Source organism: Streptomyces sp. MMG1533 (assembly GCF_001279775.1).
GTDB lineage: Bacteria > Actinomycetota > Actinomycetes > Streptomycetales > Streptomycetaceae > Streptomyces.
Genome location: NZ_LGDG01000213.1, coordinates 168626 through 282472, shown reverse-complemented (window position 1 = coordinate 282472; position 113847 = coordinate 168626). Strand labels below are relative to the sequence as shown.

Genomic DNA, 113847 nt, shown 5'->3' with positions numbered 1-113847 from the left:
GCCCCCGTCATCTGCTGCACGGCCGAGGTGCTCGCCTCGATCGCCCTGCGCGACGGCAAGCACGCGGACGTCGGCCAGGTCGTCATGGACGAGTTCCACTTCTACGCGGAGGCGGACCGCGGCTGGGCCTGGCAGATCCCGATCCTGGAGCTGCCGCAGGCGCAGTTCATCCTGATGTCGGCCACCCTCGGCGACGTCTCGATGTTCGAGAAGGACCTCACCCGTCGCACCGGCAAGCCGACATCGGTGGTCCGCTCGGCCACCCGCCCGGTGCCGCTCTCCTACGACTACCGGCTCACCCCGCTCACGGAGACGCTGACGGAGCTGCTGGAGACCAGGCAGGCGCCGGTCTACATCGTGCACTTCACCCAGGCGCAGGCCGTGGAGCGGGCTCAGGCGCTGATGAGCATCAACATGTGCACGCGGGAGGAGAAGGACCGGATCGCCGAGCTGATCGGCAACTTCCGCTTCACGACCAAGTTCGGCCGCAACCTCTCGCGTTACGTGCGCCACGGCATCGGCGTCCACCACGCCGGCATGCTGCCCAAGTACCGCCGTCTGGTGGAGAAGCTCGCGCAGGCCGGTCTGCTGAAGGTCATCTGTGGCACGGACACGCTGGGTGTGGGCGTCAACGTCCCCATCCGCACGGTGCTGTTCACGGCGCTGGCCAAGTACGACGGTACTCGCGTGCGCACGCTGCGCGCCCGTGAGTTCCACCAGATCGCGGGTCGCGCCGGGCGGGCGGGCTTCGACACGGCGGGCTACGTCGTCGCGCAGGCTCCCGAGCACGTGGTGGAGAACGAGAAGGCGCTCGCCAAGGCGGGTGACGACCCGAAGAAGCGCCGGAAGGTCGTCCGCAAGAAGGCGCCCGAGGGGTTCGTCGGGTGGACGGACAGCACCTTCGAGAAGCTGATCGCCTCCGACCCGGAGCCGCTGACATCCCGTTTCCGGGTGACGCACACCATGCTCCTGTCGGTGATCGCCCGGCCCGGCAACGCCTTCGAGGCGATGCGGCACCTCCTGGAGGACAACCACGAGCCGCGCAAGCAGCAGCTCAGGCACATCCGCCGCGCCATCGCCATCTACCGCTCGCTCCTGGACGGCGGCATCGTCGAGAAGCTCGACGAGCCGGACGCCGAAGGCCGCATCGTCCGCCTCACCGTGGACCTGCAGCAGGACTTCGCGCTCAACCAGCCGCTGTCCACCTTCGCGCTCGCCGCGTTCGAGCTCCTCGACCCCGAGTCGCCGTCCTACGCCCTGGACATGGTCTCCGTCGTCGAGTCCACGCTCGACGACCCGCGGCAGATCCTCGCCGCCCAGCAGAACAAGGCTCGCGGCGAGGCCGTGGCCGCGATGAAGGCGGACGGCGTCGAGTACGAGGATCGTATGGAGCGCCTCCAGGACGTCACGTACCCGAAGCCCCTGGAGGAGTTGCTCTTCCACGCGTACGACACGTACCGCAAGAGCCATCCCTGGGTGGGCGACCATCCGCTGTCCCCGAAGTCCGTCATCCGTGACATGTACGAACGGGCGATGTCCTTCACGGAGTTGGTGTCCCACTACGAGCTGGCCCGCACCGAGGGCATCGTGCTGCGCTACCTGGCGAGCGCCTACAAGGCCCTGGACCACACAGTCCCGGACGACCTCAAGTCCGAGGACCTTCAGGACCTGATCGAGTGGCTCGGCGAGATGGTGCGCCAGGTGGACTCCAGCCTGCTGGACGAGTGGGAGCAGCTCGCCAACCCGGAGGAGATGACCGCCGAGGAGGCCCAGGAGAAGGCCGACCAGGTCAAGCCGGTCACCGCCAACGCCCGCGCCTTCCGTGTCCTCGTCCGCAACGCCATGTTCCGCCGCGTCGAGCTGGCCGCCCTCGACCACGTGGCGGAGCTGGGCGAGATGGACGCCGAGGCCGGCTGGGACGCCGACGCCTGGGGCGAGGCCATGGACAAGTACTGGGACGAGTACGACGACCTCGGCACCGGCCCCGACGCCCGCGGCCCCAAACTGCTGGTGATCGAGGAGGAGCCGAAGAACGGCCTGTGGCGCGTCCGTCAGATCTTCGACGATCCGAACGACGATCATGACTGGGGCATCAGCGCGGAGATCGACCTCGCGGCCTCCGACGCGGAGGGCCGTGCGATCGTCCGCGTCACCGACGTCGGCCAGCTGTGAGTACAGGAGAATCCCACCCATGACGAACCCGGCCGAGAAGCTCGTCGACCTGCTCGACCTGGAGCAGATCGAGGTCAACATCTTCCGCGGGCTCAGCCCGAACGAATCCCTGCAACGGGTCTTCGGCGGGCAGGTGGCCGGCCAGGCGCTGGTCGCCGCCGGCCGCACCACCGAGGGCGACCGCCCGGTGCACTCGCTGCACGCGTACTTCCTGCGTCCCGGCCGGCCGGGTGTGCCGATCGTGTACCAGGTGGAACGGGTGCGGGACGGGCGGTCGTTCACGACCCGCCGGGTCACCGCCGTGCAGCAGGGCCGCACGATCTTCAATCTCACCGCCTCCTTTCACAAGCCTGAGCAAGGGAGTTTCGAGCACCAGCTGCCGCCGGCCCGCAAGGTCCCGGACCCGGAGTCCCTGCCGACGGTGACGGACGAGGTCCGGGAACATCTGGGCGCGCTGCCCGAGCAGTTGGAGCGCATGGCCCGCCGTCAGCCCTTCGACATCCGTTACGTGGACCGGCTGCGCTGGGCCACTGAGGAGGTCAAGGACGCCGAGCCGCGCAGCGCGGTGTGGATGCGCGCCGTCGGGCCGCTCGGCGACGATCCGCTCGTGCATACCTGCGCACTGACCTACGCCAGCGACATGACTCTCCTCGACGCCGTCCGCATCCCGGTCGAACCCCTGTGGGGCCCGCGGGGGTTCGACATGGCGTCGCTGGACCACGCCATGTGGTTCCACCGGCCGTTCCGGGCGGACGAGTGGTTCCTGTACGACCAGGAATCACCGATCGCAACGGGCGGACGCGGTCTGGCCCGCGGCCGGATCTACGACGTGGAGGGGCAGCTGCTCGTATCGGTCGTCCAGGAGGGCTTGTTCAGAGCCTTGTAGTCCGTTCAGAGCCTCGCAGGCCGGGGTGCGCCGCGGCGCAGCCAGCCCAGGAGCTTTCGGGGCGGCTGCGGCTCCTCGGGCACAGGTGAGTCGTGGTGCGCCGCCCGATGGGCCGGGGTCGTCGCGGGGGTCGGTTTTGTCGCGGGACGCGGCGCGGGCCGATGCTGTCGCGCCTCCTCCAGGCATCGGACCAGGTCCGCCCTCAGCCAGCCGATCTCGTCCGGGTCGTCCGCCGTCATGATCCTCTCGGCGAGGTGCGCGGCGGGCGAGCCCGGCGCGCCATGGGCGGGTGGCCCCGGCCTGAAGCGGTTCAGATGGGAGCGTTCGTAGGGGTCGGGGATGATTTCCGCGATCTGGACGGGGTCGAGGAAGGCGGCCACGGCCCCGGCCTGCTCCCACGGGTCACCGGCCGGCCGGAGCAGGAATCCCAGGTGGCGCCCGCGCCAGTTGCGAGCGCGCAGATCCAGGCCGGCGTCCAGCTGGTCGCGCAGTCCCTCGGGCATACGCGCCTTCAGCAGCCGGGTGTTCTTCTCGTCGGCCGCGAACTGCCGTAGCTCCTCGGCCAGATACTGCCAGACCACGGCTCGGTAGCGGTTCAGATAGAAAGTGACCGGGACCACCAGCCCCAGACGTGCCAGGCGCGTGAACCTGCCAGGCGGCACCTCCATGACGGCCGCGCCGGCCGTGGTGCCCACCGCCTTCACCCGCGCCCGCAGGGACTCCGGGAAGCCTTCGTGCGCGCACAGCCGGTCGATCTCGGAGCGGGGGACGCGACGGCCCCCGACCCCTTCGTCGGGCACGGTCTGGATGTGCCCGAGGTGGACGGCGAGATCGAACTCGCCTCGCTTGAGCCCCAGTTCCCGTGCGGCGCGGCTCGGCGCGCAGGAAAGGCGGTGCGGTGTGACGACGGTGTGGACGGACACGATCGATCTCCCCCGTGGAGTCGGTTGCTCACGCTGTGTGCGTTCGCCGTGACAAAAACCGTAGCCGGTCCGGCCGACATCGCGGCGAGCCTGTGGATAACCCCACGGGGAATAGTGAATATGCAGGTCAGAGGTCTGCTGCCGGGCTCCGCTCGGGCTCTCGGACGTCCACACCGAGGTGCTCGCCGACACGGTTGACGAGCAGTGTCATCTCGTAGGCGATCTGGCCGATGTCGGCCTCCGCACCGCTGAGCACGCACAGGCAGCTGCCGGTGCCCGCCGCGGTGACGAACAGCACGGCGTCGTCGAACTCGACCATCGTCTGGCGCACCCGGCCCGCGCCGAAGTGCCGTCCCGAGCCCTTGGCCAGGCTGTGCAGTCCGGACGAGACGGCAGCCAGGTGCTCCGCGTCCTCACGACGAAGTCCGGTACTCGCCCCGGTCACCAGCCCGTCGTTGGACAGGACCAAGGCGTGCCGCACGTGTTCGACGCGCTGGGTCAAGTCGTCCAGTAGCCAGCCAAGTCCCTGGTTCTGCGCCATGTTTCCCGTCTCCCCGTGTGACGTCTCCTCCTCGCTGGAGGATCCCTCTGCCACCCTTCCCCACCACTGTCCTCCGGGCAAGGAGGATAGGGACATGGCACAGAAGATGACCGAAGCGGAATGGCGGGAGTTCGTCTCGTACGGCACCCGCACCGGAAAGCTGTCGACCGTGCGGGCCGACGGGAGCCCGCACCTGACGCCGATCTGGTTCCTGCTCGACGGGGACGAGCTCGTGTTCAACACCGGCAAGGCCAGCGTGAAGGGCCGCAACCTGGCACGGGACGGCCGGGTCGCCCTGTGCGTGGACGACGACCGGCCACCCTTCGACTTCGTGGTGATCCAGGGTCACGCCCGGCTCTCGGAGGACCTCGACCAGGTCCGCCACTGGGCCGGCCGCATCGGGGCACGGTACATGGGCGAGGAGCGGGCGGAGGAGTTCGGCGCCCGCAACGGCGTCCCGGGCGAACTTCTCGTCCGTGTCTCGATCGACAAAGTCCTGGCGCAGAAGGCCGTCGCCCACTGAGAACGGCTGCCGGCGCCGACCGCCGGGGTCAACTCACCGAGTCGAGCAGCCGGGCGGTGTGCATCCGCCCGGCGTACTCGACCAGCCGGATCAGCACCTCCTTTCCCGAGTCGCGGTCTCGGGCGTCGCAGAGCACCACGGGTGTGCCCTGGTCGAGATCGAGAGCGCGCGAGACATCCTGGGCACCGTAGGTCCGGGCGCCCGAGAAGCAGTTGACGGCCACCACGAACGGGATGTGCCGGTGCTCGAAGTAGTCCACCGCGGGGAAGCAGTCCTCCAGTCGGCGGGTGTCGGCGAGGACCACGGCGCCTAGGGCGCCCTGCGACAACTCGTCCCACAGGAACCAGAAGCGGTCCTGGCCCGGCGTACCGAAGAGGTAGAGGGACAGACCGGAGCGAATGGTGATGCGGCCGAAGTCCATGGCGACCGTCGTGGTGACCTTCTGGTCCACGCCGTCGGTGTCGTCCACCAACTGACCGGCCTCACTGAGCAGTTCCTCGGTACGCAGCGGCCGGATCTCACTGACCGCGCCCACCAGGGTGGTCTTGCCCACGCCGAATCCGCCGGCGACCAGTATCTTCAACGCCAGCGCGGTCGTCTCGCCGCCCTGGACGTCGGAGTCATCGGAGACCATCGATCACTTCTCTCGGGAGGGCCGGCAAACGGTCGACGTCGATAGGTGTGTGCATGGTGACAACCGCGGTTTCTTTCCGAGGGCTCGGACCGCTGTTCGTCCTATGTGACCGACTCGCGCTCCTTCGTTGCCCGAAAGGCTGCACAAGTCGGCGCGGTACGAGTCCGGATGGTTCTCGACTTTCATCTACAGCGCTCGCAGTCCCTCGATCACCTCGCGCAGAATCCGTTCGTCGGGCAGCTGCGCGGGCGGCACCGGACGGCTGACGGTGACGCAGCCGAGTTCGAGCAGGTCGCCCAGGAGCACCCTGACCACGCCCACGGGCAGGTCGGCGCCCGCGGCGAGTTCCGCGACCGACTGTGTCTCCGGACGGCACAGGTCGATCAGGGCACGGTGCTCCGGTCCGAGCGAGGTGTCGTCGTCGATGCCGGGCCCGCCCGCGTCCAGCGTGACGAGGGCGATCAGGTCGAATCGCACCCCGGTGGGACCGGGTTTGGTACGCCCGCCCGTCATGGCGTACGGCCGGACGAGCGGCCCCGCCTCTCCGTCGTACCACTGGCTGCCCTGCTCCCGTGGAGCGCCCGTCATGTCCTCGGTCATGTGCCTGGATCGCCTTCTCGCCTCATCCGGCGGCGGGGGGCCGCGCGCCGACGCGTGTGGGCGTGTACAGGTGCTCGCCGACGCGCTTGACCAGTCGCGCCATCTCGTAGGCGACGAGTCCTATGTCGGCGGTCACGGAGGTGAGGACGGCGAGACAGGAGCCGTCGCCCGCGGCGGCCACGAACAGGAAGCCGTCGTCCATCTCCACCATGGTCTGGCGCACGCCTCCGGCACCGAAATGCCGGCCCGCGCCCTTGGCAAGGCTGTGGAAGCCGGAGGCCACGGCGGCGAGGTGTTCTGCGTCCTCACGGCGGAGGTCGGTCGAGGCGCCCACGGCGAGGCCGTCGTTGGACAGCACCACGGCGTGCCGGACCGCGCTCACGCGCACCACCAAGTCGTCCAACAGCCAGTCGAGTTCGCCGGACCGCTGGGCGGCTCTCATGCTCGGGTCCTGGATCATTGTGGGTCTCCTTCGCTGCTGTTGCGGCCCGCCGGGGAATCCGGGGCGGCACCGCGGCCGGGCTGCCTGCCGCCGCCGCGGGCCCAGCCGTCGCGGTACGCCGCCATGCGGTCCCGTACGAGTTCGGGGGTGCGTTGGTCGTCGCTCGGGGCGGCGGAGGCCTGTGCCGGTTCCTCGGAGCGCCGCTCTCGCAGTTGGGGGGCGAGATTCGCCTGCCGTACCCGGCGTGGGAGATCGTCCGAGTCCTCGGCGGCGTCGTCCGGGGGACGGTGCAGACGCAAGGTGGTGACTCCGGGGGGTGGGGTGTCGGTCGTGGCCCGTGCCGCGGCCGGTGCCGGTGCCGGTGCCACCAGCGCGGGGCGGTCGGCAGGTGCCGGGACGGATTCCTGGTGCTCTGCGGCGGCGGCCACGCGCGCGTACTCGTGTTCCGCCGGCCGCTCCGCGTCCTCCGTCCGACGGGGGGAACGTTCCGCCGCACCGGCGTGAAGCAGGGCCGTGGGCAGCAGGACGACCGCGGTGGTGCCGCCGTAGGGCGAGGTACGCAGATGCACCTTGATGCCGTGGCGCGCGGCGAGCCTGCTGACCACGAAGAGGCCGAGCCGGTCGCTGTCGAACAGGTCGAGTGTCTCGGACTGCTCGATGCGTCGATTGGCCTCGGCGAGGGTCTCCTTGCCCATGCCCAGGCCTCGGTCCTCGACCTCGACGGCATAGCCGTTGCCGACGGGCTCGCCGGTGATGCGCACGCGCGTGTGGGGCGGCGAGAACTGGGCGGCGTTCTCGATGACCTCGGCCAGCAGGTGGGTGAGGTCGGCGACGGCCGCGCCGACGACGGACGCGTCGGGGAGTTGTCGTACCTCCACGCGTGCGTAGTCCTCGACTTCGGAGACTGCCGCGCGGACCACGTTCGTCAGGGAGACCGGCATGCGCCAGGCGCGGCCGGGGGCGGCGCCGGAGAGGATAATCAGGCTCTCGGCGTGGCGCCGCATGCGGGTGGTGAGGTGGTCGAGCCGGAAGAGGTCGCTGAGCTCGTTCGGGTCGTCGGATCGGCGTTCCATGCTGTCGAGGAGGCTCAGCTGCCGGTGGACGAGGACCTGGCTGCGGCGGGCGAGGTTGACGAAGACGCCGGAGATGCCGCTGGCCAGCTCGGCGCGCTCCACTGCGGCCCGCAGCGCGGCGCGGTGCACGGTTCCCAGGGCCTCGGCGACCTGGCCGGTCTCGTCCTCCGCGGGCGGTCCGGGCGGGGCCTCGGCCTGGACGTCGATCTCCTCGCCGGCGCGCAGTTTCCGCATGGCTTCGGGGAGCTTGCGACGGGCGATCTCCAGGGCGCCGTTGCGCAGGCTCACCAGTTCGACGACGAGGCCGCGCCCGATGCGTACGGAGATGACGAGCGAGGCGGCGACGGCGAAGAGGCCGAGGAGCACCGCGGCACCTGCGGGGGTGAGCAGACCGCGGGTGAACGGGTCGGCCCGGTCGGCGACGCCGCGTCCCGCGTCCTCCTCGATCGTCCGCATGCCGTCCTGCACGCGCGCGTAGGCACCGGTCCATCTGGCTTCCGGTGCCGCCTCGATCGCACGGGCGCCTGCCCCGACGGCGAGGATCTTGTCCTCGGTGGCGCCCACTGCGGCATAGGCGCTGCCGTCGGCGAGGTTGTGCCAGGCGGCACGTTCGGAGCCGCGCAGGTCGGCGACCGCGGACTCGGTGAGGGCGCGGCGGGTGTCGACGGCGCCGGTGAACAGCCGCAGTCGTTCGCCCGAGAGGCCGCCGACGAGGCGCGCGCCGGCGAGGACGACGTCCTCCTGGGCCAGCGCCTCGCCCGCGCGGGAGAACTCGAGCAGCACACGCGCGTCGGAGCCGAGTTCGGCGTCCTGGATGCCGGTGAGGGCGCCGCCCACCGCGAAGGCACTCCCGATGGTCTTCGTGTACCGGCCGTAGGTCTCGTCCCAGCCCGCGCGGCGGTCGAGTACGGCTGTGCGCAGTGAACGCAGTTGTTCGGCGCTGGTGACGAACGCTTCGAGCCGCTGGGCCACTCCGGCCGGCAACTCCTCGCTGTCGGCGTTGGTGTTGGCGTCCCCGAGCCGCAGTTCGGCCACGGCCCGGTCCGTGCGCTGCGCGAGCTTCTTGAGATCGTCGCTCTGCCCGGCCGACGGGTCGGTCGCATGGCGGACGGCGGCCGCCCGCTCGGTCTGGAGCGCGGCCACGGCCGCGGCGACGGGGGTCCGGATCCCGGAGTCCACCCGCTGCAACTGCCGCAGCCGGGCGACGTCCTGGGCGGTGGTGACGGTGGCGTACGCCCACAGGGCGAGCAGGGAGACGACCGGCACCATGAGCAGGCAGACGATCTTGGCGCGGACCGTCCGCGGGCGCATCGCCCAGCGTCCCGCGCGCGCGGGTGCGTCGTCCGGTATCGCGCCCACGGGATCGTCAGGTCCTTCGTCGGCCGGCGGTCCGGCGTGCGCGCGGCGACCGCGCACGGTGGGCTGGGGCGGCGTCTCGGCGCCGGCTGTGGGGGTCCTACGCGGTGTACGCATGGCCTCCTCGCTCAGGAATGGTTCGGGGCGTGCCGTGGGCGGTGCGGGCTCCGGGGCACCGCTAGTGGGCCGCGCTCTCGATCGGCCGCTGGGCCGAGGCTGATGCCTGGCGCTCCCCCGTCGTCGGCGACAGCGCGACGAAGGCCGAGGTCAGGAAGAGATAGGACCCGAGGCCGACGGCGAGGGGAAAGATGAACTGCATCGCCGTGGCCCCGGGCAGGGCCGCCCCGGAGGGCGCGACGCTCACACCCACCGCGAACATCCCGGTGTAGTGCATGCTGCTCACGGCCGCCCCCATGATCAGGGAGGCGATGGTGACGGCGACGGGTGACTTGATGTTGAGGGCGGCCCACAGGGCCGCTGTCGCCGCGACGACGGCGATCAGGACGGAGAGTGCGACGAGCACCGGGTCGTAGGTGACGTCGCCGTGGAGCCGTACCGCCGCCATGCCCAGATAGTGCATGCTCGCGACACCGAGCCCGGTGGTGAGTCCGCCGAGGAAGAGCGCGCGGGTGCGGTCACGGCTGTAGCCGACGGCGAAGACGCCGGCACAGACGACGATCATGGCGACCAGGAGGCTCGCGATCGTGAGCGGCACGTCGTAGCGGATGTCGGTGCCGCTGACGCTGAAGCCGAGCATGGCCACGAAGTGCATGGTCCAGATGCCGGTGCCGATCGCCGAGGCCGCGGTGAGGAGCCAGTTACGGCGGGAGCGTCCGGTGGCGCCGAGCGCGCGGACGGTGCAGCGCAGCCCAAGTGCGGCGCCTATACAGGCCATCACGTACGACAGCGCGGGGGTCAGCCACCCCAAGGCGGCGTGGTCCAGGTGTCCCATGGCTCCGGGACGCTAGTCCGGGCAGGGGCATACAAAGAGGGCGCATTTCGAAAAGTGTCGGAATATGACACAGAGATGCACCTGAGCGATCGCAGCACGCTCGAAACGTGTGCACCCGAGCATCACCCCTGCCGGTGAGGGATCATGCGGAACATGAGCGACGACCACACACACGTCCAGGAGTTCTTCGCCGCCCGCGCCGCCGACTGGGACAGCCGGTTCCCCGACGACGGCCCCGCGTATGCCGCCGCGGTCGCGGACCTCGCACTGCGCGAGGGCGATCGTGTGCTGGACGCGGGTTGCGGCACGGGGCGAGCCCTGACGCCGCTGCGTGCGGCCGTGGGGCCCGCCGGGGTGGTCATCGGCGCCGATCTGACCCCGGACATGCTGCAGGCCGCCGTACGGGCCGGACGGGACCGGGACGGGCGGTTGCTGCTCACCGACGTGACCGCGCTGCCGCTGCGTTCGCAGTCGTTGGACGCGGTGTTCGGGGCGGGCCTCATCTCCCACCTGCCCCATCCGGCCGAGAACCTGCGGGAGTTGGCGCGCGTGGTGCGCCCCGGCGGCACGCTGGCCCTGTTCCACCCGATCGGCAGGGCTGCGCTCGCGGCACGCCAGGGCCGGCAGATCACCCCGGACGATCTGCGCGCGGAGCCCAACCTCCGTCCGCTGCTGGCCGGTTCCGGGTGGCGCATGACGTCGTACGTCGACCAGGACGACCGGTTCCTGGCACTGGCCGTCCGCGAGGGCTGACGCCCGTCAGCCCTGGCCGGCGACCGCCGCCACGAACACCTCGGGGTTGTCGAACATCACGTTGTGACCGGCGCCCGGCACGGTCACCACGCGCACGCCCGCGGCCTCGAGACCTCTCCTCCCGTCGAGCTCACCGCTGAGCTCGCCCTGCAGGTACACACGGTCGACGGCAAGCCCTTCGAGGATGGTGCGCATGACCGGGTCCGATCCGCGCCTCAGCCCGACGGCACTGCGGTGCAGGGCGCGCGGGTCCGTCAGTCGCATGGTCGCCGCCCACAGAGGGCCGACCTTCTCCAGCACGCGCGCGTACCCGCCGTCGACGAACGCGTCCTCCTCGTAGAAGGCGATGCCACTGCTTCCGGCCGCGGGCGGCGGAAAGGCGTCGAGGTTGGCCTCTGTGAGGACCAGCCGGGACACGAGGTCGGGCCGCCGACGGGCGAGCACGAGAGCGACCGCGCCGCCCATGCTGTGCGCGACGAGTTCGGCGCCCGCCACGTCAGCCGCGTCCAGTGCCGCCGCGAGGGCGTCGGCGTGGTCCTCCAGGGTGTATCCGAAGTCGTCGGGACGGTCACTGATGCCGTGCCCGGGCAGGTCCACGAACAGGCTGCGCCGTCCCGCGAGTTCGGGCCGGGCCGCGATGTGCGAGTGGTACACGGCCGAGACCGACCCCAGCCCGTGCACGTAGACGCGCGCGGGCCCCTCCCCCGGGCTCTCCGTCCACCGGACGCAGCTTCCCTTGCCGTCGAACTCGGCCTGCTTCATGGCCCCTCCTTCTCATGACACCCACAGGAGAATACCTCGATACCGATGTATAGCGAAGAGGGGGTACAGCGCATTGGATGTACCACTCAAGTGCGGAAGAATGAGCGCATGCTGGAGCTCGCCATCCTCGGATTTCTCTACGCCGCCCCACTGCACGGCTACGAACTGCGCAAACGCATCACCGCGCTGACGGGGCACGTACGCCCCGTCGCCGAGAGCACGCTGTATCCCGCGATCAAGCGGCTGGAGAAGGCGGGCCTACTGGTCCGCGCCACGGAACCCGGCTCCGTGGCCGCCCCGCGCCACGTGCTGACGCTCACCGACGAGGGCAGGCGGGAACTGCGTCGTCGGCTCGCCGAGCCCGTCCAGCGGGACATCACCGACGAGAACCGCTGGTTCACGGTGCTCGCCTTCCTCCGGCACCTGGACGACGCCGGCGCACAGGCAGCCGTACTGCGACGCAGGCTCGCCTTTCTGGAGGAACCCGCGAGCTTCTTCTACGAGGGCGACCGCCCGCTGCGCGCCGAGGAGTTGGACGATCCCTTCCGGCGTGGCCTGCTGACCATCGCCCGTGCCACGTCCCGCGCCGAACTCACCTGGCTGCGCGACACGCTCGGCTCACTCGCCGGGGGCGACCGCTGACGGGCCGGTGTGCCGTACCGGGCAGCCCCGCACTCCAGGGACCGGACGGGTGCCCAGGTCCTCCAGCCGGTAGCCGTTCGGGTAGCCCTTGATCTCCCAGTTCTGGCGCGCGTAGTGCGGTGCACGCCGGGGCGGCAGCAGCCGGACGGCTTGTCCGCGCAACCGGACCGCGCGCCGGACGACCGCGCGGGTGGCGGCGCTGGGGGGCGAGTAGCGGAAGGCGCTCAGGAGCGGGTCGTCGAGCAGGGCGAGCGTCGTGGTGCGCAGGAGGGGCGCCAGGGGGCGCGGGTACCAGGAGGCCATCAGGCCGAGTGTGGCGTCCGAGACCTGCCGCGCCTGCGCGTCCCAGGCGAAATGGGCCTCTTCATAGGCGTCCAGGCACGCCTCGAACTCCTCGTAGGTCTCGGGCACGTCCTTGATGCCCATGTGCTGCCCCAGGGTGCGGTGGTGGACGGTGGAGGCGACTGTCTCGTGACGCGACAGCCGGCGCCATCCATAGGCGTCGATCCAGCGCTTGGGCATCACGACGAACGTGCAGAGCACGTACCGCATCTCGTCGTTGCCGATGTCGTAGCTGCGGTGCATCTGGTTGATGCGGCGGATCGCCGTACGGCCCTCCTCACTGGCGAAACCGTGCTCGACGACCGCGTCAAGGAGCAGCGAGGTGTCGTCGTACCGCTTCTGCGTCCGGTCCGTGAGCTCCGCCGTCTCCGCGAGCAGTCGCCCAATGCTCGGCACGGCGTACGTGCGGTACAGGGCCAGCTCCAGAGCGCGGGTGAAGTCCCAGGGGAACTCGTACGCCGCGGTGAGCCGGTAGATCTCCGTGGCGTCCTGCTCCGGGTCCATCGTCCGGATCTGTGCGAGCCGCTCGAAGCGCTTCACCCCGCCGTCCCCCTTCTGCCGCCGAAGCTCCAACTCTACGTTGAGTAGCGGAAGATGAACGATCAGCCATGGCAACCACACAGGGGGAAGGTGGTCAACATGTTGGGCAGGGTCCGCAAGTCCTGTGCCGGAATCGTCAATGCGTTGCGCTCCGAGACGGAGACCCATCGGGATTCACGCTCGCACAACCTGTTCGAGGCCGCCGCCGCATACGTGTCGGCCTGCGCGGAGGACGACCAGGAGGGCATCGACGAGGCCGCCGGCTGGGTGTCGCCGGAGGCACTGTCCTTCGGGGTGAACGAGCTGGCCTGCCGGGCAGTCATCGCGCTCGCCCGGGAGCGCGACGAGTCTCCGGGGACGGTGGCTAGGGCACTTCTGGGGCTTCCGGCGGCCTGACGCAGGGCGCCGGGCGGTCGATTCGCCCCATCCGGTCGGAAAACTGCAGCTCCGGTGCGCCGGGGAGTCGTGACAAGCGCCTTCCGGGCGCACTAGGGTGCGCGCCGTTGGACGAACCGATGGGGAGGCTGGGATGGCCGGGACGGACGAAGGCGCCGTCGCCGCCGAGGACGACGCGCTCTATGTGCTGACGGCGGTGCTGCTGACGCCGGCGCAGTTCCCGAGCGTGCTGGGCGACGACTATCCGGAGGCCTGCGCGGCACTCGGTCTCGCGCCGCTGGCCGACGGATACGGCCTGGTGCTCGGCCAGGACGGCGAGGGTGCCCGGTGGACGGTCGTCATCGACGACGTGTCGCTGGTCGCCGTCGCCATCGCGTCCTGGGACTGCGGCATGGAGTACGATCTGTCACCCGACGAACGCACGGTCGTGGCCGGCCTTCCCGGCTGGCCTCTCGCGGTCGCGGTCGCGGCTCCCGGCGTGCCCGCGCCGCACGATCCCGACCCCGAGGTCGCGGACCGTCCCCCGCTGGCACCGCCGGACACCACCGTCTGGGGGCCGGCCCAGCGGCGCCTGGGCGCCGACGAGATCGCGCTCCAGTGGGCGACCTGGCGCGACCAGATCGACGACGCGGACTTCCCGAGCCCGAACGGCGGGCCTTCCGGGACTCCGGCGGACGACGCTTCGTCCGAAGCCACCGGCGGCGCGGAGGACACCGAGAAGAACGGACGCAAAGGACACGGCGGCATCCGGCGCGTCCTCGCGGAGGCCCGCGCGTACGTGGACGCACCTCCGCCCCTCGGCCGCGTCCGGTCGTCCTTCGCTCCCGGGGACGCGCGGACCCTGCGCGCCGACGGTCCAGGCTGGTCGCTCGTGGCAAGGACCGACGACATCGCGTTCGTACTGCTCGACGACGAGCCCGGCGAGGTCCTGCCGGTGGGCCGGGGACCGGAGCTGCCGGGCCTCCTGGAGGCACTCGACAAGATGGCCGTACGCCCCATCTGAGCCCGGCCGGGCGGCGACGCGTCGGCGCCGGCCTCCTGGGCGACAGGGGACGTCCGTCCGTCCGCTCGCGGACCATGCCGTCGGCAGGCCCGCGAGCGGCTCCACGGTGGACTCCTGTGCACCGGCCGGCCCGACGCGGCGATGCGTCAGCGGCCGAGCTCCTTTCGCGTGGCACGGCGCAGCCTGCGCCGCTGTGAGGGGTCCAGCGTGAGATACGCGGCCGCAGGGACTCCCAGGACGATCAGGAGCGCGGCCCACCAGGGCAGCCAGATCAACAGGATGAGCCCGACCGCCACCCCTCCTGCGGCGATCTTCGCGTTCTTCGACATGTGCGTCGCCTCCTCCGCGGCCAGTGCCGCTCTCTGTCCAGGAAAACGGGTCCGCGCCTCCCACGGTTCCGAACCGCGACCCTGAGACGCCCCTGAGACATCCCCGACGCCCGCCCCTACTCCGTCCTCAGGGACTCTCCCACCTCATGCATGTGGCGTAGGGCCTGTCGGTAGGAGTCGACGAGCCCGGTCTCCGTGTAAGGGATACCCAATTCTCGACAGTGGGCGCGCACCAGGGGCCGGACGAGCCTCAGATGAGGGCGGGGCGCGCTGGGGAACAAGTGGTGCTCGATCTGGTAATTGAGACCGCCGAGGAACCAGTCCGTCAGCGCGCCGCCCCGGACGTTGCGTGAGGTGAGCACCTGTCGGCGCAGGTGGCCCCACGGTTCGCCGCTCGGGTCCGGCATCTCCATGCCCTTGTGGTTGGGCGCGAAGGACAACCCCAGGTGCAGGCCGAAGAGGGCCTGGTGGAGGGCGGCGAACGCGAGTGCCTTGCCGGGGGACATGGCGGTGAGGAGCAGCGTCGCGTAGCCCACGACATGGCTCACCAGCAGCACGCCCTCCACGGACCGCTCCCCGGCCGCCTGCCGGCGCAGGTCCCGGAAGCCCTGAACCTTGAGGGCTACGCCTTCGAGGAGGGTGAGCGGGAAGAACAGCCATGCCTGGTTGCGGGTGAGCCGGCGCATGAAGCCTGTCCGGCCCGCCGCCTGCTCGCCGGTGAAGACGAGGACGTCTGCGGCGACGTCGGGATCCTTGTCGATGTGGTTGGGGTTGGCGTGGTGGCGGTTGTGTTTGTGATTCCACCAGGAGTAGCTCATCCCGAGCAGCAGGTTGCCGTGGACGAGGCCGATGAGCCGGGCGACGGTCTTGTTGCCGGTGATCTGTGCGTGACCGGCGTCGTGGCCTATGAAGGCCGTACGCGCCGAGAACACGGCGAGGAGCGGCGCGAGGAGCAGCGCCCACCAGGAGTCACCGGTCAGGACGACACCTGTGAGTACGGAGGCGAGGGCGAGCAGGTTGACGGCGATGCTCCGGACGTACCAGCCGTAGCGGCGTTCCAGGAGGTCCTGGCTCCTGACAGTGCGCAGGAGGGGCGTGAACTCGCTTCCGCCCGAGGTGGAGCCGGACGTCTCCCGAGGGTTGGCTTCGATGGCGGCAGCTTGGGGCATGGCTGGACTCCGGTTCTCTCAGGAACGGGCTGACCTGAGCAAACGTACGGATTCGTGACCTGCTGCGACCATGAGGCAACCCCCCGTGTACGGCCTGGGGTCAGCACCGCACGGGCAGGGGGGTTGGTGACACCCCTGCCGAGAAGTGACCCGTGCCACTTTCCTGACGCGCCGGGTGAGCCCCGGCGTGCTGTACCCTCGGCGATCCGACCCAGTAGTCAAATTTGAGGAATACGCATCTCTGTGCAGAGGATTTCCGCGACACCATCGTCAGAGATCTCCGAACTGGCCGACTGTTGCGCCGTGTTCGTGCCCGGCGACCCGGCACGCACCGGCAGCGTCGCCTTCTGGCGGCCCGACGGCGATGTCCTGCCTGGCGTCGAGGCGGCGGCCGTCGAGGACCTGGCCGTCGTCCTGCCCGGTGACGACGGTGTCGAGCGGGTGACCGTTCCTGCCGTCCGGCTGCCGGTGCGCGTCGCGCTGCCGGTGCTCACACGCGCGCGTGTCTCCGAACACGCACACCGCGCGCCCGCGTTCTGGGGTGCGGCAGCCGTGCTGGCGCTTCACCTCGCGGCTCGCGGCCTGCTGCTGCCCGGCCTCTCTCCGCTCGACCACGACGCCTGGCGCACGGGTCCCCTGGGGGCGGCGGACCTGGAGCGCATCCGTCGGCTCGCCGTGGCGATGCCACCCGAGGCGCATGCGGTGCCCTTGGACGGCGCCGGGCCCCTGCGCCTGCCCGACCCGGAGCGGCTGCTGCGCGCCTTCCTGGACGCGGTCGCCGACACGCTGCCCCGCTCCCCCGCCGCACCGCTGGTGACCGGCGGACCCGCTTATGCGGCGCAGGAACCGCAGCACCTGCCGGAGCAGCGCGAGTGGGCCGCCGACGTCGCCGCGGGCCACGACGCGGGCGTGCGGCTCTCGCTGCGGATCGAGGTACCCGGGCTGACCGAGGCGAAGGACGACACGGTGTTGCCGTTCCGGGCCGTGTTGCAGGTGCACAGCGTGAGCGATCCGACGCTCGTCGCGGACGCCGTCGAGGTGTGGACGGGGACCGGAACGGCGGGCGGCGCGTTCGGCCCGCGCGCGCGGATGGACGCCCTGCTCGCACTCCGCCGCGCTGCCAGGGCGTGGCAGCCGCTCGCGCCACTGCTCTCGGCATCCGTGCCGGACGCCGTCGAACTCGCCGACGAGGAGGTCACCGAGCTCCTCCGAGAGGGCGCCCGCAGCCTCCTGGGCGCCGGAGTCGAGGTGCACTGGCCGAAGGAACTGGCCCGCAAGTTGACCGCCCGCGCCGTGGTCGGTCCGCCGGACGAGGCGACGGAGCCCGTCAAGATCTCCGCGGACACACCGTCGTTCCTGTCCGCCGACGCGCTGCTCGCCTTCAACTGGCGGTTCGCGCTCGGCGACCAGCAGCTCACGGGCGATGAACTGCACCGGCTCGCCGAGGCCAACCGCCCCGTCGTGCGGCTGCGCGACCAGTGGGTCCTGGTCGACCCCGAGGAGGTGCGCCGCGCCCGCACCCAGCAGGACCGCAAGGTGACACCCGTCGACGCGCTGAGTGCCGCTCTGACGGGCTCCACGGAGGTCGACGGCCGCCGGGTCGACGTCCATCCCACTGGCTGGCTGGGGACGCTGCGGGACCGCCTCGCGGACCCCGAGGCGCAGGAGCCGGTCGCACAGCCCGCGGCTCTCACCGCCACACTGCGGGACTATCAGCGGCGGGGCCTGACCTGGCTGGCCCGGACGACCTCCTTGGGCCTGGGCTGCTGTCTGGCCGACGACATGGGGCTCGGCAAGACCATCACCCTGATCGCGTTGCATCTGCACCGGCAGACCGACGCCGACTCCGCCGGCCCCACGCTCGTGGTGTGCCCGACGTCCCTGATGGGCAACTGGCAGCGCGAGATCGAGAAGTTCGCGCCCGGCACCCCCGTACGCCGCTTCCACGGCTCGCGCCGCAGCCTGGACGACCTGGCCGACGGGGAGTTCGTCCTCACGACGTACGGCACGATGCGTCTGGACGCGCGCCGACTGGGCCAGGTGCCCTGGGGCATGGTCGTGGCGGACGAGGCCCAGCATGTGAAGAACCCGTACTCCGCGACCGCCCGGGAGCTGCGTTCGATCGGCGCACGCGCACGCGTGGCGCTCACCGGCACACCGGTGGAGAACAACCTGTCGGAGCTGTGGGCGATCCTCGACTGGACGACCCCGGGCCTGCTGGGTCGGCTCGGCACCTTCCGCACGCGGTACGCCCAGCCCGTCGAGGGCCGTCAGGACCCGGCCGCCGCGGACCGGCTCGCCCGGCTCGTACGCCCGTTCCTGCTGCGTCGCCGCAAGTCGGATCCGGGGATCGCCCCGGAACTGCCGCCGAAGACCGAGACCGACCGTGCAGTGTCCCTCACCCAGGAACAGGCGGGCCTGTACGAGGCAGTGGTGCGCGAGACCCTCGCGGAGATCTCCCGCGCCGACGACATGGCGCGGCGCGGGCTCATCGTGAAACTGCTGACGGGCCTGAAGCAGATCTGCAACCACCCGGCGCAGTTCCTCAAGGAGGAGCGACCGACGATCGTCGGTCGCTCCGGGAAGCTGGAGCTGCTGGACGAACTCCTCGACACCATCCTCTCCGAAGAGGCGAGTGTCCTCGTCTTCACGCAGTACGTGCAGATGGGCCGGATCGTCGAGCAGCACCTGGCGGCCCGGGGCACACCCTGCCAGTTCCTGCACGGTGGGACGCCCGTCCATGAACGGGAGGCCATGGTGCGGCGCTTCCAGGAGGGTGAAGTCCCTGTCTTCCTGCTGTCCTTGAAGGCTGCGGGCACAGGGCTGAATCTCACCAGGGCCGAGCATGTCGTGCACTACGACCGCTGGTGGAACCCGGCGGTCGAGGCACAGGCCACCGACCGCGCCTACCGCATCGGTCAGACCCGGCCGGTGCAGGTGCACCGGCTGATCACCGAGGGAACCATCGAGGACCGCATCGCCGACATGCTCACCCGCAAGAAGGAGTTGGCCGACGCGGTGCTCGGCACGGGCGAGGCTGCGCTCACCGAGCTGACGGATGCGGAGCTGGCCGACCTGGTCGAACTGCGAGGGGGCACGCGATGAAGGAGTACGACGGTGACACGGAGCGCACGTTCGCCGCGCTGCCTCCCGCGCGCGGGAGGGGCTTCGCGCAGACGTGGTGGGGCCGGGCCTGGCTGAAGGCCCTGGAGGACACGGCACTGGACTCGGCGCAGGTGAAAACGGGGCGCAGTCTCGCACGCGCGGGTGCCGTGGGCGCGGTGTCGGTGCGCCCGGGACGCATCACCGCGGTCGTCCAGGACCGCGACCGCACCGCCCACCGCGCGGACGTACTGCTGGCAGAGCTGACCGGCGAGCAGTGGGACCGCTTCCTCGACATGGCCGTCGAGCGTGCCGGGCATGTGGCGGCGCTGCTGGACCGCGACATGCCGCCGCACCTGGTCGAGGACGCGGCAGCGGCCGGCATCGAACTGCTGCCCGGCATGGGCGAGCTGGAGCCGGAGTGCGACTGTGACGCCTGGGACCACTGCGGACACACCGCGGCCCTGTGTCACCAGGTGGCGCGGCTGCTGGACCAGGACCCCTTCGTGCTGCTGCTGATGCGGGGACGGGCCGAACACGCCCTGTTGGGTGCCCTCCAGGAGCGCAGCGCCGCGCCCGCCGCGGAGGGGTCCCAACCGCTGGGCGTGGATCCCGCGGAAGCGTTCGCGGCCGGAGACGTCCTGCCGCCGCTGCCCGCTCTGCCCGAGCTCCCCGAGGAGCCCGGCATGCCGCCGGCCCTGGACACCGAGGCCCCGCCCGCGCCCGGCATCGAGCCGGCGGCCCTGGAGTTCCTGGCCGCCCGGACGGCTGTGGAGTCCCAGCGCCTGCTCGCCGAGGCTCTTCGCGCCGGTCCGGAACCGCACATGGCCGAAGCGGAGTTGACGGTGGCTCAGGATGCCGTCCGCCTGGCCGCAGGCGGTCCCGCGAGGGCCGTGATGGACCGGCTCGCCGAGGGATCCGGGCGCGGCAGGGAGCAGCTGGCCCTGGCCGTCCGTGCCTGGCGGCATGGGGGCGCCGCCGCGCTGTCGGTGTGCGAGGAGGAGTGGACCGTGGAGGGCGAAACGCTGGCACGCGCGCGTGGCGCCCTGGACTCGGCCTGGGAGGAGGACGAACGGCCGGTGTTGCGGGCGGCGGCGAACCGGTGGACGGTCGTCGGCTCGGCCGCCCAGGTGCGTCTGGGCCGGGACGGCCGTTGGTGGCCGTATCGGAAGGAGGGCGGTCGCTGGGTGGCCGCCGGCGGAGCGGCCCAGGATCCCGCGACCGCGCTGGCTTCGGCGGAGGCTGCCCACGAGGAGGAGCCCTCCTGAAGAGGCCCCCGAGGAGTCCGGGGCGAGTCGCCCAGGGCTCCTCGGGGCGCGGCGTCGGCCCGACGAGCGGCCGACGTCCCGCGTTTACCTGGCGGTGGCACAGCGTTGCGCGTGGGGCCCAAATCTGGCCGCTGTCAGTGAACTTGCCCCTCAGGAGGCCCGATGTCCCCGCACGCCACCGGCCGGCGCCGCGTCCACCGTTCCGTCGCAGCGGGCGTGCCCCTCGCCGTGCTGGCCGCTCTCGCGGTGGCCTCCCCGGCAGCGGGTGCCCCGCCCGGGGAGGCACGGGTCGTGCGTACGGCGACGCTCGGTGACATCCCGCTCGGCGCGTTCAGCAACGCACTGCTGCCCGGGTCGGTGGGCGACGACCGGGGCGTGGACCTCGGCGGCATCGGCAGCGACATCTACCCGGCGGGCCGCAGGGGCGAGTTCTGGACGGTCACCGACCGGGGTCCCAACGGGCAGATCAAGGTCGAGGGCGCCAAGCGCCGCACCTTCCCGGTGCCGGGCTTCAATCCGGCGATCGTGAAGATCCGCGTGTCCGGCGACTCCGTGAAGGTGCTGGACGCGATCCCGATCACCACTTCCTCCGGCAAGCCGGTCACGGGCCTGTCCAACCGGGAGGGGCGCGACGAGGCGCCGTACTCCTATGACGCACAGACGCGCCTGCCGTACAACCCGAACGGACTGGACACCGAGGGCATCGTGCGGGCCGGGGACGGAGGTTTCTGGCTCGTGGACGAGTACGGGCCGTCCCTCGTCCATGTCTCCGCGCGCGGGAGGGTACTTACCCGGTACGTGCCCAAGGGGCTGAACCTCGCGGGGACGGACTACCCGGTGGTGGAGGCGCTTCCGTCCGTACTGCTGCACCGCAAGATCAACCGTGGTTTCGAAGGGCTCGCCCAACTGCCCGGTGGTGACCTGGTGCTGGCCGTGCAGAGCCCGCTGTCCCTGCCGGACACGGAATCCGGAGAGGCTTCCCGCACCACCCGCCTGTTGCGTTTCTCGCCGAAGAAGGAGGCGGTCACCGCCGAATACGCGTACCGCTTCGACCCCGTGGACGTGGTGGATCCGAGCGAGGACGACACCTCCGAGCTCAAGATTTCCTCGGTGGTGGCCGTGGGCGGGGACCGGCTGCTGGTCGAGGAGCGCACCGACAAGGCAGCACGGCTCCAGCTCGTGCGCCTGGGCCGCGACGCGAACATCCTGGGCGACGGCTGGGACGACGACACGACGTCCCCGTCGCTGGAGCAGCTCGACGACCCGGCGGCGTCGGGGGTTCCGGTACTCACCAAGCGACTGGTCGTCGACCTGGGAACGGTCGCCGGGGTACCCGGGAAGATCGAGGGCGTCGCGCGCGTGGACCACGACACGCTCGCTCTCGTCAACGACAACGACTTCGGGATGACGGACGGCGCGGGCGCGTTCGACGCGCAGGGGCGGCTGGTCGACAGCGGGGTGGAGACGACGGTGACGTACGTGCGGCTGCCGCACCGCATCTGACGTCGGACGAGGTGAGTTGCGGCCGCCGCACAACGGCTACGGAAGTACGTCGCCGAGTGAGGGGATCAGCGATTCGAGGTCGCTCGGGAAGTCGCTCGGCAACTCGGTGGGGAACTGCGACGGCAACTCGGTGGGCAGAGTGCTGGGCAGCTCGGTCGGGAGGCTGAAGGACGGCGAGGGAGAACGGCTCGTGCTCGCGCTGCTCCCGGAGGGCGACTTCTCGTCCGGTGAGTCGTCGTTCCCCGACGCCATGAGGACGACCGCGGCGACGGCCACGGCCGCCAGCACGAGCACGGCCAGCAGGACGAACAGCGGATTCCTGCGCCTTCCGGGGCCACCGGACGGCCCGCCCGGTTCTCCGGTCGGGGGCATCGGCTGAGTCGACGAGAACCCGGGTGACGAGTCGCCGTACGACGACGAACCACCGTACGAAGTAGCCCCATTGTGGCCGAAGCCCTCGGGAGGCGGTCCGAAACCGTCGCCCGGAGGCGGCGTGTCACCCGGCGGCCCGGGCGGCTGAGGCGGTACGGGCGGCATGGCCATACCCTCCAGAGTCGCCTCGAAGAGGTCATGGCGCGACCCCCGCACGGAAGTTGATACGGCCTCATGCCTTGGACCGCATGATTCCGGAACATTCCGCGCGGGGGTCGCTCAGGAACTGAGGTCGCTCGAAGGCCGAGGTCGCTCAGCGGCCGAAGGCACGCGCGCGTGCGTTCAGCCGCGTGCGCCCAGCAGGTGGTCCATCGCCAGCTGGTCGAGCCGCTCGAAGCCCATACCGCGCGCGGCGGCCGACTCCACGTCGAACTCCTCGAAGGCGGCGCGGTCGGCGAGGAGGGACTTCAGGCCGTCGGCCGCGGTGGGCTGTGCCAGCTCGTCCAGACGCGAGGCGCGCAGGGCCTCCTGGACCTCCGGGTCGGCGCGGAAGGCGGCCGCCCGCTCCTTGAGGATGAGGTAGTTGCGCATGCAGCCCGCGGCCGACGCCCACACGCCGTCGAGGTCCTCGGTCCGCGGCGGCTTGAAGTCGAAGTGCAGGGGGCCGTCGTAACCGGCGCTCTCCAGGAGGTCGACCAGCCAGAAGGCGGCGCGCAGGTCGCCGCCGCCGAAGCGCAGGTCCTGGTCGTACTTGATGCCGGACTGGCCGTTGAGGTCGATGTGGTAGAGCTTGCCCGCCCACAGGGCCTGCGCGATGCCGTGCGGGAAGTTCAGGCCGGCCATCTGCTCGTGGCCCACCTCCGGGTTGACGCCGTACAGCTCGGGACGCTCCAGGCGCTCGATGAACGCCAGCGCGTGGCCGACCGTCGGCAGCAGGATGTCGCCGCGCGGCTCGTTCGGCTTGGGCTCGATGGCGAAGCGCAGGTCGTAACCCTGGTCGGTCACGTACTCGCCGAGGAGGTCGAAGGCCTCCTTCATGCGGTCCAGAGCGACTCGTACGTCCTTGGCCGCGCCGGACTCGGCACCCTCGCGTCCGCCCCAGGCGACGTAGGTCTTCGCGCCGAGTTCGGCCGCGAGGTCGATGTTGCGGATCGTCTTGCGCAGGGCGTACCGGCGCACGTCGCGGTCGTTGGCGGTGAACGCGCCGTCCTTGAAGACGGGGTGCGTGAAGAGGTTGGTGGTGGCCATCGGCACCTTCATGCCGGTCGCGTCGAGGGCCTCCCGGAAGCGCTTGATGTGCGCCTCCCGCTCGGTGTCCGAGGACCCGAAGGGGATCAGGTCGTCGTCGTGGAAGGTCACGCCGTGGGCGCCGAGCTCGGCCAGGCGCTGCACCGTCTCGACCGGGTCGAGGGCACGCCGCGTGGCGTCGCCGAACGGGTCCCTTCCCTGCCAGCCGACGGTCCACAGGCCGAAGGTGAACCTGTCCTCGGGGGTGGGCTGGTAGTTCATGCCGCGGCTCCTTGCGTGCTGAGACTATTTCGTCATGGCCGTTTACAAATTAGTATGCCAACGCATCTCTGGGAAGACAGACCCCGAAGAGCCGCGGAAAAATCTAGGGAGAGCCCGATGTCAGCAGCCGAGGGTCCGCTCGTCGTCGGCGTGGACACGTCCACGCAGTCCACGAAGGCGCTGGTCGTCGACGCGGCGACCGGGCAGGTCGTCGCGAGCGGCCAGGCCCCGCACACGGTGACCTCCGGGGCCGGGCGGGAGAGCGACCCGCGTCAGTGGTGGGACGCGCTGTGCGAGGCGCTGCGCCAGTGCGGGGACGCGGCACGCGAGGCCGCCGCGGTGTCGATCGGCGGGCAGCAGCACGGGCTCGTCACGCTGGACGCGCAGGGCGAACCCGTACGCCCTGCCCTGCTGTGGAACGACGTGCGCTCGGCGCCGCAGGCCCGGCGGCTGACCGAGGAGCTGGGCGGCGCGAAGTTCTGGGCCGAACGCACCGGCTCCGTACCCGCAGCCTCCTTCACCGTCACGAAATGGGCGTGGCTGGCCGAGCACGAGCCGGAGGCGGTCCGGGCGACCAAGGCCGTACGCCTCCCCCACGACTACCTCACCGAACGACTCACGGGGCAGGGCACGACCGACCGCGGCGACGCCTCCGGGACCGGCTGGTGGGCCTCGGGGACGGAGACCTACGACCCGGAGATCCTCGCCCACGTGGGGCTCGACCCGGCCCTGCTGCCCCGGGTGGTGCGGCCCGGGGAGGTGGCCGGCACCGTGCGCGACGGCCACGGCCTGCCGTTCTCCAAGGGCACTCTGGTCGCCCCCGGCACCGGCGACAACGCGGCCGCCGCACTGGGCCTGGGTCTGCGCCCCGGCACGCCGGTGATGAGCCTCGGCACCTCGGGCACGGTCTACGCAGTGTCGCAGCGCCGCCCCGCGGACCCGACCGGCACCGTGGCGGGCTTCGCCGACGCCCACGGCGACTGGCTGCCGCTGGCCTGCACCCTGAACTGCACGCTCGCCGTGGACCGTGTCGCGACCCTGCTGGGACTGGACCGCGAGGCCGTCGAACCCACCACCGGCGTCACCCTCCTCCCCTACCTGGACGGCGAGCGCACCCCCGCGCTGCCGAACGCCTCGGGCCTACTGCACGGGCTGCGCCACGACACGACCGGCGGCCAGCTCCTGCAGGCCGCGTACGACGGCGCCGTGCACTCGTTGCTCGGCGCGCTCGACCTGGTCCTCGACGAGGACGCGGACCGCTCGACCCCGCTGCTGCTGATCGGCGGCGGCGCCCGGGGCAGGGCCTGGCAGGAGACCGTACGACGGCTGTCGGGGCGCCCCGTCCAGGTGCCCGAGGCCAGGGAACTGGTCGCGCTCGGCGCCGCGGCTCAGGCCGCCGGCCTGCTGACCGGCGAGGACCCGGCCGCGGTCGCCCGGCGCTGGAACACCGCCGCCGGTCCGGTTCTCGACGCCGTGGAACGGGACGAGGCGGCGCTGGCCAGGATCGCCGGGGTACTCTCCGACGCGGCGCCGCTGCTGGAGCGGGGGACGGGAGACCGCTGACGGCGCCTTCGTGACCGGCGGGCGCCCTTCTCATGGCAGCTCGGCAGCCCGACCGGCGAGTGACCGTCGCCCGACACCGACGAAGGACGGACGGAGGCATGACCGCACCGCTGCACGAGGCGCACCCTGCCGGTCCCGGCCGTGCCCTGCCCGACACCCAACAGGGCATGCGCCGCCGCAACCTCGCCCGGGTGATGCACACCGTCAGCGCCGAGGGGCCGCTCTCCCGTGCCGCCGTCGCCTCACGCATCGGTCTGACCCGTGCCGCGGTGTCGACCCTCGTCGACGAGCTCATACGTTCGGCACTGCTGGAGGAGCTGGGTCCCGAGCGGCCCGGCAGGGTGGGCCGGCCCGGATCGGCGCTCGCCGTCAGCGGGCACGGTCCCGCCGGGATCGGCGCCGAGATAGGCGTCGATCACCTCGCGGTCTGCGCGGTCGACCTGCGCGGGGAGGTGCGGTCCAGGGCCGTACGGTACGGCGCGAACCGCGGTCGCGCCCCCGGACCCGTGATCGAGGAGCTGGTCGGGCTGGTGCGTCGGGTGGTCGGCGAGGCGGAGAGTGAGGGCCTGTGGCCCGCCGGACTCGCCGTGGCCGTGCCCGGGCTGGTGGCGCGCGACGCCCGTACCGTCGTACGCGCCCCGAACCTCGACTGGCACGACACGGACCTCGGCGCCCTTCTGCCGTCCGGCATCCCGCCGGTCGTGGGCAACGAGGCCAACTTCGGCGCGCTGGCCGAGCTCTGGCTCGGCGACGGCACCCCCCGCGACTTTCTGCACGTGTCGGCGGAGATCGGCATCGGCGCGGCGGTCGTGGTGGACGGGCGGCTGCTGCACGGAACGCGTGGTTTCGCGGGCGAGCTCGGGCATGTGCCGGTTCGGCCGGACGGGCCGGACTGTGCGTGCGGCGGACGCGGGTGTCTGGAGCAGTACGCCGGCGAGGAGGCGGTGCTGCGGGCGGCGGGTCTGGAGCCGGGTGAGGATCGCGTCGGTCTGCTCGCGGGACGTGCCGCGGACGGCGACGAGGACGTACGGCGTGCGCTGCGCGAGGCGGGAGAGGCGCTCGGCATCGCACTGACCGGGGCGGTCAACCTGCTGGACCCGGAGGCGGTCGTGCTCGGCGGTGCGCTGGCCGGGCTCGCGCCGTGGCTGCTGCCGTCCCTGCGGGAGGAGCTGGCCCGGCGCACGGCTGGACCGGCGTGTCCGGTGTCCGTGTCCCGGCTGGGTTCCGAGGGGCCGTTGCTGGGCGCCGCGCACTCGGTGGTGCGGGCGGTCCTCGACGACCCGGCATCGGTGGCCGAACGGGCCTGATTCCGGGCCGACTTCACTGACGCCCGGTACGAGCAGTCGGCGCGCCTCACGGCGGCGGTCTGCACGAAGTACGACATCCCGAAGGACCGCGCGCGCATCATCGGGGACTGCGAGGTGCCGGGTACCGACCACACCGGTCCGGGTCCGAACTGGGACTGGACGCGCTGTACAAGGCTGGTCAACTTCGCCTGATCAAAACGGTGAGAACCGCACCGTCCGAGTGAGCGCGGTCGAAACGGTTGTCCGGGCGCGCAGTCGGAGTGACCATGTCCCCCAAGCACATCACCTTTCGGGGAGGCCGAATTGACCGATCCGTGGGTCGCCCTCGAGCCGGGGGCCGACCCCGCCGAGCACATGCGGATGGTGCGGCGCGCGCACGAGACGTTCACCGAGGTGGGCACGGTGCCGAGGCCGGTCCGATCGGTGGTGGCCGACTCGTGGCGGCGTTCCGTGCGGGCCGGTGTCGGACCCGACGGCACCGCGCGCGTGGAACTCATGGACGGAGACCTCGGTGCCTACCGTGCCGAGCATCCGCTGGCGCGGGTGATGCCGTTGTTCCGTGAGTTGCTCGGCACGTTCGCCTCCGACGGCGAGCACCTGCTCGCGGTGTGCGACGCACACGGCAGGCTGCTGTGGGTGGAGGGCCATCCGGCCACCCGCGCACAGGCGGGGCGGATGAACTTCGTGCCGGGTGCGCGGTGGGCGGAGACGGCGGTCGGGACGAACGCGCCGGGTACGGCGGTCGCCCTCGACCGGCCGGTGCAGGTGTTCGCGGCCGAGCACTTCATCCGTCGGGTGCAGCCCTGGACGTGCGCGGCGGCGCCGGTGCACGATCCGCGCTCCGGGCGGGTGCTCGGTGCCGTGGACATCACGGGCGGGGACGGGCTCGCGCATCCGCACAGCCTGGGGTTCGTGCAGGCCGTGGCGCGGGCCGCCGAATCCCACCTGGCGCTGCTCGCACCCGATCAGCCCGCCACCGACACGGCCGAGCTGACCGCGCTGGGCCGCGACGAGGCGCAGTTCCGAACCGGTGGTCGCAGGATCAGGCTCAGCCGTCGGCACAGCGAGATCATGGTGCTGCTGGCCCGCCATCCGGAGGGGCTGACCGGCGACGAGCTGCTGTGCGCGCTGTACGAGGACGAGTCGGTGCCGCCGGTGACGCTGCGCGCCGAACTGGCCCGGCTGCGCCGGCTGCTGGGCCCGAGCCTGCTCGCATCGCGTCCGTACCGGCTCACCGTCCCGGTCGAGTCCGATGTCGCCGTGGTGGAGCGACGGTTGGAAAACGGTGCGATCACGGGGGCCGTGACGGCATACACCGGTCCGCTGCTGCCCGGCTCCCAGGCCCCGTCGGTGGTCCGGCTCAGGCGCCGGCTCGCCGACGGACTGCGTACGGCACTGATCGCCCGCCGCGATCCCGACCTGCTGGCGGACTGGGCGCACACGCCCTGGGGCGAGGACGACATCGCCGTATGGCGGGCGCTCTCCGCGGTACGGCCGACGGCGGCGATCCGGGCCCGGATCGCCGCGCTGGAGTCGGAGCTGGCGGCGCCTACGGCGTGGTCGCGTCCGTCGGGGCGTTGACCGAGGGTCCTTCGGCCGCCGGTGCCACGGCCGGGCGTTCCCCACGTACCCGATCCCGGGTTCACGCAACGTACCTGCAACCTCCCGCTCCCTAGCCTCGCGCCGAGAGCTGCCCAACGGCGGGCAGCGCTTCTGAAGGAGGCCGACCAGCATGACCCGTTACGCGGCGCCCGGGACCGAGGGCGCGATCGTCTCCTACCAGGCGCGCTACGACCACTTCATCGGGGGCGAGTACGTGCCGCCGGCCCGCGGACAGTACTTCGAGAACGCGTCGCCGGTGAACGGGCAGCCGTTCACGGAGGTCGCACGCGGCACGGCGGAGGACGTGGAGCGCGCCCTGGACGCGGCACACGCAGCGGCGCCCGCGTGGGGTCGCACGTCGGTGACCGAGCGTTCCGCCATCCTGCTGAAGATCGCCGACCGCATGGAGGCCCACCTCGAGCCGCTGGCGGTTGCGGAGAGCTGGGAGAACGGCAAGCCGGTGCGCGAGACGCTGGCGGCCGACATCCCCCTCGCCATCGACCACTTCCGCTACTTCGCGGGTGTGATCCGATCCCAGGAGGGCTCGCTGGGCGAGCTCGACGACGACACCGTGGCGTACCACTTCCACGAGCCGCTCGGTGTCGTCGCGCAGATCATCCCGTGGAACTTCCCCATCCTGATGGCGACTTGGAAGCTCGCTCCCGCCCTCGCCGCGGGCAATGCGGTCGTCATCAAACCCGCCGAGCAGACCCCGGTCTCCATCCACTACTGGATGAGTCTGATCGCCGACCTGCTTCCGCCCGGCGTGGTGAACATCGTCAACGGCTTCGGCGCGGAGGCAGGCAAGCCGCTCGCGTCCAGCGCGCGGGTGGCGAAGGTGGCGTTCACGGGCGAGACCACGACCGGGCGGCTGATCATGCAGTACGCCTCGGAGAACATCAAGCCCGTCACCCTGGAGCTCGGCGGCAAGTCGCCCAACATCTTCTTCGACGACGTATCGGCGAAGAACGACGACTTCCTCGACAAGGCGCTCGAAGGCTTCACGATGTTCGCCCTCAACCAGGGCGAGGTGTGCACCTGCCCGTCGAGGGCCCTCGTCCAGCGCGGCCACTACGCCGAGTTCCTGGAGGCGGCCGTCGCCCGCACCGAGCTGATCAGGCCCGGCCACCCACTCGACACGGACACGATGATCGGTGCGCAGGCGTCCAACGACCAGCTGGAGAAGATCCTCTCCTATCTGGACATCGGCCGGCAGGAGGGCGCGAGGGTTCTCACAGGCGGGGAACGCGTCGATTACGACGGCGAGTTGAAGGGCGGCTACTACGTCCAGCCGACGATCTTCGAGGGTGACAACCGCATGCGGATCTTCCAGGAGGAGATCTTCGGCCCGGTGGTCTCGGTGACGTCCTTCGACGACTTCGACGACGCGGTGAAAATGGCCAACGACACGCTGTACGGCCTCGGCGCGGGCGTATGGACACGCGACATCAACACGGCGTACCGCGCCGGCCGCGCAATCCAGGCGGGCCGTGTCTGGACGAACTGCTACCACGCGTACCCGGCTCATGCCGCCTTCGGCGGCTACAAGCAGTCCGGGATCGGCCGCGAGAACCACAAGATGATGCTGGAGCACTACCAGCAGACCAAGAACGTTCTTGTTTCATACAGTCCGAAGAAACTTGGGTTCTTCTAGAGCTACGAGTCGGTTGTCTGGGGGGAGTTTTCCCTCCGGACAACCCAGATCCTCAGCCACTGTCCGCAGACACTCCGCGCCGGGCATGCTCAGCCCGGTGGAGTACGAACTCCGCAGTCCACCGATCCCGGAGCGCTTCACCCTGACGGCACGGCGCACAGACGCGCGGAACGGCGGGACGGATGCGGTCAGAAGCGACCCTTGACCGATGAGTAGAGGATTTCCACGCTGCGCCGGGTGCCGTCACTCCCTCCGATGAAGTTCGTGCGGGGGGGGCAGACGAAACCTGCTGCCGTCCGCGCGACGTATCCGAATGTACATATTCCCGGTGTAGGCGCCGCTCATATAGAGCTCCGTGGCGTCGCCGCCCAGCGCCACCTCGTCGAGCGGATCCGCCCACGGGAGCCCTCTGGTGCGGACCGACCAGTAGGCGCTCTTGACCAGGAGCACTCAGCGGTCGGTTCGGACTCGTTCACGACGACCCTCCGTCGACCGGTGCGTGCATGCCTGACACAGTGCCGCGACCGGGTGCGCACACCCTCGCCGGTGTCCGCACTACCGGTGCACACACTGAATAGTGCACGCCACCCTGGCCGCGTGTAACGCTCAGCGCCTACCCGGATCGCACCCCCAGGCGAGGGCGGGATCCGGTAGGACGCTGGGGGTGACGTGTAGCCAACTCATCGACGAGCAGAGGAAGTTCACCGAGAGCTGCCTGTCGATCGGCCGCTTCGTCCCGTGCCCCGAGCGGCTGCGGGAGCAGTCTGCGGGGGGATCTGGCGGTTCCGGTCCGGTGCCCAGGGGCGGGAGCTGCCCGCCGAGTTCGGTTCCTGGCCGACGGTCCACGGCCGCTTCCGGGGCTGGCGGGATGCCGGTTCTTCGCCGTGTCGCTGAAAAGCCTGATCGCCGAGGCCACCCACCAGGGGAAGACGGACTTGTGCCTGGACTCCACGATCACCCGCGCCCACCACGCCGCCGCCGGGATGCACATCGGCAACGAGGCCATGGACGCCTTGGAAGAAGACGCGCGGCGTCGATCACAAAGTTCATCGAGAGCGACTGGGGGCACCGGCCGTTCGACTTCCGGCACCCGACAGCGAGCAGGTGCTGCTGAACACGGACGGCTCGGTCAAGTCCGTGAAGCCGATCCCGCACCACTACGCCCGGACGGCGTCGTCCGGCTCCACGCACACCCCGTACCCGGCGTACGTGCAGGACCTCAACGCGCAGAACATCATCGACAGCAGCTCCACCATTTTGGCCCTGCCGATCGCCGTCGGCGCAGGCCTGCTGACATCCGGCACGATGACCACCGTCGAACCCGACGGTCCCGTCCAGGTACAGGCCGGGACCGTCTCCCTTTGCTCGTTCTACTCGTCGGCGATCCAGTGCTCGAATGCCGTCAGGTGCATTTCGGAGGCGGCGAGCAGGTTGGTGTACACCTGGCGCGTGTCCGGGGCGGTGAGTCCGGACAGCGCCTTGGTCAGTGCGGCGATGTCGTCGGTCTCGACCGTACGGCCCGTCTTCAGGGCTCCGGACAGGCTGTCCTCACCCTGCTTCAGGAGCCGGTCGTAGGTGGCCTGCACGGCCGGGTCGGAGAACTCACCGGCCGGCTTGCCGGCGGTCGGGTCGGTGACGTCGTAGCGGTCCAGCAGGGTGCGCACGGCGGTCAGGTGCTGGGTCTCGGCCGCCGAGATCCGCTCGAAGACGCGCACGTCGTGCCGGTCCGCGAACGCCGTGTAGAGGTCGTGCGCGAGCTTCTCCTCCTCGGCCATGCTCGCCAGCGTGGCCTTCTGAGCGACCGTCAGGGTGCCCTGCTCGGCCAGGGCGGCTCCGTCGCAGGTTCCGTCATGCTGCCGGATGCCGTCCGTGGGGCCCCCGTGGTGGCGCGCCTGGTGCTGAGCGTCCGTCAACATGTTCTGGGACGTGGTCTGCGCGGCCACCGGCCCGCCGCTACCGGGGTCCGCGATCACCGGGCCCACTGCCAGCACGCCGCCGATGGCGAGAGCACCCGCGGTGACCGCCGTCGCGATCTTGATGTTGCGCTTCATGGCGAACCTCCTCGGTTCCGTGGGGGCGTCTTCCGTTCCCACACCGTCACCGTCGCGCCGGGCCCTGCAGTCGCCGTGCGGTGCGTGTGGAGACGGGATGGAGACGGTCGACGGGCGGGTTGGGGCTGTTCGGCCCCTCCCGGGGGCGTGCGCGTGGCGCGTAGGTGTGGGACATGGCCGCCACCGTGCTCGTCGTCGAGGACGAGAGGGAGATCCGCGAGTTGCTGCGCCGCTACCTGGAGCGCGCCGGATACGGCGTGCTGACGACCGGCTCAGGCGCCGAGGCCGTACGGCTGCTCGGCGAGCGTGGGATCAACCTGACGCTGCTGGATCTCGGGCTGCCGGACGTGGACGGTGACGAGGTGCTGCGCGAGGCCCGTGAGCGCGGGCGGGTGCCGGTGGTGGTGCTGACCGCGCGCAGCACCATCGAGGACCGCATCCACGGGCTGCGGCTGGGCGCCGACGACTACGTGACCAAGCCGTTCAGTCCCACTGAGGTGGTGCTGCGGGTGGGTGCGGTGCTGCAGCGGGTTGGGGGTACGGCGACGGGGGCGGCGCCCATCGCGTCGTACGGCGAAGGACGGCTGCGGATCGACGAGGCGCGGCACGAGGCGGTGCTGGACGGCTGTTCCCTGGAGTTGACGCCCACCGAGTGGGGTCTGCTGACCACGCTGGCGTCGGTGCCGGGGCGGGTGTACTCGCGCTATGAGCTGGTCAACCGGGTGCGAGGCTACGAGTTCGCCGGGTACGAGCGGACGATCGACTCGCATGTGAAGAACCTGCGGCACAAGCTCGGGAGCGCCGGCCCCGAGCTCGTGGAGACGGTGCTGGGCGTGGGCTACCGGCTGGGGTGGGCCCATGACGCGTGAGCCACGTTCGCCGCGCTCCGGCGTTCGGCCGTCCGGTGGGCTCGGCCCGCTTGGCCGACGGCTGTTCGCCGCGTTCGCCGTGGTGGCACTGGCGTCCGTGGCCCTGCTGACGGTCGCTGCGCTCGTCGGAACCGACCGCGGGCTCAGCAGTGCCCACCAGGCCGACCGGCAGAGGGCCGCCGACCAGGTGGCCGCAGCCGCCGCCGACGCCTACCGGGCTGCGGGCGGCTGGTCGACAGCCGACCTGTCGGCGGCGCGCTCCATCGCAACCGGCGCCGGCGCGGTGCTCACGGTGCGCAACGCGGACGACGAGATGATCTCCGGCGGCTCCGGCGCCGGGTGGGAGGACGAGCCCGGCATGTCCGGCTCGGGACCCGGGCATCACGGGCAGGGGGCCGGCGCGAGCGCGCCCGTGGTGGTCGACGGCAGCACCGTCGGCTCCGTGCGCCTCGCCTTCTCGGCCGGCTCCGGGTCGGCGGGCCGGTCCGTCGCCTGGGGCTGGGTGGCCGCGGCCGCCGTCGGAGCCGTGGCCTTGGCGCTGGCCGTGAGCTGGTTCGTCACCCGGCGCCTGACCGCTCCGGTGGTCCGGGTCGCCTCCACCGCCCGCGCGCTGGCCGCAGGGGACCGCACCGCGCGAACCCGGATCGACGCACCCGGCGAACTCGGCGACCTCGCCCGCGCCTTCGACGCCATGGCCGACGACGTCGGCCACGCCGAGCAGGCCCGCCACCGGCTCGCCGCGGACGTCGCCCACGAACTGCGTACGCCGCTGGCCTCGTTGCAGGCGGGGCTCGAGGAACTGCGCGACGGCTACGCCGACCCGTCGGCCGCGCGCCTGGCTTCCCTGCACGACCAGGCGCTGCGGCTGGGCCGCATCGTCGGTGACCTCGGGGAACTGGCGGAGGCCGAGTCGGCCCGGCTGTCCCTGCACCTGGCCGAGGTGGATCTGACCGCCCTGGCCGTCGCCGCCGTGGCCGAGCGCGAGGCCGAGCTGCGCACCGCGGGGCTGACCGTACGCACCGCCCCCGGCCCCGTCGCCCTGCTGGTCCGCGCGGACGCCGACCGGCTGCACCAGGCCCTCGGCAACCTGCTGAGCAACGCCGCCCGCCACTGCCGTCCCGGCGACGCCGTCACGGTCACCACCTCCGCCACGCCCTTCGAGGCGCTCGTGGAGGTGGAGGACACCGGTCCGGGCATCCCCACCGAAGAGCTGCCGCACGTCTTCGACCGTCTGTGGCGTGGGGCCCGCGCTCGTTCCGCGGGCGGCAGCGGCATCGGCCTCGCCGTGGTCAAGGAGCTGGTCACCGCCCACGGCGGCACGGTCACCGCGGCCTCCGGACCGGGCGGCGGAACACGGATGACGCTCCGGCTGCCCAGGGCCGCGCCCCACGGGTCATGGCTCGTTCCCGGCCCCGGCGTCGAGCCGCGACTTGCCTCCCAGGCAAATACCCCTAGGGGTATTTGACGCTCCACTCCGAGCCGCCGTACTCTCGCCGGAGAGATACCCCCGGGGGTAATTGAGGAGGCAACGAAGTGGCTCGTGAAGTGACACAGGAAGCGTTCGCGGCGGCCTGGGCCGACGGCGCGCTCGTCGTCGACGTCCGGGAAGCGGACGAGTACGCGGCCGGGCACGTCCCGGGCGCGCGGCTGATGCCGCTGCGGACCGTGCCCGTCCGGTGCGGTGAACTGCCCGCCGACCGGCCGGTGTTCGTGATCTGCGCCAGCGGCAACCGCAGCAGGACCGCGGCCGACTGGATGAACTCCCGCGGCATCGACGCCTACTCCGTGGCCGGCGGCACCTCCGCCTGGGCCCGTGCCGGACGTCCGGTCGCGGCCGGTTCGCACGAGCACGCCGCCTGACCCCCGTCCGGCACCCGCACAACGGCCAGCTGGAAAGGAGCACCGCCTTGGCCGCCACACCCTCCCCCACCGACGCCCCGATCTCCGGCCGACACCGCGTCGCCGTCATCGGCGGCGGCAGCGCCGGCATCAGCGTCGCCGCCCGCCTGCGCCGCGCCGGCATCAGCGACATCACCCTGATCGAACCGTCCGACACCCACTGGTACCAACCGCTGTGGACCCTGGTCGGCGGCGGCCAGGCACCCCTGAGCGCCACCCATCGTCCCGAAGGCTCCGTGATACCCGACGGCGTGCGCTGGATCCGCCGGCGCGCACTGGCCGTCGACCCCGACGCCCGCTCGGTGACCCTGTCCGGCGGCGACGCGCTCACCTACGAACACCTGGTGCTGGCGCCCGGCCTGCAACTCGACTGGGACGGGGTACCGGGCCTGGCCGAGGCCGTCGGCCACGACCGGGTGAGCAGCAACTACGCACCCGAATACGCCCCGCGCACCTGGGAGCTGATCAAAAACATGCGCTCGGGCACGGCCGTGTTCACCCACCCGGCAACCCCGCTGAAGTGCGGCGGTGCCCCGCAGAAGATCGCCTACCTGGCCGCCGACCACTGGCGCAGAAAGAAGGTCCTGGACGACATCCGCATCATGCTCGTCATCCCGGACCCGGCGATGTCCTGGAGAAGGTGGCCGCCCGGTACGGCATCGAGGTGCGGCTGCGCTCCGAGATGACCGCCGTCGACGGCGACGCCCGCGAGATCACCGTCACCGACCATGCGAACGGCACCAAGGAGACCATCCGCTACGACCTCCTGCACGCTGTGCCACCGCAGAGCGCACCCGACTGGGTCAAAGCGAGCCCGCTCGCCGACCCCGCGAGCCCGCAGGGCTTCGTCGCCGCGGACAAGCACACGCTCCAACACCCGTCCTACGACAATGTCTTCGCGCTCGGCGACGTGGCGAACCTGCCTACGTCCAAGACCGGTGCCGCGGTGCGCAAGCAGGCCCCTGTCGTGGCCGGCAATCTGCTCGACGCCATGAACGGCCGGGCTCCGTCGCACCGGTACGACGGCTACACGTCCTGCCCGCTGGTGACCGCCCGGGACCGGATGCTGCTCGCCGAGTTCGACTACGACCTCAACCCCACACCCTCGTTCCCGCTGCTCCACCCCTTCAAGGAGCGGCGCACGATGTGGGTGTTCAAGCGGTACGGCCTGCCGCCGGTGTACTGGCACGGCATGCTCACCGGCCGCCTCTGACCGGTCGGCCCGGGCATCCCCCGACCCGGGCCGGCCACCGTCCCCGCCCTCCGGCAAAGGCGGACCAGACCCTTCTATATACCCCCAGGGGTAATCAAATCCTTCTGACACGGAGGTCACCCGACCATGTTCTTCGCCCAGTACTACCTCGACTGCCTCTCCCAGGCGTCGTACATGATCGCCGACGAGACCACGGGCAGGGCCGTCGTCGTCGACCCGCGCCGCGACGTCTCCGAGTACCTCACGGACGCCGCCGAGCACGGCTTCACCATCGAGGCCGTCGTCAACACCCACTTCCACGCCGACTTCCTCGCCGGCCACCTGGAGCTGGCCGACCGCACCGGCGCGTGGATCGGCTACGGACAGCGCGCCGAGGCCGAGTACCCCATCCACAAGCTGACCGACGGTGAACGCATCACCCTCGGCGACGTCACACTCCAGATCCTCGAAACCCCCGGCCACACACCGGAGTCGATCAGCGTCCTGGTCTACGAACACGCCACCGACGCCGTCCCCTACGGCGTCCTCACCGGCGACGCGCTGTTCATCGGCGACGTGGGCCGGCCCGACCTGCTCGCCTCGATCGGCGTGACCGCCGACGAACTCGGCACGATGCTCTACGACACCATCCAGTACAAACTGATGGCCCTCCCGGATGCCGTACGGGTCTTCCCCGCGCACGGCGCCGGCTCCGCCTGCGGCAAGAACCTCTCCACCCAGCGTCAGTCCACCATCGGCGAGCAGCGCGCCACCAACTACGCCTGCCGGCCCATGAGTGAGGAGAAGTTCGTCGCGCTGGTCACCGAGGGCCAGCCGTCCGCGCCCGCCTACTTCGTCTACGACGCCATCCTCAACCGCAAGGAGCACGGCCTGTTCGACGCGGCCGCCGCGCCCCGGCCGCTGTCGGTCGAGGAGTTCATGCAGCGGCGCGCGGCGGGGGCGGTCGTCCTCGACGCCCGCTCGCCGCAGGACTTCGCGCCCGGATATCTGCACGGCTCGGTCAACGTGCCCGCGGACGGCCGCTTCGCCGAGCAGGCCGGCATGGTCGTCGCCCCCGAGCAGGACGTCGTCGTCATCGCGCCGCAGGACCGGGAGGAGGAGGTCGTCACCCGGCTCGCCCGGATCGGCTTCGACAGGGTCGGCGGCTATCTGCGCGAGCCCGAGGGCGCCTTCCCGGCACTGGCCGACGAGATGGAGCAGGCGAGCCGCCTGACGGCGAACGAACTGCGCCGCCTGCTCGAAGGTGAGGAGCCGCCGCTGGTCCTCGACGTGCGCAACACCGCCGAACGCGAAGAGGGCTTCATCGAGGGCTCCCTGCACATCCCGCTGGCCGAACTCGCCCGCCGCATCGACGAGATCCCGGCCGACCGACCCCTGGTCGCCCACTGCGCGGGCGGCCACCGCTCCTCCATCGCCGCCAGCCTGCTGCGCCACCAGGGCCGCACCGACGTCTCCGACCTGCTCGGCGGCTACGGCGCCTGGCTCGCCCTGCCCGCATCTGCCGACGTCTGATCCACCGCACACCGGGCGGCGGCCGAAACCGTCGGCCGCCGCCCGGTCCCCCCTCACAAGAAGAACGCTTCACGGACAGCAAGGACCCCCGATGACCACCAGTGCCGACAAACCCCGACTCGATCCCGCGACCCTGCGCGACCTGACGCAGGACGGCGAAGGCCCGCGCCTGCTGGACGTGCGCACGCCCGGCGAGTTCCGCACCGCCCACATCCCCGGCTCCTACAACGTCCCCCTCGACACCCTGCGCGAGCACCGCGCCGAACTGCGCCACCACCTCGACGAGGACGTCATCCTCATCTGCCGCTCAGGCGCCCGCGCCGCCCAGGCCGAACAGGCCCTCGCCGAAGCCGGACTGCCCAACCTGCGCGTCCTCGACGGCGGCGTCACGGCGTGGGAGACCGCCTCAGGCCCGCTCACCCGCGGCCCCGAACGCTGGGATCTGGAACGCCAGGTGCGCCTCATCGCCGGAACCCTCGTCCTGGTCACCGGCGTCGCGGGCCTGTTCCTGCCCGGGCTGCACCTCATCGGCACCGCCGTCGGCGCCGGACTGACCGTCGCCGCACTCACCAACACCTGCGCGATGGGCATGCTGCTGTCGAAGCTGCCCTACAACCGTGGTCCGCGCACCGACCTCGACACGGTCGTCGCCGCCCTGCGAGGCTCGTCGTGATCGCCGTGATCATCGCCGCGTCGCTGCTCATCGGGGTCAGCCTCGGCGTCCTGGGCGGCGGCGGGTCCATCCTGACCGTCTCCATCCTGGTCTACCTGGCCGGGATGGAGACCAAGGAGGCCATCGCCACCTCCCTGTTCGTCGTCGGCGTCACCAGCGCAGCCGGCGTCGTCTCGCACGCGCGTGCCGGACGCGTGCGGTGGCGTACGGGGCTGCTGTTCGGGCTCGCCGGCATGACCGGCGCCTACGCGGGCGGACGGCTCGCCGAGTTCATCCCCGGCACCGTCCTGCTGCTCGCCTTCGCCCTCATGATGATCGCCACCGCCGTCGCCATGATCCGCGGCCGCAGGCAGCAGCCGAAGAAGGTCCACCACGAACTCCCGGTCGTTCACGTCCTGTTGGAGGGCATCGTCGTCGGCCTGGTCACCGGACTGGTCGGCGCGGGCGGCGGCTTCCTGGTCGTGCCCGCCCTGGCCCTGCTGGGCGGGCTGCCGATGACCGTGGCCGTCGGCACCTCGCTGCTGGTCATCTCCATGAAGTCCTTCGCCGGGCTGGCCGGTTACCTCGCCAGCGTGCACATCGACTGGGGGTTCGCCGCCCTCGTGACGGCAACCGCCGTCGTCGGCAGCGTGATCGGCGGCCGTCTCGCCGGGCGCATCCCACAGGACGCGCTGCGCAAGTCCTTCGGCTGGTTCGTAGCCGTCATGGGCGTCTTCGTCCTGAGCCAGCAGACCGGCTCCGATCTGCGCCACACGCTGCTGACCAGTCCGTGGACCTGGGCCTCCGTGGCCGCGGCGGCGGGGGTCGTGTTCAGCTGGTACACGCTGCGCGACACCGAGCGAACACGGAGCCTGACCGACGACGTATCTGCGCCGTCCACCGAGGAAGACGCACCGACGGTCCCCCGCTCCACAGGTGAGCGCACCGCCCACAGCAGCGGCACCGCGCCATCGCCGCACGACACATAGCGGCGCCTCCCGAACCTCCGACGAACCCGACCCCTGGAGGTGTCCGGTGACGGACGAGACAGAAGCCGTGAGAGAGGTCGTGAACCTCGTGACCGAGGAAACGGACTCGTGGGCCGAGGTGCTCAACCGGCTGCGGCGGGCCAAGGGGCAACTGGCCGCGGTCATCACCATGATCGAGGCGGAGCGGGACCGCAGGGACGTCGTCACCCAGCTGGCCGCGGCCTCCCACGCCCTGGACCGGGCCGGCTTCAAGATAGTGGCGGGCGGCATTCACCAGTGCCTCACCGAGGGGCAACAGGGACACAACCCTGCGCTGAGCGAGGCCGAACTGGAGAAGCTGCTCCTGACCCTCGCCTGACCACCGGGACCCCATACCTCAGGGGGTATGAAGGTGACCTCTCTCCCCGTCCTCACCGACCGGGCCGTCCCGCCGGGCAGTCACTGCCCCGACACCCCGACCGGCCGGCCCACCGACACCAGCGGAAGAGCAACGCGCCCGCCAGGACGTCCAGGCGCGGCTCGAACGCCGATTCCCGGATGTCCCGGCCGAGACGCTGGCGACCACGGCGGCAGAGTCGATCGCGTACTTCGCCGACGCGCGCGTGCGCCACTACGTTCCCGTTCTGGCCTTCAAACGCGCCTCGCGGCAACTGTCCGGCCGCTTCGACACCCGGGACGACGCAGGCGGTGCGGCATGAGACCGACGCCGAAGTGCGTCATCGACCGGTCCCGCCCCTGCAACGCCTGCATCGCCCCGGACCCCAGCAGCTGCCCCTACCCGTATCTGCTCGCCGGAGACGATGCGGAGGACCCGGACAGCGGCATCGGTACGGACGAGGATTCCACTGACCCGGAGGAACGACCGGAGGAATGAGGTGCACACGATGGACGCAGCAGGCTGGGACGAGCGGTATCGGGGCAGCGAGCTGGTGTGGAAGGCGGAGCCCAACCGGTTCGTCGAGGAGGAGTTGGCCGGTCTGGAGCCGTCCGGGCGGGCGGTGGACCTCGCCGCCGGCGAGGGGCGCAACGCGGTCTGGCTCGCGGAACGGGGCTGGGAGGTGGACGCCGTCGACTTCTCCGCCGTAGCACTGGAGAAGGCCGAGCGGCTGGCCGCCGACCGCGGCGTGCGGCTGCACACCGTCCGCACCGATCTCACGGCCTGGGCGCCTCCGGAAGCAACGTACGACCTGGTGCTGATCGCCTATCTGCACCTGCCGTGGCCGGAGATGTCCCAGGTGCTGCCGCGGGCCGCCACTGCTGTACGCGAGGGCGGAACCCTGCTGCTCGTCGGCCACGACGCGGCCAATCCCGAGCACGGCCACGGCGGCCCGCAGGATCCGCGCGTGCTGTACACCGCCGGGCAGGTCGCCGATCTGTGGCGGCCGTACGCCGACATCCTGCGGGCCGAGACGGTCACCCGGCCGGTGACCGACGCCGAGGGCGGAACCCGTACGGCCCTCGACGCACTCGTCCACGCCGTGCGGCGATGAGACCGTCCGGCGAGGCCCATGCCGGGTCAGGATGGTGTGCCGGGCTTCGTCGCCAGGTACCAGTCCGTGAGCTTGACGCTGTCGTCGGCCAGCCTGGCCTCCAGTTCAGCCTCGGTGCGCGGGGCGCCCAGGACGACGTCCTCGCCGGGATGCCAGTTGGCGGGGCAGGAGACGCCGTCGCGGTCGGAGGTCTGCAGGGCGTCGACGAGCCGCAGGATCTCAGGAATCATGCGTCCGGCGTTCATCGGGTATTACAGCACCGCCCGTATGGTCTGCTCCGGGTCGATGACGAAGACGGCGCGTACGGCGGCGGTGCCGGACGTGTTCGGGTGGAGCATGCCGTAGGCGTGCGCGACGCGCATGTCCAGGTCGGCGATGATCGGGAACGGGATCCGCACGCCCAGCTTCTCCCCGATCGAGCGGGTCCAGGCGACGTGGCTGTGGACGGAGTCCACGGAGTTGCCGAGCAGGGCGGTGTCGCGGGCGGCGAACTCGTCGGCGAGTTCGGTGAAGGCGACGAACTCGGTGGTGCACACCGGGGTGAAGTCGGCCGGGTGGCTGAAGAGCACCAACCAGTGCCCGGCGTAGTCGGTCAGGCTGACCGGGCCGTGTGTGGACTCGGCCTCGAAGCCCGGCGCCCTGTCGCCGATGAGAGGCAGACGGGTGTACTCGGTGGGCTCGGCCAGTTGGTCAGAGACGGTCATCGGAGGATCCCTCCCGGACGATCACGGTTCGGATACTCCCCAGGGTATTTTCACGACCCTCGTCGATGGAGGACCACACGGCCTGACATCCACCCCCATCGGCACTTGCGCATGTTGTCCGACGAGACTTGCCCCGCATCGCACGGAACACCCAGGCGCGGGCGGGGCGGGGGCGGAACAATTCGGCCTCGCACCGCGCTGTTCCCTATACCCCTCCGGGTATACAAGTCGTAGTCGGCGCCCGGGGACCGACCGGACCTGGCGAAGGAGCGTGAGGCCGATGACGACAGCAGGACACGACGGACCTGCCAGGACAACCGAGGACACATGTCTTGTGACGACCTGCGGGCGCAGGATCGCGGTGCGGTGTCTGCGGCTCGCTCCCGCACACCAGCCCATCACCCGGATCACCCTGGACGTGGGCCAGGACCAGGGCGGCGAGCCTGGAGCGTGGGCGGCCCTCACCGCCGACGAGGCCCGCGACCTGGCTCGCCTGCTCCTCCTGCACGCCGGCCTGGCCGAGCGCGGCACCGATACCCTCGGGCCGCCACCGAAGAGCGGCCCTTCCTTCTGACTTCGGCGACGGGCACGTCACTCCAGGATGCGCAGGTATTCGCGGTCGCCGAGGAGTTCCAGACGGCGCCAGAGCACCGGATTGTCCGACGACTGGCTGGCGGTGGGGGCACCACCCGGTCGAGCGAAGCCGAGACTGGGGGAAGGCGATGGCGCGGCGCTGTCGCTGCCGTGGCACCGGTTCGACGACTCGGCACTCGGCCGGGTCACGGCCGGTGAAGGACGTGCCGAACTCGGCATTCAGCCGGTCCGCCACCTCCTGGGCAGGGTCCAGTTCAGGACGGCGGCACCGGCCCGGCGGGCAGACAGCAGCGCGGCCTCGGTGGCTCGTTGGTGGTCCCGGTGTCCGGTGACGCCTCCCGTGTCGAACACGAGCAGGTGGCTGGGGCGCTCCTCGCCGATGAGGCGAGTGACTTGCGCGGTGAGCCGGTACGACGGGATGTCGCCCAGGCCGCCGTCCGGATGTCCGGCCAGTTCCACGCGCTGGACGCCCAGCTCCCGTGCGGCGCAGGCGAGTTCGCCCTCGCGGACGGTGTGCAGGTCGCCGGGGCTGCCGTGCAGGGTGGACGCCTCACCGTGGGTGAAGCAGAGGACCGTCGTGGGCACGCCGCCGTCGGACAGCAGGCCCAGCAGGCCGCCCAGCCCGAACGACTCGTCGTCGGGATGGGCGACCACCGCCGGCACGCGCCGCACTCCGTCCGACAGACCGTGCCCTGAGCCGGTACCGGTCATCTCAGGTGTAGATGATCTGGCCGCCAGCCGCGTGCTCGTAGAACTCGCCGACCGTGATGACGTCCTGGACCTGCTCGACGAGGTCGTCCTTGTCGAGTTCGAAGAGATCGACCGACGCCTTGCAGGCGTACAGGCCCGCGCCGGTGTCGGCGATCATCTCGATGAACTCGGGGATCGGCGGGATGTCGAGCTTGTCCATCTTGCGTTCCATGTAGCGGGGGACCAGGTCGGGGACGCCCGGCATGCCGCCCAGCAGGGTGGGCAGGTGCAGGCCCGGGTTGCCGACAGTGGCCAGCTTGATGTGCTCCCAGCGCTTCTTCGTGATGGCGTCGAGTCCGAAGAAGGTGAAGAACAGGTCGGCCTCGATGCCCTCGGCGCGGGCGCCGTTGGCCATGATCAGGGCCGGATAGATCCCTTCCAGGGACCCCTTGGAGACGATGATCGAGACCTTCTCGATCGTCGCCCGGGTGGTGGCGGTGTCGGCCATGACGGCACGCTCCTATATGACAGAGACGATGGCGGGGGCGATGACCGGGAGGTCAGATGCAGCCGCGCGGCTTGGGAATTCCGGCGATCTTCGCCGCGGTCTTGGCCGGGCCCTTGGGGAAGAGCTGGTACAGCTCCTTGACGCTCACGCCGGACGTCTTGCCCAGGACGCGCACGGTGGGGCCGGTGCCCTTGGCGGCGTATTCGGCACGCATGAAGTGGATGACCGTCCAGTGCCGGTCGGTCAGTTCCTCGATGCCCGCCTCGTGGGCGATCTGCTCGCCCATGGGCTCGGTCCAGCGGTCGGGATCGGTGAAGAAGCCCTCGTCGTCGACGGGGACGGCGGTGTCGCCGTAGGTGGCGGTGGGCATGACGGTGATCTCCTTCGTTCAGAGACGTTCAGAGATGTTCAGGCGTGGACGTGGTGTTTGCCGTGCTCGGGCATCGCCGAGTCGATGCCGGGCAGTTCCCGGCCGGGCAGGAGGCTGTGCCAGTACAGCCATTCGAAAGCCAGCTTGCCGAGGTGGTTGGCGTGCGACTCCTTCAGCAGCGGCAGGCCCACCGCAGCCGGGAAGTGGCCTGGCAGCGGCTCGGTCTCGTAGTTGAAGTCGATGAGCAGCGCCTTGTGGAAGCCCGTCTCGACGAAGCAGTTGGTGTGCCCGTCGAAGGTCGCGTCCAGTGGTTGTCCCGCCAGGAAGCGGCCGATGTTGTGCGTGAGCGTCTCCCCCGCGAAGTGCGCCACCGAGCCCGCCTTGGACGCCGGCAGCCCGGCCGCGTCGCCGATGGCGAACACCTCGGGATACTGGGGGTGTTGGAGGGTGCGCTGGTCGACGGGGATGAAGCCCAGCTCGTCGCCGAGGTCCGCGGAGCGGCCGACGTACTCGGCGCCGCCGTGCAGTGGCACGACCACCGCCAGGTCGAAGGGCACCTCGCGTTCGTCGTACGACACCAGCCGGCCGCCTTCGCCGTCGACCTCGCCGAGCGTGAACTCGGTGACCAGCTCGATGCCCTTGTCCGCCAGCAGCCCGCCGAGCGCCTTGGCGGCGACGGGCTTGGTGAAGGCGGCGTCCAGCGGGGTGGCGTACGTCAGTCGGACCTTGTCGCGGATGCCGCGCCGCTGGAAGTACCAGTCAGCGAGGAAAGCGAACTCCAGTGGCGCGACAGGGCACTTGACCGGCAGATCGGCCACGTTCACCACGACGCGCCCGCCCTCGAAGCGCTCAAGGGCGTGGTGCAGACCGACAGCGCCGGGAAGGTCGTAGAAAGTGAAGACCTTCTCTCCCCAGCCTGGACCGGTCAGCCCCTCGGTCTCCTCCGGCAGCAGCGTGGCCCCGGTGGCGACCACGAGGACGTCGTAGGGCAGCCGGATGCCGCCACTGAGGTGCACCGTCCGTGCGCCCAGGTCCACCCGCTCGATCCTCGCCATCTTGTAGTCGATGGCGGCGTTCAGTTGCCGCGGACGTGACCGGACGAGGTGGCGCGGCTGGGCCGCGCCGAAGGGGACGAACAGCAGGCCGGGCTGGTAGACGTGGTCGTCGTCCTGGTCGACCACGGTAATCCGGCATTCGTCCTCGTCGTACATGCGGCGCAGCCTGTTCGCCGTCAGCGTGCCGGCGGTGCCGCCTCCGAGTATCACGATGTGTTGGCCCATGTCCCCACTGTCGTGCGGAAGATGGGGGCGAGGCATGGGCCGTTGGTCCCCACCAAGGTACCCACCCGGGTATGCCTTCGACCCGCCCCGCAGACCCCGTGCGCTGCCCGCCCGCCGCGAACCCCCTGAAAAAATACCTACCAGGGTATGCGACGACGGCTGCCGGTGCGAGGGCCGAACCGCCCCTGGCACACCCCGTCGGCCTCTCGATCAGTAGCGCGGTTCGCGGTCGACTGGAACCAACAGCAGCCGACGCCGAAGAGAAGGGGCCCGGCCATGACCGGCACCGCACCGCAGACCCTCCCCACGAACCAGCCGCAGGACGCGGACGTGCACCGCCTCGAGGTGACCCACGCCGACCGCGACATCTACACCGTGGACATCCGCGGCCACCACATCCACGTCGACCAGCCCGTCGAGGCGGGCGGCACGGACATCGCCCCCACTCCCACCGAACTGTTCGCCGCCTCGCTGGCCACCTGTGTCGCCTTCTACGCGGGTCGTTTCCTGCACCGCCACGGCCTGGACCAGGCTGGACTGCGTGTCCGTACGGAATTCACCATGGCCACCGACCGGCCCGCCCGCGTGGCCTCCGTGCACGTCACGATCGTCCCACCGCCCGGACTGCCCGAGCAGCGCCGCACGGCCCTGCTCGCCGTCGCCTCACGCTGCACGGTCCACAACACACTGCAGCAGCCACCCGAGATCGGCATCGGACTGGCACCATGAGCACGCACCTGGCGCCGCCCGCCTCCCCCCTTCTGGACCGCATCCGTCGCGGCCTGATCGGCGACGACGAGGTGCTGGAGGGCCCTTACGGCCCCCGGCGCCTCGTCTACGCCGACTACACCGCCTCCGGCCGCTCCCTGGACTTCGCCGAGGACTTCGTGCGCGAGCAGGTGCTGCCCCTTTACGGCAACACCCACACGGAGAGCTCCAGCACCGGGCTGCAGACGACCCGGCTGCGCGAGGACGCCCGGCGGATCATCCGCGACGCGGTCGGCGGCACCGAGGACGCCCTCGTCGTCTTCTGCGGCTCGGGAGCGACCGCAGCGGTCAACAAACTGGTGGGCATCCTGGAGCTGCGCCGGCCTGACCCGCTGCCGCGGGCCGTACGCCCGGTCGTATTCGTCGGCCCGTACGAGCACCACTCGAACGAACTGCCCTGGCGGGAGTCGGTCGCCGACGTCGTGGTCATCGACGAGGACGCGGACGGTCACATCGATCTCGGTGAACTGAAGGCGCAGTTGGTCCGGTACGCCGACCGGCCGCTGCGCATCGGCAGCTTCTCGGCCGCCTCCAACGTCACCGGCATCCTCACCGACACCGACCGCATCGCCCGGCTGCTGCACGCGCACGGCGCGCTGTCCTTCTGGGACTACGCGGCGGCCGCCCCGTACGTTCCGATCCGGGTCGCGGAGAGCGAGCCCGGCGCGCGCGACCACAAGGACGCGGTCTTCCTGTCACCGCACAAGTTCGCCAGCGGCCCGCAGACCCCGGGCGTGCTCGTCGTACGCCGTGAACTCGTGCGCAACCGGGTGCCCACCGCGCCCGGCGGCGGCACCGTCGCCTTCGTCGACCCGCTCGGCCACCGTTACCTCGACGACCCCGTCGCCCGCGAGGAGGGCGGCACCCCGGCCATCGTCGAGTCCATCCGCGCCGGTCTGGTCTTCACCCTCAAACAAGCCGTCGGCACCGACACCATCCAGGCCGCCGAGCAGCGCCACTGGCGCCGGCCCTCTCGGACTGGGACCGCAACCCCGGCATCGAGATCCTCGGCAACCACCACGCCCGCCGCCTGTCCATCGTCTCCTTCCGCATCCGCCACGGCGACCACGCCCACCTGCACCACAACTACGTCGTCGCCCTGCTCAACGACCTGTTCGGCATCCAGGCCCGCGGCGGCTGCTCGTGCGCCGGACCGTACGGCCACCGCCTGCTCGCCATAGACCCGGCCACCTCCCACGCCCTGCTCGACGAGGTCGTCCACGGCTGCGACGGCATCAAACCCGGCTGGATCCGCGTCAACTTCAACTACTTCATCAGCGACACCGTCCGCGACTACCTCATCGACGCCGTCGAGCTGATCGCCGCGTACGGCCACCGGCTCCTCCCCGACTACCGCTTCGACCCGCACACCGGGCAGTGGCGCCATCGCACCGGCCCGGCCGCTCCTCCGCTGCGGCTGACCGACGTACGCTTCGCCGCCGACGGACGAATCACCGCGTCGGCGGTCCGCCATCACCGGCTGGGCGAGGAAGCACTGTCGGGCCAGCTCAACCGTGCACGCGAGGTGCTGACCTGCCGTGCGGATTCTCTCGACGACGGCCCCACCGGGCTGCCGGCCGACTTCGAGCGGATGCGCTGGTTCCCGCTGCCGCCCGTCTGCCTGGAACAAACCCGGACCGGCACCGGTTGAACCGAAGGGACCCAGATACCCCACCGGGTATATGAGAGGAGACCGGAAGCCATGCCCACCATGGAACTGACCAAGGACAACTTCGAGGAGACCGTCACCGGTTCGGAGATCGTACTGATCGACTTCTGGGCGGCCTGGTGCGGACCGTGCCGGACGTTCGGCCCTGTCTACGAGAAGGCGGCCGTCCGCCACCCGGACATCGTCTTCGGCAAGGTCGACACCGAAGCACAACCCGAACTCGCCGGCACCTTCCAGATCTCATCCATCCCCACCCTGATGGCCGTCCGCGACCGGACCGTCCTGTACTCGCAGCCGGGCGCTTTGCCGCCGCAGGCCCTGGAGGAGCTCATCGGAAAGATCAGGGCCGTCGACATGGACGCCGTGCACCGGAAGGCCGCTGCGGGCCCGACGAAAGCGAACTGACATCCAGGGCGCCCATGGAGTCTCCACGGGCGCCCTGGAACGCGGGTTCAGCGGCTGCGCAGAGCGGCCAACGCGACGTCGAGATCGGCCGCGCGCGGGCGGTTGTGCGGCAGTTTGCCGAGCACGGCCGCCATACCGCAGGTGTTCGTGAGGGCGGAGAAGACCAGGCCGCCCGCGATACCGGCCGAGATCAGCAGGAGGGCCGGGTGCACGAGCAGGCCGAGGAGGAGGCCCAGGAGCACCACCGTGCCGGCGGTGAAGCGCACTTGGCGCTCCATGCTCCAGCCGGCGCGCGTGTCGCAGGCGGCCGGGGTGTGCAGGTCGTGCCCCTCGGCGGCCCAGGCGCCTGTGCCACCGGAGAGGGTGGCGGTCGGTATGCCCTGCTCGGCCAGCAGCTTGCATGCGTTCTCCGAGCGGGCACCGGAGGCGCAGACGACGAGGACGTCACCCTGCTCGGCGGCGTGGCGTATCTCCGGCAGGGCGCGGCGGACGTGGTCCAGGGGGATGTTCAGGGCGCCGGGCAGATGGCCGGAGGCGTACTCGGCGGGCGTCCGCACGTCGATGACGGTGAGCTCGTGCAGCCGGGTGCGGGCCTGCTCGGCGGCGAGGGCGACGGGGGTGGGAGAGCTGGTCATGGCAGGTGTGATCCTTATTGGTCGACGCCGTCCCGTATCGGGACGTACAGTACCCCTAGGGGTATTTTCTTCGAGGAGTGGTCGTGGAACTGGAGCTTGAGGGTGCGGACCTGAAGTCCGTGCTGAACCGGCTGCGCCGGGCGCAGGGCCAGATCTCCGGTGTGATCCGGATGATCGAGGAGGGACGGGACTGCGAGGAGGTCGTCACGCAGCTCGCCGCGGCCTCCCGCGCGCTGGACCGGGCCGGCTTCGCGATCATCGCGACCGGCATGCAGCAGTGCATGACCGACATCGAGTCCGGCCGCAAGAACGGCGAGGACGCCCAGCAGATGCGCTCGCGCCTGGAGAAGCTGTTCCTGTCCCTGGCGTGAGGGCTCTCACCTCGGCGGCCGTCACAGCGCCGCGTCGATCAACATGAAGGCCGCCACCGCCAGCAGCACCACCGCGAAGATCCGCTGAAGCATGTGTCCTGAGATCTTCGCGGCCAGCCGCTTGCCGTCCCAGGCGCCTAGGATCGCGGCCCCGACGAACGGCCCGACGACCGCCCAGTCCAGCCCCTCGACCGTGCCTGCGCGCATCGCCAGCGCGGCCAGTGAGTTGACGGTGATGACCAGGAGGCTGGTACCCACCGCGTTCCGCATCCGCAGGCCCAGCACGCCCACCAGCGCCGGTACGGCGAGGAAGCCACCGCCGACACCGAGGACACCGGTGACCGCGCCGAGCCCGCCGCCCGCGGCCGCGGCCCGGCCCGGCCGTACCGGCACGATGGCGTCCGCGGCCGGACCGGACCGCAGCATACGCAGGGCGGCCACTCCCGCGACCACGGCGAAGGCCGCCGTCAGTACGGCCGCCGGGATACGGGCGGCGAGCGCGCCGCCCAGCATCGCCGGGCCGATCCCGGCCGCCGAGAACAGCACCCCCGTACGCCAGCGCACGTTCCCGTCGCGGGCGTGCGCGGACATCGCGGTGGCCGAGGTGACGGCGACGATGACCAGGCTCGCGGTCGTCGCCCCGACCGGGGTGAAGTCGAGGAGGTAGATCAGGGCGGGGACGGCCAGCACGCTGCCGCCGCCCCCGAGCGCGCCGAGCGCCAGGCCGATGACCGCCCCGGCGGCCAGGGCGAGTATGAGCGCGCTCACGCGACGGTGCCGTTCCCACCGCGTGCGTCCACCACCGGCAGACCCGCCTCCGCCCAGTCCCCCATTCCCCCGATCACGTCCACGGCCTGCGCACCCCAGGCGACCAGCAGTTCCGCGGCCCGCCGGGACCGGTTGCCGGAGCGGCAGATCACGACCAGGGGCCGCGCCTGCGCCTCGGCGGGCAGCCCCGCCTCCGCGGCCAGCGTGGACAGCGGCAGATGCACGGCGCGCGGCGCATGCCCCGCCTGCCACTCGTGCAGCTCGCGCACATCCAGCAGCACGGCGTCACCGCCGCTGTCGCCGGCGTTGCCGTGGCCGGTGCGCGCGGCCGCCTCCTGCACGGTCACGCGCCCCGGACCGCCCCGGCCTCGTCGGAAGATGCTCATTGCGGTTTCTCGCTCCTGTTTCCTGGTCGGTACGGAAGATCGGTGGGACATCTGTGGCATCCGACGCCGTCAGGGAATCCGGACGGCGACTCCCGCCTTCTCGACCGCGTCGAAGGAGTCGTCCACGGCGACGACGTCCCGGCCCGCGGCATCCAGCAGCGAGGCGGCGATGGCGGCCCGCATGCCGCCCGCACAGTGCACCCACACCTCACCGTCAGGAACCTCGCCGAGGCGGCGGTGCAGGCCGTGGACCGGGATGTGGACCGAGCCCTCGACATATCCCGCCGCCCGCTCCGAGCCGCGCCGGACGTCGAGGACGACGACTCCCTCCGCCGGGTGCCGGCCGGCGAGATCGGCGAACGTGGCGCGCGGGAAGGAGGCCTGGGCCTCCCCCTCCCGGACCCAGTCACCGGGTTCGCCGGTGGCCGCGGCAGCGGGGCGGTCGATGCCCACGCGGACCAGCTCGCGCTGGGCGGTGGCGAGCTGCTCGGGTGACTCGGCGAGCAGCGTGACCGGCTTGCCCCACGGGATCAGCCAGGCGAGGTAGGCGGCGAGCTGTCCTTCGGCCTCGAAGTTGAACGAGCCGGACACATGCCCGGCGGCGAACGCGACGCGGTTGCGCAGGTCGACCACCCACTCCCCCGCGGCCAGCCGGGCGGCGATCTCCTCGGCGTCGGCGACGGCGGGCTGGGTCAGGTCGACGGGTGCGGGTCCGGCCGCGTTGGCGGGGCCCATGTGTGTGTAGTAGGCGGGGATGTCGTCGAGGCCGGCCAGCAGGTCGGCGACGAAGGTGTCGACGTCCCGGGTGAGGGCTTCGTTGGACGCCTTCTCCTTGCCGATGGTCGTGTCGCCGCCCTCGGCCTGGGAGGAGGAGCAGAAGCTGCCGAATCCGTGCGTGGGCAGCACGGCCGTGTCGTCGGGCAGCTCGGCGGCCAGGCGGTGTGCGGAGGCGTGCTGTGCGCGGGCGAGCCGCTCGGTCAGCCGCGGCTCCACGAGATCGGGACGGCCCACCGTGCCGATCAGCAGCGAGCCGCCGGTGAACACCGCGGCCGCCGTGCCGTTCTCCTCCAGCGCATAGGAGGTGTGGTGCGGGGTGTGGCCGGGCGTCGTGAGCGCGCGCAGGGCCAGTCCGGCCTCGGTGTCGATCTCCGTGCGGTCGCCGTCGCGCACCGGCACGCGTTCGAATGAGACGTGGGCCCCGGCGGGAACGAGGTAGGCGGCGCCAGTGAGCCGGGCGAGCTCCAGGCCGCCGGTGACGTAGTCGTTGTGGACGTGCGTCTCGACGACGTGCGAGATCCGCACCCCTCGCCGGGCCGCCGCCGCGATCATCTGGTCCACGTCACGGGGCGGGTCGACCGCCACCGCCGTCCGCTCGCCGCCCGCCAGGTAACTGCGGTTGCCGAGCCCGGCCACCTCGATCGTCTCGACGAAGAACACGAGGTACTCCCTTCCAATGAAGAATTACCCCAGGGGGTATGCTTACGACCGTAACACGAGTACCCCGGGGGGTATTTCCAGGGACAGGGAAAGCCCCGGGAAACGCTTCACGAGTACCTCGCACACGGCCGGACACCCGGTCCACGCCGTGCGAGCCGACAGACAGGAAGACCGCCATGCGCTACGACCGCACCGTGCGACTCGACACCGACTTCGCCACCACGGTCGGCCGCGTCCGCGAGGCCCTCGCCGGGCAGGGCTTCGGCATTCTGACCGAGATCGACGTCACCGCCACCCTCAAGGCGAAGCTCGACCACGACATGGAGGACTACGTGATCCTCGGCGCCTGCAACCCGCCCCTGGCCCACCGCGCCCTGGAGACCGACCGCTCCATCGGCCTGCTGCTGCCCTGCAACGTCGTCGTCCGCCGCGACGGCGACCGCACCGCCGTACAGGCCCTCGACCCGAACACGATGGTCGCCCTCACCGAACTCGACGCCCTGCGCCCGGTCGCCGAAGAGGCCACCCGCCGCCTCGACGCCGCGCTCGCCTCCCTCACCGCAGCCGACGCGGACAGCTGACGGAACGCCGAGCGCGCGCATGTATCCGCTCCCGACCGCGTGCCGACTCGGGGCGCACAGACGGCCGAGCCGTCCTCGCCCGGATGACCCGCGAGCTGTTGGGCGAACGGCCGGAGACGCGCCCCTGCGCGGTGCCGTGGATCTTGTGGACACATGCGGCACGACCGCTCACCGGGCGAGCGTGCGGGCGGGTTCCGGTCCGGACAGTCCTGAGACGTCGGCGACGAGGTCGACCGAGCGGGGCGTCGCCCGGCGATCGTGAGTTCGTCGGGGAAGGTGTCGTCGGGCGGGAAGATCGGCCCGTTCATCGTCCACGGCGTCACCAGCACGAGCATGGGGGTGCCGACGGCGAGTCGGGCGCCGAGCACCTCGACCGCCAGCCGCGAATCGGCCGCGGGGTCGCCGATGGAGACGCTTCGGTACATCTCCGTGAATGCGGTGAGGGTGTCCTTCGCCGGCCGGTCCAGGTCAGGCCTGGTTCGACGGTGCCCGGCGGCGCACGGCCGCGACAGGGGCCGACCGGCCCCCGCATCGAGAACTTCGCCTCTGCACCCGCGGTCCCGGCGGCCCGAGCGTTCCCTTACGGCCTGCCCGTGTCGTCCGGAAACGGCACGTGTACGAGGGAGGGACACAGGTCACCCGCCAGAACCACCGATACCGAACCCGCCGCTGACGGACCTCACGGCCAAGGCCCGCACTGGCCGACCAGACTTCAGGCGGCCTGAATCGAGCGCCGGGCCTTCCTGAAGTACTGCACGGTCCTGACCGGCCTCCTCGCCCTGCCGCCCGCGTTCGCGCCCAGGGTCGCCGAGGCCCTGACCGCGGACGACCGGCCGACTCTGGGGTGGCCGGCGTTCCTGGACTGCGCCGGGGACACCGAGTCCTTCCTCCGCTCCAGGGATCCGTCGGTCGCCGAGATCATCTTCGACGCCCTGTCGGTCGACTGCCACGACAGGCTCATTGCCGCAGCCGGCAGCCAGGCCGAGGAGGCCCGGGAGGCCGCCGTCGAACAGGGCGTTCACATCCTGGTCGTCGAGGGGTCGGTACCGCTCGGCGCAGGCGGCGACCACCGCCCCACGGGCGGACGACCGAGCGGATCCTCAACACGTCGCCACAGAACGCCGCGGCCATCATCAACCTGGGCGAATGCTCGGCCTACAGGGGCTTGCCCGCACACGTCGTGCACTTCTACCACCTGCACGCCCTGGACTGGGCGGACGTCCTATCGGCCCTCGATGCCGACCCGGCCGAGGCCGCGCGGATCACACGGTCGCTCTCCGACCGCCCCCGCTCCTCAAAAGCGGTGTTCACCGAAGTACGCGACCGACTCACGGCGCTCGTCGCGAGCGGACGCCTCGCCCCCCTTCGCGGGGGGCTACTGGAGTCACCCCGCCTACCGACTCACCCTCGAGGTCAACCTGCTCGCGGTCAACCACTGCCTCGACGCCCTCGACTTCCAGCGCGACTACGTCCGCGTCCGCGCTCTGCCGGGCGGCAAGAACCCGCGCCCACAGACCTGTCCGGATGGCGGCATGGCCGTGCCCATCGACCTGGGCAGCGAGACCGCGATCAAGGACGCCACCCTCCAGGAACTGCGCCAACTGCTGCTCAAGGGCCGCGACTTCGTCCGCCAGGCATATCTCCCCGGCCTGATGGCCATCACCGCCGCCTACCTTGAGTGGCTCCAGACCGGCCGGGGCCTCGGCAACTGAGCTGCACTTTGTTTCGTGGAGCCCCACGGACTGTCCCGAGTTGAGTGGAGTCGAGTTGCTTGGTTTCAGGCTACTGGTGGTGGGGTGCGGAGTTCATACTCCACCGGGCTGAGCAGACCCTCACTCAACTCTCAACGCCCCCTCACTCCACCCTGACCACGGTCGGCTCCCGACCAAGATCCGGACCGTACGCGGGCCAGAGTCCGACCACACACCCGCAATCCAGCGATTGCGCAGGCCGCGGGCTCTTGTGGCCTGTACCACCAGCAGACCAAGAACCTGCTGGTGTCGTACTCGCCGAAGAAGCTGGGCTTCTTCTAGACACAGAAAAAGGGCGTCTGACCAGGGCAGATGCCCGTCAGACGCCCTTCACGGCACATGGCTGAGCGGCGAGCCGAAACGCCCCTCAGCGCGCCGGGGTTGGCGAGGGCCTGCTCGAAGGCGTCGCGGCCTTGCACGATCAGCCGGCCGCGAAGGAGTCGAAGCCGTCGTCGGAGTATCCGCCGTTGATCATGTATGGGGTTGCCCAGAGCCGGTTCTGGCAGGAATCGGCCAGGAGACGTGACAGGGCTGGGTGTGGTGGTCCCCTCCCATCGGCGGGGACCACCGCACCCTGCCCATCCTCGCCGGCCGTGGTTCACCCCGCGCCGACGGGAAGCACCACGCGCTGGTTCGGCTCAGCGGGTCGCCTGGGCGGCGTCCGCGTGGGCGGTGCGCAGGGCGGTGCGGAAGGTGTCGGCCGGCTGGGCACCTGAGAGACCGTAGGCGCGGTTGAGGACGAAGAACGGCACGCCCGTCGCGCCGTATCCTCGCGCCTCGCGGAAGTCGGCCTGTACGGCGTCCGCATACTCGTCACCGTCAAGCATCCGCCGGGCCTCGTCCTCGGGGACACCGACTTCGGCGCCGAGCCGTACCAGCGTGTCGGGGTCGTCGACGGTCTCGCCCTCGCACAGGTGGGCGCGTAGCAACCGCTCGTGCATCCGGTCGCCCAGTCCGTGTGCCGCGGCCAGGTGGCTCAGGCGGTGGGCGTCGATCGTGTTGACCGACACGGCCCGCTCCAGGTCGTACGTCAGCCCTTCGGCGGCGGCGAGTTCGGTGACCTGCCGGGTCATCGACCACTCACGGGTGACGCCTCGTCACGCCGGCGCCGTCGGCGCGCTCGGGATTGCCGACGCGTCTTGGCAGGCGTCCTCGGTCATGCCGTACTTGGTCGGCGACCAAGTACGGCAGGGCGGCTCGCGAGCACTGCTTGGCCGCTGACGGCTTCACCGAAGTGGCCCGACCGGTGGGATGCGCGCATACGTCAGGGATGGACACGGTCCACATCGCGCACGGCGCCCTTGTCGGCGGACTGGGCGAAAGCCGCGTAGGCGCGCAGCGCGGCCGAGACGGTGCGGTCGCGGTGACGCGGCAGGTAGCCGGTGGCCTGATCCAGGTCGGCGCGACGGGCGGCGAGCTCCGGCTCGGGGACCTCCAGGTGGAGGGTGCGGGCGGGAATGTCGATGGTGATGGTGTCGCCGTCCTCGACGAGGGCGAGGGGACCTCCGGCCGCCGCTTCCGGCGAGACGTGCCCGACCGACAGACCCGAACTTCCGCCGGAGAAGCTCCTCCATCAAGTACGACCCGTTGGAGACGCAGACCAGGGCGTCCGCGCAGTGCGCGGTCACCATGTACTCGATGGAGTCGGCGATCAGATCCCTCGACGGCAGCGAATACAGCATTCCCGCGTGCCCCATGGCGATGCCGTCGTCGATGGCTATGGATGGAGGGCAGCCGGGCGGTCATGGTCGACGGCACCGTCCGCACCGGCCTGGACCTGATCACCGCCATGTCCGAGGCCGTCAACCTGATCGGGTCGGTACGGCCTTGCACACTCTCCGGTTCCGTCGCCCCGCTGCGGTCGATGTGGCTGCGCCGCGAGGCGTGTTGTGCCAGGGTGACAGCAACAAGCGTTCAACCGGGGGATCACGATGGACGTTTCGATCACCACGTCCTCAACGGACGCCGAAAGCGAGCTGCGTTCACTGTTTCTGTGGCTGCGTGAGGACTCCTATCTCCGCCGCAACGCGCGGGTCGACATGGGTGCGGTGAATCCCGCCGAGGGGCGGATGGGTGCCCTCTTCGACTCCGTCGAGCTCGCGCTCAACGGCGGTTTCCAGTTCGCGAACCTCGCCCTGGCGTGGGCCTCGTGGCGGGCCACGCGGCCGAGGCCGCCGGAGCTGACCTTCGAGCGGGACGGCGTTAAGGTCACTCTGTCGGGACAGGACGCCGAGACCGCCGCACGCCTGCTCGCCGTACTCGATCGGCCCTAGTCCATGCTCGGTCCGGCTTCGCCCGAGAGGTCCGTCGCCGTGCTCATCGGCGTGAGCCGGTACGAGCACCTGGAGGATCTCCCCGGGGTCAGGGGAAACGTCCGGGATCTCGCCGCGCAGCTGCGGGACCCCGCCGTATGGGGACTGCCCGAAGATCGCTGTCACGAGGTCCTGGACCCGGCCAACTCCTCGGACGCTCTGGGACCGCTGCGAGCCACCACGGACACCGACATCGACACCCTCGTGGTGTATTACTCCGGTCACGGACTGATCGACCCGCGAAGAGGTGACCTCTGGCTCGGGTTGCCGGGCTCCATCATCGGCAAGCCCGACACCTCGCTGCTGTACGAGTGGCTGCGCCAGGAGCTGCTGGACAGCCCGGTGGAGCGCACGATCGTGATCCTCGACTGCTGCTACAGCGGCCGCGCCCTGGGCTTCATGGGCAACGCCCAGACGGCGGTGGCCAACGGCGCCATGGTGGAAGGCACTTACCTCATCGCGTCCGCCGCCGAGTCGGTTCAGGCCCTGGCGCCGCCGGGTGCGAGGCACACGGCCTTCACCGGCGAACTGGTCAAACTCCTCGCACATGGGGTGCCCGACGGCCCCGAACTCCTGCGCCTCGACGCCGTCTTCGACCACCTGTCCACGGCGCTGCGCGCACAGTCCTGGCCGGAGCCGCAGCGCCGCGAGCGCAACACGGCGGGCCAGTTGCCCATCTTCCGCAACCGCGCCTACGCCCCGATCGGCACCGGCCGCCGACTGGCGGACAGGTACGTCCTCGGTCCGCCCTTGCGCGGCGACGCCCTGACCCAGACCTACCGAGCCCATGACACAGAGCTCGACAGACCCGTGATCATCAAGCTGATGCATCCCTCGGCGGCCGCGGACACCGAGGTGGCGGGCGGCTTTCGCCGGCGTGCGCGGGCCCGTGCGCTGCTCAGACATCCACTGGTGGCCGTCCTGCTGGACATCGGAAGCTTGCCGCAGAACGGCATCTCGTGCCCCTACCTGGTCACCGAGGACGTCACGGCGTCTTCCCTGGGCACGCTCATGCGTCGGGAACTGCCGCACCCGGAGTGGGCGGTCCACGCGATCTCCGAACTCCTGGGGATGCTGGACAGCGCCCATGCCCTCGGCGTCTTCGGATGGCACCTGGACCCGGAGAGCGTGGTGCTCACCCCGGACCACCACGTCAAGGTCATCGACCTCGACGACGCACCCGACGGCCGGAGCGACCTGTACGAGGCGGGCGGCCTGCTGTACGGACTGCTCACGGGTGTGTCTCCCGCGCCGGAGGCCACCACTTGGAAGGTCGCCCCGCCCTCCGCACATCAGCCTGCCGTGTCCGAGGAGGTGGACGCCGTGGTGCTCAAGGCACTGGCGGCCGACCCCGCGGAGCGCTACGACAGCGCCGGTGCGATGCGGCAGGCCGTGGAGGGACTACGGGGGCGGACCGTACGGGGCGTCCCGACGCCGGTGAGCCCCTCGCAGCCTGCTCCCGCAAGTCCTCCGCAACCGGCTCTCGCCATGCGGTACGCGATCGGGTCGCACAAGGGGATGCTCCTTCAGACCAACGAGGACTCCGCCTATGCCGGTCCCCGCCTGCTGGCCCTCGCCGACGGGGGGAAGGACCGGCCGGCGGGCGATGTCGCTTCCGCCGAGGTCATCTCGGCCATCGTCTCGCTGGACGACGACGAGCCCCGCCCCGACCTCCTCACCGCGCTCGCCGACGCCGTGCTGAGCGCCGACGACCAGTTGCGCGCCCTCGTCGGGGAGGACCCGCGGCTGGAGGGCATGAGTTCGGCCCTCACCGCCGTGCTGTGGACCGGTGACCGACTCGGTCTCGCGCACATCGGCAACACGCGCGCCTATCTCCTGCGCGACGGCGTCCTCGCCCAGATCACCCACGACCACACCTGGGTGCAGCGCCTGGCGGACGATGGCCGCATCACCGACGAGGAAGCCCGCAACCACCCCCGTCGCCTCGTACTGACGCGTGCACTCGGCCAAGGCGAACGCATCCGGCCGAATCTGTCCCTCCACGAGGTCCGGGCCGGCGACCGCTACCTCATCTGTTCCGACGGCCTCTCCGGCGTCGTCAGCCACCAGACACTCGAAGAGACCCTCGCCGCCTACCAGAGCCCCGAAGCCACCGTCCGGGAACTGATCCAACTCGCCCTTCGCGGCGGCGGCCCCGACAACATCACCGCCATCGTCGCCGACCTGCTCGCGCTCGACAGCCTCGTCGAGCCCGCCTCCGAAGTACCCCTTGTCGTCGGTGCCGTGGCCGAGCGACAGCTCGGCCCGTCCGACGTCCCTGTGCCCCAGGCTCCCCACCAGGACGACGTCGTCCTGTCTCTCAGATTTGCGGCCGGTTCCCACAAGGGCATGGTCCGGGAGATCAACGAGGACTCCGGATACGCCGGCCCCCGTCTGCTCGCCCTCGCCGACGGCCTCGGCGGAGCCCAGGCGGGCGAGGTCGCCTCCGCCGAGGCGATCTCCGCTCTCGTCGCCCTCGACGACGACGTGCCCCGCCCGGACATCCTCACCGCACTCCAAGCGGCCGTACAGCGCGCCAATGAGCAACTGCGGGCCACGGTCGAGGAAGACCCTCGGCTGGAAGGCATGGGGTCCACACTGACCGCCATGCTGTGGACGGGCAAGCGCCTCGGTCTGGTGCACATCGGCGACTCCCGCGCCTATCTCCTGCGCGACGGCGTCCTCACCCGGATCACCCAGGACCACACCTGGGTGCAGCGCCTGGTGGAGGAGGGTCGCATCACCGAGGAGGAGTCACACACCCACCCCCAACGGTCCCTTCTGATGAAGGCGTTGACCGGAGGCCCGGATGTCGAACCCGACCTGTCCATCCGCGAGGCCCGCCCCGGTGACCGCTACCTGATCTGCTCCGACGGCCTCTCCGGCGTCGTCAGCCACCAGACACTCGAAGAGACCCTCGCCGTCTACCAGAGCCCCGAAGCCACCGTCCAGGAACTGATCCAACTCGCCCTGCGCGGCGGCGGCCCCGACAACATCACGGCCATCGTCGCCGACCTCCTGAACATCGATGGCGCGGACACCCTCGCCAGACGGCTCTCCGACACTCCGGTCGTGGTCGGCGCGATCGCCGAACAGCACCGCCAACCGCACGCCAACACCCCGGCAGAGCCCCCCTCCAGCCGCGCCGCGAAGGGATTCTGGTCCCGGAGGTCAGCCCGAGGCTGACTCCGCCTCCCCCTCGGCACAGCACCCCGGAGCCTCGCCCACGGCGGCAGAAGCCTCGCTCCCACGGCAGAAGCAAGACGCCTGGCGGCTCAACGGCCGCCGCCCCACGTACGACACGGTCTCAGCAGGACTCCGTCAGGTCCGTCTCGGACTCGGAAACCCGCTGGGTAGGGGCCTGTCGGCAGGTGGTGCAGATGCCTGTCCCAGCACCTCAGGGTGTTCTGGAGGGTGTCGAGGTGGATGACTTCGGCTGGACGCGCCTCCACGCTCAACCCGGCGCCCAGCCTCCGCATGCTCAGCGCCGATGGGCCTCCTGGTCCACCAGCTCGAGGGCGCCGGCCAGTACGCGTTTCCGGCGCTGAGCCGTCCGCAACATACGCCGCCGTGCCGGGCACCAACGCGTCGACTTCCTGCGAAGCGTCGTTCGAGCAGTGCGTCCGATCCGGCCGCATTGGCCCGACGCCGGCCCCCGGTTGAGGACCGCTACGGGGATTCGGAAAACGCGGCCCGGTTCTTGCCTGCGGTTTTGGCTCGGTACAGGGCGATGTCAGCGTCCCGCAGCGCTTCTGCCGGCGTGGTCGGCCTGGTGACGCTCCGTGCTCCGATGCTTGTTGTCACGTGGACCGAATGGCCCTGGGCGAGGATGAAGGAGTCTTTGAAGGCGCCGAGGATCCGCATGGTGTAGTCGTACAGTGCGCTCTCGTCCACGCCTTCCACCAGGAGTGCGAATTCGTCCCCGCCGAGCCTGGCCACGATGTCCTGCTCGCGGACCCTGCCCGTCAGCCGCCGTGCGACGTCGACGAGCAGTTCGTCGCCGGACGGGTGCCCCAGCGTGTCGTTGACCTCCTTGAAGCCGTCGAGATCGAGCATCAGCAGTCCGGCGGGAAAAGCGGCGGAACACCGGCCGAGAACGGACTCCAGGCGCTTGTCCAGCAGCGCTCGATTGGCCAGACCCGTCAACGGGTCGTGGGTCGCCTGATGGCTCAGCTGCTTTTGGAGCTCTTCCTGCTCCCGCAGTGATGCCGCCAGGTAGTGGGCCTGCGTCCGCGCTTCGGTGGCCCTGCTCTGGGCGTACTGAGCCAGGAACGCTATGCGCAGCACCAGCAGCAGAGAAAGGGTCGCCAGCATGCCGACGATCACCGTGACGTTCACGGGCTGGTCACGGATACCCCCGACATTGGCCAGCATGATCAACGGACCCACCAGGATGAGCGCGATCAGGATCGACAGTCGCTTCCGGGGCATCCTCTCCTTGGCGTCCGACAGTTGTGCCGGACGGCCGACGGACGGGTGCAGCGCCGCAGCCCCCAGCAGGAGGGACGAGACCATCCACCCCACTTCGGACACGTCCTCCGCCATCGCGGTCCCGGTCGTCGCCATCGTTCCGTAGTAGAGGCCGTCGGCGGCGAGGAGGACCAGCAGCCATCCGATGCACAGCAGAAAGGACGGTGTGCGTTTGCCGGTGGCGAGCATCAGCCGCGCGGCCACGGACAACAGCACCAGGTCGGCGACGGGGTAGGCGATGGACACCGCGAGCGGCCACGCGGACAGCTCGCTGCGTAGGTAGGGGGCGATTATGAACGCCCACGACAGGATGCCGAACCCGAGCGTGACGATTCCCGCGTCCAGCAGGCCCGCCCAGTGCAGGCGGCCTGACTGCTGCCGGGCCAACGTCACCAGGCCCGCGGCGAACAGCAGGTAGCTGCCCAGGTAGAGCATGTCGGCCACACCCGGGAACGGAACTTCTGCGTCGCGGACCTGGTACAGGCCCCAGATCGCGTCCGCCACCGCGTACGGTGCCATTGCCGCCGCGAAGAGGTACCACGGAAGGAACGAGGGCGGCCTGTTCCTGGTGACTCCCCATGCGATCGCGAAGACGACCGAGGCCGCCACCAGCACGGGCAGCATGTAACGCGCTGCGGAGGAGGTGACCAGATAGATGACGGTCACCGCGGTCCCTGCTGCCACATATGCCCAGGTCGTCGCATCACGGCGGGTGGGCGACAGGACTTGAACCTTGCCCACAGGTTCTCCTTTTCTCCTCCGGCCCGTACGCGCCCGGGCGGCGGTATGCGGGCGGCTCCTCAGCCAGGTTCAAGGTTCGTGGCCGGGAGGGTGGGAGCGGAGCGTCTCGAGGGCGCGACAGGTGCGGTCGAGTTCGACCTGGAGGCGGGGCGCGGTCTCGGCCAGTGAGGCCGGATCTCCGGCCCGCGCGTGGTCCTCCAGCTCCTGGCAACGGGCGGCGAGGCTCTCGCCGCCCATGTTGCCGGCAGCGCCTCTGAGGCTGTGTGCCTGCTCTGCGATCTCCTGCGTGTCGTGGCGGTCGAGCGCGTGGAAGAGTGCGCTGGTCATCTCGGGGGCCCGGACGAGGAAGTGGTCCACCAGCCTGTCCACGAGTTCGTGCTCGGCCGGAGTGCCTGCGCCGCGTAGTTCGTTCAGCCGCTGCTCGATGGAGGCGCGCAGGTCCTCGTCGTCCGACTGTGGGTCGGTGGGTTGGACCCACCGCGCGAGGGCTTGTTCCAGCTCGTCGGCGCTGACGGGTTTGGAGACGTAGTCGTCCATGCCCGCGGCCAGGCACCGTTCCCGGTCCTCGGCGAGGGCACCGGCGGTCATGGCGATCACCGGCAGGTGACGGCCGTCGTCCCGTTCCCGGCGGCGCAGTTCCCGGGTGGCGCTGTAGCCGTCCATCCTGGGCATCTGGCAGTCCATGAGCACGGCCTGATAACTGTGTTCCTCGGTCATGTGCAGGGCTTGGACGCCGTCGGCGGCGGTGTCCAAGCTGTAGCCGAGCCGGGTGAGCATGCCCTGGGCGACCATCTGGTTGATCTCGTTGTCCTCGACCAGCAGGAGATGGCCCCGGTGGGCGGTCCTGGGCGCGGTGGGGGCCTGCGCTGCCGGAGCCGCCGTGGCCACCGGCGTTGTCCGGATGGCGAGTTCGACCAGGGCGTCCAGGAGCTGGGACTGGTGGACGGGCTTGGACAGGCTGTGGGCGATCCCGGCCGCCTGCAGCTCGACGGCGGGCGGCGGGGGGCCGGAGGTGAGCAGCAGCAGCTGTACGCGGGCGAAGTTCTGGTCGGTGGTGATCCGGCGGGCGAGTTCCAGGCCGTCCATGTCAGGCATGTACATGTCGACAAGGGCGAGGGAGATGGGACGGCCCGCGGCCTCTGCCTCGTGCAGGGCCACCAGGGCCTGGGGGCCGCCGGCGACCATGGTGGGCCGGATGTGCCATCTGCGCAGCTGTGTGTCGAGGATCAGCCGGTTGGTGTCGTTGTCGTCGACGACCAGGACCCGCAGCCCGCGGAGGATGTCGGGGTGCGGAGGGGCCGGGGGCTGTTCGGGGGTGTCGGGTGTGCGAACCGGTACGGAGAAGGAGAAGGTGCTGCCCTGGCCGATCCGGCTGGTGACGCCGATGGAGCCTCCCATGGCCTCGGTGAGCCTGCGGCAGATGGCCAGGCCCAGACCGGTGCCTCCGTAGCGGCGGGTGGTGGAGGCATCTGCCTGGGAGAAGGCGTCGAACATCCGCCCCTGATCGGCCGCGGCGATGCCGATGCCGGTGTCGGCCACCTCGAACTGCAGCCACGGCGCCTGCTCTGCGGGGGGCCGGGACGGGGCCGGGCGGGCACGGAGCAGCACCTCGCCGGATTTGGTGAACTTCACCGCGTTGGACGCCAGATTGAGCAGGATCTGCCGCAATCGACCGGAGTCCCCGAGCACCATCGCGGGCAGGTCGGGGTGACAGTCGCTGAGCAGTTCCAGGCCCTCCGCCTGCGCGGTCTGCGCCACCAGCGAGACGACCTCCTCCACCAGCACCTGCGGGCTGAAGGCGACCTCGTCCAGTTCGAGCTTGCCCGCCTCCAGCTTGGAGAAGTCCAGGATGTCGTTGATCAGCGACAGCAGTGCCGTGCCGGCGGCCTGAATGCCCTCGGTGTAACGTCGCTGCTCGGCATCCAGTTCGGTGCCCAGCAGCAGGTCGCTCAGCCCGATGACGCCGTTCATGGGAGTGCGGATCTCGTGGCTCATGGAGGCGACGAACTGCGACTTCGCCTGAGACGCGGCGATCGCCTGGTCGCGGGCCTCCGCCAGAGCGGCTTCGGCCTGCTTGCGCTCGCTGATGTCCCGGACAAAGGCGTTGAAGCAGCGCGCCTTCGCCGACTTCAGCCGCCACACCGCCAGTTCGACCGGGATCTCGTGGCCGTCGTGATGACGGGCGGTGAGTTCGACCTGACCGCCCAGCACATGAGCCTCTCCGCCGGCCAGCACCCGTTTGAGACCGGCCTTGTGCGCGGCGTGGTACCGCTCAGGAATGATCGTCTCCGTCAGCGGACGGCCCATCGCCTCGCGCTGGCTGAACCCGAACAGCCTCTCGGCGCTCAGGTTCCAGTCGATGACCAGGCCGTCCTCGTCGATGGAGACGAAGGCATCCCGGGCGGTCTCGATGACCGAACGTGCCTGATCCTGCAACAGCCGCAGCGCTTCCTCCCTGCGCCGCTGCCCCTCCGCCTCACGGACGAACCCGCGCACTTCGAACGGCTCGCCCGAGGGGTCCCGCACCAGCCAGGACGTCGTCTCCGTCCACATCCAGTGCCTGTCGGTATGCCGCAGACGCAGACACACCGCCACCCGGCCGTCGCGGAGCAGATCCCGCTCCGCCCACTCGAATTCCTCCACATCGCCCGGATGCACCCAGGACTCCACCGACGTCCCCACGATCTCCTCGACCGGACTGCCGAGAAATGCCTGCCCCGCGGCGGACACCTCCCGGTAGACGCCCTCCATCGTCCGGCGGAAGACCATGTCCGGAGAGTTCTTGAGCAGTAGTCGAAACCGCTCCTCGTCGTCGGCCGCATACTGCCCTGGCCTGGCTGTCGATTCCGGTTCCATCGTCCGCCTCCACATTTCGGGCACGACCTCAAGGCGCGGCCGGGACCACCGAACGGACCAGTCGCGACGGGTTCGGTGCGGCGTGCGATGACGGAGATCAAGCGATCCGCTCGTCGGACATGTCCAGCAAAGAATGAACCACTAAAGATCGCAAATCGAGGAAGCGGACACCGCCCCGGGGTTGCGGTCGGCCTGCGGCATTCGGGTGGCCCGGTTGCCGGGCCCCCTCCACACCCATGGCTTCCCTTGCCGGCCTTCTGACTGCCCTTCAGTTTCCATATGCAACGCCCAGCCGTCACACGGGCCGTCACCGCGTGCCTGCGCGCGTCCTCCTCCCCGCTCTCCTCACGCAAGGCACGCAAGACACGCAAGGCACGCAAGGCACGCAAGGCACGCACTCGATGACCGGATTCGCCCCCACAGCCATCCGCAGATCCCCCTGCACGACTGGACCCTGAAGTCCGGTCAGGGCGGAACCTACGCCGCCCGCACCTCCGAACCCGCAACCACCCGCAACCCGCAACCCGCGGCAGCGCCGTTCAGGCGGAGCCCGCCGCACCGTCCGTGCCGGTGAGCGGCAGCCAGGCGGTGATCGTGGTACCCCGGCCCTCCTCGGAGCGCACCTCCGTCCGGCCGCCGTGGTTCGCCACGATCGTGTGCACGATGGTCAGCCCCAGACCGGTGCCCGGGATGGCCTGCTCGGTGGCGTTCGAGGCGCGGAAGAACCGCTGGAAGAGCTTCTCCTGCTCGGCCGCGGGGATGCCGATGCCGGTGTCGCTCACGCTCAGGACCGCCTCCCCGTCCTGCGCGTCGGCTCGTACGCTGACTTTCCCGCCACCGCGGGTGAACTTCACCGCGTTGGACAGCAGGTTCATCAGGACCCGGTCGATTTGTTCGCCGTCCGCCTCCAGCACCAGCGGCTGCTCGGGGCACCGCGTCTCCAGTGTGACCGAGGCGGCCTCGGCGGCCGGTTTGATCGCGTCGGCCGCCGAGGCCACCAGCCGTCCCAGGTCGATCGGTGTCTTCCGGGAGGTGAACGCTCCCGAATCGATCCTGGAGAGCGTGAGCAGGTCCTCGATCAACGCCCGCAGCCGGTTGGCGTTGCGGTCGACGACGTCCAGCATGTGCAACTGGGACGGGGAGAGCGGACCGGCGTCCTCGTCCTTCAGAAGCTCGATGTATCCCACGATGCTGGTCAGCGGGGTGCGCAGCTCATGGGAGACGGTGGACAGGAAGTCGCTCTTGGCCTTGTCCAGGGCGCGCAGCTTGTCCACCAGGCCCGACTCCTTCTCGTAGAGAAGGGCGGTGTGCAGCGCCCGGCCGATGCCGCCGGCCATGGACTCGGCGATTTCGATGTCCACCGGACGCCAGGGGCGGTCGGCGCTGGTACGGGCCACGGACACGGCACCGATCGGTTCCTCCCCCACGCCTATGGGGGTGATCACGGCCGAGTTCAGGCCCAGCGCCGCCGCGGCGGCGCGGTTGTCGGCCGGCATACCCGTCGTCCCGAAGGAGCCGGGGGCACCTGGGATCGGTCTGGTGTCGGACACGTACTGGGGCAGGTCGTTGACCAGCCAGGCCGTTCCCCGCCGGTAGTGGTCGCGGACCACGTCCGCCGGGAGGGTCGGTATGCGTCTTCGCTCCTCGTCGGGCAGCAGGCCCCGCTCCGCGGACCACACCCGGGCCAACGGAAACCCGGAGCCGCCGTTCTCGGCGAGCAGGATGAAGACGTAGTCGGCGGCCAGGACCTCGCCGATGCCGTCGCACGCCGCGTCGAGGACATAGTCGACCTCAAGACGGTCCCTGATCCGGATGCCGGTCTCCCTCGCGGCCGTCGACAGTCGCTGCCGTTCCTGCTCGACCGCCCGCAACCGGTCGCCCTCGTCCGCGAGCAGGTTGACCGACCGGGCCACCGCCCCGATCTCCTCCGGCCCCGTCACCTCGGCCCGGGCCGCATGGTCTCCCGCGGTGAGCCGGCCGAGCGTCCACTCGGTTCTCCGCAGCGGCCCGGTCAGGGCGCGCGTGGCGTGCACCGACGTGTACACGGCCACGGCGAGGGACGCGACCAGCGCGGCGCCGATCCCGGCGATGCCCGCCCGGATCACGGTGTCGGCATGCCTCTCCAGACGCTGCTCTTCTTCGTTCAGCTGGTCGCTCAGGCGGGCGTTGGTCACCTCGAACGAGTCGAACCGGCGGGTGGCCTCACGGGTGAGCGCGACGGCCTGCGCGCTTCCCGGAGTGGCGTGCGCCTGGTCGTCCGCCACGCGCAGATACGCCTCGAACTGTCGTTGCTGCGTCGCGAGATCGTCTTCGTCCGCGACCTCGTGCCCACGGACGTCTTGGCTGATCGACAGCATGCCGGCCCGGGCCGCGCGGAAGGCGGCAAGCTCGCTCCGGTCACCCGTGATCAAATAGCCCCGCATCGAACGCTGCGCGCTGACGCCCGCGTTGAGCAGGCGCAGATTGTCGTCCTCGGCGGGGTGTACGCGGTCGCTGATCCAGTCGCGCTGGCTCTCCAGCACCAGGGCGCCGATCAGCGTGCCGGCTCCGCACAGGGCGATCAGAAGGGTCAGCAGTCCGAATGCGAGGCCGAGCCGGTGCGCCACCCGGCCGCCGCCCCGAACGGAAATCCGGCTCATGCACGATCACCTCCGCTCTCCTTCACCTGGTCGGGAGAGTCGAATCCGGCACGGGTCATGGCACCCCACACCTGGGGCGCCCTGCGCAGCGCGTCCCACATGCCGCGCAGCCGCCACCACGCCGTCAGCTGGCGGTATCCGATGTTCTCGACGACCACCCCGACGAGGGCACCCCAGACGTCCCGCCACCGCCTGAACCGGTGGAAGGCGTACTCCTCCACACCGACCGAGACCATGCCGACGACGACGGCGTAGGCGTAGGCGGCGAGCAGGAAGCGCCACAGGAAGTCCAGGTTCACCGCGCCGATCAGCACGCCCAAAGGCACGAGAACGAGTCCCGCGAGCTCCACCAGCGGGGCCAGCAGTTCGAAGACAACGTAGAAGGGCAGTGCCACCAGTCCGATGCGGCCGTAGCGGGGGTTGCCGATCATGCGGCGGTGCTTGAGCAGGATCTCCGTCAGGCCGCGGTGCCACCGCCGCCGCTGGTGGGCCAGGACTGTCAGCTTCGAGGGTGCCTCGCTCCAGGAGATGGGCTCGGAGACGAAGACGATGCGGTAGTCGCGGCCCTGCTCGCGCATGTGCTTGTGGAGGCGGATGACCAGCTCGGCGTCCTCGCCGATGCAGTCCGGGTCCATCCCGCCGACCGCCACGACCGCGTCCTTGCGGAAGAGACCGAAGGCCCCGGCGATGATCAGCAGGCTGCCGAGCTTGGACCATCCGGTGCGGCCGAGCAGGAAGGCGCGCAGATACTCGACGACCTGAACGCGTCCGAGCAGGTCCGGTGGCACCCGCGCCTCGACCACCCGCCCCGCCACGACGGTGCAGCCGTTGGCGAGGCCGACCACGCCGCCGGAGGCGACCACCCGCAGCGGATCGTCGCAGAACGGTTTGGCCACCGCGAGCAGCGCTTGGGAGTCGAGGATCGAGTCGGCGTCCACCATGCACAGCAGCGGATAGCGCGCCACATTGATCCCGACGTTGAGCGCGTCGGCCTTGCCGCCGTTGTCCTTGCGGGCCACCACCAGGCGCACCGGGCCGCCCCTGGGCAGATGGACGGAGGTGACCCTGCCGCGTACCGGTACGTCGTCGGGCACCACGTACTCCACCTCGGCGAGGTCGAAGGCGTCCTGCAGGGCCTCCAGCGTGCCGTCGGTGGAGCCGTCGTCGACGACGACGACCTCGAACTCCGGGTAACGCAGCAGCAGCATGGCCCGTACCGCTTCGACGATGCCGGCCGCTTCGTTGTGCGCGGGCATGATCACCGAAACGGGTGGGGTGAGGGAGCTGGTGGCGGCCTCGTCATGGCCCGCGAAGGGAGCCCGGCGCAGCGTTCTGACGAACTCCCCGAGAGCGATGAGGATCAGCACCAGATAGCTGGTGTTGATGGTCACGAAGTACACGATCACCAAGGTGTCGCACACGGTGATCAGCGCGTGCGCCGCGCCCAGCAGTGACGCCCACGGTTCGCCGGCCGCCATGATCACAGCGCCACCTCCGCGCGGACGTCGTGGCGTGCGGCACCGACCGCCGATTCGGCGAGCACGGCTCTGGCCTGGGCGGCGGCCCGTGCGCCGGAGCGGTCGTCGGCCGCCGCGCCCAGCGCGGCCCGCCCTTCCGGGCCGAGCTGCAGCAGCGCGCGAGCCGCGGTGGCTGCCACATGTGGGTCGGGATCGCCGAGAAGCTCCGCCAGCGGGCCCGTCGCGGCGACGGCTCCCAGACTGCCGAGGGCCCCGGCGCCCACCGTGCGCAGGGCGACCGACCGACCGGGCCGGACAGCCGCCAGCAGCGGCTCCAGGCCGTCGGGCATGCCCAGCCTGCCCAACGCGCGCGCCGCTTTGATGCGTACCTCGATCTGGGGGTCCTCGCGCAGTGCGCGGGCGATCTCGGACGTATGGGAGACCACGCCGGTCGCGCCGAGGACCTCGATGGTCACGGCTCTGGCGAGAGGCTCCGGGTGTTCCAGTCCCGCGGCCACACTCCGCTGTGCCTGCGGTCCCAGGGAGATCAGCGCCCTGGTGACCGCGCTGGGCGGCACGGCCCGCGGTCCGTGGAGGGCCTCCAGCAGGTACGGCACGGCCTCCGGTCCCCCGCACCGGCCCAGCGCCCGTGCGGCGGCCAGGCGTACCTCGGGGTCGCGATCGGCCAGCAGACGGCACAGCGACGGGGCGGCGGGACGGTGGCAGAGCTGGCCGAGCACCTGCGCGGCGCGCCCCCGCCGCGCCGCGCTGCGGCTCGACAGGTCGGCGACGGCGTCCACGGCGGCCCCGCGCAGCTCGTACAGGCGGACCAGCGCCGTACGGGCTCCGCCGGCGACCTTGCCCAGCAGCGCCGTCAGGGTCGGCTCCAGGGCGACCCAGGTCCGCCTGTCGATCTCCGCCAGCCGGTGCAGCAGCTCGGTCTGCTCGTCCTCCTCCGCACACAGGAGCTGCAGCAGGGAACCTCGCACCGGTGCCGCGATCCGCTCGCGTCTGCGCTGTCGGTACCTGCGGACGAGGCGGTTGCCGACTATCAGCAGGCCCAGCGCCAGGACGACGGCCAGCAGGCCCAGCAGCGCGCCGCTGACGAGGCCGGTGGGCATCACCGTTCCACCCGGCTGAGCACCGCGGTGACCCTGCTGGACAGCTCCCGCGGGCTGAACGGCTTGATGATGTAGTCGTCGGCTCCCGCCGCGAAGCCGACCTCGACGTCCGCCTCCTGGGACCGGGCGGTGATCATGATGACGGGGAGCGTCGCCGTCTGGGCCGCCGCGCGCAGCTCCCGGCATACATCCAGACCCGACATGCCCGGCATCCGTACGTCGAGCAGTGCCAGGTCCACCGTGTTCTCACGCGCCGCCCGGAGCGCCGCCATGCCGTCCTCCACGGCCGTGACCTGGTGACCGCTCTGGGTCAGCTTGAACGCCACCAGATCCCGGATGTCCGCGTCGTCGTCGGCTATCAGGACATGAGCCATTACTCCTCCTGGGACTCCTGGGACTCCTGGGACTCCTGGACCACGGAGCTTCGGTAGGAGTCCACGAGCCGCGTCACGGCCGCCTGCCGGAACGGCTTGACCAGCACCTCGTCGGCGAGGCCGATCAGATCTTCCGGGTCGAGCACCGAGGAGACGACCAGACGGCATCTCCTCGTCCGCTCGTCCGCCCGCAACCTGCGGACGACCTCCCGTCCGTCGATGCCGGGCAGCATCACGTCGACGACCGCGATGTCCGGAGGGTCGGCGAAGGCGAGGCCGAGCCCCGCTTCCCCTGAATGCGCGACGGCCACGGGGCATCCCCGCTCGCGGAAGTGGCGCTCCAGCAGGGCGCTCACGTCCTGGTCGTCCTCGATCACGAGTACGCGCGGTGGGAACATCACCGTCCTGTCCACGAAGTCAGACCGTCAGTCACAAATTAGAACCAATAACTCACTTTCACCACATATGACCCACCAACCCCACCGCCCTGAAGCCGCTCGAGGCCCGGGGCGCCGGGCGGCGCGACGAATACGGTCAGCGCGATCCCGTCGGCTGGGCGAGACGGCCGGCGGGCAAGGTGGCGGTGGGCATCGGGAGGCTGTCACACGCGGTGCGGCGCAGATGCCGCACGTACTGCTCTCGCGGTACGAGAATGCCGCCGAGGTCGCGGACGTGCGGGCTGTCCCGCTGGGCGTCGAGCAGCTCGCCCCCGGCCTGAGCGAAACGCGCCGCGAGGTCGCTCACCGCGACCTTCGAGGCGCCGGGACGCCGGCAGAACATCGAGTCCATGCTGAAGACCGAACCGACCCTGAGGCCGAAGACGCCCCCGACCAGATTGCCGTCCTCCCACACCTCGACGCTGTGGGCATGACCCAGATCGTGCAGGCGGACCAAGCTCGCGATCAGCTCTTCGGTGAGCCACAGCGGGACACGGTCGCCGCGGCATTCGCGCACGACCCGCTCGAACCCCTGGTCCAGGCTGGTGGACCACGGCAGCCGGTTGCGCAGCCGCCGGGCGAGGCTCCGGCTGAGGTGCGTGGCCGAGACGGGCAGCACCGGCCTGGGGTCGGGTGACCACCAGGAGACGGCGAAGGGATCGGCCGGTTCCTCCCCCACGAGCGGGATGCGGCCCTCCTCGACCTCGTCGGCGAAGACCACCTCGTTGAGGGCGCGGGTGTACTCGTCGGAGGCCGGGAACGGATAGACCCCGGCTCGGTACGCCGCCAGGAGGCCGGCGGGACTGAGGTCGGCGGAGAAGGCCACCGGACCGTCGGGCGCCGCTTCCAGCACGTCCAGCGACTCCCAGCCGGGGCAACGGCTCACCACCGTGCCGCTCCCTGCCCTCGGCTCTTCACCGGCCGGACGTAGTCTGCCTGTTGGAGGAAGTCGATGTAGCGGTCCATCATCTCCTCGTCCACGGGCGGAATGTCGATCCCGGCGTCCACCAGTGCCCGTTCCGCGTTGCCGCGGGTGAACTCCGGGAAAACGCCCTGGAAGTACATCTCGCTCACGGTGATGTCGGCGCGGTGGCACAGGTCGACGAAGAGCGGGACGAACGGGGTCAGCGGGTCGGTGGGGTGCCCGGCCGCGTACTTCACCAGAGCGGCGATCCACTCGGCGTATGGGATCTCCTGGACCGGGTAACCCCGCTGGCGCATGCGCTCGGCCAGCGAATCCAGCAGCGTGGGACGGGGGTTGGTGAGGTGGTAGATCTCGCCGCGCGCGGGATGGCGGGTTGAGATGTGTCCGATGGCACGGGCGAGGCAGTCGGCCGGCAGGAAGTCCAGCGGCAGCCGGACGTCGGGGCACAGACCGGTCCGCGCGATGAAGTTGATGAGGGCGGCCATCTCGCTGTTGGTGTTCATCACGCCGGTTCCGCTGCTGCCCGTGATGTCCATCAGGCGGTAGACGGCGACCGGCAAGCCCGCGTCGGATGCCTTCTTCAGCAGCGCCTCGGCGACCCATTTGGTCTCCACGTATCCCACCGACAGATATTCCGGGAAGCCCAGCGGCATGCTCTCGGTCACCTCGCGCACCCCGGCCGGCCCGAATCCGGCGAGCACCGCCATGCTGGAGGTGAAGTGGACGGGGACGGCCCGGTCGGCGGCGAGGCGGATGATCTCGTATGTTCCGTCGACGTTGGCCGCGCGCAACTCGTGGTACGGGTAGATGAAGTTGACCTGGCCGCCGAAGTGGTAGACGGCGTCGATGGTCGATCCGAGCTCCTCGAACCGGCCGGGAGACAGCCCCAGTCCCGGCTTGCCCAGGTCGCCGACGACCGGCTGGATGCGCTCGCTGGACAGATCGCTGAGGACGTACCGCTGGTGGCTCGCGCGGATCATCTCCATGCCGTGCTGCTCGTCTGAGGCCCTGACCAGGCAAAAGATCCGGCCCGTCGTGCTGCGCAGCAGCTCGTCGATCATGTGCGCGCCGCAGAATCCCGTCGCCCCGGTGAGAAGGACGTCGCCGAGGTGCCGGTAATCCGGAGCCGGCGCGGCACGGCCCACCGCCGGAACGCGCCGATCGGTCTCCGAGGCGAAGTCGACGCTCCCGCCGTCCGGGTGGGTCAGTGTGCCGGCACGTGCCTGGCGGACGGACTCGGCGAACGCGGCGAGCATCGGCTGCCGCAGCAGTGAACGGGTCAGGTCGCGGATCTGTGTGACGCCGATGCCGAATATGACGCGGGTCCGGGCGAGCATCTCCATGGCCAGCAGCGAGTTGCCGCCCAGCTCGAAGAAGTCGTCCTTCGGACGGACGTAGTCCACACCCAGGATCTGACACCACAGCTGGGCCAGCCCCTGCGGCACCGGACGGTCGTCGGCGTCAGCCGTCGTCGTCGCGGTCCCGGATTCCGGCACGGCCCTGCGGTCGAGCTTTCCGCTGGGCGCGACGGGCAGCCGTTCCACCGCGTGGAAGGCTGCCGGAATCATGTAGCCCGGCAGGACCTCGGCGAGTGCCGACCGCAGCCGTGCGCGGAGCACCGCCTCGTCGCCGGCCGCCGGCGGCGAGGCCGGCGTGTAGTACGCGATCAGGTCCCGGTCGCCGTTGTCGCGCGCCCGAGCCACCACCATCGCCTGGCCGATCTCCGGGCGGGAGACGAGCGCGGCCTCGATCTCGGCGGGGTCCACCCGGAACCCGCGGATCTTCATCTGGTCGTCGACCCGGCCCAGGACTTCCAGGTTCCCGTCCGAGCGCCGGCGGCCCAGATCCCCGGTGCGATACATCCGGTCCCCCGGCGCGGAGCCGTGCGGATCGGGCAGGAACTGCCGTGCGGTCAGGGCGGGTTGCCGCCAGACACCACGCGCCAGACCCTGACCACCGATGTAGATCTCGCCGCGCTCGCCCGGCTCCACCGGGCGCAGTTCGGCGTCGAGCACATGGACGTGACTCCCCTCCAGGGGCCTGCCGACCGGGGCGACGGCGGTGTCCGGCGCGGCAAGCACTTCCTGGTTCAGGTCGCAGAGCGTGGAGGTGATGGTGGTCTCGGTCAGCCCGTAGGCGTTGACGAGCCGTGCGCCGGGAATCCGGCGCAGAACGGCGCGGCAGTCCTTCGCGGTGACGATCTCGCCGCCGACGATGACGAGCCTCAGCGACGCGAGGATCTCGCCGCGCTCCGCGACGGAGACGACCCGGTGCCAGTACGCGGGGGGCAGGTCGGCGACGGTGATCCCGTACTCGGGCAGGCGGCGCAGCAGGTCGGTGGGCGCCCACGTCGGTGTTCCCGCCAGGATGAGCGTCGCGCCGCTGATCAGCGGCGCGAAGATCTGCTCCAGTGAGGTGTCGAAGCCGAGCGCCGCGGCGTGCAGCACCCGGTCGCAGGGCGTGAGTTCGTATGCCCGGGCCACCGCGGTGAGGGACTGGGCCAGCGACCGGTGGCTGATCATCACGCCCTTGGGGGGTCCGGTGGATCCGGAGGTGTAGATCACGTAGGCGAGGTCGTCCGGCCGGGGGCCGCGTGCCGGCCGCGATGCCTCGAGCGGCGCCTGCTTGGCCGGTTCTCCGGCGGCCCCGGCGTAGACGATCCGCGCCTCGCACCCGGCGAACATCGGGGCGTGCTCGCGGCTCGAGACGATGAGGCGTGAACCGGTCTCCCCGATCAGTGCGACCATCCGTTGCCGCGGAGTCGCCGGGTCGAGGGGCAGGAACGCCCCTCCGGAGCCCAGCACCGCCAGCAGCGCGACGATGAGCTCGGGCACGCGGTCGAGGCACACGGTGACGATTGACTCCGCGCCGACGCCCGACTCCCGCAGCTGGTCGGCAAGCCGGTCGGCGCGGCCGCTCAGCTCGGCGTAGCTGAGCCGGTCGTCGTCCGAGAGCACCGCGAGAGCGGACGGCTCACGCCTCGCCCGCTCCCGGACCAGCTCGGGCACGGTGCTCGGCCAGGATTCCGAAGACCGCCGCTCGGCGCGGGCGCTCGCGGGCCGCATGTCGGTCCACAGGCGGTCGACCAGACTCGCGCACCACTCGGCGGACTCCGGTCCGCCGACCCGACGCCACCCGGCCGGAATCCGGCGGTCGGCGGGCCAGATCGCGTACTGCTCCTCGTCGTTGCACAGCACGACGCACGGTGCAGCCGACTCTGCCGACATGTGCTCACGTTCCGTCACTCGGGCCTCCTGCCTCGCGCGGCGTCCTGCGGAGCACGATCTGCACCCCTAGCGGGAAAGGTCCGCCGCCATCACCGCTCCCCTTCCGCGGGCCTCACAGGCAATCCGGCCAGGCGGCCGAGCGGCGGCGCGAGGACGAGTTGCTCCGCCTCCTCGGCGCTGACCGGTTCGGCGAAGAGGTACCCCTGAGCGAGTCGGCAGCCCATGGAGATCAGCAATTCCTGCTGCCTCACGTTCTCCACCCCTTCGGCGATCACCGTGAGGCCGAGCGTGTCCGCGAGATGCGCGATGCCCTCGACAAGAGCGTACTGTTCCGGCGAGCGCCCCAGCTCGTCGACAAACGACTTGTCGATCTTGAGTATCGAGATGGGGAACTCACGCAGATAGCTCAGCGACGAGTATCCCGTTCCGAAATCGTCAATCGCGATACGGATACCCAGGTCTGTGAGCGAATTCATCTCAGCGAGGATACGTTCGTCGTTGTACATCAGCACACTCTCGGTCAGTTCCAGTACGAGAGACGACGGTTCGATGCCGGAGAGATCCAGGGCACGCCGGACCACGTTGTAGAACTCCTCGTCCCGGAACTGACGCGGCGACACGTTCACGCTGATATAAGGCGCGTTGCGGTCGGCCGTCCCGCCGCGCAGCACGGAGTCCTTCCACCGGACCGCCTCGGCCGCGGCCTGGTCAAGCACCCAGGCGCCGAGCGGGACGATCTGCCCGCTCTCCTCGGCCAGCGTGATGAACTGCTCCGGAAGCACCATGCCGCGCGTGGAGTGGGGCCAGCGAACGAGCGCCTCGAAGCCGGCGATCTGACCACTGGCCAGCTCCACAATGGGCTGGTAAAGCACCAGGAACGAAGTCTCGATCGACGAACTGTCCAGGGCCTCCTGCAAATTGGCACGCTCGGCCATGCCGCTCTGCAGTTCCGAGTGGTAGCGGCGCCACTGGCGCTTGCCCGCCGTCTTCGCCGAGTACAGCGCGAGATCGGCGTGTGTCAGCAGTTCGACCGAGTCGATGCTGTCTTCCGTCGTCGCGACGCCGATGCTGGCGTACGTGCTCATCGGCCCCACACTGAGCCGGAACGGTTCCGCGAACACCGTCATCACGTGTTCGGTGAACCGCTCCACGCCCTCTATCGTGGCTGAGCCCTCGACCAGCAGTGCGAACTCGTCACCGCCGATGCGCGCGGCGGTGTCGGAGGCACGGACGGTGGTCTGCAGTCGCAGTGACAGCGCGACCAGGAGTTCGTCGCCCACACCGTGGCCGTGCATGTCGTTGACGACCTTGAAGTCGTCCACGTCGACGAAGAGCACGCCGACCACCGTGCCGTCGCGCTGAGCCTGCGCCAGGGCGTGGGTGACCCGGTCCTGGAAGAGCACGCGGTTGGCCAGGTTGGTGAGCGAGTCATGGAACGCCTGGTGGGTGAGTTCGCGTTCGAGTTTGCGCTGTTCGGTCACGTCCCGCAAGGTGAGCACCACTCCACCGACGGTCGCCTCCTCCCGCAGGTCGCTCCACCTCAGCTCGACCTCGATGGACGACCGGTCGGCGCGGATCATGCGCCAGTGCTCGCGCCTGGTCTGGGGCTCGCGGCTCCGTATCCGGCCGAGCTTCTCGACCACCGCGCGGCTGTCCTGCGGTGGCACCAGATCGACGAGGAGGGTGCCCTCCAGATCCGGAATGCCGAGCACCTGGTCGGCGGAGGGACTGGCGTAACGGACCCGGTCGTCGTCGTCGAGGATCAGGATGACGTCGGAGGCGTTCTGCACCAGCGTGCGGAAATACATCTCGCTGTTGCGCCGGTTGACCTCCTGCGCGAGGGTGACCCGCGCCGCGGCAAGTGCTGCCTGTGCGGCGAGAGTCGCCAGCGTGTCGCGGAGCACGAGCAGGTCGTGCTCCTCCCCGGCCACGATCAGCACCCCGATCAGCGGATCGCCCGAGGGGTGATCCTGCGCGGCGAGCGGGCAGACCAGCGCGTGGCCGGTGCGGGTCGGCTCGTCGTCCGAGCCCGTGAGGTGAGCGGCAAGATCGGGCCCCACGCCGTCGAGAGTCACCAGGCGGTTCTCGCCGGACGCGATCAGTTCCCGTACGGCTGCGGTCGCCCGCGCGGCCAGGGGCCCGCGCAGGGCGCCGTGCGCCCCGTTCACCCAGAGGGTGTTGTCCGGCAGGGTGAGCAGCGCGGAACGCGGCGGGCCGTGCGACAGCAGCTCCGTCACCGCGGAGTGGACGGCGGCGGCCACATCCCGCAGATCACCCGCTCCGCCCAGCGACGACACCGCGTTGCGCAGCACCTTCTCCCGGCCGACCGCCTGCCGGTGGGTCGCCACCACGCCCGCCAGGCGGTAGAGCACGAGGAGGAAGAGCACCGCGGAGAAGACCCCGATGACGCCGACGTTGGACCTCACGCCGCGCACCGCCTCCGTCAGGAGGATGGCCGGCGCGATCAGCGACGCCAGGGTGAGCAGGCTCAGCCGGCCCGTGCCGGTCTCGGCTCGCCATGGCACCGGCTGCGTCAGCAAGCGCATGGACGGATGGAGCGCGGCGGCCGCCCAGGCGCCGTACAGGACGGCCCAGCCGAGTTCGACCGCGCTACCCGTGCGCCACGTCCCGTTCAGCTGGATCAGGCCGTAGAGCACGTCGGCGGTGAGCAGGCCGAGGGTGCCCGCGGTGAGCAGCATGAGCGAGCGGCTCTTGCCGCCGCGGCCGACGAGCAGCCGCAGCAGCATCGCCAATACGAGGATGTCGCCGAGCGGATAGGCGATGGCGAACGCCTTCTGCACCCAGGTGAGACCCTCGACGCGGGCGTACGGATCGATGAGGAAGAGCCACGACAGCAGCGCCAGGCCGACTGTCAGCGTCAGCGCGTCGACGAGGCTCGCCCGGTCGCGCCAACTCGTGCGCCAGTGCACGAAGCCCAGCAGCCCGGCCGCATAGAGCGGATATGCCGCGAGATAGAAGCCGTCGGCGATCGACGGGAATGGGATCTCCTCGTGGAGCAACTGGATGAGGATGATCTGGGTGGCCTGGCCTGCGCAGAAGGCAAAGTTTCCCGCGGCGAGCAACAGCCACGGGAGTCGATGCGCCGGGCGGTTGAGAAAGACACCCAGGACGATACCGATGACGCCGGTCGCTCCAATGGCGACGAAGAGCAGCCGCTGCTCCGGAAATATGTAGTAGAACGCGGTCAGCACGACAATGCATGAGCTGACGGCGGCCATCACAGCTTGGCTTCGCAGTCGCGCGTTCATCCCAACTAACCTCCAGAGAGGGCCACTTGTCAGGCTAGCCGAGCTGGGAGAACAGCACCGGGTGGCGGCGGAGAAGCCCGTGGGATCGGGCCGACAAAGGAGAACTCTCCGGGCCCCGGGCCGGGACTCGGCCTTGGTCGCCTGTGAACACGATTTCCGGTATACACGGCCTCCGGTATACACGGTCGCCGTTATGCGGGCTACTTCTACACCGAGACATCGACGTGTCCTCCGTCCAGCTTACCGGGATTGCCATTTCCCGCACGCGCACGGAGAAATACCGCGTCGCCTCGCGAGATACCGCGGCATGCGTGAAAATGAAGGTCGCGGAAACCGGACCGGATCCCCCGCCCCGACGATGGGCTCCTGACGGAGCGTGGAGTCCCATGCTCTCCGATTACCGCGGGACCTGCGAACTCGACGTGTCCGGCGTTACCGGCCGCCAGTCGCTCGGTTGTCGCCGAGGTTGTCCATCGTGGCCTCGAACCGGCACCGCTGACGGCCGCTCAGGGCCTGGGGTGTGCCGAGTACGCGTGGGCAGGGTGGGGAAGGGTCCGGTTGCGCAGCGCCGCGTCGACGAGCCGGGCTGCGCGCCGGCCTCGGCCCGGCAGGATCGGGTCTGGAGGCGGTGACGGTGCCGGTGCCGGCCGGGTGTACCGGGAGCCCCCCGAAGTCCCATCATCGGCGTCGCCGGCCTTCTGCTCTGCCGCCCCGGCCTCCCTGCCACCGTCGCCGCCGCCCTCACCCACGCCCTGGTTCGCCGGGCCACCCGCCTGGTCCACGCCCCGGCCCTCGGCACCCAGTTCCTCGACGCCCGCGGCCTGATCTCCACGGGCGCCGTCCCTCTGCATCCGGGGCGGTCGCCGCCCATCGCGAACTGCACGGCCGGCGACGCCGCTCCGCCGCAGCCCCTCGCCTCGTTCCCGGGGTGGTTCAGGTACAGCCGTGAAGGACAGCGCCTAGCGTCTTTCCCCCAACGAGCGGGTGGTGTACATCCTGCGGGAGGCGTTCGACTACCCGCGCCCGGCGGGGCATGACGATCGGCAGCAGAAGGGGACGTCCAAGCGCCTGTCCCCTAGTCCGGTGGAGCCCGGTTCCACCGTGAACGAGCGCAATCTCACCGCTGTCTCCAGCGACCAGGTCGCCGTTCCCGCCCTCGGATCGAGGCCGCCGGTGTACGCGAGGGCGCGGTCTTCCACTCGCCAGCCGAGGAACTGTTGCCCCACACGACCGATCCCCCGTCCGCCGTCGTCGCCTCCCCCACCAGGCGGCTGTACGCGGAGTTCGGTGTGGAACGGTCGCCCCGCGCCCTGTTCAGCCCGCGAGCTTGGAGACCGATCGTCCGGGCGGTCCTCAGCGGCGCACGGGAGGTTGGCCGCGGGCGGGAGCGCCTGCCCGCGACCAGCCCCCAACGCGGTCGGCTCGGCTTTCCCGCCGACTTCCTCATCGCACACGACAGCCGCGTCCTCGCCGCCGAGTACGACGAGCACGGCTACGCGGTCTCGGCCGCGGCCGAGACCGCCCAGGCGAACCCGTCCGGGTCGGTGAAGGTCCCGGCATCGCTGTCGATCGTGAGCCGGTGCGATCCGGTGCCGTCGGGAGAGACGCCGACGAGCTTGGCCAGGCCCCGGCGCTTGTACAGCGCCAGCTTGACCGGACCCGACCCGGTGGCGAACTCGACGTACTTGCTGCCGAAGCCCTTCGCCACGGCGAGGCCGTGATCGACGTAGAACTGCTTGCTGACCTTCACGTCCTCGACGCCGAGCAGGAGCACGATCTCGTCGATCTGCCGGCCTGCCGGGCCGGTGTCCTTCTTCGACGACGATGCGACCTGCCAGATCGTCCCGTCCGGGGCCTGCACTACCCCTCCGTAGCCCCAGAGCGACTTGGTGGCGGGCTTCAGCGTCGCGGCGCCGGCGTCCACGGCGGCGTCGACGAGGGCGTTGACGTCGGCCGGCTGGGACACCACGAGCGAGAGCGTGAACCCGCGGAATCCGGTTGCCGGTGCCTCCGAGGCCCGCAGGCGTACCTGACCGCCCAGGCCGAAAGCGGCGGTGTAGAAATGGCCGGCGGCGGCGGGGTCGGCCACCTCGAGCGTGACGGAATCGATGGAAGTCATGACGTCGACGCTAGGTCGGCTCGGGAACCTGCGCTTCTCGAATCCTGACCAGAACGACGACGAGATCACGGTCTGGAGCACCCCGGGGCGGGCGCGTGCGGCGGCCGAGCCGGGCGAACTCCCTGACTCAGGTCTCATCGACCTTGGTCGCGGCCGGCGGTGCGGATGGTCGCCACTCGGCCCTCGGCCGGTGCCCAAAAACGGCTCGACAGCGCGATTACCTGACCGTTCTCGGAGTTGCTGCCGCCGTCTGCTCCCCCAAGCGGCTCGTCCGCCTCACCGTCGTAGGACACGCTCCAAAGGCGTTCACCCGCGGCGAGTTGGATCGCCGCGGGTGAGTTCTCAGGGCAACGGGGAGCATGCAGCCATCGCGATTGCGAGCGGCCGCACCTGTCTACAAGATGGCCAGGCGTCGGAACCGGCTGTTGTGGAACACCAGGGGTTCCCGCTCGGGTTCGGCCTTCAGACCTTGGATTTCGAGGAGCACGATCGTGTGGTCGCCTCCGGGAAGTTCGGCGTGCAGTGAGCAGTTCAGCCAGAGACTCGCGCCGTGGATGTAGACGCCGCCCTCCTCGTCGGCATCCCAGTCGACGTTCGCGAACCGGTCGTCGGCCTTGCCGGCCAGCGACCGGCAGATCGCGTCCTGCCCCTCGGCGAGCACGCTCACACCCACTCGGCTTCGCTGACGCAGTCTGGGCCAGGTCGCCGAGGTGTCCTGCACGCAGACCGATATCAGCGCGGGTGACAGGGATACCGGGGTGAACGTGCTCGCCGCCATGCCCACCGGGCTGCCGGAGTCGAGTGCACACACGGCTGTCACCCCGGACGGAAAGCAGCCGAAAGCCTGACGCAGCAGAACGGGATTGGTTCGCGGATCGGGGGTGAATGGCGTATTCATTGCTTTCTCCCGAGATGGTGAAAGGGTTTCTGGCGCGGGCTCAGATGGTTGAGAGCGGCACTTCGAGAGCACCGACAGCGGCAAGTGTCAGTTCCGCCCCGAGAGGACCGCGCCCAGCTGCCGTATCGCGCCGTTGTTGCCGACCACGTGCTGGGAAACACAGCGGACATCGCGCCAACGGCGCTGAAGTGAGCTGGTGCTGTAGAGGCCCGCGCTGCCCGAGAGGGTCATGATTTCGTTGAGGATCCGGATGCCGTCGTGATGGATGTGCTGGGTGCTGCCGGTGTAGGTGAACCACTCGGCCGGGGTGGGCGCCTCTCCCGCGAGGGCGCGGTCCATGACGAGGCGTCCGGTGTGTTCCGACAGGGCCGCCAGGGCGGCTGTACGCACGTGCAGTTCCGCGAACCTCTCCTGGAACACCGGGTCTTCACCGAGCAGCGCCTTGGGGTTGAACGCGGGCCGCTTGGTGGCGGCGAGTGCGGAGAGATCGGCGAGAGCACCCTCCAGTGCGCCGAGGACGACGGCGTCGTGTGAGGCCCCCGTCGGGGAGTACGGCAGGTCGTAGAGGGGAGCGGGGATGTTGTTGTCGCCGAACATCGGTCCCGTGTGATGTTCCGGCACGAAGATGTCGTCCATCGTGAAGTCGGTGCTCTGCGTGGCACGCAGGCCGACCGCGTCCCACGTGTCGAGGAACGTGACCTGCTCGGGCCGCAGCAGCGCGACCCGCATGTCCGGGCGGCCGTCCGGCAGCGGAGGCGCCCCTTCGACCAGAAATCCTCCGAGCATCCAGTCCGGGGTGAACGGACCGCTCGCGAGCGGCCAGCGACCACTGAGCCGATAGCCGCCCTTCACCGGGGTCGCCAGCCCCTTCGGAGCCACGGCTCCACGGAGCATCAGGTCGGCTCCGTCCGCGAACACCTCGTTCTCCAGCGTCTCCCGGGGCAGTGACCGTACGAAGAACCAGGCCATCGAAGCGGCCTGAACAGTCCAGCCCGTCGAGCCGTCGGCCCGTGCGATCTCCCGCACCACCCGGGCACCCTCCAGCAGCCCGAGCTGCTCTCCGCCCCACACCCTGGGCAGGGCCATCCGGAATACGCCTGCCTCGCGCAGGGCGGCGATGAGATCCGCCGGGACAGCTCGTGCATTCTCGCCTTCGGCAGAACGTGCCGCGATCTCGGGAAGGAGTGCGCGGACCCGGCCGAGCACACTGTCGCCGGTTCGACGGTCCTGGGATTGAGCGGGGTCAAGAAGCGTGGCCATGAAGGGGCTCCTAGCTGAATGTGCGGGGGTGGTCGTCAACCGAGTCTTTTTCAGAAGGTGACTGCGGCTTAGGATGACATCCGCGTTACGGCCAGGAAAACCAGAACTTTCCTATAAGGCTTATCAGGGTTCCCATGACAGCAGGAGCGAAGTGGCGGCCAATTTTTCCCTACGCCAATTGGAATACTTCGTCGCGGTGGCGGACACGGGCTCCATGAGTGCGGCGGCGGTGCGGTGCCATGCCTCCCAGGCGAGCATCTCCACGGCGATCGCCGATCTGGAGCGCCACCTCGGGGTCCAACTGCTGGTAAGACGCCGGGCGAAGGGAGTCTTCCTCACGGAGGCCGGCAGCCGGATCCTGGAGCGCGCCCAAGCGATGCTGGCGCAAGCCGACGAACTCAGGGCGAGCGCCCAGGCGGAGGAGGGCCGGCTGGCCGGCCGCCTGACGATCGGCTGCTACGCCGCTCTGACCCCGTTTCTCGTCCCGCCCCTGGTGGACGGGTTCAGGCAGGTCCACCCGGCGGTCAACCTCGAACTGATCGAGGGTCAGCAGGACGAGATGCGACAGGCCCTGCTCCAAGGCGCATGCGACCTGGCCCTGTTGTACGCGTTCGACACCCAGCCCGGTCTGTCCTGCACGACGCTGCGCTCCAGCCGTCCGTATGTCATCGTGGCCGCCGGTCATCCGATGGCAGAGCGCAAGGCCGTCTCACTCGCCGAACTCGCGGACGAACCACTGATCATCTACTCCGAGCCGCCGGCCCAGCAGAACGCGGACCACTGGTTCTCCCTCGCGGGTGCACAACCGAACATCCGCTACCGGACCTCGAGCATCGAGGCGGTCCGCAGCATGGTCGCCCGCGGTCTCGGCTTCGCCACGCTGATCCAGTCCTGGCCGACCGACACCAGTGTCGAGGGGCTCCCCCTGGCATCCGTGCCCCTCAGTGACCCACTGGACGAGGTCGAGCTCGTGATCGCCCACGCGGCACACGTCACCCCCACTCACCGGGCGCGTGCCTTCCTCCAGTACGCCAAGGACACGCTCGCCGGTCCGGACACTGCGCGGACAACCGGCTGACGGCCGTTGTGCGTTCGACCCCGGATGACTCGTACGCACCGTGCACCGGCCCCGCACCCCGCACCCCGCACCAGCCCGACACCGCGTCCCTGGCAGCGGCGGTGATGCCCCTCGGTCGCCGCCCGCTGCCGGTGAGCGGACCGCGAGAGGCAGAGCATCGGCCGTCGCCTGCGGTAACGAGGTGAGCAGCCACGGGGCTCCGTATGACGGCAACCCTGTTCCCCCGACGGCGGAACCACGGAGCCCGGGACGGTGAGCCGACGGCCTCGTCAGCCGTCGCGTTCCGCGCCGACGAGGACGAAGGCCATCGTGACCGGTTGGTCGCTGCGATTGCGCCAGCCGTGGCGGGTGCCGTTCTGGATCACGATGTCCCCTGCCGAGAGGTGGGTGCACCGGCCGTCGTCGAGTTCGAGGACGATCTCGCCCTGCAGCACGATGCCGTAGTCCACGGTCGGCGTGGTGTGCATGCCGTCGGGCTCCATGAGGTCCGCGATGCCGGGAGAGTCGGCCCGCTGCTCCTGGTCGAAGGCGACGGGGTCGAACGCCGGGTCGGCCATCGCGGTGTCCGGCGGGAAGGTCAGCACGATGAAGCGCGTGCCGCCGGGCATCGGCAGCAGGCTGGTGACCTTCGGCGTGGGGTCCTCCCCGGTCCGGCCGACCGGTTCGCCCGGTTCGGTGGCCCACGGCAGGCGGGACACCCAGCCCGGCAGGCTGGTGAACTCCCGGCTGCGCGGGACGGGACCGTCGCTGACGACGACCGACCTGCCGTTCTCGTCATGGCCGGTGACGACTCTGCGCATGTGTCTCTCCTCAATCGCGTCAGTCGGGTCCGTGGGATCCGCCAGGGCCGCCGGACCCGTCGAATCCGTGGGGTCAGTCGGATCGGCCGTTGCCGGCCCCGGTCGAGGGCCCGAGCTCGGTCGCCCAGGCGTCCAGGACGTCCGCCACGGTGGGGGCGGGTGCCCTGAGCAGGGCCGATGCCGCTGTGCGTACGAACAGCCGGTGCCGGTCGTCCGTGAGGTACTCCACCGGGGACTTGCCGTCCACCCGCGCGAGCAGCAGCGCCGGCAGCAGTGAAGCGGCCCGCGCCTCAAGCGCGGACCGGGGCTCCCAGTCGACGCACCGCACGTACTCCTCGGCCAGCACTCGGGCGGACCGCAGGAGATCCGCGCGGCCTCCGGGCACCACCAGGCTCTTGAGGAGCAGGTGGTTGACGCAGAAGGCGAGGTCGAAGGCCGGGTCGCCGTACCAGGCGCACTCGGCGTCCAGCAGCACGGGCCCGGACGGTCCGACGAGGATGTTCTTGGGACTGACGTCGCCGTGCACCAGGGCCAGGTGCGTCGTGGCCGTGCGGTCGGCGAGGCCCTGGAGGATGTCGCTCAGACCGGGGTGCGCGGCAGCGGTGGCCAACAGGTACGGCTCGATGCGCAGCGCGTGGAAGTTGTCGTCCGTCGCGAACTCCGCGGCGAGGGCGGCGTCGCCGGCGCTCGCCGCGTGCAGGGTGCCGAGCAGCTCTCCGACGGCCGCCGCGGTCGTCACCCGCACCTCGCCGTGCAGCAACTGCGCCTTCCACATGGGGTAGTGCTCCGGGGGCAGGAACGCCATCGCGAAGAGCCCGGCTTCGGGGTCGTGTGCGAGCAGTTCGGGCACACTGTCCGGGCGGTGCCGGGACGCGAACCGCATCCACGCCCATTCGTAGGCGTTGCGCGACACCGGTGCCTGCCAGTCGGCGGCGACCTTCAGTTTGGCCAGGGCGCGTTTGACGCAGAGGGAGCGTCCCGGCAGGTCCACTCGCCACAGGTCGGACGAGACACCGCCGGTCAGCGGCGTCCAGCGTGCGGCTTCGCCGGGTCCGGCGAGCTCGTGGGCGGTCAGGAAGTCGGCCAGCGCGGTGTCGGGCACGGGGCCCGGGCTCACCTGTGCGGAGGTCGGGCTCATCACCGGTCACCCGACCCGGTGCTCGGACTGAGAGGGCTGTTGCACGCGTGGGCCGGCGCCTCGCCCGCCAGGATCCGTACGACCTCCTCGGCGGCCCGGCGGCGCAGTTCCGTGACCGAGGCGTCGGAGGAGAAGGCGATGTGCGGGGTGAGGAGAGCTCCCGGCTGGTCCAGCAGCCCGGCGGGGACGTGCGGTTCGGTCTCCAGTACGTCGAAGGCGGCTCCGTCCAGGTGCCCGCTGTCCAGCGCCTTGACGACCGCGTCGGTGTCCACCAGGCCGCCCCGGCTGACGTTGACCAGCAGACCGCCCGGTGCCATCTGCTCCAGCTGCTCGGCGCCGATGATGTGGTGCGTGTCAGGTGTGAGCGGCACGTGGAGGATCACCACGTCGCTGCGGCGCAGCAGTTCCTCCAGGCCCACCATCTCCACTCCGGGGGCGTCCTTCGGCGGGTACGGGTCGTGGGCCAGGATCCGGCAGCCGAACGCGCCGAGCTTGCGCACGGTGGCGCGTCCGATGCGCCCGTATCCGACGACGCCGCAGGTCAGCGTCGACAGTCGGCGCAGCCGGGCGCCGGCGGGGTCCCAACGGCCCGCGCGGACCTCCCGGTCGGACACGGCCAGGCCCCGCGTCCAGGCCAGCACCATGCCCACGGCGTGGTCGGAGACTTCCTCGACGCAGTAGTCCGGCACGTTGGTGACCCACACACCGCGCTCGGTGGCGGCGTCCACGGCGATGTTGTCGAGCCCGACTCCGAGCCTGGCCACGATCCGCAGATCCGGCGACGTGCCGATCGCGGTGGCGGAGACGGGGGCCCAGCAGGTCAGGATCCCGGCGGGCCGGTGTTCGGCCACCAGTTCCTCGATCGCCTCGGCGGAGGCGGGATCGGCGGGGCCGGTCACCAGGGTGTGGCCCGCCTCCTCGATGACCGATCGCTCGACGGAGTCGTCGGGCCAGGCGTAGTCGGTGAGCAGCACGGTGCCTGGGCGGCTCGGTGGTTTCATGGCAGGTCGTCCTCGCAGAATCGTGCGGCCGCAGCGGACGGCCGGGTGTCACGCCCGGTCGCATCCGATGAGCGGGTCTGATCCCACCCGGAGGGGCGGCCGTCGGCATGTCCGGTTGGGCCGTCGGCCGCCACGGGTGGGGGGGGGAGGGGGTCGCTGGGCTCGGGTCGGTGTCGCCGGCGCTCGCCGACTTGTGGTCGGTGCGGGCGCCGCAGTATGCCCCTGGGACGGGTCACGAGATGTCGGGGCACGTCGAATCACTTTGTCACAGCCACGTGATGCTAACGATAGCATTCCGGGTCTTCGACACGTCAAGAGTGCGACGCGCACCCGATCGCCGACACCCCCGCCGCAGGCCCCGCTCAGCGCCGAGGAACCCCGGTCAACACGAGAAATCAAGGAACGCCGAAGAAATCCGGTGTTCACATCTTGACGCGCCGGAGACTTCCCCCTCATGGTTTCTGCCAGCGCCGACCGTGTGACCGATAGGTGTCCGCACGGGGTCCGGCTGTCGAAGACGCCATAGCCACGGACGTCCCCGACGGGCGATATACGGCTGAATTCCGCATGCGGTGTCCGACCGCGCGGCAGCCCGTCGTCCCCATTCCGCCAGTCGACGACAACATCGCCGTCGCCGACTCGAGTCCGTGTTCAGCTCACCGCTTCTCGTCATCGCCCGTACAGCCCCGTACCGGCGATGGATCCGCCGCGGCCTGCCGTGGCCCATTCCTCCTCAGGAGCCGCTATGACTCACGCAGCGCAAGTCGACACCAGTGCGGTGCCCGCGAGCGACACGCAGGAAAAGAGCCGGGCCCCCATTTCCCGCCCCATGATCGGGGTGGGCTTCCTGCTGGTGGTCCTCTCCTACATGGTCAACGCGATGGACCGCCAGGTCTTTCCTCCCCTGCTGCCCAACATCCGCACGGAGTACGGGTTCTCCCTGGAACAGGGCGGGCTGCTGGCGACGAACTTCACCCTCGGCATGGCCCTGGCCGGCCTGCCCGCGGGTTATCTCCTGGACCGCTTCCGCCGCAAGACCGTGCTGCTGGTCAGCATCGTGATCTACTCCCTGGGCACCATGGCCACGCCGCTGGCCACCGGTTTCGCCGACATGACCCTGTACCGGGTCGTCTCCGGCTTCGGGGAGGGCATGCAGTCCGCCGCCATCTTCGCCGCGATCGGCGCCTTCTTCGCCCACCGGCGGGGCCTCGCCTTCGGCATCATCGGCATGGGCTACTCCGTCGGCGTGTTCATCGCCCCGCTCATCGGCGTCAAGCTCATGAGCGTGCACGGCACCTGGCACTCGCCCTTCTACCTCTTCGGCACGGCCGGGCTGCTGATCGCCGCCGCCGCCCTGTTCCTCGTGAAGACCGGTCTGACCGAGCACTCCGCCGAGAAGGTCGTCTCGACCGGGACCTTCGAGTGCATGCCGACCTCCGCCTACAACCGCAACACCATCGCACTGGCCGTCCACTCGGTCATCAGCGGTGTGGCGATCTACGGGTTCCTCGGGCTCTACCCGACGTTCCTCATCACGTCCCTGCACTACACATCCGGGCAGGCCGCACTGGCCATGAGCTTCCTCGGTTTCGGCGGCATGACGGCCATCTTCGGCGGCTGGCTCGGCGACCGCTTCAACCAGCGCAACCTGCTGATCTTGAGCCTGCTGGCCGTCTCCGCCATCAGCGTGTGCATCTACGAGACGCATGCCGGAGTCGGCACGCAGTGCGTGTTCGCCTTCCTCATGGGCGCCTTCGGCCTGGGCTTCATCTATCCCAACACCAACAGCGCGATACAGCGGGCCGTCCGTCCCGCGCAGATCGGACGCGCCTCCGGACTCTTCGTCACCAGCTACTACGGACCGGCGGCGTTCTCGGGCCTGCTCTTCGCCGCCCTCGTGGACTCCTTCGGCTGGGACAGGGCCGGGCTGCTGCAGGTCACGGTACTGCCACTGGCGGGCGCCCTGGCCCTGACCTTCGTCCGTCCCTCGAAGTTCAACAACGCGGTCCACTAGCGAGTCGGTCCGCCGGACATCTGCCGCCGTGTTGCACCGGGCGCCGCGCCCGGTGCAACACGGCGGCATTTCTCCGACAGGACACGGGAGCCACCGCCGACACGCCACGGGGCCTGCCCACCGCCGAGCGGTGGGCAGGCCCCGTGGCGAGATCGCCGGCAGACGTCCGACGTCATCGGCTCTCGGCCACGACCGGATTGCGCAGGACACCGATGCCCTCGATCTCCACCTCGATCTCGTCTCCGGGCCGGATCGGCCCGACGCCGGACGGCGTGCCGGTCATGATCGCGTCTCCGGGCAGCAACGTCAGATAACGGCTGAGGTAGCTGACGATGTCGGGAACGGCGAGCAGCAGGTCGGCCGTGCTCGCCGACTGCGCGACGGCGCCGTTCACACGGGTCGTCAGCGACAGTGCCGAGGGGTCGAGTTCGGTCGCGATGACCGGCCCCAGGGGAGCGAACGTGTCCTGCCCCTTGCCGATCAGCAGCGCTCCGAATGCGCTTTCCCTGCGCTGGACGATGCGGTCGCTGACGTCATTGCCGCACGTATAGCCAAGGATGTACTCATGGGCTTCGGAGGGCTTCACATGGCGGGCTTCCTTTCCGATGACGACGACCAACTCGCCTTCGAAATGGATCAGTTCACCATCCGCCGGATAGACGATGGCCTCATCCGGTCCAATCGCGGCGGTGCTCGGCTTCATGAAGCACACGGGAACTTCCGGAACCTCGCGGTCGGTCTCGTCGACGTGCGAGGCGTAGTTGTAGGCGAACCCGAAGATCCGGGGTCGCTCCAGCGGCGGGAGAATGACCACGTCGCCGACTTCGTCGACATGTCCCGAGGGGGACAGTCCGGTGAAGGGATCACCCTCGAATCTGGCGATTCTTTCGTCACCGGATTTCAGCTCCCCGTAGTGACTCACGCCGCTGACGGCATACCTGACGATCCGCACGGAAAACCTCCGCAACTAGGCAGCCGCGGGCGGCTGCACGGCCCATACAGCAGTGCTAACGTTAGCACAAGGATGATGATCAACCCGGCGCCCTCACCTCCGCGACCACGGAGCGCGACGAGAATGCTATCGTTGGCATACGGAAAGTGACGGCAACGGGATCAGTCAGCTCGAGGGGGCCCTTACGTGATCACGACCAAGGACATCGCCGAACGCCTCGGAATCTCCGTCTCGACGGTCGGCCGGGCGCTTTCCGACGATCCCCGCATCAGCGAGGAGACCAAGTTCCGGGTCCGCCAGGCCGCTTCCGAGATGGGATACGTCGGCAACCGGGCGGCCCGGATGATGCGCGGAGCGTCCAGCAACGTGGTGGCGCTGGTCATCCCGGACATCCGCAACAGCTTCTACTCGACGATCGCGCACGAGCTGTCCAAGAACATGGAGGCCGAGGGCTTCCAGCTGATGCTCTCGGAGACCGACGACGACCGGATGGTGGAGCTGCGCCACCTGCGCGAGCTGTCCGCCAACCGCGTGGCCGGCGTCATCATCGTGCCCACCGCACGCCCGCACGGCGACTCCGTCAAGCTCCTGCGCGGCCTGCCGCACCTTCAGTTGCTGCGCCGCCACCCGTTGCTCGGTTCCCAGTGGTTCGGTGTGGACGACCACGAGGCACTGCGCCAGGCCGCGGCCCACCTGGTGGCCCAGGGGCACACCCGCATCGCGTACCTGGGCGGCCCCGAGGAACTGCCCACGGGCGCGGAACGTCTGCGCGGCTTTCGCAGCGCCCTGAGCGAAGGCGGCCTGCCCGACGACGCCGGGCGTACGGAGCTGGGGCCGCCGTCCTCCGTGGACCACGGCCGCCAGGCGGTGCGCCGGCTGCTGAAGGGGCCGGACACTCCCACCGCCCTCGTGCTGGGATCGGTTCAGCTCACCATCGGGGTCCTGGAGGAGTTGTCCGAGCAGGGAGTGAAGGTGCCCGGGGAGCTGTCCGTGGTCGGGTTCGGGGACGAGCCGGGGTTTTCCTGGTGGGGTCCCGGACTGACCACGATCGGGCTGCCGATCCAGGAGATGGCCACCGGCTGCGCCCTGTGGCTGATGCGCCGGCTCAAGACCAAGCCGGGCAACGACGGCCCGTACACGTCGGTCTCCCCCGGGTCGCTGGTCCTGCGGGGCAGCACGGCGCCTCCCGCCGGAGAGGCTCCGTCCAGGTCCGTGTGAGCCAGGGGCGGCCCGGTGGCGGCGCTCGCGGGCGGCCGGGCGACGCCGGGCGCGCCACGAACACCGAAGGCGCCCGGAGCGATGTGCTCCGGGCGCCCTCGCGTGTGCGGCGCAGGTCAGTACGCTCCGCTGCGCAGGTCAGTACGCTCCGCTGCGCAGCCGCCGCATGACGCGGGCGGTACGCGCGAGTTCGTCGAGCACCTGCTCGGCAGCCGCCTCGTGGATCTTGCCGGGCCTGAAATCGCCCCCCTCGACGAGTTCGTTGACGAACGGGATGCTCACGGTCGGACCGATCGGCAGCATCCTGAGGTTCGCCACGACCTGCTTGCCCATCTGCACCGCCCTGGTGCCCGCCGAGACGCCCCCGTAGCTGACGAACGCGGCCGGCTTGTGCTGCCACTCCACGACGAGGTAGTCCCACGCGTTCTTCAACGGGGCGGGGAAGCCGCCGTTGTACTCCGGGGTGACGAAGACGAACGCGTCCGACCCGTCGACGATCCGGCTCCATTCGCGGGTGTGGCCCTTCGTGTACTGCCGCAGGGCGGGCGGATGCGGCTCGTCGAAGAAGGGGAGAGCGAGTTCGTACAGGTCGACGGTGTGCGACTCGAACTGGTCGTACTCCGTGGCCCGCAGAGCGAACCAGTCCGCCACGGATCTGCCCACACGTCCGGGGCGAGTGCTGGCCACAACGGTGGTCAGGGTCATGGGCGCCGCTGAGGGCTGGAGTGTCATGTCGGGCTCCCTTTCCTGTCGGCCGGGGTCCTGCCCGGCGGACCCGCGTCGCCTGTGCTGTCCGTCCGTCCAGGAGTGCGCGGGTCCGCCGGAGGTCCAGTCGGAGCACCAGCCGGAGCATCACGACTGTGCGAACGATAGCATTGACGTTTCGGCGAGACCAAGGGAGCGCGGGGCGGCAACACCGCGGGATCGGTTGGCACCCACCCCTTGACAGAGAAGCCACCGCTTTGCACGATTGCGCTATCGTTAGCACGACAAGAGCCGCAGTGAACGAGCAACCCTCGCCATCACCTTCCGCCTCGCGCCCAGCGCCGCCGCACCTGCTCAGGTGCCGCCCCGCGAGGGCCGACCACGCCCGTTCGTCGGCGAGGACTTTCTCCGTCCGCCTTCCGTCGCCTCCGGCTGCGGGGGCGCCCCCGATGACAGGCACGGGCATCTCTCGTCGACCCGATCGTCCGAACTCCGAAAGGTTGCACCGCAATGACAGACGCGCGGATCGCCAAGCTCTACGGCCGCAGGGTGTGGGACTCCCGCGGTCGCCCGACCGTCGAGGTCGAGGTACACCTCGCGGACGGCGCGACCGGGCGGGCCATCGCCCCGGCGGGGGCCTCGACGGGCCAGGGCGAGGCGCTCGACCTGCGCGACGGCGGCAGCCGCTTCGGCGGGCTCGACGTCCGGCGCGCGGTGGGCTCGGTGAACCGCGAGATCGCCCCCGCCCTCGCCGGCCGTGACGCGGGTGACCAGGAGGCCGTCGACCGGCTCCTGGTGAACCTCGACGGCACCCCCGACCGCAGCCGTCTGGGCGGCAACGCGATCGTGGCCACCTCCATGGCGGTCCTGCACGCCACCGCCGCGTCGGCGGGCGTACCCCTGTGGCAGCACCTGGCGGGCGGGCGGCCGGTCCGCATCCCGCTGCCGGAGATCCAGATCTTCGGTGGCGGAGCCCACGCGGACCGCCGCGTCGACGTCCAGGACTTCATGGTGGTCTGCCCGGCGGCACGGAGCTTCTCCGAGGCCCTGGACTGGACGGCGGAGATCTACCGGGCGGCCGGAGCCCTGATGCGGAAGGCCGGCAAGGCGCAGGGCGTGGCCGACGAGGGCGGGTTCTGGCCCGCGTTCGACTCCAACGAGGAGGCGCTGGAGATGCTGACCCTGGCCATCGAGAGCGCGGGCTTCGCACCCTCCTCCCAGGTGGGCATCTCCCTGGACGTCGCGGCCTCGCAGTTCGGCAGCGGCGGGCGGTACACGCTGGCCCTGGACGACCGCACGCTGGACACCGAAGCGCTGATCGACATGCTGGGCGGCTGGATCGAGCAGTATCCGATTCTCTCCGTCGAGGACCCGGTGGGCGAGGACGACCACGAGGGCATGCTGGAGTTCACCCGGCGCTACGGCCGGCGCTGCCAGGTGATCGGCGACGACTACCTGGTCACGAACGCCAAGCGAGTCGAGGCGGCGGCCACCAGCGGGGCGGCGAACGCCGTACTCGTCAAGCCGAACCAGGCCGGTACCGTCACGGAGTCCTTCCAGGCCCTGCGCGCCGGAAAGGATGCCGGTTTCGGCACGATCGTCTCGGCCCGGTCCGGGGAGACCGAGGACGTCACCATCGCCCATCTGAGCGTCGGCTGGGACGCCGGTCAGCTGAAGGTGGGCTCATTCACCCGCTCCGAGCGAATGGCCAAGTGGAACGAGGTCCTGCGGATCGAGGAGGCCCTCGGCGCATCCGCGGAATTCAGCGGATGGTCCGCCTTCACATTCGCGGATTCCGCGGCCTCCACGACCAAGCCGTAAAACGGCCCCGAAGTATTACAGTCATCGAAATCCAGAGCCGATCGGAGCACGGAGACCACCATGCTGCCTCCCGTCAATCTGCGCCCGAGTTTCAACATCACCCGCTCCAGTCATGTGCGTCTCACCGTGGCCGACCTGGCGGAGAGCCGGAACTTCTACGTGAACGCCCTGGGCCTCGTCGTCAGCGACGAGGACGAGCGCACCTGCTACCTCCGCGGCCTCGCCGAGGCCTGCCACCACAGTCTCGTCCTGGAGCTGGACGAAGAGGGCGGCGGCACGTGCAGGAGGGTCGGCTACCGGGTGTTCTTCGACGAGGACCTCGACCTCGCATACGAGTGGTTCCGTGAGCGGGGACTGCCCGCCGAGTGGGTCGACGTCCCGTACCAGGGCCGCACCCTGCACGTCAGCGACCCCATCGGCACGCCGCTCGAACTGTGCGCGACCATGGAGACGCGGCCGCGGCTGCACATCGACTTCGCGTCCTACAAGGGTGCCCACGCGCAGCGGCTGGACCACTACCAGATCTTCGCGCCCGACACCTACGAGCTGTGCGCGTTCTACAGCGAGCTCGGCTTCCGCAACTCGGAGTACCTGGAGCACGGCGACAAGCTGCTCGGTGCCTTCATGTACCGCAAGGGCACCTGCCTGGACCTGGCGATCGTCGAGAACACCGGGCCGGCCCTGCACCACTTCGCGTACACCGTCTCCGAAAGCCGCGACATCTTCTCCGCCTGCGACTGGGCGGGGATCCTGGGCTACGGCGACGGCGTGGAGCGGGGCCCGGGGCGTCACGGTCCGGGCGGGATGCTCTTCGCCTACCTCCGTGACCCCGACGGCCACCGGGTGGAGGTCTTCAACAGCCACTACCAGACGATCGACACCGAGATCGAGCCGGTGCGCTGGGACGCGGCGGCACTGAGCACCAACGCCCGCTGGGGCCTGCCGGCCCTGGAGAAGTGGTACTTCGAGGCGTCGCCCTTCGTCGGCGTGAAGCAGATCCCGCCGGCCGAGCTGCCGAAGCCGATGTCGATGGAGCGGTACCTGCTCGGACAGTCCGCCCACTGAACTCTCGGTCCGCCCACCGGACTTTCGTACGATCACGTCCCCGAGGAGACACCATGGCACGAGTCCCCTATCTGCGCCGCGAGGACGCGGACGAAGCGCAGAAACCCCTGTACGACCGGCTGGAGGCCGAACGCAAGGTACCGACGGCGAACATCTTCCTCGCCCTCACCCATGCGCCGACCCAGCTGGACGCCTTCCTGACCTACGCCAACTCGCTGCGCGCCGCCGACCTCAGCCCCAAGCTGCGTGAACTGGCGATCCTGACCGTGGGCCACGCGACCCGGTCCGCGTACGAGGTCGCGCACCACCAGTCGCACGGACTGGGGGCCGGGCTCACCGCGGAACAGCTCGCGGCGGTGGCCGACTTCGAGTCGTCCGACCTGTTCGACGGGGTGGAGAAGGCGGTGATGCGCCTCGCCAAGGAGTCCACGCTCCAGGTCGAGGTCTCGAAGGAGACGTGGAGTGCCGCCGCCGAGCACCTGACGGACAAGCAGATGGTCGAACTGTCGTTGTCCATCGCCTGGTACAACTCCGGCGTCCGCATCATGGGGCTGCTGGACATCGACCTCGAGGAAAATTACCCCGCCCCTTTCCCGAATTCGTAGAACCCGGCGCCGTAAAGCCCTCAATACCTGAGATGTGACTACCGAGCCGCCGGTCCGCCGCCTCGGTCGCCGAACAAGAATTCTCCGCCCCCGAATCGCAGGGACGGAGTAGTTTCAAGGAGTATTTCAATGGCGAAAATGCTCGCTGCACGACTGCACGCGCTCGGTGAGCCGATGTCGGTGGACACCATCGACGTGCCCACACCGCGGCCGACCGACGTGCTGGTGCGGGTCAAGGCGTGCGGGATCGTGCCGAACATGGCCAACGTGATCAACAACTGGCCCACCTGGTTCCCGCACCAGCCGTTGCCCAAGTTCCCCGCCATCTTCGGCCTGGACGCCTCCGGCGTGGTCGAAGCCGTCGGCGAGGCGGTGCTGAACACCAAGCCCGGTGACCGGGTCTACGTCAACCCCCTGCGCGGGTGCGGAAGTTGCCAGGTGTGCCGGGGCGGTGAACTGAGCCGGTGCCGCTACTTCACGCTGAACGGCTACTTCAGCACCTCCCGTGACGGCCAGCGGATCTTCGACCTCTACCCGTACGGCGGCTTCGCGGAGTACATGACCGCCCCGCAGTCCTCGATCGTCAACATCCCGGACAACATGACGTTCGAGCAGGCCGGCAAGCTCGGCTACATCGGCACCTCCTACGGCGCCCTCAAGAACGCCGCCGCAGGGCCCGGCCAGGTCGCGCTGATCGACGGGGTCACCGGAACCCTCGGGGTCGCGGCGACCGTGCTCGCGCTGGCCTCCGGCGCCTCCCGGATCCTCGGTACCGGCCGCAACGAGGAGCTCCTCAAGCGCGTCAAGGAACTGGCCCCGGACCGCGTCGAGGTCTTCCGGCTGGGTGACGGTTCCACCGGCGAGTGGGCGAAGTCCCGCACCGGCGGCGAGGGCGCGGACTACGTGATCAGCGCGCTGGGCGCCAAGGCGCCGGTGGAGACGATGCTCGACTCCATGCAGGGCGTCCGCAGGGGCGGCCGGGTCGTCAACGTCGGCGGCGTGGCCGACCGGCTGCCCGTGGACGTGAAGTGGCTCATGGACGAGCAGGTCCAGCTGATCGGCTCCAACTGGTTCAGCACCGCGCAGGGGCAGGAACTCGCCGACATGGTGGGCACGGGCGCCCTGGACCTGTCCTACCTGCAGGCCAAGCCGTTCCCGCTGTCCAGGGTCAACGAGGCGATCTCGGGTCTCCAGGACCGAGACGGCGGGTTCAGCAACTACGTCGTCATCCCCTGAACCGCGGGCACCCAGGGACGTCCGGACATCCCTTGACCGGCCATGCCCCTGACGCCCCGTACTCACCCCGCGGCGGTCCTGTTCTGCCCTGACGCCGCCGCGGGGTGCTTCACACAAGCCGTGCACACGGCCGGTGCTCTCGTCGGCACCGGCCCGGCAGGATGGAGGAGCGGGTGGAACTGCGCTGGCTGGAATCGTTCGTCATCGTCGCGGAGGAACTGCACTTCGCGCGGGCCGCGGACCGTCTGCATCTTGCCCCGTCGGCGCTCAGCGCCCAGATCAGGGCCCTGGAGTCGCACCTGGGCGTGCGGCTGATCGACCGCGGACGGCGCAGCCGCCCGGCGCTGACCAGCGCCGGGCGGCTTTTTCTCGAGGAGGCGCGGCTGACCCTCACCCAGGTCTCCCGGGCCGAGTCGGTGGGCCGGCGTGCCGGTCGCGGGGAGTTGGGGCACGCCCAGATCGCGTACGTCGCCTCGGCCACGTTCTCCGGGGTGCTGACCGACGTCCTCACCCGCTGCGCGGCCCCCGGCACCGAGCTGACCGTGCAGGTGCGCGAGCTGGAGACACCGGCCCAACTGGAGGCGCTGGCCTGCGGGGACATCGACGTCGGCTTCCTGCGCTGGAGGCCGGAGTACCCGCCCGAAGTCACGGCCACCTGCCTGCTCACCGAGGACGTCGTCCTGGCGCTGCCGGCCGGCGCGCCGCTGGCGGCGTACGAGGCGATACCGGCGGCGCAGCTGCGCGACGAGTGGTTCGTGGCCCCGCACTTCGACGAGGAGTACGGCTGCCGCGACCAGATCCTCGAGGTGGCGGAGCAAGGCGGGTTCAGTCCGCGGTGCGCTCCTCCGGTGCGGGACTTCATCGCGGCTCTGACACTGGTGGGCGGTGGTCTCGCGGTGGCTCTGGTCCCTGATTCCCTGCGCCGCGTGCACATCCCCGGGGTGGCCTACCGTCCTCTGGCGGACGTATCGCTGACCACCCGGCTGGTGGGTGCCTACCGCAGGGGCGAGACCTCGCCCGCGGTTCGCGGCCTGATCCGCCGCCTGCGGGAGGCCGCCGCCGCCACGGTCACCGCCGGCTGAAGCCTCGGTGTTCCGGCGGACGGCACCGACGCGGGCTGCACCGACGCGGGCTGCAGTCCGCTCAGGGGGGCCTCGGCCCCCTCCCCGGCAGCGCCGTCGGGTCCGTCCGGGGGTGCCGTCCTCGACGCCTGCGACCGCCACCTCGTACCCGCCTCTCCTGCCGTCCGGCTCACCCCGGTCACGGTCGGCGTGGCTCTGCGCGACACGCTCGGCCAACGACGAACCGACGCATGTTTGTGCGCGGAAAACGCACTGTCGGAGCAGGTCAGAGGGGGTGCTCGCGGCCTACGCTCAACACGGCACCACAGACCGTGGCGGCGTCGGTCGACCGCCGCCGGGCGGAGGAACAGGCGGAGGAACACATGACATCGATCAAGCACGTGGGGGTCGTCGGCGCCGGGCAGATGGGCCGGGGCATCACCGAGGTCTGCGCCCGGGCAGGGCTGCACGTCACCTTGTGCGACGTGACCGAGGACAGGGCTCGTGCCGGACTCGCAGGCGTGGCGGACTCCCTGCTCAAGGCGGAGAAGCGCGGCACCATCGCCCCCGAGGACCGCGCACATGCCCTGGCCGGGATCTCGGTCACCGGCGATCTCGTCCGCCTGGCCCGAGCCGACCTGGTCATCGAGGCCGCCGTCGAGGACGAGCAGGCCAAGACGGCGCTGTTCCGGCAGCTGGACGAGATCGTCACCGACCCGGCGGCCATCCTGGCCAGCAACACCTCCTCGATCCCCATCGCCCGGCTCGCGGCGGCGACCGGACGACCGGAGGCGGTGGTCGGCCTGCACTTCTTCAACCCGGTTCCCGTCATGCCGCTGGTCGAGGTCATCCCCTCGTTGCAGACCTCGAAGACCACGGAACTGCGTGTGCGCGCCTTCGCGGGCGAGATCCTGGGCAAGAAGGCGATCGTCACGGAGGACCGCGCGGGCTTCGTGGTCAACTCCCTGCTGGTTCCCTACCTGTTGGCAGCGGTGCGGATGGTCGGCTCCGGCACCGCGACGGCGGAGGACATCGACACGGGGATGACCGCCGGATGCGCTCACCCCATGGGCCCGCTGCGCCTCGCCGACCTCATCGGACTGGACACCGTCGCGGCGATAGGCGAGGCACTGTACGAGGAGTACCGGGAACCGCTGTACGCCCCTCCCCCGCTGCTGCGGCGCATGGTCGAGTCGGGGCTGCTGGGCCGTAAGTCAGGGCAGGGATTCTTCAACTACCAGGCGGCCTGAGGGCCTGCGGCTACGCGGTGTCCCGCGCGCACCGCGCGAGACGCTGTTCCCGGATCCAGCACGAGACGGTGCAGCCCTGATCGGCCGGCAACTTGTACGGGTAGCGGCGGAGATACGCAGGGCGGCCGCGCTCCCTTCGGGGCTCAGCCCCGGGGGGCGACGGGCCGCTGCTCCATGTGAACGAGAGTGCGCCGGGTGACAGGTCCGGGCCTTCGTCCCCGGCTGCCCGGTCCAACCCGGCCGCTCCGCACGAGGGTTGCCGATCAGGTCGACCACGTTGTCGGCGAGCCGAGGCGTGACACGGGACTCCAGGTACTCCACCTGCCGCGCCAACCCGTACCGGAAATGCCGTACCGCCTGGCCGAGCCCGGCGGGCGCGTCGGAGCCGATGTGCCGTGGGCCGATGTGCCGATGTGCCGCGCGGATGCGCGGGAGTCGGCGCCCTCGCGCGGCAGGACCGCCAGGGGCACGAGGTTCCGGCTGAGGGTGCCCCGTCAGCGGTCCAGTGTCTCGGCATCCGTGCCATCACTCGGCGTCGTGATCTGATCCGCGGCATGCGACCGGCGTCGTCTGATCCATGGCATGCGGCTCTCCGTCTGGCGCACCCGTCCCCCGAGGAGACTGGCTCGGACGGCCCTCGTCCCGGCGAGGGGGTGCGATCACCCCGGGCGAGCCGCGACCGGCCTCTGAGACCGATCGCCTGGTGCGACCTGGCCTCTCTCTCGAACAGCGTTGAGCGGGGGCGCCCCCGACGCCCCCGCTCACCGGCGCCGATCAGGCGCCGCCGATCTCCTGCGACCTGATCAGCCGGACAGTCCCCGGTCGGCTTCTTCGGCGAGCGCCTTGATGCCGTACAGGGTGGCTTCCATGTTCGTGCGGAGCTCGGCGAGCCGGAAGGCCACGATCTGCTCCTCCCGCTCCGGCGTCCGGTCGATCACCAGGTTGAGCCCGGAGCGGCCCGGCCCGATCCGGGCCAACTGCCGCAGCCTGGTGCCGGGCCCCTCCGGGGCGAGCTCGTAGCGCCAGGTGGCCAGGGGCTTCGCGGGGTCAGGGGCCGGATCGCCGTACCGGCCCTCCGGATCGGTGACCGCCCAGCCGAACACCCGCCGCTCCTCCAACCGGACGACGTACGAGACGGTCCACCACTCGCCGGCCATCCGATGGCGGTTGTACCCCGCGAAACGCGCTCCCACCGCGGGCTCCTCCGCGCCGTCGAGCCATTCCACGCGCTGCAGTTCAGGGCTCAGGCGGGCCGACAGACCGATGTCCGTCACCAGGGCCCACACCCGGGAGGGATCCGCCGCGATGTGAACGTCACAGCAGACCCTCGGCCCCTCGGCGTACCGCATGGTGTTCCTCCCCCATGGTCCGGGCCGTCCGGTCCGGACCGGACGGCCCGGACCTCGAGAACGGCGTCCACCTCAGGCGTCCGTCTCAGCCGACCGTGCGGCGGGCGGCCATTTCCTGCGTGAGCTGGGGAGCCACCGAGAACAGGTCGCCCACCACGCCGTAGTCGGCGAGGCCGAGGATCGGTGCCTCCGGGTCCTTGTTGACCGCGAGGATCGTCTTGGAGGTCTGCATCCCGGCGAGGTGCTGGATGGCCCCGGAGATGCCCAGGGCGATGTACAGCTGCGGGGAGACGGTCTTGCCGGTCTGGCCGACCTGGTACTGGTGCGGGTAGTAACCGGCGTCGACCGCGGCGCGCGAGGCGCCCACGGCACCCCCCAGAGCGTCGGCCAGCGCCTCCACGACCTTGAAACCGTCCGCTCCTGCGACACCGCGGCCTCCGGAGACCACGACGGCCGCCTCGGTGAGTCCGGGCCGGTCGCCCGCGGGAGCGGCGCGCCGGGCGGTGATGCGTGCGGACGCCGCAGGGTCGACCGGCGGCAGGGCCAGCTCCTGCTCCCTGGCCTCCACGGGATGCTCCTCCGGCTCGAAGGCGCCCGGCCGCACGGCGATCACCGGTATGCCGTGGATGACCTGTGAGCGCACGGTGTAGGACCCGCCGAAGACGATCTGGGTGACCACCCCGGACGAGTCCAGGTCGACCGCGTCGATCAGCAGCCCCGCGTCGAGCCGCGCGGCGAGACGCCCGGCCACCTCCCTGCCGTCCGTCGTGGCGGAGACCAGAACGGCGGCGGGAGAGGTTTCCCGGACCGCGAGCTCCAGGGCGTCGACGGCGGGCGTGACGAGGAACTCGGCCGCGTCGGTGGCTTCCGCGGCGTGGACGCTCGTGGCGCCGTGGCGGGCGAGGGATTCCCTGAGGCGCTTGGCTGTGCCGGGGGTTCCCACGACGACGGCGGCCGGGTCCCCCAACCGCCGTGCGGCGGCCAGGAGTTCATATGTTGATTTGTTGACACGTTCCCCGTCGTGGTCGACGAGTACGAGGACTTCGGGCATGGGGGCCTGTCTCCTGGTCGGGCGGTTCAGACGAGCTTCTGGGCGATCAGGTACGCGGCGAGCTGCCGGCCGGCCGAACCGTCGTCCGTGATGCGGGTTCCTGCGGTTCGCGGGGGACGCGGGACGGCCTCCACCACACGCGTGCGGGTCACGAGGAATCCGGCCGCGTCGGGGAACAGGTCGTCGAGGTCGACCGTGTCCACCGGCTTCTTCTTGGCGGCCATGATCCCCTTGAAGGAGGGGTAACGCGGCTCGTTGATCTTCTCGGTGACGCTGACCAGCGCGGGCAGCGGGGCGTCCAGCGTCGCCTCGCCGTCCTCGGTCTCCCGCTCGGCGCGCACCCGCTCCGCGTCCACGTCCAGCTTCCGTACATGGGTCACCTGCGGCAGGCCGAGCAGGTCCGCGACGACGGCGGGGACCGCGCTCGCCTGACCGTCGGTGGTCGCGTCGCCGGCGAGCACCAGGTCGACGTCCTCCACGGTCCGTACGGCGGCCGCCAGGACCTTCGCGGTGGTCGGCACGTCGGCGCCGTGCAGTCTGTCGTCGCAGATGTGGATCCCCCGGTCGGCGCCCATGGCCAGGACCTTGCGGATGGCGTCGAGCGCGGAGTCGGGTCCCATGGAGACGACGGTGACGTGGGCGTCCGCCGTCTCCTTCAGCGTCAGGGCCTCTTCGGCGGCGCGCTCGTTGATCTCGTCCAGGACGAGTTCGGCGTCCTCGCGGTCGAGGGTGTGGTCGGCCTGGGACAGGGTGCGCTCGGCACCGGAGTCCGGGACCTGCTTGACGAGTACGACGATGTTCACGGGTGTCTTCCTTCAGCCTTCGTGATCAGCGGAACGCCGCCTGGCCGGTGATCGCCTGGCCGACGACCAGCGTGTGCATCTCACTCGTGCCTTCGTAGGTGAGGACGGACTCCAGGTTGTTGGCGTGGCGCAGCGGCGAGTACTCCAGGGAGATGCCGTTGGCCCCCAGGATGGTGCGGCATTCCCGTGCGATGGCGATCGCTTCCCGCACGTTGTTGAGCTTGCCGACGCTGATCTGCTCGGGCCTGATGCGGTGCTGGTCCTTGAGCCGCCCCAGGTGCACGGCGAGAAGCGCGGCGTTGCCCACGGACACGCTCATGTCGGCGAGCTTCTTCTGGGTGAGCTGGAAGCCGCTGATCGGCTTGTCGAACTGGATGCGGGAGTCGGCGTACTCGATGGCCGCCTGGATCGAGTCGCGGGCCGCACCGACCGCGCCGAACAGGATGCCGAAGCGGGCCTCGTTCAGGCAGGACAGCGGTCCGCGCAGGCCCTCCGCGAGGGGCAGCCGCGCCGAGTCGGGCAGCCGTACGTCGTCGAAGTACAGCTCCGAGGTGATGGAGGCGCGCAGCGACATCTTCTGCTTGATGTCCTGCGTGGTGAAACCGGGCGTGCCGCGGGGCACGAGGAAGCCGCGGATGCCGTCCTCGGTCTGTGCCCAGACGGTGGCCACGTCGGCGATGCCGCCGTTGGTGATCCACATCTTGGAGCCGTTGAGGATCCAGTCGTCGCCGTCGCGGACGGCCCGGGTGCGCATCCCGGAGGGGTTGCTGCCGAAGTCGGGTTCGGTCAGGCCGAAGCAGCCGATGGCCTCACCGGCGGCGAGCCGGGGCAGCCACTCCTGCTTCTGCTCCTCCGAGCCCCACTTCCAGATGGAGAACATCGACAGTGAGCCCTGCACGGAGACGAAGCTGCGGAAGCCGGAGTCCGCCGCCTCCAGCTCCAGGCACGCCAGTCCGTAGCTGACCGCGTTGGTGCCGGCGCAGCCGTAGCCTTCGAGGTGCATGCCCAGTACGCCCAACTTGCCCAGCTCGGGCGCCAGTTCGCGGGCGAAGTGGGCGTTCTCGAACCACTCGCCGATGTGCGGGCGCACCCGGTCGGCGAGGAACTTGGCGACGGTGGTCTGGATCTCGCGCTCCTCCTCGCTGAGTGTCGAGGAGAGGTCGAGCAGGTCGAGAGGGTCCTTCATCGGCTTACGGCTCATCGTGGGCTCCTGATGGTTGTGGTGGTCGGTTCGGTCGTGGCGCGCCTGCGCCGGGAACGGTCGCTCGACCGCTCGTCCCAGCGCTCAGGCATCGTCGGAAAGGCGGTGGAGGATCTCCGCGGTGTGCTGGCCCAGGCGCGGCGGCGGCAGGCGGTACTGCGCCGGCGTGCCGCTCAGCGCGATGGGGCTCGCGACCTGGCGGGAGGGCGTGCCCTGCGCCTCGTCTGCTCCGTCGGCTCCGTCGGCTCCGTCGGCGGATGCAGCGGGTGCGGCGGGGATGTCGACGATGCCGGGGAGGCCGAGTTTCTGGGCGAAGGCGAATGCCTCGTCAAGGGTGTTGACCGGTCCGGCGGGCACCCCCGCCGCCAGCAGGACGGCCGACCAGTGGTCCGCGCCGGCGCCGCTCAGCCGCTCGGTCAGGATGTCCCGCAGTTCGGTGCGGTGTGCGACCCGGTCGGCGTTGGTGCGGAAGCGGTCGTCGGCAGCGAGACCGGGGTCCTGGACGGCCTCGGCGAGCGCCGCGAACTGCCGGTCGTTGCCCACCGCGATCGCGATCGGGCGATCGGCTGCCGGGAAGGTCTCGTACGGGGCGATGCTCGGGTGCGCGTTGCCCATGCGGCCCGGAACCACACCGGCGACGGCGAACGCCGACGCCTGGTTGACCATGGCCGACAACAGCGAGCCGAGCAGGTTCACCTCCACACACTGCCCCTCCCCGGTGGCGTCCCGGTGCCGGAGGGCGGCAAGGATGCCGAGCGAGGCGTGCAGGCCGGTGATTACGTCGACCAGGGCCACGCCCGCCTTCACCGGCTCTCCGGCCGCGTCGCCGGTCACGCTCATCAGCCCGCCGACTGCCTGCACGAGCAGGTCGTATCCGGGGATCTCCGCGCCCTCGCCGCTGCCGAAACCGCTGATCGAGCAGTAGATCAACCCCGGGTGCCGGGCACGGAGTTCGCCAGCGCCGAGCCCCAGCCTTTCCATCGTGCCGGGACGGAAGTTCTCCACCAGTACGTCGGACTCGGCGACCAGGGCCCGGGCCTGTTCGACGCCGGCGTCGGTCGTGAGGTCCAGGACGACGGACCTCTTGTTCCGGTTGACGCCGAGGTAGTAGGTCGACGTGCCGGCGTGGTCCGCAGGGGGGTGCCAGGCCCGGGTGTCGTCCCCGATGCCCGGCCGTTCCACCTTCACCACGTCGGCGCCGAGGTCGGCGAGGAGCATCGTGGCGTAGGGCCCCGCGAGAACGCGGGAGAAGTCGGCGATGCGCAGACCGTCCAGCGCGCCGCGCCCCGCTGAGTCGAGAACGCCGGCCCATCCGTCCGGTGCGTTGTGCTGGGTGCCCACGCACCCTCCTCCCTGATCGTCCTGTGTGTGCGAGGTGGCTGTGCCTCGGCCGTTTCCCGTTACCACCAGCGCTCCAGAGTCGGTGCCGGGTGGGTGAGTTCGACGACGGGCAGGCCTTGGCCGAGGGGGGCGACGGACCGTACGACGCTGACCCGCGCCCCCACCGCGACCGCGACCGGTGCCGACCCGGTGACCTGGCAGAGCAGGTTGAAGCCCTCGTCCATCGCGACGAACCACGTGTTGTGCGGGACATGGCCGTAGCGGCGCACGACGACCCCCGAGCCCTCGCTGTGCTCCCGTTTGAAGGCCATGGACCCGCAGGCACGGCAGGTCGAACGGCGGTAGGCCGGGGTGCCGCACCACAGGCAGCGCTGGAATTGGAGTTCGCGGCAGACCGCCGGTGCGTCCGGCGGGGCGGCCGCGGCCGTGGTTGCGGCAGCGGCAGCGGTCTCGTGGTCGTCTGCGAACTCGGTGAGTCCACGGGTGTCTGTCTGGAGCATCACGGCCTCCTGCACGCAGTCCGGTGACCGGAAAGGGCTGGTCGGGATCCGATGTGGCTCCCTCACCCTGGCCCTGTCGCGGATCGCCGGTCAACGACGTACTGACGCATCTTTGTGCGCGGAATGCGCTCCATTCGCTGAGGTCAGAGCGGGTCTCCCCGCGCTACTCTCCCTTTGGAGCGCTGTTGCGTGCGGGGCCTGTCGGCGAGGGGCAGCCGTGGCCGTCGAGTCGACGATGTCGAGCGGGACGCCCTCGTGGGGAGCCCGAGGCGTCGGACCTTCCGCGGCTGTCTTCGTGGCGGAGGAGCCGATACCAGAGCGCAGCACGCGAACGAGCCGGGGCCGCAGACCACCGGACGGATGGCGGCAAGCCGTGCGAGGCCGACAGTGCATGGACGGCGCGGGGCCCACTCGCCCGACGCCACTCCCGGCCGCGGCCGCGCATGTGTCAACGTCCTGGCCGTTGCTGCCGGATGCGCTGGGCGACGTCGCTGTTCTCGGTCTCTCTCCCCCCACGGAACGGACGAGGCCCGGCCCCTGCGCGAGGGCCCGTCGCCGAAGATCCCGCAGGGACCAGCTCCGCGTCCGGGCGGCGGTCCAGGGCGGTGGTCTCGGCGCGTTCGGTGCGATCCCACTGCACGAGGACGGCGAGCAGGAAGGGCAGCGCCACCAGTTCGGCGAAGCCGATCACGGCACCGCCGCCGAGCTGCTGGTCATGATGCCTGTCCGGTGCCCAGGAGGGAGCGTGGTTCAGGTACCAGGCTCCGGCGATCAGCGTGCCGTGGGTCATCACCACGCCGGCCGGCACGGCGTGGTGATGACCCCGTCGAGAAGCACCAGCGCTGCCCGGACAGGATGAGTGCACCACCTCGGCAGCGCCTCCTCGTGGGTGAACACCGGCACCACGAACAGGTCTCCGACGAGCAGTAAGTGCAGGTACACCAGCTCGCGCGGCCGGCCAGAGACCTTGTGGGATCAACACCACATGGCCGTGACCGTCATCGCTCGATCGCCTTCCGCGCCAACAGGGTCAGCAGGGCGTCGTCGGCGTAGGCGCCGTTCCACACTGCGGTGAACCGCTCGATCCTGCCCCACGGGTCGAGTTCGATACCGGTGATGCCTCGGGGAACCGGGCCGTTGACCGCGGTCCATTCGTACCCGCCTCCGACATCGTTGCCGAGCACGTGCCGTACGCCGGTGCCCGCACCGACGTACGGCAACACCGAGCCGGCCTTCGTCAGGTACGCGTGGATGCTCGCCTTGCTGGTGATCTGAATGTGCGCCGGCACGTCTTCGAAGACGGCGTCGGACGAGAACAGATCCATCGCGGCCGCGATGTCACTCCTGCGCAGGGCGTGAGGACGAACCGATGGAAGCCGCGCGCGGTCCACAGGCGGTTGCGCATGCGGAGGATCGTGGCGGCGAACGCCGTACCGAACATCAGCACGGCCGCGAGGAACATGACGCGGAAGCCCCAGAAGGTCGCGGCCATGTCCGGCCGGTCGGCTGCCGGGGTGAGCTTCAGGCCGGGCATGGCCGTCTTGCAGCTGAGGTCCTTGGCGATGTAACTGCCGAGGCGGGGAATGTCGAGCTCGGCGATGTTCCGCGCGGCTTGCTGATCCGGGATGGAGAACAGGACGAAGCCTGTGTCGCCGTTGCCCAGTTGCCTTCGATCGCCTCCAACTTGGCAAGCTGGTAGGGCAGTTCATGCCCGGCCACACTGTCACCGAGGCAGAGCTGAACAGGCATCAGCAGCGCGGCGATCCCGAGCGCGATCGACATCGAGCGGCGGGCGAAGCCCTTCGCGCGCCCCTTGACCAGGTACCAGGCCGAGATCCCGGCGACGAAGAAACTCGCCGAGATCAGCACGGCGGCCAGCATGTGCGGCCAGCGCCAGAGGAACGACGGGTTGAAGATGACGCGCACCCAGCCCGTGGGCTCGAACCCACCGTGGACGACCTTGAATCCGGCGGGCGTCTGCATCCACGAGTTCGCCGCGATGATCCACGTGGACGACAGAACGGTGCCCACCGACACCATCACGGTGGACACGAACATCGTGCCCTTGCGAACGCGGCCCTCGCCGTAGAGCAGAACGCCGATGAACCCGGCCTCGACGAAGAAGGCGGTCACGACCTCCATGCCGATGATCGGCCCGATGATCGGCCCCGTCTTCGCGCCGTACACGCCCCAGTTGAGACCCATCTGGAACGTGATGACGGCGCCGGCGACCACGCCGATCGCGAAGCCGACGGCGAAGATGCGCCGCCAGAAACGGAACATCTGCAGGTGGCCGGCCCTGCCGGTACGCCAGTACCGGCCGTAGACGACCGACAGGAAGATCGAGAGTCCGACGGTGATCGCCGGAACGGTCATGTGAAACAGGACGGTGACGGCGAACTGCCATCGCGACAAGTCAAGGAGACTCATCACTGCTCCCTTTCGTAAGGGGCTGGATCACGCGTCCACGACCGGAGTGGATGCGGCGGCCTTGGTGAAGCGCGGCAGGGCGGCGGCACCGACCGCGAGCAGGGCGACGATGCCCATCTGCACGTACTCGACTCCGGCGAAGGCGTGGGCGACGTTGTCCGGTGCCAGGGCAAGGTAGAGGGTGCCGAGGGTGGCCACGCCGAGGGCGAGGCCGCTCTGCTGGAGGGTGATCAGTACGCCGCTGCCGATGCCGGCCAGGTGCGTGGGGACGTCGGCGAGCACGCTGCGGAACAGACCGGCGAACAGCATCGACTGCCCGGCACCGACCAGGGCCAGCGGTACGGCCATCGCCCACAGGCTGACGTGCGGCCAGCTCCCGAGCAGGAGCGCCACCAGTGCGATCAGTCCGGCGAGTTGGACGACGGCGCCCGCGGACAGTGCCGCCCGGCCGAACCGGGTGAGCAGCCGGGGCGCGACGAGTGAACCAGCGAAGAACAGCAGGGCCATCGGCAGGATCGCCAGACCACTGTGCAGGGCGTCGGCGTGCAGGCCGTTCTGCACGGTGAGGGCGAAGACGAACATGAACGCGCCGAAGCCGATACTGAAGGCGAACACCATCACCAGGCCGCGGGACATGGACGGCAGGCGCAGCAGGGTCGGTGGCAGCAGCGGGACCTCGCCGCGCTGCTCGGTGCGCTTCTCCACGACGTACGTGACGGCACCGAGAACGACCGCGAGAGCGAGCAGCAGCCAGGTCCACCACGGCCAGCCCAGGGAGCGCCCCTCGGTGAGCGGGACCAGCAGGGCGGTCAGGGTGGCGGCGAACAAGACGGTGCCGGGCAGGTCGATGCCCACCGGGTGGTGTGAGCGGGTGTCCGGCACGAGCCGTGCCGCGACGAGGAGCACGACCACGCCGATGGGCACGTTGACCAGGAAGATCGGCCGCCAGGCAGTGCCGGCGATGTCAGCGCTGACCAGCAGTCCGCCCACCAGTTGCCCGACCACCGCGGCGATGCCGGAGGTGGCCCCGTACAGGGCCACGGCACGGGCCTTGCGCTGTCCTTCGAGGACGTGGTGGAAGGTCGCCAGCACCTGGGGAATGAGCAGGGCGGCGGTGGCGCCCTGGACGATGCGGGCCGCGATCAGCGCACCCATGCTCGGGGCGACACCGCAGGCCAGCGAGGCCAGCACGAAGCCGACAAGCGCCCCGAGGAAGATGCGGCGGCGGCCGTAGCGGTCGCCCAGTCGGCCGCCGAGGACGAGCAGGGTCGCATACGCGACGCCGTACCCGGCGATCACCAGCTCCAGGGACGACGCGGAGGCGTGCAGGGAGGCGTCGATGCTGGGCAGGGCCACATTGGTGATGAAAAAGTCCATGATCGGCAGGAATGCGCCGGCCAGCAGGATGAACACCCCGGCCGGGTGCAGCCCGCCCGCGCGGGCCGTGGCATGGGGTGAGAGTGCTGTCGCCCCGGCATGCCGGGAGGAAGTGGTTGTCGTCATGGCAGCTCCCGAAGATTGAAGTTATGATTTCATAACTATGAACCCATAAGGAGTATGCGCCTATAACTACTTCCCGGCAAGCCCGTACCCTGGAGCCGTGACGAAGGTTCAAGCACACCCGACGACGGACCCAACGGCCGGACCGGACGACGAGCGGCGGTGGGCCGAACTGGCCGACCTCGTGCTGATCATCAGCCGGGAGATCCAGTTCCGCGGCTACACCGACGAGCGGGCCGTCCCGCTGTCACCGTCCGAGGGCATGGTGATGCGCCATCTGCAGCGCGAGCCCGCCGCCCCGCCCAGCCGCATCGCCGACGCGACCGGACTGCAGCGCACCAACCTCTCCACCGTCCTGGGCGGCCTGGAGCGCAAAGGTCTCGTCGAGCGGCGCGCCGACCCGGGCGACGGCCGGGGCGTCACCGTCCACACCACCGAACACGGACGCACCAACTACGCCCTGGTCCGCCGCGAATGGGCCGCGGCGGTCTCCACGGCCGCCGGCCACGACACCGAACACCTCGACGCCGCCCTCACCCTCCTCACCGCCGTGGAAACCGGACTGATCCAGTCCCGACCACAGAACCGCGCCAAGCCGCCGGCGACACAACGCTGATCCCCACACACCGACGGCCACGGCTCACCTCGGCGACCACCTCAGCCCCGCAACCGGGGCGGAGTGAGGCGTGGATAGACAGTGCGGGCTACCGTAGAAGGATACTTTTGTCATGATTTGCACGGAACGTGGGCAAGTCTTGACCTGTGGGTGAGCAGGAGGTGGCGTGGCCGCGGAGGAGGTGTTCTGGGACGCGCAGACGCTTGCACTGGCTCTTCAGCAGGCGACATCGTGCCTGGACGGCCTGGGTGCCACGCTGCACCGGTGCGGTTCCGTCGACGGCCGGTTGCGTCTGGCGGCGACCGGTGGCCTCGGCTCGGCGAGCAGGGAAGCGTGGGCAGAGCTGAGCAGCGAGCAGGACGTGGCGCCCGCATGGGCCGTGCGGCGTGGTGCCTTCGTCTGGATGGCCGGCGACAGCCTGGGGGTGGGTGCGACCGGCACGGCGGCGGTGCCCCTTCAGGGCGCCGATGGCCCCATGGGTGCGCTGTCCGTGCTCACCAGCGGAACTGCTGAGCCGGAGGACGTGCGACAGTCCTTTTTGCGCGCGGTGGCCGCCTGGACCGTTGCGCGTCTGCAGAGCACGTCGGACATACCACCGGGCCACGGTCGGGCGACCGGGGCCGAGCAGACTGTCCGGATGAGCGAACTGACCGCGGCGCTCGCAGAGGCCCTCACTTCCAGGGACGTCGTGGAAGCCGTGGCGATGCACATCCTGCCTCCTCTCGGCGCCGACGGGCTGGGGATCGACGTACTGGAAGCCAACCGTCTGCGCCTCGTCGGCATCGTCGGACACCCACCGGGATTCACCCGCCGGCTCGACGATCGCCCCCTGTCGTCCCACCCCGTCGTTGCCGACGTACTCCGCACCCGTACCCCCGCCTTCATCGGATCGACGCGCGAGTTCCAACGGCGCTATCCGCACATGGGGGACGTGGCGATCGCGTCCACGAAGAACGCCTGGGCGTTCCTGCCTCTGATCGCCTCCGGACGCGCCATGGGGTGCTGTGTCCTCTCCTTCGGCCGGCCGCGCTCCTTCAGCGACGAGGAGCGCACCTTGCTGACGGCGCTCAGCGGCATGGTCGGCCAGGCGCTGGACCGGGCCCGTCTGTACGACCTGGAGCACACCCGCGCGCAGGGTCTGCAACGTGATCTGCTCCCCCGGGAGCTGCCGTGCCTGCCCGCCGTGCGGGCGTCGGCGCGCTACCTGCCCGCAGGCCGCGGCGAACAGGTGGGCGGTGACTGGTACGACGTGATCCAGCTGTCCGCCGACCGGGTCGCCATGGTGATAGGCGACGTGATGGGGCACGGAATCACCGAAGCAGCCACCATGGGCCGGCTGCGCACGGCGGTGCGGACCCTCGCCGACCTCGAACTGCCTCCGGACGAGTTGCTCAGCCGCCTCAACGACATCGTTCACGAGCTCGGTGAGGACTACTACGCCACCTGTCTGTACTCCGTGTTCGACCCCGTCAGCCGGATCCTCTCGCTGTCCCTCGCCGGCCATCCCCCGCCCCTGATCGTGCATCACGACGGCACGGTTCACCGCCCGGACCTGGCCACCGATCCGCCGCTGGGCGCGGCCGACCCGCCCTTCGCCCTCCACGAGCTGCGGCTGCCGCAAGAGAGCCTCTTGGTCTTCTGCACCGACGGCCTGCTCGAAGCCGCCACCGGGGACCTCGACCAGGGGCTGGACCAGCTCCAGCAGACTCTGGCTCGCTCCGTGGCCCGGACGTCCTACTTCTCGACCGGAGACCGGGACGCCGCCACCGGACGACTTGACGACCTGTGCGACCTGGTCCTCTCGGCGGTGCTGCCCGACCGTGAACAAACGGACGACGACGCGGTCCTCCTCATCGCCCGCACCATGCCCACCGCCGCCGGTGACGTCGCCACGTACCCGCTGCCTGACGATCCCCGCGCAGCCGCACAGGCCCGAGAACACGTCCGCGGACAACTGGCCGTCTGGGGACTGGACGACCTCGTCGTCACCACCGAACTCCTGGTCAGCGAGCTCGTCGGCAACGTGGTCCGGCACGCCAGGGGCCCCGTCCGCCTGCGCCTGCTGCGCAGCCGGTCGCTGATCTGCGAGGTCTACGACGGCAGCCTCGCCACCCCCCGCATCCGGCGCGCCGCATACACCGACGAGGGCGGCCGGGGGCTGCAGTTGGTGGCCGCCCTCTCTCATCGCTGGGGCGCTCGCCACCTCAGTGACGGCAAATGCATCTGGGCCGAGCAACACCTGCCCCGGGCCGAAGAACCTGCACCTGTCGTCCTCACCGAAGAAGCTCGGCGCCCGGCAACAGCCCGCACTTGAGTGGAGCCATCGCGTGGAGCGATCGCGGGGAGCCATCGCGTGGAGCAATCGCCATGGGCCCCCGGATCATCTGATCCCGGGGGCCCATGAGCGGCACGCGTTGTGGTCACAGAGCGGTGGTGTGCACGCTCGCTCCCGACGCAAGGCCCTCGGTCGAGGCGACAGCCATGAGGTCGGCGCAGACGTCTGCGACCGGCGTCTCGAGGAAGAGACCGCCGGAGCCGCCGCCCGCGAGGCCGCCGGAGACGTTGTCCAGGTGGGCGTCGGAGATCTCGGCTGTTTCAACCCGGGGGGAAGGGTTCATTACGCGCGGTTCCTTTCGCATAGGCACTTCGGAATGGCAGAGTTCGCCCGATTCTCGAAACTGGGAGCCTTTCCCAGCGAGTTGTGCCACGCGCAGGATCAAAGCACGCCGACAAGGGGGCGGCCAGCCGCCCGAAGGCCAACCGGGACGCACCGCGAATGCCGACTTCACCGGTGTGACAGCGCGGTGACCGAGCACGGCGACTTCTTCACACGGCCTTGCGCTTCGCTGCACGCACAACGGTTGTCACCGATTCCCCAGACGGACACCCGCACCGAAGCCGCCGTGGTCCGGCGCGGTCACGACCGGTTGTTCGGGTTCCGTACGGCGTGTCGGCGAACGGTGTGCAGGTTTCTCGGATCTTCGGCACCCGGCATTCAGTTCAGCGGGGAAATGGGGCGGCGGCGGAAGTGAGAGCGTCCGGCTCGGCTGAGCCGATTCGCCTGCTTTCGCCGGAACCGATGCGCCTGCCTGTGGCAGCCGTTCTCAGACGAAGGAGAGGCCACCCGTGCGTGTGCGCTTCAGTTCGAAGAAGTCGGGGTGGGCGGCCAGGACCCTGAAGCTGTCGAAGAGTTCGGCCGCCCGCCCGCCGCGAGGAATCGCCCGGAGCACGGGCCCGAACCACACTGTTCCGTCGACATGAAGGGTGGGCGTGCCCACATAGCCGCCCGACCCGGTTTCGGCGCCGGTGTCGTGGCTGCGGCGTACGGCGTCGTCGTACGACAGGTCGTGTGCGGCGGCGGCGAGGTCGTGCGGGAGGCCGAGCTCGGCCAGGGACTCGGTGATCACCGCGTCGAAGTCGGTGGCCCGGCGCTCGTGGATGCGAGTGCCGAACGCGGTGTACAGGTCGCGCAGGACCTTCTCGCCGTGCCGTTCGGCGGCGGCCACGGCGACGCGCACCGGGCCGATCGAGCGGTCGACCAGATCCCGGTACCAGTCCGGGAGTTCGTTGCCGATGTTGTGGAGGTACAGGCTCATCACATGAAAGCGGAGGTCGAGCAGACGCTGCTGTTCGACCTCCAGCAGCCAGCGGGAGGTGATCCAGGCGAAGGGGCAGGCGGGGTCGAACCAGTAGTCGACCCGGGTGGGCGTTGCGTTCGTCATGTCGGCGACGCTAGTTGGGGAGTGGTACAGAGTCGCGGCCCAATTCGATGCATTCTTACTGTCCCAATGTCGTAGCTCGTGGTCTCCTTCCCCCTCCGGTGGACGAATTGGGTCTTGCGGCGGCCTGGAAGGCGTCGGCCCACCGCCGTCCCGCCGCGGTCAGCCGGACTCCTGCCAGCTGTGCGGCGCGCGGAACCCCGGGGTGCGTTCCAGGCGGCGCCAGCCGGCCGTGCTGCAGCGGTGCGCCGCGGCGGACTCGGGCAGGGCGGCGGTCCGGGCCAGAAGGACCGCGGTGATCGCCGCGATCTCCTCGGGGCTCGCGTGCCCCCTCTCGACCCGGAGGGCGCCGGCAACCGCGCCGGCCGTCGCCGTCACTGCGGCGGATTGCCGTGCTTGCGCGACGGCAGGTCGGCGTGCTTCGTACGCAGCATCGCAAGCGAGCGGATCAGGACCTCACGGGTTTCCGCCGGGTCGATGACGTCGTCGACCAGACCCCGCTCGGCCGCGTAGTACGGGTCCATCAGCTCGGACTTGTACTGCTTGACCATCTCGGCGCGCTTGGCCTCGGGGTCCTCGGCCGCGGCGATCTCGCGCCGGAAGATGACGTTGGCCGCACCTTCCGCACCCATCACCGCGATCTCGTTGGTCGGCCAGGCGTAGGTCAGATCGGCGCCGATGGACTGGGAGTCCAGCACGATGTACGCGCCGCCGTAGGCCTTGCGCAGGACGATCGAGACCCGTGGGACGGTGGCGTTGCAGTACGCGTAGAGCAACTTCGCACCGTGGCGGATGATGCCGCCGTGCTCCTGGTCCGCCCCGGGCAGGAAGCCCGGCACGTCGAGCAGGGTCACGATCGGGATGTTGAAGGCGTCGCACATCGTCACGAAGCGACCGGCCTTCTCCGAGGCGGAGATGTCCAGTACCCCGGCCAGCGTCTGTGGCTGGTTGGCGACGATGCCCACCACCTGGCCGTCCAGCCGGGCGAGGCCGCAGACGATGTTCCGCGCCCAGCGCTCGTGGACCTCCAGCCAGTCGCCGTCGTCGACGAGTTCCTCGATCACCTTGTGCATGTCGTACGGCTGGTTGCCGTCCTCCGGCACCAGGTCGTACAGCACGGGTGTGCGCCGGTCCACCGGGTCGTCCGGAGGGTGGACGGGCGGGTTCTGCCGATTGTTGGAGGGCAGCAGGGAGAGCAGATAGCGCACCTCTGCCAGGCAGCTCTCCTCGTCCTCGTACACGAAGTGCGCCACCCCGGACGTCGTGGCGTGCACATCCGCGCCGCCCAGGGCGTTCTGGGTGAGCTGCGCGCCGGTGACGGCGCTGACCACGTCGGGACCGGTGATGAACATCTGCGCGGTCTCCCGCACCATGAACACGAAGTCCGTCAGCGCCGGCGAGTACGCCGCACCGCCCGCACACGGGCCGAGCATCACCGAGATCTGCGGGATCACTCCCGAGGCGCGGGTGTTGCGCCGGAAGATCCCGCCGTAGCCGGCCAGAGCGGAGACGCCCTCCTGGATCCGTGCCCCGGCCCCGTCGTTGAGGCTCACCAGCGGAGCGCCTGCGGAGAGCGCCATGTCCATGATCTTGTGGATCTTCGCGGCATGCGCCTCGCCGAGCGAGCCGCCGAAGATCCTGAAGTCGTGTGCGTAGACGAAGACCGTGCGGCCGTCGACCGTGCCCCAGCCGGTGATCACACCGTCCGTGTACGGCCTCTTCTGCTCCAGCCCGAAGCCCTGGGCCCGATGCCGGCGCAGCTGCTCCACCTCCTGGAA

101 protein-coding genes and 8 pseudogenes (2 of these 109 only partly in view) are annotated in these 113847 nt (G+C 70.4%); 49 read left to right on the top strand and 60 right to left on the bottom strand.

Features of this window, described 5'->3' with window-relative positions; translation table 11 throughout:
- Both ADK57_RS22125 and ADK57_RS22120 read left to right on the top strand, forming a co-directional pair.
- A protein-coding gene (locus ADK57_RS22125) for a DEAD/DEAH box helicase (RefSeq protein WP_053751233.1) crosses the window boundary here: on the top strand, nt 1-2172 show its 3' portion. Its footprint begins 342 nt before the window's first position; only the last 2172 of its 2514 coding nucleotides appear in the window; its start codon lies off the left edge, out of view; it ends in the stop codon at nt 2170-2172.
- 19 nt (nt 2173-2191) lie between these two features.
- Nucleotides 2192-3058, top strand: coding sequence for an acyl-CoA thioesterase (locus ADK57_RS22120; protein ID WP_053751232.1), 867 nt, complete (start codon nt 2192-2194; stop codon nt 3056-3058).
- A gap of 5 nt (nt 3059-3063) precedes the next feature.
- Here the strand turns inward: ADK57_RS22120 and ADK57_RS22115 are convergent, their stop codons facing one another.
- Nucleotides 3064-3981, bottom strand: a complete 918-nt coding sequence (locus tag ADK57_RS22115) for a DUF6397 family protein (protein ID WP_053751231.1) — start codon at nt 3979-3981, stop codon at nt 3064-3066.
- 127 nt (nt 3982-4108) lie between these two features.
- Complete coding sequence (locus ADK57_RS22110; RefSeq protein WP_053751230.1) at nt 4109-4522, bottom strand: roadblock/LC7 domain-containing protein; 414 nt, start codon at nt 4520-4522, stop codon at nt 4109-4111.
- 94 nt (nt 4523-4616) lie between these two features.
- On the opposite strand from ADK57_RS22110, the gene ADK57_RS22105 reads away from it, so the two are divergent.
- Nucleotides 4617-5045 carry a PPOX class F420-dependent oxidoreductase gene (locus ADK57_RS22105; RefSeq protein ID WP_053751229.1) on the top strand — a complete coding sequence of 143 codons (429 nt, stop codon included), beginning with the start codon at nt 4617-4619 and terminating at the stop codon, nt 5043-5045.
- 28 nt (nt 5046-5073) lie between these two features.
- Here ADK57_RS22105 and ADK57_RS22100 read toward each other — a convergent pair whose 3' ends face one another.
- From ADK57_RS22100 to ADK57_RS22080, 5 genes are all read right to left on the bottom strand, one after another.
- Nucleotides 5074-5679: a GTP-binding protein gene (locus ADK57_RS22100; RefSeq protein ID WP_053751228.1), complete on the bottom strand. Its 606-nt coding sequence runs from the start codon at nt 5677-5679 to the stop codon at nt 5074-5076.
- 186 nt (nt 5680-5865) lie between these two features.
- Complete coding sequence (locus tag ADK57_RS22095) at nt 5866-6279, bottom strand: DUF742 domain-containing protein (RefSeq protein WP_053751227.1); 414 nt, start codon at nt 6277-6279, stop codon at nt 5866-5868.
- A gap of 22 nt (nt 6280-6301) precedes the next feature.
- The gene (locus ADK57_RS22090) at nt 6302-6739 is read right to left on the bottom strand and encodes a roadblock/LC7 domain-containing protein (protein WP_053751226.1); all 438 of its coding nucleotides are present in this window, start codon (nt 6737-6739) and stop codon (nt 6302-6304) included.
- A complete protein-coding gene (locus ADK57_RS22085; protein WP_053751225.1) occupies nt 6736-9267 on the bottom strand; it encodes a nitrate- and nitrite sensing domain-containing protein in 2532 nt (843 codons plus the stop codon). The genes ADK57_RS22090 and ADK57_RS22085 overlap by 4 nt, the downstream gene beginning before the upstream one ends.
- A gap of 61 nt (nt 9268-9328) precedes the next feature.
- The gene (locus ADK57_RS22080) at nt 9329-10102 is read right to left on the bottom strand and encodes an MHYT domain-containing protein (RefSeq protein WP_053751224.1); all 774 of its coding nucleotides are present in this window, start codon (nt 10100-10102) and stop codon (nt 9329-9331) included.
- A gap of 153 nt (nt 10103-10255) precedes the next feature.
- On the opposite strand from ADK57_RS22080, the gene ADK57_RS22075 reads away from it, so the two are divergent.
- A complete protein-coding gene (locus tag ADK57_RS22075; RefSeq protein ID WP_053751272.1) occupies nt 10256-10855 on the top strand; it encodes a class I SAM-dependent methyltransferase in 600 nt (199 codons plus the stop codon).
- Between the two features lie 6 nt (nt 10856-10861).
- On the opposite strand, the gene ADK57_RS22070 is transcribed toward ADK57_RS22075, so the two are convergent.
- Nucleotides 10862-11617 carry an alpha/beta fold hydrolase gene (locus ADK57_RS22070; RefSeq protein WP_053751223.1) on the bottom strand — a complete coding sequence of 252 codons (756 nt, stop codon included), beginning with the start codon at nt 11615-11617 and terminating at the stop codon, nt 10862-10864.
- Nucleotides 11618-11725: 108 nt separating this feature from the next.
- Here ADK57_RS22070 and ADK57_RS22065 point away from each other — a divergent pair, with 108 nt between their 5' ends.
- Nucleotides 11726-12259, top strand: coding sequence for a PadR family transcriptional regulator (locus ADK57_RS22065; RefSeq protein WP_053751222.1), 534 nt, complete (start codon nt 11726-11728; stop codon nt 12257-12259).
- On the opposite strand, the gene ADK57_RS22060 is transcribed toward ADK57_RS22065, so the two are convergent.
- On the bottom strand, nt 12236-13141 hold the full coding sequence (locus ADK57_RS22060) for an oxygenase MpaB family protein (RefSeq protein WP_053751221.1): 906 nt from the start codon (nt 13139-13141) through the stop codon (nt 12236-12238). The two genes, ADK57_RS22065 and ADK57_RS22060, sit on opposite strands and share 24 nt — an antisense overlap.
- Before the next feature lie 99 nt (nt 13142-13240).
- Here ADK57_RS22060 and ADK57_RS22055 point away from each other — a divergent pair, with 99 nt between their 5' ends.
- Nucleotides 13241-13537 (top strand): hypothetical protein, encoded by a 297-nt coding sequence (locus ADK57_RS22055; protein ID WP_053751220.1) that lies wholly within the window; start codon nt 13241-13243, stop codon nt 13535-13537.
- A 133-nt stretch (nt 13538-13670) separates the two neighbouring features.
- Nucleotides 13671-14540: a hypothetical protein gene (locus tag ADK57_RS22050; protein WP_053751219.1), complete on the top strand. Its 870-nt coding sequence runs from the start codon at nt 13671-13673 to the stop codon at nt 14538-14540.
- Between the two features lie 146 nt (nt 14541-14686).
- On the opposite strand, the gene ADK57_RS22045 is transcribed toward ADK57_RS22050, so the two are convergent.
- Both ADK57_RS22045 and ADK57_RS22040 read right to left on the bottom strand, forming a co-directional pair.
- Nucleotides 14687-14869: a hypothetical protein gene (locus ADK57_RS22045; protein ID WP_053751218.1), complete on the bottom strand. Its 183-nt coding sequence runs from the start codon at nt 14867-14869 to the stop codon at nt 14687-14689.
- Nucleotides 14870-14985: 116 nt separating this feature from the next.
- A complete protein-coding gene (locus ADK57_RS22040) occupies nt 14986-16038 on the bottom strand; it encodes a fatty acid desaturase family protein (protein ID WP_053751217.1) in 1053 nt (350 codons plus the stop codon).
- 243 nt (nt 16039-16281) lie between these two features.
- On the opposite strand from ADK57_RS22040, the gene ADK57_RS22035 reads away from it, so the two are divergent.
- The 3 genes from ADK57_RS22035 (at nt 16282) to ADK57_RS22025 (ending at nt 21911) form a co-directional block, all read left to right on the top strand.
- Nucleotides 16282-19143, top strand: coding sequence for a DEAD/DEAH box helicase (locus tag ADK57_RS22035; protein WP_053751216.1), 2862 nt, complete (start codon nt 16282-16284; stop codon nt 19141-19143).
- Nucleotides 19140-20408 (top strand): SWF or SNF family helicase, encoded by a 1269-nt coding sequence (locus tag ADK57_RS22030; protein WP_053751215.1) that lies wholly within the window; start codon nt 19140-19142, stop codon nt 20406-20408. The genes ADK57_RS22035 and ADK57_RS22030 overlap by 4 nt, the downstream gene beginning before the upstream one ends.
- Before the next feature lie 162 nt (nt 20409-20570).
- On the top strand, nt 20571-21911 hold the full coding sequence (locus ADK57_RS22025; protein WP_053751214.1) for an esterase-like activity of phytase family protein: 1341 nt from the start codon (nt 20571-20573) through the stop codon (nt 21909-21911).
- A gap of 36 nt (nt 21912-21947) precedes the next feature.
- Here ADK57_RS22025 and ADK57_RS51340 read toward each other — a convergent pair whose 3' ends face one another.
- Both ADK57_RS51340 and xylA read right to left on the bottom strand, forming a co-directional pair.
- The gene (locus ADK57_RS51340; RefSeq protein ID WP_234390356.1) at nt 21948-22283 is read right to left on the bottom strand and encodes a hypothetical protein; all 336 of its coding nucleotides are present in this window, start codon (nt 22281-22283) and stop codon (nt 21948-21950) included.
- Nucleotides 22284-22625: 342 nt separating this feature from the next.
- Complete coding sequence (gene xylA / locus ADK57_RS22015; RefSeq protein WP_053751213.1) at nt 22626-23792, bottom strand: xylose isomerase; 1167 nt, start codon at nt 23790-23792, stop codon at nt 22626-22628.
- A 117-nt stretch (nt 23793-23909) separates the two neighbouring features.
- Here xylA and xylB point away from each other — a divergent pair, with 117 nt between their 5' ends.
- The 6 genes and pseudogenes from xylB (at nt 23910) to ADK57_RS52505 (ending at nt 30812) form a co-directional block, all read left to right on the top strand.
- Nucleotides 23910-25355 (top strand): xylulokinase, encoded by a 1446-nt coding sequence (xylB, locus tag ADK57_RS22010; RefSeq protein ID WP_053751212.1) that lies wholly within the window; start codon nt 23910-23912, stop codon nt 25353-25355.
- A gap of 98 nt (nt 25356-25453) precedes the next feature.
- A complete protein-coding gene (locus tag ADK57_RS22005; RefSeq protein ID WP_053751211.1) occupies nt 25454-26662 on the top strand; it encodes an ROK family transcriptional regulator in 1209 nt (402 codons plus the stop codon).
- A 6-nt stretch (nt 26663-26668) separates the two neighbouring features.
- Nucleotides 26669-26854, top strand: a pseudogene (locus ADK57_RS47705) (N-acetylmuramoyl-L-alanine amidase); the annotation flags it as partial.
- 111 nt (nt 26855-26965) lie between these two features.
- Nucleotides 26966-28243: a GAF domain-containing protein gene (locus tag ADK57_RS22000; RefSeq protein ID WP_053751210.1), complete on the top strand. Its 1278-nt coding sequence runs from the start codon at nt 26966-26968 to the stop codon at nt 28241-28243.
- 151 nt (nt 28244-28394) lie between these two features.
- A complete protein-coding gene (locus ADK57_RS21995) occupies nt 28395-29918 on the top strand; it encodes an aldehyde dehydrogenase family protein (protein ID WP_053751209.1) in 1524 nt (507 codons plus the stop codon).
- A gap of 738 nt (nt 29919-30656) precedes the next feature.
- Nucleotides 30657-30812, top strand: a complete 156-nt coding sequence (locus tag ADK57_RS52505) for a transposase (RefSeq protein WP_159050122.1) — start codon at nt 30657-30659, stop codon at nt 30810-30812.
- A gap of 263 nt (nt 30813-31075) precedes the next feature.
- Here ADK57_RS52505 and ADK57_RS50005 read toward each other — a convergent pair whose 3' ends face one another.
- Together ADK57_RS50005 and ADK57_RS21985 are read right to left on the bottom strand one after the other, a co-directional pair.
- Nucleotides 31076-31222: a hypothetical protein gene (locus ADK57_RS50005; RefSeq protein ID WP_159050121.1), complete on the bottom strand. Its 147-nt coding sequence runs from the start codon at nt 31220-31222 to the stop codon at nt 31076-31078.
- A gap of 66 nt (nt 31223-31288) precedes the next feature.
- Nucleotides 31289-31969, bottom strand: a complete 681-nt coding sequence (locus ADK57_RS21985) for a ferritin-like domain-containing protein (protein ID WP_053751207.1) — start codon at nt 31967-31969, stop codon at nt 31289-31291.
- A gap of 173 nt (nt 31970-32142) precedes the next feature.
- Here ADK57_RS21985 and ADK57_RS21980 point away from each other — a divergent pair, with 173 nt between their 5' ends.
- The 11 genes and pseudogenes from ADK57_RS21980 (at nt 32143) to ADK57_RS21935 (ending at nt 40593) form a co-directional block, all read left to right on the top strand.
- Nucleotides 32143-32838, top strand: a complete 696-nt coding sequence (locus ADK57_RS21980; protein ID WP_053751206.1) for a response regulator transcription factor — start codon at nt 32143-32145, stop codon at nt 32836-32838.
- Complete coding sequence (locus ADK57_RS21975) at nt 32828-34303, top strand: HAMP domain-containing sensor histidine kinase (protein ID WP_053751205.1); 1476 nt, start codon at nt 32828-32830, stop codon at nt 34301-34303. The genes ADK57_RS21980 and ADK57_RS21975 overlap by 11 nt, the downstream gene beginning before the upstream one ends.
- Nucleotides 34304-34371: 68 nt before the next feature.
- Nucleotides 34372-34698, top strand: coding sequence for a rhodanese-like domain-containing protein (locus tag ADK57_RS21970; protein ID WP_053751204.1), 327 nt, complete (start codon nt 34372-34374; stop codon nt 34696-34698).
- 47 nt (nt 34699-34745) lie between these two features.
- A pseudogene (locus ADK57_RS21965) lies at nt 34746-35950 on the top strand (FAD-dependent oxidoreductase).
- Between the two features lie 126 nt (nt 35951-36076).
- Nucleotides 36077-37462: a rhodanese-like domain-containing protein gene (locus tag ADK57_RS21960; RefSeq protein WP_053751203.1), complete on the top strand. Its 1386-nt coding sequence runs from the start codon at nt 36077-36079 to the stop codon at nt 37460-37462.
- Between the two features lie 91 nt (nt 37463-37553).
- Nucleotides 37554-38135 (top strand): rhodanese-like domain-containing protein, encoded by a 582-nt coding sequence (locus ADK57_RS21955; RefSeq protein ID WP_053751202.1) that lies wholly within the window; start codon nt 37554-37556, stop codon nt 38133-38135.
- Nucleotides 38132-39103: a sulfite exporter TauE/SafE family protein gene (locus ADK57_RS21950; protein WP_053751201.1), complete on the top strand. Its 972-nt coding sequence runs from the start codon at nt 38132-38134 to the stop codon at nt 39101-39103. Before ADK57_RS21955 ends, ADK57_RS21950 begins: the two co-directional genes overlap by 4 nt.
- 88 nt (nt 39104-39191) lie before the next feature.
- A complete protein-coding gene (locus ADK57_RS21945) occupies nt 39192-39461 on the top strand; it encodes a metal-sensitive transcriptional regulator (protein ID WP_053751270.1) in 270 nt (89 codons plus the stop codon).
- Between the two features lie 139 nt (nt 39462-39600).
- Nucleotides 39601-39801, top strand: a pseudogene (locus ADK57_RS52500) (three-helix bundle dimerization domain-containing protein); the annotation flags it as partial.
- Complete coding sequence (locus tag ADK57_RS21940; protein WP_053751200.1) at nt 39798-39977, top strand: hypothetical protein; 180 nt, start codon at nt 39798-39800, stop codon at nt 39975-39977. The pseudogene ADK57_RS52500 and the gene ADK57_RS21940, both read left to right, overlap by 4 nt.
- Before the next feature lie 10 nt (nt 39978-39987).
- The gene (locus ADK57_RS21935; protein WP_053751269.1) at nt 39988-40593 is read left to right on the top strand and encodes a class I SAM-dependent methyltransferase; all 606 of its coding nucleotides are present in this window, start codon (nt 39988-39990) and stop codon (nt 40591-40593) included.
- 26 nt (nt 40594-40619) lie between these two features.
- Here ADK57_RS21935 and ADK57_RS50555 read toward each other — a convergent pair whose 3' ends face one another.
- Nucleotides 40620-40823 carry a hypothetical protein gene (locus ADK57_RS50555; RefSeq protein ID WP_199830649.1) on the bottom strand — a complete coding sequence of 68 codons (204 nt, stop codon included), beginning with the start codon at nt 40821-40823 and terminating at the stop codon, nt 40620-40622.
- A 21-nt stretch (nt 40824-40844) separates the two neighbouring features.
- Entirely contained in the window at nt 40845-41297 is a 453-nt protein-coding gene (locus ADK57_RS21930; protein ID WP_199830648.1) for a redoxin domain-containing protein, read from the bottom strand.
- A 280-nt stretch (nt 41298-41577) separates the two neighbouring features.
- Here ADK57_RS21930 and ADK57_RS21925 point away from each other — a divergent pair, with 280 nt between their 5' ends.
- Nucleotides 41578-41871, top strand: coding sequence for a hypothetical protein (locus ADK57_RS21925; RefSeq protein ID WP_053751199.1), 294 nt, complete (start codon nt 41578-41580; stop codon nt 41869-41871).
- Nucleotides 41872-42110: 239 nt separating this feature from the next.
- Here the strand turns inward: ADK57_RS21925 and ADK57_RS21920 are convergent, their stop codons facing one another.
- From ADK57_RS21920 to ADK57_RS21905, 4 genes are read right to left on the bottom strand one after another with little or no spacing between them, the layout of a single operon-like run.
- Nucleotides 42111-42602 carry a PIG-L deacetylase family protein gene (locus ADK57_RS21920; protein WP_199830647.1) on the bottom strand — a complete coding sequence of 164 codons (492 nt, stop codon included), beginning with the start codon at nt 42600-42602 and terminating at the stop codon, nt 42111-42113.
- 1 nt (nt 42603) lies between these two features.
- Entirely contained in the window at nt 42604-43089 is a 486-nt protein-coding gene (locus ADK57_RS21915) for a DsrE/DsrF/DrsH-like family protein (RefSeq protein ID WP_053751198.1), read from the bottom strand.
- 52 nt (nt 43090-43141) lie between these two features.
- Entirely contained in the window at nt 43142-43459 is a 318-nt protein-coding gene (locus ADK57_RS21910) for a TusE/DsrC/DsvC family sulfur relay protein (RefSeq protein WP_053751197.1), read from the bottom strand.
- Nucleotides 43460-43497: 38 nt separating this feature from the next.
- The gene (locus ADK57_RS21905; RefSeq protein WP_053751196.1) at nt 43498-44739 is read right to left on the bottom strand and encodes an NAD(P)/FAD-dependent oxidoreductase; all 1242 of its coding nucleotides are present in this window, start codon (nt 44737-44739) and stop codon (nt 43498-43500) included.
- A gap of 276 nt (nt 44740-45015) precedes the next feature.
- On the opposite strand from ADK57_RS21905, the gene ADK57_RS21900 reads away from it, so the two are divergent.
- The 3 genes from ADK57_RS21900 (at nt 45016) to ADK57_RS21890 (ending at nt 47581) form a co-directional block, all read left to right on the top strand.
- Entirely contained in the window at nt 45016-45468 is a 453-nt protein-coding gene (locus tag ADK57_RS21900; RefSeq protein WP_078973266.1) for an OsmC family protein, read from the top strand.
- Nucleotides 45465-46688, top strand: coding sequence for an aminotransferase class V-fold PLP-dependent enzyme (locus tag ADK57_RS21895; RefSeq protein WP_234390352.1), 1224 nt, complete (start codon nt 45465-45467; stop codon nt 46686-46688). Before ADK57_RS21900 ends, ADK57_RS21895 begins: the two co-directional genes overlap by 4 nt.
- Before the next feature lie 521 nt (nt 46689-47209).
- Complete coding sequence (locus ADK57_RS21890; protein ID WP_053751195.1) at nt 47210-47581, top strand: thioredoxin family protein; 372 nt, start codon at nt 47210-47212, stop codon at nt 47579-47581.
- 47 nt (nt 47582-47628) lie between these two features.
- Here the strand turns inward: ADK57_RS21890 and ADK57_RS21885 are convergent, their stop codons facing one another.
- The gene (locus ADK57_RS21885) at nt 47629-48216 is read right to left on the bottom strand and encodes a rhodanese-like domain-containing protein (protein ID WP_053751194.1); all 588 of its coding nucleotides are present in this window, start codon (nt 48214-48216) and stop codon (nt 47629-47631) included.
- 83 nt (nt 48217-48299) lie between these two features.
- Here ADK57_RS21885 and ADK57_RS21880 point away from each other — a divergent pair, with 83 nt between their 5' ends.
- On the top strand, nt 48300-48587 hold the full coding sequence (locus tag ADK57_RS21880) for a metal-sensitive transcriptional regulator (protein ID WP_053751193.1): 288 nt from the start codon (nt 48300-48302) through the stop codon (nt 48585-48587).
- Nucleotides 48588-48608: 21 nt separating this feature from the next.
- On the opposite strand, the gene ADK57_RS21875 is transcribed toward ADK57_RS21880, so the two are convergent.
- The 3 genes from ADK57_RS21875 to ADK57_RS21865 all read right to left on the bottom strand — a co-directional run bounded on the left by ADK57_RS21875 (nt 48609) and on the right by ADK57_RS21865 (nt 51178).
- Entirely contained in the window at nt 48609-49355 is a 747-nt protein-coding gene (locus tag ADK57_RS21875) for a sulfite exporter TauE/SafE family protein (protein WP_053751192.1), read from the bottom strand.
- Nucleotides 49352-49741, bottom strand: coding sequence for a rhodanese-like domain-containing protein (locus tag ADK57_RS21870; protein WP_053751191.1), 390 nt, complete (start codon nt 49739-49741; stop codon nt 49352-49354). The genes ADK57_RS21875 and ADK57_RS21870 overlap by 4 nt, the downstream gene beginning before the upstream one ends.
- Before the next feature lie 69 nt (nt 49742-49810).
- The gene (locus ADK57_RS21865; protein WP_053751190.1) at nt 49811-51178 is read right to left on the bottom strand and encodes an MBL fold metallo-hydrolase; all 1368 of its coding nucleotides are present in this window, start codon (nt 51176-51178) and stop codon (nt 49811-49813) included.
- A gap of 176 nt (nt 51179-51354) precedes the next feature.
- Between ADK57_RS21865 and ADK57_RS21860 the strand changes: the two genes are divergently transcribed.
- The 4 genes and pseudogenes from ADK57_RS21860 to ADK57_RS50550 all read left to right on the top strand — a co-directional run bounded on the left by ADK57_RS21860 (nt 51355) and on the right by ADK57_RS50550 (nt 53471).
- Complete coding sequence (locus ADK57_RS21860; RefSeq protein ID WP_053751189.1) at nt 51355-51759, top strand: DUF302 domain-containing protein; 405 nt, start codon at nt 51355-51357, stop codon at nt 51757-51759.
- Between the two features lie 725 nt (nt 51760-52484).
- Nucleotides 52485-52559 (top strand): annotated as a pseudogene (locus ADK57_RS52495) (twin-arginine translocation signal domain-containing protein); the annotation flags it as partial.
- Nucleotides 52560-52603: 44 nt separating this feature from the next.
- Nucleotides 52604-53098: pseudogene (locus ADK57_RS52490) on the top strand (nickel-dependent hydrogenase large subunit); the annotation flags it as partial.
- Nucleotides 52995-53471: a nickel-dependent hydrogenase large subunit gene (locus tag ADK57_RS50550; protein WP_053751187.1), complete on the top strand. Its 477-nt coding sequence runs from the start codon at nt 52995-52997 to the stop codon at nt 53469-53471. The pseudogene ADK57_RS52490 and the gene ADK57_RS50550, both read left to right, overlap by 104 nt.
- Before the next feature lie 677 nt (nt 53472-54148).
- On the opposite strand, the gene ADK57_RS21845 is transcribed toward ADK57_RS50550, so the two are convergent.
- The 3 genes and pseudogenes from ADK57_RS21845 to ADK57_RS52485 form a co-directional block, all read right to left on the bottom strand.
- Nucleotides 54149-54583, bottom strand: coding sequence for a DsbA family oxidoreductase (locus tag ADK57_RS21845; protein WP_053751186.1), 435 nt, complete (start codon nt 54581-54583; stop codon nt 54149-54151).
- 191 nt (nt 54584-54774) lie between these two features.
- Nucleotides 54775-55074, bottom strand: a pseudogene (locus ADK57_RS51330) (dihydroxy-acid dehydratase); the annotation flags it as partial.
- 22 nt (nt 55075-55096) lie between these two features.
- Nucleotides 55097-55234 (bottom strand): annotated as a pseudogene (locus ADK57_RS52485) (dihydroxy-acid dehydratase); the annotation flags it as partial.
- 207 nt (nt 55235-55441) lie between these two features.
- Here ADK57_RS52485 and ADK57_RS21840 point away from each other — a divergent pair.
- Both ADK57_RS21840 and ADK57_RS51325 read left to right on the top strand, forming a co-directional pair.
- Nucleotides 55442-55783, top strand: coding sequence for an effector-associated constant component EACC1 (locus tag ADK57_RS21840; protein ID WP_053751185.1), 342 nt, complete (start codon nt 55442-55444; stop codon nt 55781-55783).
- A gap of 39 nt (nt 55784-55822) precedes the next feature.
- Nucleotides 55823-59008, top strand: a complete 3186-nt coding sequence (locus ADK57_RS51325) for a caspase, EACC1-associated type (RefSeq protein WP_420711880.1) — start codon at nt 55823-55825, stop codon at nt 59006-59008.
- Nucleotides 59009-59491: 483 nt separating this feature from the next.
- Here ADK57_RS51325 and ADK57_RS21830 read toward each other — a convergent pair whose 3' ends face one another.
- The 13 genes from ADK57_RS21830 to ADK57_RS21770 all read right to left on the bottom strand — a co-directional run bounded on the left by ADK57_RS21830 (nt 59492) and on the right by ADK57_RS21770 (nt 81615).
- Entirely contained in the window at nt 59492-61033 is a 1542-nt protein-coding gene (locus tag ADK57_RS21830; protein ID WP_159050120.1) for a GGDEF domain-containing protein, read from the bottom strand.
- A 69-nt stretch (nt 61034-61102) separates the two neighbouring features.
- Entirely contained in the window at nt 61103-63889 is a 2787-nt protein-coding gene (locus ADK57_RS21825) for a response regulator (protein WP_159050119.1), read from the bottom strand.
- Nucleotides 63890-64428: 539 nt separating this feature from the next.
- Entirely contained in the window at nt 64429-66528 is a 2100-nt protein-coding gene (locus ADK57_RS21820) for an ATP-binding protein (RefSeq protein WP_078973263.1), read from the bottom strand.
- Nucleotides 66525-68006: a glycosyltransferase family 2 protein gene (locus ADK57_RS21815; protein ID WP_053751267.1), complete on the bottom strand. Its 1482-nt coding sequence runs from the start codon at nt 68004-68006 to the stop codon at nt 66525-66527. The genes ADK57_RS21820 and ADK57_RS21815 overlap by 4 nt, the downstream gene beginning before the upstream one ends.
- Before the next feature lie 2 nt (nt 68007-68008).
- The gene (locus tag ADK57_RS21810; RefSeq protein WP_053751181.1) at nt 68009-69106 is read right to left on the bottom strand and encodes a HEAT repeat domain-containing protein; all 1098 of its coding nucleotides are present in this window, start codon (nt 69104-69106) and stop codon (nt 68009-68011) included.
- Nucleotides 69106-69480: a response regulator transcription factor gene (locus tag ADK57_RS21805; protein ID WP_053751180.1), complete on the bottom strand. Its 375-nt coding sequence runs from the start codon at nt 69478-69480 to the stop codon at nt 69106-69108. Before ADK57_RS21805 ends, ADK57_RS21810 begins: the two co-directional genes overlap by 1 nt.
- Entirely contained in the window at nt 69480-69878 is a 399-nt protein-coding gene (locus tag ADK57_RS21800; protein ID WP_053751179.1) for a response regulator, read from the bottom strand. Before ADK57_RS21800 ends, ADK57_RS21805 begins: the two co-directional genes overlap by 1 nt.
- Nucleotides 69879-70014: 136 nt before the next feature.
- Entirely contained in the window at nt 70015-70803 is a 789-nt protein-coding gene (locus ADK57_RS21795) for a leucyl/phenylalanyl-tRNA--protein transferase (protein WP_234390350.1), read from the bottom strand.
- Nucleotides 70800-74087: an amino acid adenylation domain-containing protein gene (locus ADK57_RS21790; protein WP_053751177.1), complete on the bottom strand. Its 3288-nt coding sequence runs from the start codon at nt 74085-74087 to the stop codon at nt 70800-70802. The genes ADK57_RS21795 and ADK57_RS21790 overlap by 4 nt, the downstream gene beginning before the upstream one ends.
- Before the next feature lie 71 nt (nt 74088-74158).
- Nucleotides 74159-77521 carry a putative bifunctional diguanylate cyclase/phosphodiesterase gene (locus ADK57_RS21785; RefSeq protein WP_159050118.1) on the bottom strand — a complete coding sequence of 1121 codons (3363 nt, stop codon included), beginning with the start codon at nt 77519-77521 and terminating at the stop codon, nt 74159-74161.
- Nucleotides 77522-78830: 1309 nt separating this feature from the next.
- Nucleotides 78831-79457, bottom strand: a complete 627-nt coding sequence (locus ADK57_RS21780) for a glyoxalase (protein WP_053751175.1) — start codon at nt 79455-79457, stop codon at nt 78831-78833.
- A gap of 394 nt (nt 79458-79851) precedes the next feature.
- Nucleotides 79852-80355, bottom strand: a complete 504-nt coding sequence (locus tag ADK57_RS21775) for a flavin reductase family protein (protein ID WP_053751174.1) — start codon at nt 80353-80355, stop codon at nt 79852-79854.
- 87 nt (nt 80356-80442) lie between these two features.
- Nucleotides 80443-81615 (bottom strand): acyl-CoA dehydrogenase family protein, encoded by a 1173-nt coding sequence (locus tag ADK57_RS21770; protein WP_053751173.1) that lies wholly within the window; start codon nt 81613-81615, stop codon nt 80443-80445.
- Between the two features lie 178 nt (nt 81616-81793).
- Here ADK57_RS21770 and ADK57_RS21765 point away from each other — a divergent pair, with 178 nt between their 5' ends.
- The gene (locus ADK57_RS21765; protein WP_053751172.1) at nt 81794-82693 is read left to right on the top strand and encodes a LysR family transcriptional regulator; all 900 of its coding nucleotides are present in this window, start codon (nt 81794-81796) and stop codon (nt 82691-82693) included.
- A 269-nt stretch (nt 82694-82962) separates the two neighbouring features.
- On the opposite strand, the gene ADK57_RS21760 is transcribed toward ADK57_RS21765, so the two are convergent.
- From ADK57_RS21760 to ADK57_RS21750, 3 genes are all read right to left on the bottom strand, one after another.
- Nucleotides 82963-83493 carry a cupin domain-containing protein gene (locus ADK57_RS21760; RefSeq protein WP_053751171.1) on the bottom strand — a complete coding sequence of 177 codons (531 nt, stop codon included), beginning with the start codon at nt 83491-83493 and terminating at the stop codon, nt 82963-82965.
- 73 nt (nt 83494-83566) lie between these two features.
- The gene (locus tag ADK57_RS21755) at nt 83567-84631 is read right to left on the bottom strand and encodes a phosphotransferase family protein (protein WP_053751170.1); all 1065 of its coding nucleotides are present in this window, start codon (nt 84629-84631) and stop codon (nt 83567-83569) included.
- Nucleotides 84631-85632: a C-terminal binding protein gene (locus tag ADK57_RS21750; RefSeq protein ID WP_053751169.1), complete on the bottom strand. Its 1002-nt coding sequence runs from the start codon at nt 85630-85632 to the stop codon at nt 84631-84633. Before ADK57_RS21750 ends, ADK57_RS21755 begins: the two co-directional genes overlap by 1 nt.
- A 745-nt stretch (nt 85633-86377) precedes the next feature.
- On the opposite strand from ADK57_RS21750, the gene ADK57_RS21745 reads away from it, so the two are divergent.
- A complete protein-coding gene (locus ADK57_RS21745) occupies nt 86378-87646 on the top strand; it encodes an MFS transporter (protein ID WP_053751168.1) in 1269 nt (422 codons plus the stop codon).
- Nucleotides 87647-87818: 172 nt separating this feature from the next.
- On the opposite strand, the gene ADK57_RS21740 is transcribed toward ADK57_RS21745, so the two are convergent.
- Nucleotides 87819-88598: a fumarylacetoacetate hydrolase family protein gene (locus ADK57_RS21740; RefSeq protein WP_053751167.1), complete on the bottom strand. Its 780-nt coding sequence runs from the start codon at nt 88596-88598 to the stop codon at nt 87819-87821.
- Between the two features lie 186 nt (nt 88599-88784).
- Between ADK57_RS21740 and ADK57_RS21735 the strand changes: the two genes are divergently transcribed.
- Entirely contained in the window at nt 88785-89816 is a 1032-nt protein-coding gene (locus ADK57_RS21735; protein ID WP_053751166.1) for a LacI family DNA-binding transcriptional regulator, read from the top strand.
- Between the two features lie 138 nt (nt 89817-89954).
- On the opposite strand, the gene ADK57_RS21730 is transcribed toward ADK57_RS21735, so the two are convergent.
- Entirely contained in the window at nt 89955-90548 is a 594-nt protein-coding gene (locus tag ADK57_RS21730; RefSeq protein ID WP_078973261.1) for an NADPH-dependent FMN reductase, read from the bottom strand.
- Between the two features lie 483 nt (nt 90549-91031).
- On the opposite strand from ADK57_RS21730, the gene eno reads away from it, so the two are divergent.
- From eno to ADK57_RS21700, 6 genes are all read left to right on the top strand, one after another.
- Nucleotides 91032-92342, top strand: a complete 1311-nt coding sequence (eno, locus tag ADK57_RS21725; RefSeq protein WP_053751164.1) for a phosphopyruvate hydratase — start codon at nt 91032-91034, stop codon at nt 92340-92342.
- Between the two features lie 60 nt (nt 92343-92402).
- Nucleotides 92403-93407: a VOC family protein gene (locus ADK57_RS21720; protein WP_053751163.1), complete on the top strand. Its 1005-nt coding sequence runs from the start codon at nt 92403-92405 to the stop codon at nt 93405-93407.
- Nucleotides 93408-93460: 53 nt separating this feature from the next.
- Complete coding sequence (locus tag ADK57_RS21715) at nt 93461-94012, top strand: carboxymuconolactone decarboxylase family protein (RefSeq protein ID WP_053751162.1); 552 nt, start codon at nt 93461-93463, stop codon at nt 94010-94012.
- A 138-nt stretch (nt 94013-94150) separates the two neighbouring features.
- The gene (locus tag ADK57_RS21710) at nt 94151-95248 is read left to right on the top strand and encodes an alcohol dehydrogenase catalytic domain-containing protein (RefSeq protein WP_053751161.1); all 1098 of its coding nucleotides are present in this window, start codon (nt 94151-94153) and stop codon (nt 95246-95248) included.
- A gap of 173 nt (nt 95249-95421) precedes the next feature.
- A complete protein-coding gene (locus ADK57_RS21705) occupies nt 95422-96330 on the top strand; it encodes a LysR substrate-binding domain-containing protein (protein WP_053751160.1) in 909 nt (302 codons plus the stop codon).
- A 362-nt stretch (nt 96331-96692) separates the two neighbouring features.
- Nucleotides 96693-97559: a 3-hydroxybutyryl-CoA dehydrogenase gene (locus tag ADK57_RS21700; protein ID WP_053751266.1), complete on the top strand. Its 867-nt coding sequence runs from the start codon at nt 96693-96695 to the stop codon at nt 97557-97559.
- A gap of 803 nt (nt 97560-98362) precedes the next feature.
- Here ADK57_RS21700 and ADK57_RS21695 read toward each other — a convergent pair.
- The 10 genes and pseudogenes from ADK57_RS21695 to ADK57_RS21650 form a co-directional block, all read right to left on the bottom strand.
- Nucleotides 98363-98908 (bottom strand): SRPBCC family protein, encoded by a 546-nt coding sequence (locus ADK57_RS21695; RefSeq protein WP_053751159.1) that lies wholly within the window; start codon nt 98906-98908, stop codon nt 98363-98365.
- An 85-nt stretch (nt 98909-98993) separates the two neighbouring features.
- Complete coding sequence (locus ADK57_RS21690; RefSeq protein WP_053751158.1) at nt 98994-99959, bottom strand: electron transfer flavoprotein subunit alpha/FixB family protein; 966 nt, start codon at nt 99957-99959, stop codon at nt 98994-98996.
- A 26-nt stretch (nt 99960-99985) separates the two neighbouring features.
- Entirely contained in the window at nt 99986-100762 is a 777-nt protein-coding gene (locus tag ADK57_RS21685) for an electron transfer flavoprotein subunit beta/FixA family protein (RefSeq protein WP_053751157.1), read from the bottom strand.
- Between the two features lie 25 nt (nt 100763-100787).
- Nucleotides 100788-101963: an acyl-CoA dehydrogenase family protein gene (locus ADK57_RS21680; RefSeq protein WP_053751156.1), complete on the bottom strand. Its 1176-nt coding sequence runs from the start codon at nt 101961-101963 to the stop codon at nt 100788-100790.
- An 84-nt stretch (nt 101964-102047) separates the two neighbouring features.
- Complete coding sequence (locus ADK57_RS21675; RefSeq protein ID WP_053751155.1) at nt 102048-103304, bottom strand: CaiB/BaiF CoA transferase family protein; 1257 nt, start codon at nt 103302-103304, stop codon at nt 102048-102050.
- A 59-nt stretch (nt 103305-103363) separates the two neighbouring features.
- Nucleotides 103364-103804 carry a hypothetical protein gene (locus ADK57_RS21670; protein WP_053751154.1) on the bottom strand — a complete coding sequence of 147 codons (441 nt, stop codon included), beginning with the start codon at nt 103802-103804 and terminating at the stop codon, nt 103364-103366.
- Nucleotides 103805-104252: 448 nt separating this feature from the next.
- Entirely contained in the window at nt 104253-104612 is a 360-nt protein-coding gene (locus ADK57_RS21665; protein WP_053751153.1) for a cytochrome c oxidase assembly protein, read from the bottom strand.
- A gap of 190 nt (nt 104613-104802) precedes the next feature.
- The gene (locus ADK57_RS21660) at nt 104803-105129 is read right to left on the bottom strand and encodes a hypothetical protein (RefSeq protein ID WP_053751152.1); all 327 of its coding nucleotides are present in this window, start codon (nt 105127-105129) and stop codon (nt 104803-104805) included.
- Nucleotides 105042-106180: pseudogene (locus ADK57_RS21655) on the bottom strand (cytochrome ubiquinol oxidase subunit I). The gene ADK57_RS21660 and the pseudogene ADK57_RS21655 overlap by 88 nt, the downstream one beginning before the upstream one ends.
- Nucleotides 106181-106261: 81 nt before the next feature.
- Entirely contained in the window at nt 106262-107737 is a 1476-nt protein-coding gene (locus tag ADK57_RS21650; protein WP_053751150.1) for an MFS transporter, read from the bottom strand.
- 97 nt (nt 107738-107834) lie between these two features.
- On the opposite strand from ADK57_RS21650, the gene ADK57_RS21645 reads away from it, so the two are divergent.
- Both ADK57_RS21645 and ADK57_RS21640 read left to right on the top strand, forming a co-directional pair.
- A complete protein-coding gene (locus ADK57_RS21645) occupies nt 107835-108350 on the top strand; it encodes a MarR family winged helix-turn-helix transcriptional regulator (RefSeq protein WP_053751149.1) in 516 nt (171 codons plus the stop codon).
- A gap of 166 nt (nt 108351-108516) precedes the next feature.
- Nucleotides 108517-110664, top strand: a complete 2148-nt coding sequence (locus ADK57_RS21640; protein ID WP_063785984.1) for an ATP-binding SpoIIE family protein phosphatase — start codon at nt 108517-108519, stop codon at nt 110662-110664.
- Between the two features lie 106 nt (nt 110665-110770).
- Here the strand turns inward: ADK57_RS21640 and ADK57_RS21635 are convergent, their stop codons facing one another.
- The 4 genes from ADK57_RS21635 to ADK57_RS21620 all read right to left on the bottom strand — a co-directional run.
- Entirely contained in the window at nt 110771-110968 is a 198-nt protein-coding gene (locus ADK57_RS21635) for a hypothetical protein (protein ID WP_053751148.1), read from the bottom strand.
- Nucleotides 110969-111454: 486 nt separating this feature from the next.
- The gene (locus ADK57_RS21630) at nt 111455-112072 is read right to left on the bottom strand and encodes a DsbA family protein (RefSeq protein WP_107091616.1); all 618 of its coding nucleotides are present in this window, start codon (nt 112070-112072) and stop codon (nt 111455-111457) included.
- Nucleotides 112073-112231: 159 nt separating this feature from the next.
- A complete protein-coding gene (locus ADK57_RS21625; RefSeq protein ID WP_053751146.1) occupies nt 112232-112447 on the bottom strand; it encodes an acyl-CoA carboxylase subunit epsilon in 216 nt (71 codons plus the stop codon).
- Nucleotides 112444-113847: the 3' portion of an acyl-CoA carboxylase subunit beta gene (locus ADK57_RS21620; protein ID WP_053751145.1), read on the bottom strand. Its footprint extends 174 nt past the window's final position; 1404 of the gene's 1578 nt are visible here — the last part of the coding sequence; the start codon falls outside the window, past its right edge — the gene reads right to left on this strand; the stop codon is at nt 112444-112446. The genes ADK57_RS21625 and ADK57_RS21620 overlap by 4 nt, the downstream gene beginning before the upstream one ends.

What these genes read in the sequence shown, in the direction of transcription:
- ADK57_RS22120 (WP_053751232.1), top strand. Translation starts at nt 2,192, where the DNA reads ATGACGAACCCGGCCGAGAAGCTCGTCGACCTGCTCGACCTGGAGCAG.
- ADK57_RS22110 (WP_053751230.1), bottom strand. Translation starts at nt 4,522, where the DNA reads ATGGCGCAGAACCAGGGACTTGGCTGGCTACTGGACGACTTGACCCAG.
- ADK57_RS22105 (WP_053751229.1), top strand. Translation starts at nt 4,617, where the DNA reads ATGGCACAGAAGATGACCGAAGCGGAATGGCGGGAGTTCGTCTCGTAC.
- ADK57_RS22100 (WP_053751228.1), bottom strand. Translation starts at nt 5,679, where the DNA reads ATGGTCTCCGATGACTCCGACGTCCAGGGCGGCGAGACGACCGCGCTG.
- ADK57_RS22095 (WP_053751227.1), bottom strand. Translation starts at nt 6,279, where the DNA reads ATGACCGAGGACATGACGGGCGCTCCACGGGAGCAGGGCAGCCAGTGG.
- ADK57_RS22090 (WP_053751226.1), bottom strand. Translation starts at nt 6,739, where the DNA reads ATGATCCAGGACCCGAGCATGAGAGCCGCCCAGCGGTCCGGCGAACTC.
- ADK57_RS22085 (WP_053751225.1), bottom strand. Translation starts at nt 9,267, where the DNA reads ATGCGTACACCGCGTAGGACCCCCACAGCCGGCGCCGAGACGCCGCCC.
- ADK57_RS22080 (WP_053751224.1), bottom strand. Translation starts at nt 10,102, where the DNA reads ATGGGACACCTGGACCACGCCGCCTTGGGGTGGCTGACCCCCGCGCTG.
- ADK57_RS22075 (WP_053751272.1), top strand. Translation starts at nt 10,256, where the DNA reads ATGAGCGACGACCACACACACGTCCAGGAGTTCTTCGCCGCCCGCGCC.
- ADK57_RS22070 (WP_053751223.1), bottom strand. Translation starts at nt 11,617, where the DNA reads ATGAAGCAGGCCGAGTTCGACGGCAAGGGAAGCTGCGTCCGGTGGACG.
- ADK57_RS22065 (WP_053751222.1), top strand. Translation starts at nt 11,726, where the DNA reads ATGCTGGAGCTCGCCATCCTCGGATTTCTCTACGCCGCCCCACTGCAC.
- ADK57_RS22055 (WP_053751220.1), top strand. Translation starts at nt 13,241, where the DNA reads ATGTTGGGCAGGGTCCGCAAGTCCTGTGCCGGAATCGTCAATGCGTTG.
- ADK57_RS22050 (WP_053751219.1), top strand. Translation starts at nt 13,671, where the DNA reads ATGGCCGGGACGGACGAAGGCGCCGTCGCCGCCGAGGACGACGCGCTC.
- ADK57_RS22045 (WP_053751218.1), bottom strand. Translation starts at nt 14,869, where the DNA reads ATGTCGAAGAACGCGAAGATCGCCGCAGGAGGGGTGGCGGTCGGGCTC.
- ADK57_RS22040 (WP_053751217.1), bottom strand. Translation starts at nt 16,038, where the DNA reads ATGCCCCAAGCTGCCGCCATCGAAGCCAACCCTCGGGAGACGTCCGGC.
- ADK57_RS22030 (WP_053751215.1), top strand. Translation starts at nt 19,140, where the DNA reads ATGAAGGAGTACGACGGTGACACGGAGCGCACGTTCGCCGCGCTGCCT.
- ADK57_RS22025 (WP_053751214.1), top strand. Translation starts at nt 20,571, where the DNA reads ATGTCCCCGCACGCCACCGGCCGGCGCCGCGTCCACCGTTCCGTCGCA.
- ADK57_RS51340 (WP_234390356.1), bottom strand. Translation starts at nt 22,283, where the DNA reads ATGCCCCCGACCGGAGAACCGGGCGGGCCGTCCGGTGGCCCCGGAAGG.
- xylA (WP_053751213.1), bottom strand. Translation starts at nt 23,792, where the DNA reads ATGAACTACCAGCCCACCCCCGAGGACAGGTTCACCTTCGGCCTGTGG.
- xylB (WP_053751212.1), top strand. Translation starts at nt 23,910, where the DNA reads ATGTCAGCAGCCGAGGGTCCGCTCGTCGTCGGCGTGGACACGTCCACG.
- ADK57_RS22005 (WP_053751211.1), top strand. Translation starts at nt 25,454, where the DNA reads ATGACCGCACCGCTGCACGAGGCGCACCCTGCCGGTCCCGGCCGTGCC.
- ADK57_RS21995 (WP_053751209.1), top strand. Translation starts at nt 28,395, where the DNA reads ATGACCCGTTACGCGGCGCCCGGGACCGAGGGCGCGATCGTCTCCTAC.
- ADK57_RS21985 (WP_053751207.1), bottom strand. Translation starts at nt 31,969, where the DNA reads ATGAAGCGCAACATCAAGATCGCGACGGCGGTCACCGCGGGTGCTCTC.
- ADK57_RS21980 (WP_053751206.1), top strand. Translation starts at nt 32,143, where the DNA reads ATGGCCGCCACCGTGCTCGTCGTCGAGGACGAGAGGGAGATCCGCGAG.
- ADK57_RS21975 (WP_053751205.1), top strand. Translation starts at nt 32,828, where the DNA reads ATGACGCGTGAGCCACGTTCGCCGCGCTCCGGCGTTCGGCCGTCCGGT.
- ADK57_RS21960 (WP_053751203.1), top strand. Translation starts at nt 36,077, where the DNA reads ATGTTCTTCGCCCAGTACTACCTCGACTGCCTCTCCCAGGCGTCGTAC.
- ADK57_RS21955 (WP_053751202.1), top strand. Translation starts at nt 37,554, where the DNA reads ATGACCACCAGTGCCGACAAACCCCGACTCGATCCCGCGACCCTGCGC.
- ADK57_RS21940 (WP_053751200.1), top strand. Translation starts at nt 39,798, where the DNA reads ATGAGACCGACGCCGAAGTGCGTCATCGACCGGTCCCGCCCCTGCAAC.
- ADK57_RS21935 (WP_053751269.1), top strand. Translation starts at nt 39,988, where the DNA reads ATGGACGCAGCAGGCTGGGACGAGCGGTATCGGGGCAGCGAGCTGGTG.
- ADK57_RS50555 (WP_199830649.1), bottom strand. Translation starts at nt 40,823, where the DNA reads ATGATTCCTGAGATCCTGCGGCTCGTCGACGCCCTGCAGACCTCCGAC.
- ADK57_RS21930 (WP_199830648.1), bottom strand. Translation starts at nt 41,297, where the DNA reads ATGACCGTCTCTGACCAACTGGCCGAGCCCACCGAGTACACCCGTCTG.
- ADK57_RS21925 (WP_053751199.1), top strand. Translation starts at nt 41,578, where the DNA reads ATGACGACAGCAGGACACGACGGACCTGCCAGGACAACCGAGGACACA.
- ADK57_RS21920 (WP_199830647.1), bottom strand. Translation starts at nt 42,602, where the DNA reads ATGACCGGTACCGGCTCAGGGCACGGTCTGTCGGACGGAGTGCGGCGC.
- ADK57_RS21915 (WP_053751198.1), bottom strand. Translation starts at nt 43,089, where the DNA reads ATGGCCGACACCGCCACCACCCGGGCGACGATCGAGAAGGTCTCGATC.
- ADK57_RS21910 (WP_053751197.1), bottom strand. Translation starts at nt 43,459, where the DNA reads ATGCCCACCGCCACCTACGGCGACACCGCCGTCCCCGTCGACGACGAG.
- ADK57_RS21905 (WP_053751196.1), bottom strand. Translation starts at nt 44,739, where the DNA reads ATGGGCCAACACATCGTGATACTCGGAGGCGGCACCGCCGGCACGCTG.
- ADK57_RS21900 (WP_078973266.1), top strand. Translation starts at nt 45,016, where the DNA reads ATGACCGGCACCGCACCGCAGACCCTCCCCACGAACCAGCCGCAGGAC.
- ADK57_RS21895 (WP_234390352.1), top strand. Translation starts at nt 45,465, where the DNA reads ATGAGCACGCACCTGGCGCCGCCCGCCTCCCCCCTTCTGGACCGCATC.
- ADK57_RS21890 (WP_053751195.1), top strand. Translation starts at nt 47,210, where the DNA reads ATGCCCACCATGGAACTGACCAAGGACAACTTCGAGGAGACCGTCACC.
- ADK57_RS21885 (WP_053751194.1), bottom strand. Translation starts at nt 48,216, where the DNA reads ATGACCAGCTCTCCCACCCCCGTCGCCCTCGCCGCCGAGCAGGCCCGC.
- ADK57_RS21870 (WP_053751191.1), bottom strand. Translation starts at nt 49,741, where the DNA reads ATGAGCATCTTCCGACGAGGCCGGGGCGGTCCGGGGCGCGTGACCGTG.
- ADK57_RS21860 (WP_053751189.1), top strand. Translation starts at nt 51,355, where the DNA reads ATGCGCTACGACCGCACCGTGCGACTCGACACCGACTTCGCCACCACG.
- ADK57_RS50550 (WP_053751187.1), top strand. Translation starts at nt 52,995, where the DNA reads ATGCCGACCCGGCCGAGGCCGCGCGGATCACACGGTCGCTCTCCGACC.
- ADK57_RS21845 (WP_053751186.1), bottom strand. Translation starts at nt 54,583, where the DNA reads ATGACCCGGCAGGTCACCGAACTCGCCGCCGCCGAAGGGCTGACGTAC.
- ADK57_RS21840 (WP_053751185.1), top strand. Translation starts at nt 55,442, where the DNA reads ATGGACGTTTCGATCACCACGTCCTCAACGGACGCCGAAAGCGAGCTG.
- ADK57_RS21825 (WP_159050119.1), bottom strand. Translation starts at nt 63,889, where the DNA reads ATGGAACCGGAATCGACAGCCAGGCCAGGGCAGTATGCGGCCGACGAC.
- ADK57_RS21820 (WP_078973263.1), bottom strand. Translation starts at nt 66,528, where the DNA reads ATGAGCCGGATTTCCGTTCGGGGCGGCGGCCGGGTGGCGCACCGGCTC.
- ADK57_RS21815 (WP_053751267.1), bottom strand. Translation starts at nt 68,006, where the DNA reads ATGGCGGCCGGCGAACCGTGGGCGTCACTGCTGGGCGCGGCGCACGCG.
- ADK57_RS21810 (WP_053751181.1), bottom strand. Translation starts at nt 69,106, where the DNA reads ATGCCCACCGGCCTCGTCAGCGGCGCGCTGCTGGGCCTGCTGGCCGTC.
- ADK57_RS21805 (WP_053751180.1), bottom strand. Translation starts at nt 69,480, where the DNA reads ATGGCTCATGTCCTGATAGCCGACGACGACGCGGACATCCGGGATCTG.
- ADK57_RS21800 (WP_053751179.1), bottom strand. Translation starts at nt 69,878, where the DNA reads ATGTTCCCACCGCGCGTACTCGTGATCGAGGACGACCAGGACGTGAGC.
- ADK57_RS21780 (WP_053751175.1), bottom strand. Translation starts at nt 79,457, where the DNA reads ATGACTTCCATCGATTCCGTCACGCTCGAGGTGGCCGACCCCGCCGCC.
- ADK57_RS21775 (WP_053751174.1), bottom strand. Translation starts at nt 80,355, where the DNA reads ATGAATACGCCATTCACCCCCGATCCGCGAACCAATCCCGTTCTGCTG.
- ADK57_RS21770 (WP_053751173.1), bottom strand. Translation starts at nt 81,615, where the DNA reads ATGGCCACGCTTCTTGACCCCGCTCAATCCCAGGACCGTCGAACCGGC.
- ADK57_RS21760 (WP_053751171.1), bottom strand. Translation starts at nt 83,493, where the DNA reads ATGCGCAGAGTCGTCACCGGCCATGACGAGAACGGCAGGTCGGTCGTC.
- ADK57_RS21755 (WP_053751170.1), bottom strand. Translation starts at nt 84,631, where the DNA reads ATGAGCCCGACCTCCGCACAGGTGAGCCCGGGCCCCGTGCCCGACACC.
- ADK57_RS21750 (WP_053751169.1), bottom strand. Translation starts at nt 85,632, where the DNA reads ATGAAACCACCGAGCCGCCCAGGCACCGTGCTGCTCACCGACTACGCC.
- ADK57_RS21745 (WP_053751168.1), top strand. Translation starts at nt 86,378, where the DNA reads ATGACTCACGCAGCGCAAGTCGACACCAGTGCGGTGCCCGCGAGCGAC.
- ADK57_RS21730 (WP_078973261.1), bottom strand. Translation starts at nt 90,548, where the DNA reads ATGACACTCCAGCCCTCAGCGGCGCCCATGACCCTGACCACCGTTGTG.
- eno (WP_053751164.1), top strand. Translation starts at nt 91,032, where the DNA reads ATGACAGACGCGCGGATCGCCAAGCTCTACGGCCGCAGGGTGTGGGAC.
- ADK57_RS21720 (WP_053751163.1), top strand. Translation starts at nt 92,403, where the DNA reads ATGCTGCCTCCCGTCAATCTGCGCCCGAGTTTCAACATCACCCGCTCC.
- ADK57_RS21715 (WP_053751162.1), top strand. Translation starts at nt 93,461, where the DNA reads ATGGCACGAGTCCCCTATCTGCGCCGCGAGGACGCGGACGAAGCGCAG.
- ADK57_RS21710 (WP_053751161.1), top strand. Translation starts at nt 94,151, where the DNA reads ATGCTCGCTGCACGACTGCACGCGCTCGGTGAGCCGATGTCGGTGGAC.
- ADK57_RS21700 (WP_053751266.1), top strand. Translation starts at nt 96,693, where the DNA reads ATGACATCGATCAAGCACGTGGGGGTCGTCGGCGCCGGGCAGATGGGC.
- ADK57_RS21695 (WP_053751159.1), bottom strand. Translation starts at nt 98,908, where the DNA reads ATGCGGTACGCCGAGGGGCCGAGGGTCTGCTGTGACGTTCACATCGCG.
- ADK57_RS21690 (WP_053751158.1), bottom strand. Translation starts at nt 99,959, where the DNA reads ATGCCCGAAGTCCTCGTACTCGTCGACCACGACGGGGAACGTGTCAAC.
- ADK57_RS21680 (WP_053751156.1), bottom strand. Translation starts at nt 101,963, where the DNA reads ATGAGCCGTAAGCCGATGAAGGACCCTCTCGACCTGCTCGACCTCTCC.
- ADK57_RS21670 (WP_053751154.1), bottom strand. Translation starts at nt 103,804, where the DNA reads ATGCTCCAGACAGACACCCGTGGACTCACCGAGTTCGCAGACGACCAC.
- ADK57_RS21660 (WP_053751152.1), bottom strand. Translation starts at nt 105,129, where the DNA reads ATGGATCTGTTCTCGTCCGACGCCGTCTTCGAAGACGTGCCGGCGCAC.
- ADK57_RS21650 (WP_053751150.1), bottom strand. Translation starts at nt 107,737, where the DNA reads ATGACGACAACCACTTCCTCCCGGCATGCCGGGGCGACAGCACTCTCA.
- ADK57_RS21635 (WP_053751148.1), bottom strand. Translation starts at nt 110,968, where the DNA reads ATGAACCCTTCCCCCCGGGTTGAAACAGCCGAGATCTCCGACGCCCAC.
- ADK57_RS21630 (WP_107091616.1), bottom strand. Translation starts at nt 112,072, where the DNA reads ATGACGAACGCAACGCCCACCCGGGTCGACTACTGGTTCGACCCCGCC.